The following is a 109,523-nucleotide window of genomic DNA, read 5'->3' as shown; positions in this document are numbered from 1 at the left end:
CGGATCGGGCATCTCTCAATGCCCAAATTTAGCGAAAAAGTCATAAGACAAGACAACGGCATCTAGAGGGGATTGCGAACCTCCACTGTGCCGAAGACAGTTCGGATCCGGCGCGTCGTATAGTCTTTGACCGGCCGGAACATGTGGCAATCCGGGCAAACCCGGCGAAAGAGGGCATAGGTCTCCGCTTCATGGCTCACCACCGCATTCTGCAGCGTCGCCATGATCTTCTTGCCGTCGTCGATCGACAGCCCGATTTCGCTGTCGAACAGACACTCCCAGCTTTTGTTGATGCGGACCTCCTTCCCGAACGTGTCGCCAAATTCGTTCCTGCCCTCAATCGTGATCGTCCATTCCACCGCCACCGTCGCCTCCTTGAACAAAAACGATGATGATGGACCGCCCGGTGCAAACAAACCGTCGTCAACCCCAGAGAAGTTACCGGTCTCGCAGATTTGCCTGATCTGGCGTCTCAGTCGTGGCAGATCTGGGCAATGAATTCCCGGGCGCGCGCGGTTTTCGGTGAACCGAAGAATTCGTCGGGAGGCGCCTTTTCCACGACGCGACCGTTCGCCATGAACAACACGTCATGGCATACACGACGTGCGAAACCCATTTCATGCGTCACCACGATCATCGTGCTTCCCGCGTCAGCCAGTTCCACCATCAGATCGAGTACGCTGCCAATCGCTTCGGGATCGAGCGCCGATGTCGGCTCGTCAAACAGCAATATGTCGGGTTTCATGGCGAGCGCGCGTGCGATCGCCACCCGCTGCTGCTGGCCGCCGGAGAGCGCCTCGGGCATCTTTTCCGCATAGTCCGCAAGACCGACCGAATTTAACAGCGCCGCGGCTTGCGCCTCCGCCTCATCGCGCGCCACGCCCAGGTTGATTCGCGGCGCAAGAGCGATGTTGTCGAGTACGGTGAGATGCGGAAAGAGATTGAAATTCTGAAAGACCATCCCGACTTTTCGCCGCAGCGCCACGAGATCGCGCCCGCCGTGGCCGACCATGCGCGAGCCGATCCGTATTTCCCCGACATCCCATTCCTCGAGCCCGTTCAGGCAGCGCAGCAAGGTGGATTTCCCGGACCCCGACGGACCGCAAAGCACCATGCACCGGCCGCGCGTCACCGAAAGCTCGATATCGGCGAGCGCGCGGAAGTCGCCGAACCATTTGGACAGGCCTTCAACGCTGATGGATACGGCTTCCTTGTCCGCCATTGCTCAGGTCTCTCCGGCTTTTTCCCGACCCTGTTCGAGCCGGTGTTCGAGGCTTGCGCTGACGCGCGACAGAAAGAAACAGAAGCTCCAGTAAACGACCCCGACGAACAGATAACCTTCCGTCGCGAGACCGAGCCAGTGCGGATCGGCGACAGCGGCGGTGACGATGTTGAGGAAATCGAACAGGCCGACGACGAGGACATAGGTGGTGTCCTTGAACAGCGCCACCACCGTATTGAGGATGCCGGGCAGCACCGCCCGGATCGCCTGCGGTATCAGGATGTAGCCTTGGGCGGTCCAGAAGGTGAAGCCGAGCGCCGCCGCCGCCTCTTCCTGTCCCTTGCCGATGCTTTGCAGGCCGCCGCGAAACACTTCGGCGAGGTAGGATGAGGTGTAGAGCGTGATTCCGATCAGCGCCAGCGCCAGGCGCGGAAACTCGATGCCGGGCGGCAGGATCAGGGGCACCATGACAACCGCGATGAACAGCACGGCGATTAGCGGCAGTCCGCGCCAGACCTCGATGAAACCGGTGGCCAGCATGTGCAGCGCCGGCAATTGCGACATCCTCCCGAGTGCGAGCAGAAACCCGATCGGAAAGGCAAGGACGAAAGCCACCGTGCCGACATAGACGGTCATGGTCATGCCGCCCCATTGCGTCGTCGGAACGGGCAGGAGGCCAAGCAGCGCACCCTGCAGAACGAGCGTCGAAAGAACGGGGTAGAGAGCAAGAACCGCAACGACGATGGCTGTGCGTCCGCGGAAATTCGGGCCAAGGCCGATGGCGAGCACTGCGATCGGCGTTGCAAGCGCGAAGGCGGCGCGCCAGCGTTGGCTTTCCGGAAAGAACCCGAACGCGAATTGCGGCAGGCGGTTGACGACGAACGCCCAGCACGCCCCGTTTGGATCGCATCCCTGCCGACTGTCGGCAATCCATGTCGCATCGAAAACGGCCCATTGAAGAAACTCCGGCGCCAGCAGGGCGAGCGCAAGGGCAAACACTGCCCAAACCAGCAGGCTGAACGGCCGGTCGCGCAGCGCAGCCGTCGCCATCTGGGCCGGCCGTCGCCTCAGCGGAGCGGGCGGGCGGCGCGAGGGGATCGTAACGGCGCGTGTAGTCATCGTTCCTTCAGCCCCATACGGCTGTTATAGGCGGCCGAGACCGATCCGAGCGCCAGATTGATGGTCAGGTAGACCAGCGCCGTCAGCATGACGATTTCGATCGCGCGTCCGGTCTGGTTCAGCGACGTGCCGAGGAACACGCTGACGAGATCGGGAAATCCGACGACGGTCGCCAGCGACGACGCCTTGACGAGGTGGACATACTGGTTGGTGATCGGCGGCACCATCAGCCGCAATGCCTGCGGCAGCATGATCCGCCGCTGAATGAACCCGTGCCTGAAGCCAAGGGCGCGCGCCGCCTCGACCTGCCCCTTGTCGACACTCGCAATGCCGGCGCGCACGATTTCAGCGATGAAAGCGGCATTGTAGAGGGAGAGAGCGACGAGCAGCGCCACGAATTCGGGCATCAGCTTGGTCCCGCCACTGAAGTCAAATCCGGCCAGTGCCGGTCGTTCCCATTCCAGCAATGATGCCGCGACGATCATCGCGCCGGCGGCAAATAGCACGGCTGCCGCCGGCGTCCAGACATCGCGCCCACGACGGACCGGCACGCGCGGGCGTGTCAGCCAGGCGAGCGCCACGGACGCCACGCCGGCGAAAAACAGCACCGTGGCCAATGTGGCGTTGGGTCCGGCAAGAGGGGCGGGGAGGTAGATGCCGCGGTTGCTGAGGAAAAATCCGCCGCCGAGATCGAGCGCGTTCTGGACGACCGGCAAGGAGCGCAGCGCCACGGTCTGTGTGAAGATCAGGATCAGCAGGAGCGGAACGTTGCGGATCGCTTCGACATAGATCTGCGCGAGAAGCCTAACCGGCCTGGCCGAGGCGCTTCGCGCAAGTCCGATGACGACGCCGAGCAGTGTGGCCAATACGAGCGCCAGACTTGCGACATACAGAGTGTTCAAAATCCCGGCCAGATAGACCCTTGCGTAGGTTGCATCCGGCGACATCGGTATCAGGCTGAAGCTCATCGAAAAGCCGGCTTCCTGCCAGAGGAAGCCGAAGCCTCCGGTTAGACCGGTGGCTTTCAGGTTTCGCACGATGTTGTATATGAAGTAGCCGAAAACAATTGCGACGGCGCCGACTGTCAGGCCTTGGTAGGCCAGGGTCCGACGGCGCAGTTTTGCGCGCCGCGCGCGACCGGCGAAACGACCGTGCTCGGCTTCGTCGACTGCTGAATGTGGTCCGGTCAACGTTTCAGCCATGTCCGCCGCTGCCCGGTCGCTCAACGCACCGGCGGTGCATAGAGCAATCCGCCGTCGGTCCAAAGCCGGTTCCGGCCGCGGTCGATATTTGCCGGGCTCTTGGAGCCGAGCGTGCGTTCGAACAACTCACCGTAGTTGCCAACCGTTGAAATGACCTTGACGGCCCAGTCATTCTGGACACCCATCATGGCGCCGAAATCGCCTTCGGCGCCGAGGAAGCGGCGAACCGCAGGCTGCGACGAGGTCTTGGCCATCTCCGCGACGTTCGCCTGCGTAATCCCGACTTCCTCCGCAGTGATCAGGGCGTAGAGCGTCCATTTTACGAGATCCTCGAACTGCGGGTCATCCTGGCGCACCACCGGACCGAGCGGCTCCTTGGATATTATATCCGGCAAGATGACATAGTTTTCCGGTTGCGAAAGCCCGAGTCGATAAGACGCCAGGCCACCGACCTCGTTGGTATAGGCGTCACAGCGCCCTGCCTCGAGATTGGCCGTGCTCTGGTCCGGCGAGCTTACCGTGATGGGCGTATATTTCATCTCCTTGGTACGAAAATAATCGGCCAGGTTGAGCTCGGTCGTGGTGCCGGAGGTGACGCAGATCGAGGCGCCGGAAAGCTGCGTGGCTTCGGTTATCCCACTGTCCTTGCTGACCAGAAACCCTTGCCCGTCATAGATATAAATGCCCGCCCAGTCGAAACCGAGGTCGTTGTCGCGCGAGAAAGTCCACGTCGCCGACCGGGCAAGCATGTCGACGCTCGAAGACTGCAGCGAGGCGAAGGCGTTCTTGAATTCCAGCGGAACGAAATTCACCTTGGTCCCGTCGCCGAGCGCGGCGGCGGCGACCGCACGGCAGAAATCTGCCTCGAAACCCGTCCAGTTGCCCTGGTCGTCAACGGTGCTCTTGCCGATCGAAGTACCTGTACTGACCCCGCAATTCAGTTCGCCCCGCTGAGTGATTGCGTCGAGCGTGGCTCCTGCGTGGGCTACGGGCGGCAAGGCGATGATCGTCGTCGCCGCCAGAAGCAATTGTCCTGCTGTCGTTTTCATGTCGATTTCTCCTTCGCGCCCCTGTCTGTTCGCGGTCCGTCGCGGCGCTGCGACCGGTCGCCCGTTTATTCATTCGGCGGCATCCCTGAGCCGGCCCAGATATCGTTCAAGCCCCCGTTCCAGATCGTCACGCAGGTCGTCAAAGGCTTCGAGTCCGACGCCGATACGCACCAGCGGGCCGGCATCCACCCATCCGGCATCGCCGCCGCGCAGCACGCGCATGTCGGCGGGCGCCACCAGGCTGTGCAGACCGCCCCAACTTGCACCGATCCGGAAGATCGAGAGGTTTTCCAGAAGCGGCGCTAGATTGGCCGCATGCCGGCGCTCGAGAAGGACCGAGAACACGCTGCCGGCGCCGGAAAAGTCACGCGTCCAGAGGGCGTGACCGGGGTCGTCCGTCAGGGCGGGATGCAGCACACGGCGGACCCCGGCGCGGGTCTGAAGCCAATTTGCCAGAGCCAGGGCGGTGGCGGACTGTCGCTCCATCCGGACGGCCAGAGTTCCAAGTCCACGCAGCGTCAGGTAACAGTCATCCGGCGAGACGCCATATCCCAGCGCCTTCATCTGGTCTTTCAACCGGCGAAAGCGCGCGTCGTCTGCAACTGTGACGGATCCCATGAGGACATCGGAATGGCCGCTGACATATTTGGATAGCGCCTGTACGGCATAATCGACGCCGTGCGACAGGGCGCGAAATCCGAGCGGCGACGCCCAGGTCGCGTCGGCTGCAACCTCGGCGCCGGCGGAATGGGCGGCGGCGACGATCGCCGGAACGTCCTGCATCTCCATCCCGAACGATCCCGGCGCCTCGACCCAGACCAGGCGGGTGCGCGGCGTGACGAGCGCCGCGATATCCTCATCCGGCGCATAATAGATCACCTCGATATTGAGAGGGGCGAGAAGCGTGGCGGCAGCCTGGCGAGCCGGACCATAGGCGGAAAGGGGGATAAGCACGGCGTCGCCCGCCTTGAGGACGGTGAGGTTGACAAGCGTGATGGCTGCCATTCCCGAGGGCGTGATCACAGCTTTCTCACCGCCTTCCAGCCCGGCGATCGCCTTTTCCAGCGAGCGCAGGGCGGGATGGCCGTAAAGACCATAGGCATAACCGTCGTAGAATTCGCGATGCCGGTTCAGGAACTCCGCCACGGTGTCGAAAAGAATTGTCGATCCGCGGTGGACAGGCACGGTCAGTGCCCGGAAAGGTAGATCGTCGGCATCGGTGTGAAGAATTTCAGTGTCACGCTTCATGGATGAGCTTGCCGTTCCGAAAAGTCTGATGTTGTCAGCATCGGCGACTTCGATCATGATTTCAAATATTGATATATCCAGACCCTATGCAAAAACCTGATAGGATGAGGCTGTGAATTTTCGCCAGATTGAAGCGTTCCGCGCTGTTATGATGTGCGGCACCGCGAGCCGTGCCGCCGAAATGTTGCGGATTTCCCAGCCGGCCGTCAGCCGCCATATCGCCGAACTTGAAGCCTCGGCCCGGCTTGCGCTGTTCGAGCGGTTGAAAGGACGACTGAAACCGACTGCGGAGGGCCGGGCCTTCTTCGAGGAGGTCGAGCGGGCCTACACCGGTGTGGAGCGGCTGCGCTTCGCCGCTGAAAACATCAGGAGCTTTATTGGCGCGCGCCTGCGTATTGTCAGCATGCCGGCGCTCGGCCATGCCTTTCTGCCACGGGTGATCGGCAGGTTCGCCCGCGAATTTCCCGACGCTTCGGTTCTGCTGCAGGTGCGAAGTTCGGAAATTGTCCGGGAGGAGATCGCGGCGGGCAATTACGACCTCGGCTTTGCCGCCGACGAGATCAACGCCGCCGGTGTCGAGGTCCGCCCCTTCGCCAGTCCGGACGCGCTTTGTCTGATGCCGCTTGGCCACCGGCTGGCGGGAAACGACACGGTGAAGCCGGCTGATCTTGACGGGGAGCGTTTCGTGACACTGGCAACCCAGGACGCCGCACGGGGGCGATTCGACCGGATTTTCTCCGAAGCCGGCGTGCGGCCGAAAATCGTCAGCGAAACGCAATATTCCCTGACGGTCTGCAATCTCGTTCGCAATGGTGTCGGCATTGCGCTGGTCAATCCGTTCTCTTTCGACGGGCTGGACCTTACGGGTATGACGCTTGTACGGTTCCGGCCGCCGGTGCAGTTTCGTTCGCTTCTGGTGCTGCCGCCCAATCCGTCCCGCTCACGACTGACGGACGCTTTCCTGCGAATGGCCGAAATCGAGCGTGACCGGCAGGCAGCCACGTGGATGCAGCGACGGCCCGCAACGATGTAAAGGCCGGCGCCCAACCGAGCCCCGCGCTCCCGTGCGCGCATCACCGGCCTTGTGACCGTTGACTGACCGTCTTCGGCGCCCGTGCGCGCCCCGGTTTCACAGGGTCTATGCCGCCCGGGCCGAAGCGGGGCGGCTCGATCATCGGCGTGTCCGTCTCGATCGCATCGGCGAGGTCTTCGAGGATCGGGCATTCCGGACGGTCGTCGCCGTGGCAATTCTCCGCAAGATGCCGCAGCGTTCGGCTCATCTCGCGAAGATTTTCCGCCTTGCGTTCCAATTCTTGAACATGCTGGAGCGCGATGCGCTTGACGTCGGCGCTCGCCCGATCGCGCTCACGCCACAGCGCCAGAAGTTCGACCATCCTTTCAACCGAAAATCCGAGATCGCGAGCGCGGCGGATGAACCGCAGGGTATTCAGGTCCTTCTCGCTGTAATCGCGATAACCCGAAGGCGTACGCGGCGCCAGGGCGATTAGCCCTGTCGACTCATAATACCGGATCATCTTGGTCGACACGCCGGACGACCTGGCAGCATCTCCGATATTCATCGTGCATTCTCCGTGGCGTTGGTTTCTTCGGGCGTGAAGAACACATCGACATGCATGTCTTCCTCGCGCAGTCCGCGCTCCATGAGAAGCGGGCCTGCCGCGTCGATCATGGCGGGCGGTCCGGCCATGTAAACCTTCCAGTCGTCCATGTCCGCAACATCCGCCGCGACCGCGTCGGTAACGAAACCCGATGCGAACTTCGAGGGGACGTCTCCCGACAGGACCGGCTTGAACGACAGGTTTCGATACTCCCGGGTCATCTGTTCGAAGTAATCCACCAGATAGAGATCCCTGGATCGGCGAACCCCGAAATAGACGTGGATCGGCTGCTTCATGCCGTTTGTAACTGCGGTTCCGATGATGGATTTGATGGGCGCCAGACCGGAACCGCCGGCGATCGCCAGAATCGGTCCGGTATGGCGCTCGCGCAGGAAGGAACTGCCGAATGGTCCCCGGATCGTGACGGGCGCCCCGGTGGCGAGCGCGGTGGCGACGCGGCTGCTGGCCGCGCCGCCGGGAACGTGGCGGATATGGAATTCCAGTTCCGGGCTGCCTGGCATGTTGGCCATCGAATAGTCCCGTGTCGGCGCCTCGGGAAACGTCACCCGCGCGTACTGGCCGGCGGTGAAGTCCATCACGGCTCCGTCATCGGGCATCAGGCGCACCCGCTTGATATCGTGCGTGACATTTTCCAGTGCGACGACACGCGCCTGAAGGGTTGTGACCGGATGGTCGGCGGTCTCCTCATCCTTGCCGAGCCAGGAGACGCGCGCATCGCTCAATGGTTGTGCACGGCATGCCAGGATGATGCCCTCGCTGCGTTCTGCGTCGGAAAGGGCGAAAGGCGTGTGCGGCAGCAGATCGACATCGCCGGACAGAAGCCGTGATTTGCACGAGCCGCAGCGACCCGAACGGCATCCGTGCGGATAGGCGATGCCCTGTTCCAGCGCGACCTCCAGGATGGTCCGGCCCGCCGGAACGTCAATGGCGCGGTTCGCCTGGCGAATTTCGACCGTTCTTGTCATGGGTTTCCTCTTCTGGCCGCCTCGGCGATGCCGACGGTTTCGCCGTCGGGTTTCATGGTTTGGTCGTTCCGATTGTTGAGGGACGGCGGGTCCGCTGAAACGATCTCGACCGATGGTTTCACTGCGCCGCGACGAGCTGGCCGCGTTGGGTCTGCACGACGTCGGCATTTGCATCGATCGGCGCGCGGAAGGTCTTGAGCCGCAGGGCGTTGCCGAGCACGAAGACGCTGGAAACGGCCATAGCGCCGGCTGCGAAAACCGGCGACAACAGCAGCCCATAGGCCGGATAAAGGGCGCCGGCGGCGACCGGGATCAGAACCGTGTTGTAGGCGAAGGCCCAAAACAGGTTCTGCTGGATGTTGCGGATCGTCGCCTGAGAGAGGGCGATGGCGTTGGCGACGCCGCGCAGATCACCCGACATCAGCACCACGTCGGCGCTCTCAATGGCAATATCCGTGCCGGTGCCTATGGCAAGGCCGACATCGGCCTCGGCAAGCGCCGGCGCGTCGTTGATGCCGTCGCCGACGAAGGCGACGCCGCGCCCGCCGGTCCTGAGCCGCTTGATCGCCTCGACCTTGCCGGCAGGCAGCACCTCGGCCACCACCTCGTCGATTCCGAGCCGACTGGCGATCGCTTCGGCTGTGCGGCGGTTGTCGCCGGTGATCATCGCAACTTTCAAGCCGAGTTCGTGCAGCGCCTTGATCGCGTCGGGCGACGATCCCTTGAGCGGATCGGCGACGGCAATGATTGCGGCGAGCTTGCCGTCGATGACGGCGTAGAGCGGGCTTTTGCCCTCATCGCCCATGCGTTCGGCGTCCGCCCGGAAGGGCGCGACATCGAGACCGAGCTTCATCAGCAGCCGGTCCGCGCCAACGTGGATCTTGCGGCCACCGACATCCGCTTCAACGCCGAAGCCGGGCATAGCCTCGAAGCCGCCGGCCTCGGCGAGCAGCAAGCCTTCCTTCCTGGCAGCCTCGACGATGGCCTCGGCGATCGGATGTTCCGAACGCGTTTCGGCGGCCGCGACCAGCGCCAGCACCTGATCGCGGTCGAAACCTTGCGTGACCACAAGATCGGTCAGTTCGGGGCGACCCTTGGTCAGCGTGCCGGTCTTGTCGAGCGCGATCACCTGTGCGCCGCGCAGTGTCTGCAGGGCCTCGCCCTTGCGAAACAGGACGCCGAGTTCGGCGGCCCGGCCGGTGCCCACCATGATGGACGTCGGTGTGGCGAGCCCCATGGCGCAGGGGCAGGCGATGATCAATACCGCCACGGCATTGACCAGCGCGAATGTCAACGTCGGCGTCGGACCGAAGATGAGCCAGACAAGGAAAGTGGCGGTCGCGACCGCCATGACGGCCGGCACGAACCAGGTCGTAACTTTGTCGACCATCGCCTGAATCGGCAGTTTGGAGCCCTGCGCCTGTTCCACCATGCGAATGATCTGGGCAAGCACCGTGTCGGTGCCGACCTTGGTTGCGCGAAATGTAAACGATCCGATCTTGTTGATGGTGCCGCCGACGACCTCGGCGCCGGTGCCCTTTTGCACGGGAACCGGTTCGCCGGAGATCATCGATTCATCGACGAAGGACGACCCCTCGACGACCTCGCCGTCCACCGCGATCTTGTCGCCGGGGCGAACCAGCACGATGTCGCCCGCTTGAACCTCGCCGAGTGGCACCTCCACCATCTCGCCGTCACGCATGATGCGTGCGGTTTTCGGTTGCAGGCCCACCAGACGCCGGATCGCCTCGGAGGTGCGGCCCTTGGCGCGCGCCTCCAGGAAGCGGCCGAGCAGGATCAGCGTGACGATGACAGCCGCCGCTTCGTAATAGACATTGGCGGTGCCGGCCGGCAGCACCTGCGGCGCAAAGGTGGCGACCACGGAATAGCCCCAGGCGGCGGCCGTGCCGAGAGCGACGAGCGAGTTCATGTCGGGGGCGGCGCGCATCAGCGCCGGCACGCCTTTTTTGTAGAAGCGAAGCCCGGGCCCGAAAAGCACAATGCTGGCAAGCACGAATTGCAGATACCAGCTCTGCCGCACGCCGATCGTCGTCATGACCGCATCGTGGATCGCCGGAACGAGATGCGAGCCCATTTCCAGAACGAAGACCGGAAGGGTGAGGGCGGCTGCCAGAAACAGCGCGCTGCGTAAGCCGCGCGCCTCCTTCTCGCGGCCCTCCGCTTCGCGGTCGCCGGTCAGGCCGTTTATGCGGCGTGCTTCATAGCCCGCCTTGCCAACCGCATTCTCCAGATCACCGATCCCCGCAACGCCCGCGACAAACCCCACGGTCGCCTTCTCGGTCGCCAGATTGACGGAAACGTCGGTGACGCCGGGCACGGCTTTCAGCGCCTTCTCGATGCGGCCGATGCAGGAGGCGCACGACATGCCTTCGATCGCCAGTTCCGCCGTATCGGTCACGGCCTGATAGCCCGCATTCTCGATCGCCGCGACAATCGCCAGCGGGTTGGCTGTATCGGAAAACACGACATCGGCGCGCTCTGTCGCCAGGTTCACATTCGCTTCGGCGACGCCCGGCACAGCGCGAATGGATTTTTCGACCCTGCCGACGCAGGACGCGCAACTCATGCCCTCAATGCGAATACTGGTTGCGGATTGCCCGTCGCGACTGCGGGAGTCTTGCCTGTTCAACGTTGTTGCAGTTCCCATGAAAGGGCTCCTTGATTTCAGTATCGGACCAAGATGCGGCTTCCAACAATGGGAAGGTCAAGAGGGGAGACTAAAAAAACTGGCGTCAAAATCAGGCTTGACCTTGCTACCGTTGGAAGCCGCATCTTGCGATCATCGAAAAAAGGAGATCGAGACATGCATAAATATAAGGTGCCCGAAATGAGCTGCGGCCACTGCGCTGGCGTCGTTGAAAAAGCAGTCAAGAGCGTCGATCCGCAGGCCAGGATATCGGTCGACCTCAATGTCCGGGAGGTCGCGGTGGAAACCGCGGTAGCCGAGGGACGGGTTGCCGACGCCATCCGCTCGGCCGGCTATGAGAACGAGCGGATAGCCGGCTAGGTTGTCCACCTTCGATAGTTCTCGATTGCCGTGAAATGACAAACGGCAGAGGTGGCCAGCTCACATGTTCAGGCACGGATCAAACCGTTGCCCGCGCGCGCGTTCCAGGGTTCGAACGAGCGCAGCCGCCTCTGCCGTCAGGTTCAGGACGTTCAATTTGTGAACATACCAACCGGAGCAACAGTCTTGCCGCTGCTTCGATGGCGTAGGTTCGGCTTGGTATTCAGATGTGCGGGAAGCCCACGATAGGCGATGCAGGCAGCAAGTCCCGCGATCGAGACACCCGCCTTGGCGTGGCAGATGGTTGCGAGACGCGCCATAGTCGCCTGTTCATTTTGCAGCATTCAACCCCGGTGTGTGAGCCTCATAGTGGACCAGTGAATAATCCGATCGTGCGATGCGCGCCCAATTCGGCCGTTCAAACAGGAAAGTTCCGATGCCGGTGCGCTTGACCAGCCCGAAAACGACAACAGGACTGGCGACCGAAACAACGAGAACCGCGAAGCTGAGTGTTCCGGTGTCGGTGATCAGACCGCTCCACAAAGCCAATCCGCGGAAGATCGACATGGGTATGGTGAATGCGACGTAGACGACAAGCGAATGCTCGCCAAGCCAGCGGAGCCACTCCATGGACGAAAGCCGCACAAGCAACGCCCCCATGACGCAAAGCGCCACGGCGCCGGCGATTGCGAGAACAAGATGCAGTGGCGGGAATGCGGCCAATCCCATCCGGGTCGCTGAAGGACCAACCAAAAATCCCGGCGAAAAGACGAGCAATCCATTCACCAGCGCCCAGACAATCAATCCCGCGATGGAGAGGCCGCTATGGCGCTGCGCCCATTCGACAAGCCGGAACACTGATGGCGCCATTGCGTAGCCGACATAGAAGAAAACGAAATAGGCGGCGAACTGAGTGACGATGTAACTAACCGACTCGGCACCGGACATCTGCAATATGGCTGCCGCCAAAATGACCGCCGCATGGGGTATTTTCAATTGCCACGCCAATTTGGCGGCAAGCCCGAATATTCCCAGCATGTAGATGAACCACAACACGCCATACGGTGCGACAACCGACATGGCGATATCATGCAGCATCTTCAGCGGGTCCCGGTTGAAGATGCCGATTTTCAGGCCAATCATGATGATTGCCCACAAAAAATAGAAATAGAAATAGTGCACGATCCGGCGATCGGCATAGCGCTGCCACGGCCGGCTGATGACGCGCGACAGAAAAAGCCCCGAGATCAGAAAAAACTCGGGCATGCGAAACGGCGTCGCGAAACCGATAACGTAATGCAGGAACCCGGTTTCGCCGGTGTATTCGCCGGTGTTATAGGCCGAATACATCATGACAACGAGGATGATCGAAAGCCCTTTTGCCATGTCGACCCAAGGCATTCGCTCCGGGTTACGCATACACAAATCTCCCGGCCATCGGCGTTGTTTTGTCAGTGCGGCCTATCGTTGTGTATATGCAATAGCTGGCGGACCATTTCTTTTGGGTTAAGCCGATAGCCGTGCGAGGGCGTTCGTCTTCAATATTCATGTCGTGGTAAACAAGGTCTGACCCGCAGATCATTTTCAAAACCGCCCCTTGCCCTGCCCGCTCCACATTTGTAAATCAGCAATTGATCACATGGTCGCTTCGCCAGGGCGGCAAGGGGCGCGAGACCGGGTATTCACATCGACAGTGGATATAGGTTCGGGCGATTGGCATGATACAATCGGCGCCGGGCTGAATCGCTCCGGCATGGGGGACCAGGTGTTTTTCATTTTTCAAAACTTGTTCAAACGGCTCTTCTGCCCTCCAACCTAATTGCGCTGCTCGGCGGCCTTGGCCTTCTCGCCCTGATATTCAGGAGTCGAAAATTCGCGCTGACCCTGCTGGTTCTGTCATGCCTGCTATTGATGATTGCGGGCTGGACGCCGGCCGGTCCGGCTTTGATCATGGCGCTCGAAGATCGGTTTCCGCCCGCGGACCTGCCGGCGGAAATTACAGGAATCGTGATGCTTGGCGGGGCGGTGGATACACACATCACCGAGGATCGCGGCATCGTCGCGCTCAACGATAATGCCGAGCGCGTTGTCGCCGTCGTCGATTTGGCGCGGCGTTATCCGCAAGCGCGTATTCTGCTATCCGGAGGCAGCGCCCATCTCATCATCGGGCAAGGGCAAACGGAATCGGAAGCCGCGCGCCGCCTGCTCGTCGAGCTTGGCGTGCCTCAAGATCGCATCGAGATGGAAAACCGGTCCCGCACCACCTTTGAAAATGCCGTCAACAGCGTGGCGGTTGCCAAACCTGAGCCGGGGCAGACATGGCTTCTGATCACCTCCGCCTACAATATGCCGCGGGCGATGGCCTCGTTTCGGGCGGCCGATTTTCCAATTGTGCCCTATCCCACGGATTTCCGCACGCGGCCGGCCGATTTGCGCCGTCCGGTAGGCTCAATTGCAGGCGGATTGGCTCAGATTGACATGGCCGCGCATGAGTGGCTCGGATTGCTTGGCTATCGCCTGACCGGGAAAACAAAGCAATTCCTGCCGGGCCCTTAGCGCGCCGGCCGCATCTGGCAGGGAACACAGCGCCGGGTTACGCCGTTGCCTAAGGATCATCCATGTTGGGAAAGATTTTCGCATGTTTGTCCAGCCGATCGACTACCTGCTGGCGGTATGGTTTGTCGTCGCCGGGCTGAGCACCGCCTATGTCGCCTGGGACCAGTTCCGCAACAATCCCGAACCGGCGGTGATGAAGTGGGGGTTCGTACTCATCACGCTTTATCTCGGGCCGGTGGGATTGGTCCTTTACGTGCTTGCCGACAAGGAACCGCGACCGGGGACTCACGAGGAATAAATCAGGCCGCTTTGGAAACAGGGCATCGGCAGCACCATCCATTGCATCGCCGGCGATGCAACGGGCATCATCCTTGCCGCCGCGATCACTGCCGTATTGGGCCTGCCGATGTGGGTCGACATCATCGTCGAGTACATCGCCGGATTCTCGCTCGGGCTTTTTATCTACCAGGCCTTGTTCATGAAGAACATGATGGGCGGAACCTATTCGGAAAACGTCCGTAACTCGTTCATGCCCGAGTTCATCAGCATGAACGCGATGATGGCCGGGATGGCGCCGGTCATGGCTATCCTCATGATGGGACGCGACATGCGCGCCATGTGGCCTGGTGAATTTCTGTTCTGGGGCGTTATGGCGTTGGGCATCGGCGTTGGTTTCGCTGCCGCCTATCCATTCAATGTGTGGATGGTGTCCGAACGCATGAAGCACGGTCTCATGACTGTGCGCCCGGATGCCGAATCCGGCGACGCATCTTCAAAATCCGAGACCGGCGGCGACTACGCGCATTCGCACGCAGGCCATGACGACAACAACGAAAAACAAAACGGTGGGAACGCAGATAGCGGGCATGATTCCGGTCTGTCTCCAGCTTTTGCGCCGACCCGCACCCAGATCGCCGCGATGGCATCGTTTACAACACTCATGCTTGTCGCGGGGTTCGCCTAACCCCGGCACCAAATTTTATCGCTTCACCTCCGACCAGTATGGCGCGTTCCATATCATTGCCATGAACGCCAATGCGAGCGAGGCCATCTACGTTCTCGACGGTCTGCTGTATCATGGCAGCGATCTCGCTATCGAAACCCATTATGTCGATACCGGCGGGGTTAGCGACATGAGTTTCGGTCTTTGCCATCTTGTCGGGTTCCAGCTTGTGCCCCGGTTGCGTGGCCTCAAGGATCGTTGGCTCTATCTATTCCCTGGCGACACGCCTCCCGAAAACCTCGCACCGCTCGTCGGCGAACCCATCAACGTCGAACGGATCAAGGCAAACTGGAATGACATCCTGCGTCTCGTTACCACGATCCGTTCCGGCTAGGTGCGGCCTTCAACCTTGCTGGCGAAACTGTCCGCATTCCCGCGCCAAAACGGACTGGCGCTCGCCTTGCGCGACATCGGACGCATCAATCGATCCATCTTCCTGCCGCAATGGTGGCAGAACCCGGAAATGCGCAGGAACGCCACTGCCGGCCTCAACAAGAGCGACGCCCAGAACACTTTGGCCCGGGCGCTGTTCTTCAATCGTCTCGGAGAACTGCGGAATAGAACATTCGAGAGCCAGTTCTACAGGGCGTCCGGACTGAACCTGCTCATCAACGCCATCGTCTACTGGAATACACTCTATCTCGAACAGACTTTCGCCGAGCTCAATCGCGAAGGCATTGCCACGCCGACCGACGTGATCAAGCACATCACGCCGCTCGGATGGCAGCATATCAGCCTCACCGGCGATTACATCTGGACCCCGACTGACAGTCTCGACCTCAGGCCGCTTCGGCGCGAGACGTCCATCCTAGCTGCTTGATCACCATATGTTCTTAAATGTCGGACAGATTCACCACTTTCGTGTCGTGACGCCATAATACGAATTTGACAGTATCCCTTGGGGGAGGATAGGATCGAATCATGTTCGAACACCGCCACTCCACCCATCCCGACGTTGTCAAGCGCCTCAAGCGCGCTGAAGGGCACCTACGCAGCGTCATCGCGATGATCGAGGGCGGCAAACCCTGCCTCGACATCGCACAACAGCTTCATGCGGTGGAGAAGGCGGTTGCGCAGGCCAAACGCACGCTGATCCACGATCATCTCGAACACTGCCTTGAAGAGACAATCGGACCCCTGCCGCTGGAAAAACGCGGTTCGGTCGACGAATTCAAGGCGATCGCAAAGTACCTCTGATGCTCGCCGTCCTAGCAAACCGCACCTACCGCCACCTGTTCGCCGCGCAGGTGATCGCGCTCCTCGGCACCGGGCTGCTGACCGTAGCACTAGGTCTGCTCGCGTTCGAACTCGCCGGCGAGAGTGCCGGAGCCGTTCTCGGGACCGCGCTCGCCATCAAGATGATTGCCTATGTTGGCGTCGCGCCTGTCGCTTCTGCCTTCGCGGAGCGCGTGCCACGCCGGGCCATGCTGGTGACGCTTGATCTCGTGCGGGCGGGCGTGGCGCTGTTCCTGCCCTTTGTCACAGAGATTTGGCAGATCTACATCCTGATCTTCGTGCTGCAGTCGGCATCCGCCGCTTTTACCCCGACCTTCCAGGCGACGATCCCGGACGTCCTGCCAGGCGAAAAGGAATATACCCGAGCCCTTTCGCTCTCCCGGTTGGCCTACGATCTCGAAAGCGTAGTCAGCCCGATCCTGGCAGCCGCGCTCTTGACAGTCATTTCCTTCCACAACCTGTTCGCCGGAACGGTCATCGGCTTCATTGTCTCGGCGACGTTGGTCGTCTCAGTCGTCTTACCGAGCCCGAAGCCCACCAAGCCGCGCGGTATCTATGACCGGACCACGCGCGGCATCCGCATCTATCTCGCCACACCGCGATTGCGTGGTCTGCTGGCGATCAACTTGGCAGTCGCGGCGGCTGGGGCCCCGGTTATCGTCAACACCGTTGTCTACGTGCAAGGGGTCTTCGGCCTCGACCCGAGCGACACTGCACTGGCTTTGGCAGCCTTCGGTGCAGGCTCCATGCTGGTCGCACTGGTGCTGCCCCGGTTACTCGACGCCATCCCCGACCGGACGGCGATGCTTGCTGGTGCGTCTGCCCTGGCAATCGCGACGATTGCCGCCGCAGCGATCCCTTCCTATGGATGGCTGCTGCCGCTCTGGATCGCGATCGGCGCAGGCTACTCGATGGCACAGACGCCGTCGGGACGGCTACTGCGACGCTCCGCGCATGCGGAAGATCGCCCGGCGCTGTTCGCCGCACAGTTCGCTTTTTCGCATGCATGCTGGCTCCTAACCTATCCGCTTGCAGGGTGGGCGGGAGCGACAATCGGACTTCCGGCAACGTCCGTTGTCCTGGCGTTGATCGCAGGGGCTGCCGTGGCCCTCGCCGCATGGCTGTGGCCCGCAACCGACCCAGAGGTAGTCAAGCATTCACATGACGGGTTGCCCGCCAGCCATCCGCACTTGAACGAGGGCGTCGCCGGCGGCCGGAACAGGCATCATGCCCACGCTTACGTGATCGACGACCTCCACGTCGTATGGCCGCATGCGCAGTGAGGCCACCTGGACGGGCCGTTGCCATGGATGACATCGCCATTCTCGGTGGTCTGTTCGCCATCGCCTTTGTTGCCGCGACGATCCTTCCAGCCCAGTCGGAAGCTGCCCTGGTCGGTCTCCTCGTCGCAGGAACGCAGTCGCCCGTCCTGCTTGTCACGGTCGCCAGCCTCGGCAACGTTCTCGGTGCGGTCGTCAATTGGGCGCTCGGGCGCGGCGTCGAGCGTTATCGCGACCGGAATTGGTTCCCGGTGAGTCAATTCTCACTCGACCGGGCGACGCGGTGGTATCGGAAGTGGGGACGCTGGATCTTGCTCCTTTCGTGGGCGCCCATTGGCGGGGATGCGCTGACCGTCGCCGCCGGCGTTCTCCGAGAGCCGCTCTGGAGCTTCGTCGTCCTCGTCACGATCGCCAAGACGTCGCGCTACATCATACTCGCATTCGCCACGCTGGGCATCATCGCATGATGAGCCTGTTCCAGGACATCGTCGCTATCCAGCGCGAGATCTACCTCGCCTTCGCCGACCGGATTGGTGACTTCACGAAGACCGGGGACTGGACGTTGCTCGCGGCCTACCTGCCGATGGGGATCCTTTTTGGCGCGGTGCATGCGCTGACGCCTGGACACAGCAAGGCGGTATCCGCTGGACTCAATGTTCGCGAAGCCGCCGCGCGCGTGAAAATCGGGAAGACTGCGCTCTACGAAGCCCTCAAAGTCGAAAAATCAGCCGCATCCAACGTCAAACCGGCGTAAGTTCTTCATACGTTCTCAAAAGTCGGACAGATCCACCACTTTCGTGTCGTGACGCCCTTCCGCTGGCCTTTGGCTGGTCGTGATCGTAGATCGTCCATATCCGACCTCAATCAAGAGGGACGCATCGGTTACTCGTCAGCGCGTCAAATGAGCATATATGCCCATGTTTCTGATGCGCATGACCCAAAAAACGCTTGACGTTCCAGTAACTGGAATCCCTACGTTGATCAAAACTCTGCACATGAGCGCTTACCACAGTGGCATCCATACTGTTTTTAGGAGTCTTTGGATGAATATTGGAGCAGCTTCCCGGAAGTCAGGCATCCCGACAAAAACCATCCGCTATTATGAAGATATAGGACTGGTTACAGCCGATCGAGCAGAAAACGGCTATCGAGACTATTCGATCACGGATGTGCATCGTCTTCGGTTCATGAAACGAGCACGTAGTCTCGGTTTCTCGGTGGCTGAATGCCGCCAATTGCTTTCTCTTTATGGTGACAAAGAGCGTGAAAGCTCGGACGTCAAATCGTTGGCCGAAACAAAGCTGGGTGAGATCAATTGCAAGATTGCAGAGTTGAAGGGACTTCGCGATGTTCTTACGCATCTCGTTCACCATTGTCATGGAGACGAGCGTCCCGATTGCCCCATACTTGACGATCTCGCAAGCAATGATGAAACGCTACAGTGAAGGCTGGGCTATCACCCACCGCGCTTTTCGCGATTGTCGTGAGCGTCGGTTTCGCAGCGGCAGCCACGAACCAACTCGTTGCACATCGGCAAGATGGAATGAAGCAGATGGCCGAGGCGGCCAAAATGATCGCTTTGATGTTCGATGGCAGACTTGAATTCGATCGGATCAGCTTCAAGCACGCGGCGGAAACCGTTCGACGAAATTCCGGCTCGACGCTTGTCGATCTGTTCCCCTCGAACACGCTTGGTGCACCTTCGGGTGCAAAACACAATATTGATGATGCGAAGAGCGAGTTCGCGGAGATAGCCCAACATCTGAACGAAGTGTCCGCGGCTATCTCCAAGGCCGCAGATGCCGCCCCTGACCGAATAGATGACACGATGCGGATGCTGCCCGGCACCATGGCTGGCAACAGTCTTCTCGGTAAGCGCAAAGATGCGCCGGTCGATACCGACTTGAGCAAGATTCCGGCAGAACATCTCCTGCATCTGATGCTACAGGATTGTACAAGTTGCCATGCGAAATTTCGCGCCAAGTCACCGTAATCCGGGAGCGGAATGGCGGGACTAAACATTCTAACCGTCGCGAGGGCACTTTAACTTTTGGCACGTCGGAACTGCATATGGAGATGGTTGTTGAAGTTCAGTGAACTGAAAGGATTGCGACGATGTTTGTTCAGCCCATCGATTATATTCTTGCTGTGTGGTTCATCTTTGCCGGATTGAGCACAGCGTATGTGGCCTGGGATCAATTTCGCAATAATCCCGAGCCGCCGGTAATGAAATGGGGGTTCATACTAGTCACCCTATATCTTGGGCCGGTTGGACTGCTGCTTTATGTGCTGGCGGACAAGGAACCAAGACCCGGTACACATGAGGAATTCATCAAACCCCTGTGGAAGCAGGGATTGGGAAGTACCATTCACTGCATTGCAGGTGACGCCACGGGTATCATCATCGCCGCTGCGATAACAGCGATCTTGGGGATGCCCATGTGGGTGGACATTATCGTGGAATATATTGCCGGTTTCGCGCTCGGATTGTTCATTTTCCAATCGCTGTTCATGAAGAACATGATGGGTGGGAGCTACTGGCAGAATGTTCGCAAATCATTCTTGCCGGAATTCATAAGCATGAACGCGATGATGGCGGGTATGGCTCCGGTCATGGCCGTCTTGATGATGGGCCGCGACATGCGCGCGATGTGGCCGGGCGAATTTCTGTTCTGGGGTGTGATGGCGCTCGGTATCGGCGTCGGCTTTGCCGTCGCCTACCCGTTCAATATATGGATGGTTTCAAAGGGCATGAAGCATGGGTTGATGACCGATCGTGGCAAGCAGTCGGCGTCCCAACATGATGACAGCACAAAGGATGAAGAAGACAATCCGCATGCCCAGCACGCAAATGGTCATTCGAGCGCCAAGCATGGAGCGAGTGCCTTGCCAGCGGCGTTCGCGCCGACATACACACAGGTTGCGGCAATGGCATGTTTTACGACGTTGATGTTGGTAGGTGGGTTTGCCTACCCCTTTACTCGGGTCAATATGACGCTTGGTGCACACGATGTCGGCGGCGTTATCATGCCTCCGGGTATGATCATGGATTTTGATACGCCCGGTGAGGCCATGCGCGACATGGCCGCTGTCGATCCCCGGCAAGTATCCTACACTGCTAAAGCAGATGAGATTGGCGGGCGTGTGCTCGAACCCCGCATTGAAGATGGCGTGAAGGTTTTTGACCTCGAAGCCTCTGTTATTCGCTGGGAGATATTGCCCGGCGAGACTGTGGAGGCGCTGGCATTCAACGGACAGGTGCCGGGCCCGACCATTCGGGTGACGCAAGGAGATAAAATTCGGGTCAATGTGAAAAACAGCCTGCCGGAGAGCACCACCGTTCACTGGCACGGCCTGATAGTGCCCAACGAAATGGATGGTCCGGCAAACATCACACAGGACCCCATTCAACCTGGGGAGACCTATTCTTATGAATATCAGGTGGATCAATTCGGTACTTATTTTTATCACTCGCACGATCATGTCGACCGGCAGCAGTCGTTGGGTCTCTATGGTGCGCTTATCATCGATCCGAGCAGTCCCGACGATGAACTCGATGCCGATCTTGAATACACTGTCCAGCTTCAGGAATGGCTGAAAAGGGAATGGCTTACCTATCCGGCAATGCCAATGGAGGGTGCTTTCCCGAACTTCTTTACGATCAATGGCAAATCCTTCCCCGCGACGGAAACCATTCGAATGAAACTGGGCGAGACGCTGAAGGTCCGTTTTGTGGGCTCGCATTCGATGGCGATCCACCCAATGCATATCCACGGAGGACCTTTCCAGGTTGTTGCGGTGGATGGCGAGACATTGCCTGATAGCGCCCGCTATTTGGCCGACACGGTCAATGTCGGTCCTGGTCAGCGTTACGATGTTCTTTGGCAAGCCCGACGACCCGGGAAATGGCTGATTCACTGTCACATTCCACATCACACCACCAACAATAATGTCGAGATGGACGGCGGTGGGGGTTTGATGCTGGTAATCGAAGTCTCAGAATAACGGGAATATTCTGAGACCAAGGGATGATGGAACACGCGGCGGAAGCGCAACGCTATAAATTGAGAGCAGTCTGAATGTGTGAACTCTATTGTCAGCGCTTTGCTGGAAGTGAGCGAAACGGCAATTGGTGCATCACGTCGCGATCACTTTCTGTTGCGATGCAATATAGTGTGTCTCTGTCGCTTGACAAATTGGACGAACAGTTGTTTCTCGGCCACCCATGAAAAATATCGGACAGATGAAGCTGGCAAATGTTGCGCTTTTTCGCGCAACGCTAATGCTTGCCTTTCTCATCCTGTCTTCACTCCAGCCAAATTTGGCAACGAAAGCCAACGCTGCGACCTATCATGGCGCCATGATGATGGATGCGGGTTCGGTGTCTGATGGATCTCAGGCCGGTTCAATGCACCTTCACACGAAACAGAGCGTTGCTGACGAGCGCGGCCCGACAAGCAAACATGATCATCATGGCAAGTCACTTGCGGACCAGGAGTGCGAGGTTCACTGTGCGCCGCTGACCGCAGTTGCAGTGGAATGCCCGTTCATTCGACAACCTAAAGTCAGGTGTTATTCGCCATCCGTCGCTTCTGCGTCTTTTGATGGCGAATATGCCGAATTTGCCAGGCCTCCCAGACATCTGAACTGATAGCGCACCTTTGAGGTGCGGCGCGCCGCGTCCGGCTTCTGGCCGCGCGGGTCCACGCTTATGTCAAGTTCAGGAACTTTCAATGAAAATCCCATCGTTCGTGGTGCTTGTGGCTCTGCCTTTGGCCGGGTGCGCGGTAACAGCACCGCCAGGCATTCTTCCGGCTTTCGATCCCTCCGATCCCACATTGGGCATCAAAAAGACGCACTATCACCCGGTTATCGTTGACTACAGCCACCGCGATCCCGTCGATCCGCAAGATTGGCGACGGCTTAATAACGACCTGTCTCCGGCCAAAGGGGAGGTCGGATCATGACGTCGCCTCTTGGAAAGATGCTCGCTGTATCAGCAATTACCGTTTTTGCTGCGGGCTGCGCGACGACCTCAACAGAAGGCGTCTCGGACGCGATGGCGGGGTTCACAACCGTGGCTGCCCGGACATCATCGGTGACTGGCAAACAGCCCGTGTGGGTACAATCTGGTGCCGAGGCCAGAACGCTTTCTGAGCACGTGCAGAAACTGGTGCGCAACAAGACGGTTGGACCCGATGTTGCGGTTCAGGTGGCGCTTCTCAATAATAAAGGCCTTCAGGCCGCATATGCCGATATCGGCCTGTCGGCGGCTGACGTCTGGCAACAATCCATGCTCATTAACCCGACTGTTTCGATCGGGCTGATCGGCGTCGATCCGATTAGATCGGTCGAGAGTGCGGTCGTCAGCAATATTCTGGCGGCGATCACGCGGTCGCAGCGTGTGGCGGTCGCGCAAACACGGTTCCGGCAGGCACAATTGCGGGCCGCTGAGGAAACATTGCGACTTGCGGCCGACACGCGACGCGCATGGATCAATGCGGTATCCGCCTGGGAGACCGTTTCATATCTCAACCGTGCGCAGGTCGCTGCCGATGCCGCATCCGAACTTGCTCAGAAACTCGGCGAGACGGGCGCATTCACCAAGACCGGCCAGGCGCGCGAGCATGTCTTTTATGCCGAACTTGCCGGGCAGACTGCCGAAGCGAGACTGGCAGCACGCGTTGCCAAGGAGGATCTGACCCGCCTCATGGGGCTATGGGGCGGTGACATCGACTATCGAATACCAAATGCACTGCCGACGATCCCGAAAGGCGTTTCGACCAAACGCGTGATCGAGACCGAAGCGTTGAAGAACCGTGTTGATCTTGAGATTGCACGGCTCGATCTCGAAGCCCTGGCGCAGTCCTATGGGCTGACCGAAACGACCCGCTACCTGACTGATCTCGAATTGATATCCGGCGTCGAGGTCGAGCGTGAGAAAGACGAGGACGGGACGGCAACCACCGTTTCACCGACCCTGGAACTGGAGTTCGTGATCCCGATTTTCGATACAGGAAAGGCACGGATGCGAGAGGCTGAACTTGCCTATATGCGTGGCGCAAACCTGCTTGCCGAAAAGGCGGTAAACATCCGTTCCGAGGCTCGATCGAGCTATGATGCCTATCGGTCGACCTATGACATTGCGCGCCACTATCGCAACAATGTCGTTCCGTTGCGGACCAAGATCGAGGATGAGTCAGTACTCACCTACAACGGTATGATCACCAACACCTTCGAATTGCTCGCTGACACGCGGGCGAAGGTGAATTCGATCATGCTTTCACTCAACGCCAAACGCCAATTCTGGCTCGCCAACGTCAATCTTGGAACGGCGATTCATGGTGGTGGCACGTCATCTTCTGCCAACGACAGCGCAATGTCTGTTGCGGATGAAGGTGGCGGACATTGAACCCCAGGAGACGTGAAATGATAACAAGACGGCAAATTCTTGGCGGTGGAGCTTTACTGGCTGGTGCAACCGCCTGGACGAAAACCTCGGCTATGGGCCTTCCCGATGCACCGGCGATGGAATCGCCGGACATGCAACCACCGATTTTTCCGACAAGTGGACCGGATTATCAACCGGTCGCGACACTAAACGGTTGGACACTACCGCACCGAATGATCGGCGATGTGAAGGAGTTTCATCTCGTGGCGGAGGCGGTTGAGCGTGAGATGGCACCTGGAATGACCGCCTACCTTTGGGGTTACAATGGACAGTCGCCAGGGCCGACCATCGAAGCGGTCGAAGGTGACAGGGTTCGAATATTTGTCACCAACAAACTGCCGGAGCATACGACCGTTCACTGGCACGGAATGATCCTTCCGTGTGGCATGGACGGTGTAACCGGATTGACACAACCCGGTATCCCCCCGGGAAGACATTCGTCTACGAGTTCGATCTCGTCAAAAGCGGCACCTTCATGTACCACCCTCACGCCGACGAGATGGTGCAAATGGCGATGGGTATGATGGGAATGTTCATCATCCATCCAAAAGATCCTGCGTTCATGCGTGCCGATCGCGATTTCGTCTTCATGCTCAATGCCTATGATATCGAGCCGGGGTCATATGTCCCCAAGGTCATGGAAATGACCGACTTCAACCTCTGGTGCTGGAACAGCCGGATATTTCCGGCAATCAGCCCGCTTGTGGTTGGCAAGAACGACAAGGTGCGCGTCCGTGTCGGCAATCTGACCATGACCAATCATCCGATTCACATGCATGGCTACGATTTTGAAGTGACCTGCACGGATGGAGGCTGGACCAGGCCCGAGGCACGCTGGCCTGAAGTGTCGGTAGACATTCCGGTCGGGGCTATGCGTGCTTATGATTTTGAAGCGAAATACGAAGGCGACTGGGCCGTCCATTGCCATAAATCGCATCACACCATGAATGCGATGGGCCATGACGTTCCTACGTTCATCGGCGTCGACAAGACGCAGATCACAAAAAAGATCAGACGAGTTCAGCCGGAATACATGCCGATGGGCAACCGTGGCATGGCTGACATGGGGGAGATGGAAATGCCGCTCCCCGACAATACGATCAAGATGATGGATGGTTGGGGGCAATTCGGGGCCATCGAGATGGGCTCGATGTTCTCGGTCGTGAAGGTTCGCGAGGGCCTTTCGGCGAATGATTACGCTGATCCGGGGTGGTATCAGCATCCGAAGGGAACGGTGGCCTATGAATGGACCGGCGACGTTCCCGCCCCAGCAAAATCAGGCGACGCAAAAATGATGGCTCCGGCAAACCCGCACGGCAGTCACAAACAGGGATAATTTTCACCCCACACTTTCAAGTGCAACCCAAGATAGGAACAACATGAAACGTTGGATGATCGCAATTGCTTCAATGACGGTATTCGCAAATCCTGCCTTCGCATCCGGAAGCCATGGTGGCGGGCATGGTGAGGCGGAGGTGATGGCCATTGGCGCGCCTGGCAAGGCTGCCAAGGTAAAACGCACAGTGGCCATTACGATGACAGAAACAGACGATGGCGAAATGCTCTTCAAGCCGGCTTTGTTGAAGGTCAAGGAAGGCGAAACGATCCGTCTCACCTTCATCAACAAGGGCGAAACCGATCATGAGTTCGTGATGGATCAGCATGACCAGATCATGGAACACAAGACGCTAATGGCCAAGTTTCCAGAAATGGAACATGACGACCCAAATGCTATTCGGCTTGTGCCGGGTGCCAAAGGCGAAATCATATGGACCTTTGCCAAGGCCGGAGCCTTCAATTTTGCCTGCCTCATTCCTGGCCACTACGAGTCAGGGATGAAGGGTGACATCACTGTTAGCCAGTAGATCGACCAAGGAGAGCGGGGGCAAATGCCTCCGCGCTTCGCCCTGAATGACTGGAATCCAGTCACACCACAACAACCACCTATCACTCAATGAGGAGACAAGTCATGAAATTCCTTGGAAAGACAATTGCCGCAATCTCGATGACACTTGCGCTGGGCGGGCAGGCGCTCGCTGCGGAATACACCAAAGGTGAAATAATCAAGGTCGATACAAAGCAGAAGAAACTGACGATCAAGCATGATGAACTGAAAAATCTGCAAATGCCGGCAATGAAGATGGTGTTCGTCGTTGCCGACGACGCCATGATCGACAAGGTGAAAGAGGGGCAGGCGATAGAATTCGTCGCCGAGAAAGTTAATGGACGGCTCACCGTCACCGAGATCAAATAACTGACCGGGTTGCGGGTCGGCGTTGGCGCCGATCCGCATGGCGTCGGACCTCGTCGTGCGATCTAGGGTTCTGACCCTAGCTATTCAAGAAACCGGCAGAGCGCAGACAACACGCCAGAGGTCATCGCGCCAGTCGCTTGATTTCGTAGGGTCCGGTGCCGATGTCACGATGTGGCGGATACCTCCAACCAGGACTGCCGGGGACTCGCTGCATTTCACGCGAGCACGATGTGTCCCGGTATCTGTGTAAAGGAATGCGCCGCTCTTGTCCGACTTTGACAATCGTATCGACACGTCGAAATCATAGGCTGCATCATCGGAAAAATTGTTGCTGATCAGGCTGAGATTGACCGTCTTTTCGTCGGCAAAGACAGCTCTATGAAATATCAGAGGCGTCTGAGCGGCGATCGGCTCGGCGAAACTTGTACTGGTCGCAAGCAATGCGCTTGTCAGAAGCCAATGCATAGGCATCTCTTCCTCCCATAGTTGTCGAGGAAGTGTACCAGAGACTGGCTTAGGTGGCGAATTGAACAATGGTTGCGCGTTCAGATGTGCTTAGGCGCGGACGCACGACATTTTAGCCGTGGGACGATGAAAAGCAGGTCACAGCTGTGACGTGGAAAGTGAGAGGTTCATATGAAACGAAATATTGGGTGGGTGCTTGGCGCGGGTGCCGTCGCAATTCTCGGCTTTGCCTATTTGGTGCGGCCATCAACGCAAAGCGTTCCGCAGACGCCGCCGATCGGGGCTGCACAAATTCCGAAACTGACAGCGAATGAGGAAAGTGGACGTTTGGCGTTTGATGCCAACTGCGCATCCTGTCATGGACCGAATGCGTCGGGGCGAGAGAATTTGGGACCGCCTCTTGTTCATAAGATTTACGAACCCAGTCATCACGGCGATGCGGCTTTCCTTCTCGCAGCAAAGAATGGTTCGCGCCAGCATCACTGGGATTTTGGAGATATGCCACCAGTTGAGGGGATTACTGACGCTGAAGTCGAGAAGATCGTGGCCTATGTTCGGGCTTTGCAAAAAGCGAACGGCATATTCTGAGGTGCTTGCGGAGCGAATTTCGAAACTCGTAGACACACCAGTCTTGATGTTCATAATTGACATTGGGATCCTTTCAAATCGAAGTGAACGCATCGGCCAAGGTCTGCGAAGGAATTGGTTTTCAGGTAACCGCAATTGGTGACTTGCTTTGATGAATGCGTAAAAGCCATTGAACGCAAACCAACAAAAGCGAGCGGACCGGCTAAAGTCACTGCAAGACTTGAATGTCTGCTTCTGGAGACCAGAAGAGACCAGCGCAGTGGCCGACATTGGGCGCGAAGTTGCCATTCGCAAACCCGAAGGCACCAGTGCATTATTGGGACACAGATATACGGTAGGGATGTCAGCGCTGCTAAGAAGTGCCAATTCTAAGCGGCAGGAACCCTTCACCATCGACCATAAGATGGTCTGACCAGACGTAATCGCCGGTGATGTTGATATGGTCCCAGCCCAACGGCGAGAGCTGCGGAATTACCCGCTCATCGAATGCCGTTCCTCGCCAGCGCATCGCCTCGACGGCGCGACCCAGATAGTGGCAGTTGAACAGGATGATGGCGGCGGTGACGAGGTTGAGGGCGGCTGCGCGGCTGGCCTGGTTTTCGTGCCCACGGTCCCGGAAACGCTCAAGGCGGTGGAAAGCCACGGCTCGGGACAGCGAGTTTTTCGCTTCGCCTTTGTTGAGTTCGGCGGTGACGAGCCGGCGGAGCTCGGGATCCTCAAACCAGCGCAAGGTGAACAGCGTGCGCTCGATGCGCCCGATTTCTCGCAACGCGGCGGCCAGACTGTTCTGCTGCCGGTAAGCGCTAAGTTTCTTCAGGATGAGCGACGGTGTCACCACCCGGTTCCTGAGCGCTTGGATTATCCTTTGAACATCCTCCCAGTGTGTCCGGATCAACCCAGCGTCGATGCGATGGCCGAACAACGGCGCCAGTGGGCCGTACCGCGCTTTCGGCTCGAACGCGTAGAGTTTGCGATCCGACAGGCGCGGGATACGGGGTTCGAAGGAAAGTCCGAGCAGGTGCATGACGGCGAAGACGATGTCCGACGCGCCACCACCATCGACATGAAGTGCTACGACATTCACGCTGCTCTCGTGACCAAGGATGCCGTCCAATGAATGGATGGCTTCTCCAGCAGTGCCAGCGATGACCTTCTGGTGGAGCGGCGCGTAACGGTCGGTGATCGTGGTGTAGATTTTGACGATTGGATCGCGGCCGTAGTGCGCATTGACGGCGCCGCCAGCCTCTCCGGGGCCACCGAGATAAAAGGCTTGCCCGTCCGCCGATGCCCGCCACCCTTCGCCGAACTAGGTCGATAGCGGCTCACCGTCCTCAACACGAGCTTGTCTGATCCAATCACCTGCGAAAGGAACAACCCTGAAATCAGAAAGAATTAGGGCATCCGAAAGGGTGTCGCGAAACCGATGACGTAGTGTAGAATCCGACGTTGCTGGTATATTCTCCGGTGTTGTAAGCCGAATACATCATGACGACCAGGATGTTCGAAAGGCCTTTTGCCATATCGACCCAAGGCATTCGTGTTGTCGCGCTCATGGCGAAGCTCCAAACAGGTTGCGCAGGTTCGGTTTGTGACCCTTGACTCGTCGGTGAGTATCCTTCTTTTCAGGTACTTTCTGGTTAATCCATCGGCTGTCAGGCATAAGATTGGGTTGAAAAGCCTGCTTTGGTAAATGAAGCGTGTCTTCTTGCAATTGTCGGCGTGGCACGTTCGCCAATTTTTCTTATGTCAGGTCTGTATGAACCCTGTTCGAACAGGACATTTCCGGGTCACGAAGCCATCTGGCTGTCGTGAGGTTCGTATTGTATTTTGGGTTGCACGATTTCGTGATTGGCTGGCTTCTGAACAGATAAAAAATTTGAGGTTGAGGTAACAAAGGAAAGCCTTTGAACGAATTCGGGATGGTACGGATTTTGGAGGTTTCGGCAGATGATGAACTCGTTCAATTGCTGAGAACCGCAACCGCTGGCGATTAAATCGCCTATGAGCGGTTTCTTCTCCAGGTGGCGTTCTATATTCGAGGCTTCGCGAGCAAGAAGATCGTGAAGAGTGGCCTTGACTTGGAGGATGTGGTGCAGGCCATATTGTTGGCTATTCATCTAAAGCGCCACACTTGGCGGGAAGATGGACCTATTCTGCCATGGATATCTGCAATTGCACGCCACAAACTGATTGACGGCTTCCGTCGGCGATGTCACCGGATTGAGGTGGAGATTAGCGAAATCAAGGAAAATTACGCCGAATCGAACGCCAGAACCGTCAAAGAAGGTGATTTGAATAGATCGCTTGAAACACTTACGCGTTCTCAGCTTGCGGTTATGTCATCTGTTTCGGCCGCTAGGCAATCGATTGGTGAAACAGCCGTCGCATTGGGCATGACCGAGACAACGGTGCGCGTCGTGCTTCACCGTAGCTTGAAAACCATCTTCGAGCGATTTGGAAAACTTGAAATGAAAACAGATGACCTCATCAAGACATTGACTATGGACACGATTCGACCCCGATTGTCGTTTCCGGCGATGTGGTCTACGGCTGTGGGATCAGCAGTTTTGGTCGCAGCGATTGTCTTTTTCGCGACGCTAGGCCCAAGACCTGATTTCGCCGCAGCGGTCCATACGCCGCGTTTTCTGTTCAAGTTTGTAGTCACCATATTGCTCACGGTAACTGCTATTATTCCTGCTAGTGCATTGTCTCGCCCAGACGACGCATGGCGCAAAGCCATCCCCTATTTAGCGGCGGCTCCTATCCTGATCGCAACGGGGGTGATCGTCGAATTGTTTTTGCTTCCCCCAGATATCTGGTCAACAAGGATGATGGGTAGAAACAGCATGGTTTGCCTTACTTACATCCCCTTGATAGGCATTGGTCCCTTGGCTATTTTTCAGACGGTCCTTCGCCATGGTGCATCAACGAGGCCGACCCTCGCCGGAGCCGTATCGGGAGTACTTGCTGGGGCCATTGCTGCTACGCTTTATGCCGCCCAATGTACTGACGATTCACCTCTTTTTGTTGCAACCTGGTACACCATCGCGATTTCGGGATTGTCGCTGCTCGGAGCCATAAGTGCCAACATCATCGTGCGTTGGTAGGTTTTTTAGAGATGACGGCGAGCTTGAAACAGGAAATTTTGAAAAAGACGGACGTTGCGCTGCTTAAAAGCTCCTGGGTTTTTCTTGGCAAGGCCTCGCCGGTTGGCCTTCGTCGGATACAGAAAGAGATAGATTCAAAGGACTGGAATGTAGAGGCTCATCCTTGGCGCCAGCCGCCACGCTTTTTCAATCTATCGAGTGCACCAACCAATACTGATCGAGGCACTCTCGTTGCTGACGCGAATCGAGGCCGTTGCGTTATGCTCGTACGCCCGATCGAAAACGAAGGTTCGAACTGTTCTTTGACGACCAGAGAGAGAAAGACCTAGAATGAATTTTGAACTCGATGCATGGGCTATTTCGGGGCTGTGGCCTTATGCTGTTTTGATAGGCGTGGTCGTTTGTTGGGCGCTCTATCGTTTTCTGGCACCAGAATCCTGGTTCGAATGGACAGGAGCGGGTGTGCTTCAGGGCTTCATCATCGCGCTTTACGCCGAAATGTATGGCTTTCCCCTGACAATCTACTTCTTGGCTGGGCTATTGCCGGCAGAGGTTCCTTTGCGTCAAGACAGCGGCCATCTCTGGGCTACCCTGCTTGGTGCGGGTCAAACTGGAATTATCCTCGAAACGCTGATTGGCTATACTATCTTCCTGACCGGCGCACTGCTCATTATGAAGGGGTGGGTGCGAATCTACTTTTCCGAATCGGCCCTCGTCACCGGAAATGTATATTCCCTTGTCAGACATCCTCAATATTTGGGAATTTTCTTACTGGTGATAGGAGAGATAGTGGACTGGCCGACGATTCCATCGCTCATATTTGCACCTGTAATATTCGTCATTTATGTGAGATTGGCTCATCGCGAAGAACAAAAGATGATGGAACAGTTTGGCTCAGAATATCGCGCTTACAGGCAATCAGTCCCAATGTTTGTCCCGCGATTATCTGAGATAGGTACCTATATCTTCAAAACATGAGGTAGGACCAGTCGTTAAAACCCTTGGTCCAAAATTGGACAGACAAACTCCAATCGTGACAATTCATGGAGACGTAAGTAGCCATGATGCCATTCTGTTCTCGCCGTTGATTGACACGAAGTGTAAATAGCCTTTAACATTCCGTTAACGAACTTGGGCGGAGTTGGGCAATGATCTCCTTTGCGATGACGGTTATGGTACGCATGTGCACCGGGATTGTGGCGGGCTTGGCAGTTTCGGCATGGTCTGCGGCCCCGGCGTTTGCTTCTCATCCGATGGCAACGGGTAGCATCACCTCGCAACCCATCGGACACTATGATTTCTGCAGAGCCAACCCTGCTGAATGCTCGATTCACCCGAGCAATCTTGCTCCGGCGACAATGACAGACGCACTGCTAAGAAAGCTGAACAGCGTTACCGTCAAGGTCAACGCTGCCGTCATGCCGATGAGCGACAGCGACATCTATGGTAAAGATGAGGTGTGGGCTTATCCTCGCAAGGGTGTGGGCGACTGCGAAGATTATGTTCTCGAAAAGCGCCGCGAACTGAACCGGATGGGATTGTCGCTTGCCGATCTTTTGATCACTGTCGTGCGTAAGGCCGATGGAGAGGGACATGCAGTTCTGACGGTGCGAACCGACAAGGGCGATTTCCTCCTTGATAATCTGACTGACAAGGTCCGCCTCTGGGACGAAACGAACTATCGTTTCTTGAAGCGTCAGGCGACCAACAACACGGGCCGCTGGGTATCGATTCGCGAAGACCAACAAGTATTGGTTGGAGCAGTGCAGTAGCGGTTAGTTGCATCATGTGCCGGTACCGATAGGAATGAATACTGGAGCCCCGCCGATTACCTAAGCGTAATCTTATATATAATGACGAGGCGAGAACTAATAGGGGAGCGTAACATTCGGCCATTCACGGTGAAGCGATGGTAGAATTCGGGTAACAAACATGAATTCGGATCGCTTCTCTCCGTCACAGAACGATAATAATCGTTCCGGTTTGAACGCGTTAGTATAGATAAGCTGCATGTTAATCGATGGATCTGCTTAGCATTGTTTTTCGCTGACGCGGCGTTGATTCGCGCTGCGCCAATTTGTAGTTATGTAAAGCCTGCGCCGTTGTAACAAATTCTTGGAATAACCCTTTAATTCTTGTGCTAATAGGTTATACTTGCACGGGAAAGGTGACGATGAATCAACAACGCACGAGTACGAAACAACCTGGAAGACGCCTTCTTGTGACGGTCGCCACCGCTGCGCTTCTAGGTGCTGCAGTCTACCTCTGGCAATCGGCCCATCAGCCAAAATCGGCTGCGGATCAGTTTACAATTTCCATGACGGATTACGCATTCGCGCCCGAAAAAATGGTCTGGCGCGTCGGAGATCGGGTCACGCTAACACTCGTTGACAATTCCGAAGCCCGTCCGCCCAAAGAACATGAATTCATGATTGGCCGCACGCCCCGGACCGAGCAGACGGTGTTCGGAATCAAACAAGAGGACGGTTTCGAGACACCATTCTTTTCAGGTGTGACAATCGACATCATGTCCGGCTCAGGCTTGAAAATGCTGATGGCTGGAGATGCAAAGCTAACGGGCATCCCGCCGATGAAGGTGATGGCCCCTGGTCCGATGGGTCCAATGGAGAAGATGACCGGTTTCATGCCCCTTCTGAAAGGCAACGCGCGCCTGACATTTTCCTTTGTCGTGCCCGACAGACCGGGACAATGGGAGTTCGGCTGCTTTCAGCAAAGCGGCCAACATTACCTGAATGGCATGAAGGGAATGATCGAGGTGGTGCCGAAATCCGCCTGACCGCCAAGAGGTGCGATTTTCCACTATGATCGGAGTAAAATGATGTCGCGGGCAACACGAACTGACCTGATACGTATTTGCATTCTGTGGGTCGTGCTGTCGGCTGCCGGTGAATTTTTGGCAGCATATGCGATCATCAACTACCCCGGCACGGCTTCACAAGAAGGAATTGTAACGTCGGAAGCATTCTTCTTCCTCCTTCGCGTGGCTGTCCCTGTTCTGGTTCTGGTCATGCTTATCATCGTCTATGCCGCCATCCGGTTCAGGGTTGTCGACAATGACGACAAACCAAGTGAAAATCAGTACCGCACGTCCCGGGCGTTCCCATGGACTTGGGTATCTATCAGCACCGTTTTGAATATTCTCTTCATTTTCCACCCCGGCATTACGGGGCTACAGTCGCTTTGGTCCCTTGCCGCAACCGCGACCAATCCTCTGGAAGTAGATGTCGTCGCAAAGCAATGGGAGTGGCAGTTCGACTATCCCGCGCAGAAACTGAAAGGAGAAAGCCAACTGGTCGTTCCTGTCGATACGCCGATCCATTTCGTCTTGCGTTCCGAGGATGTCATACACTCATTCTGGGTGCCCGCATGGGGTATAAAGAAAGCTGTCATTCCCGGCGAGACGCGTACGTTGACCGTGACACCCGACCGCATGATAAATACCGAGACAGATCCTTTGGCGCGCGTCCAGTGTTCCCAGATATGCGGCGCGGGGCATGCGGATATGCGAGCCGTTGTCCGGGTGGTTTCGCGTGAAGATTTCACTCAATGGGCCGCTAGTGAGTTTCAGTCCAGTCAGGAGAACATGGGCGGAATGAAGATGGATATGGGCGGCGAGGGTATGAAAATGGACATGAACGGCGGCGAGGAAAAGCCGCCGGTGGCTCCAGACGGTATGGGTGGAATGCAGATGCCGATGAATCCCATGCCTGATGAGGACGGCGGGAGTATGAAAATGGACATGGGCGGCAATAGCGGCATGAACATGAAAATGGATATGAAACGCGACGCGGCAAAGCCGCAGGCGACGCCCGGCAATTCAGGGGGATGAAGATGCCGATGGAGTCCACGCCAAGCAACAACGGCATGAAAATGGACATGGGCGGTGATGGCAACATGAAGATGGACAGCCCGACGACTGATGGAGGAAGCAACTGATGGCCGTCCAAGGTGGGGCCCTCCCTTCCGATGAAGCCGGAGGCTTTCTGGACAGCATTTTCCCGATGATCCGCGCCGTCCTATGGGCTTTTATCGGCTACGTTGCCGGTGCTTGGGTTGCCTCTGCTTTTACTGGCACCGGTATAACCACGGAATTGCCGGTGTCGATTGGCTACGTCTTTGCCGTCATTGGCTGGGTTTTAGGGGAGGGGCCTGGGAGGCCTGGGTTCTGCCTTGGTTCGGCTACCCGCCCACGTGGAATGAAGGCGCGGGCCTCGCCCGCTATTTCCGTTTCAATACCGACCACAAGGTGATCGGCCTCCAATATTTCTGGGCGGCGATCTTTGCCTTCGGCGCGGCCGGTGTCATCGCCATGATGATGCGGATCGAACTGCTCTCGCCAGGCTTGTCGTTTTTTGCGTCGAGCCAAGATTACAATACGGCATTTTCCATCCACGGTTCGTTGATGCTCTTTGCTGTCGCCGTCGTGGCGATTGTTGGCGGGTTCGGCAATTATTTCGTGCCGATCATGGTGGGTGCCGACGACATGACGTTCCCGGCCCTGAACGGCGTCAGTTGGTGGTTCGTCCTGCCGGGTATATTCGCCATCCTTCTCAGCCCGTTTCTCGGTGGATTCCAGACTGGCTGGACTGGGTATGCCCCCTATCGGCGATGGATGCGCCAGGCCAGGATCTCTATTTTCTCGGCATCGTGACTCTTGGAATATCCTCCTTGTTTACCGCCATAAATGTCATCGCGACGACTATCTACATGCGGGCACCGGGCTTGACTTTAAACAGGCTGCCCGCTTTCGTATGGGCGATGCTTGTGACCTCGGTCCTAAACCTTGCATGGGTGCCCGTTGTGGGTGTGGCCATGGGCATGGGGCTTCTTGATAGGCTTGTGCCCACCAACTTCTTTTCGGAGCAGGGGCTGCCGGTTTTGTGGCAGGATTTGTTCTGGCTGTTCGGACATCCAGAAGTCTACATTATCATGCTTCCGGCCTGGGGCATGTGGCTTGAGATTATTCCCGTATTCAGCCGCAAATCGCTGTATGGATATAATTGGATGCGCGCTGGTTTCGCAGCAATCGTCTTTCTATCGAGCTATGTGTGGACTCATCACATGTTCACCACCACTGCCGATGACCGCCTCATTCCGTTCATGACCACCACTGAACTGATCTCGATCCCCACAGGGTTCATGTATATCTGCGCGATTGGCACACTTTGGCAGGGCCGCATCCGACTCTTGACCCCGATGCTCTATGTATTGATGAGTATGCTCAATTTTCTGATCGGTGGCTTGACAGGCGTTTTTCTAGCCGATGTTCCTGCTAATTTTCAGCTTCACAATACCTATTTCGTGGTTGCGCATTTCCACTACACGATAATCGGGGGCATGATTTTTGCGTGGCTTGGCGCGCTCCATTACTGGTTTCCAAAATATTCTGGTCGGATGTACAACGAGGCCGTCGGCAAGTTCGCGGCCTGGGTCGTATTCATCGCTTTCAACGCGACATTTCTGGCGATGTTCGTAAGTGGCATCAATGGCATGAACCGCCGAATAGCAACATATTTACCGTACTTGACCGACATAAACCTTTGGACCTCGCTTTGGGCGTTCGTTCTGGGATTCGGCTTTTTCGTCGCTTTCCTCAACCTTGCAGTATGCTGGGTTCGCGGTGCCCGTGCGAGCGCCGATCCGTGGGGTGGTACGACACTGGAATGGAAGACTTCATCGCCGCCGCCACACGAGAATTTCCATGAAATTCCGGTCGTCACAAAGGATTTCTATCTCTATGGAGATGAGGCCGCGTCATGAGTTCACACGATCAGACTAATGTTGGTCCAACTCCGTTGTCGGCACGGGATCGAAACATGTACCGTGGCGGCATCTGGCTTGTGATCGCCGCTGAAACAATGGTGTTCGTAACGGTCTTTTCAACGCGGTTTCTTCTTGCGGGAACAGAGCGGCTTGTCGAACCGAGCAACCCGCTTGGTGTGCTGATTTCTCTCCTGCTCATTGCCAGTCTCGTGCCCGCTTGGCTTGCCAAGCGCAGTATAGCGGCTGGTGATTCGACCGCGATGACGCGCTATCTCGCGGTGACGTCCGTGGTGGGTGTTGTCGTCATGGTTGTCATGGTCACCGATTGGGCGACGCTTTCATTTTCGCCATCTTCGCGGTTTGGCGAGAACTATATCATTTCCACGGGATACCATGCCTTGCATATTATCATCGGGGTGATCTGGCTCGGCGCCGCGGCGGTCGCTGGCAAAAAGCATGTCTACACGAAGGCAAACCACTGGGTCGTCGAGGGTGGTGTAATTTTCTGGTCATTTATTGTCGTCATGTGGGTCGCGCTCTACCTCGTCTTTTTCGTCGTCTGAGAATCCCGAAGCCCGGGAAAACGCCAAAATGAACAGAGTAAAGGGAGGTTGGAAATGGTCGATGGCGGGTTCCCTATGTTCTGGTGGATCTGGTGGTTCATTGTCGCCTTGGTTGTCTACGCAATCCTCGCGATCTGGTTCTGGAGGGATGGTCGTCGCCATGATCGCGCCAACGTTCCAGGGGCAAAGCCTGTGGTAGAAAACACGACGCTACCAAAAGCCAGGCAAGGGGAGAGCTGAAGGTCGAACGGCTCCTGTATCTTGGAGCCTCTTGCTGCCACCAGATAGCGGGTATCGACACATTGTAAGTCGAGTTCAGAACGGATTATTGTAACGGGCGCATCGGACCAGGAAATCGGTTCGTCGGTTACCCTTGCTTCTCCGAAACCTCACCAAAAGCAACTTTAATGGGACAGGCGTTTCCAGAGCCTATTTGTCTGGCCGTCAATGCGACCGAGATGCCAAGCATCAAAATACCCAAGGCACCGAATTCTTCGCCACCGAAAGGCAGAAACGCAATCATTCCGCTAAGGCCAAGAAACGTGAGCACCGGACTAAGCACAAAAGCACCGCATGCGGCGCAGCCCACGCCGAACAACCCGCTGACGAGCCCTCCCATGCTGGTAGCGGTAGCAGAACCTTCGAAATGTGCCGACAATCGGCTGCGTGTTCGCAGATAATACAGGGTCATGGCTGCATTCACCCCAAACAGAGTGGCGATTACGATGGTCGACAGAGCGGAGAACGCCGTGAAATTGGTAGTGATCGAACCGACAAGGCTTATGAGGATTTTAGCCTTTTCTGACATCGGGATGGGACCCGATAGCGCAATTTGCCCCACAAGACCCAGGTTGGGCAGCCATGTCGTCAAAACAAAGACGGCAATTCCGACCACAATCGCCAAGCCGATGTATGAGCCCCTCGTGAAAACCTGCCTCATTCCGTCAATGATCATGACGACTCACTTTTTCTCGAGCGCCAGTTCGATGATCGATTTGACGGTCGAATAGGGCAGGGCCCCATTGATCGGGAAAGTGCTTCCGTCGGGACCGATAACGACAGTGTATGGAGTGCCCGACCCGCCAGCATTGCTTGCATCCTGGAAATCCGCTTCGATGTGTTGCGCATACTTGCCTCCGCGCGCATCGCCCTTGAGACAGGTCTCGAATTTTGCTTGGTCAAGTCCGATCTCAACGGCAAATTTTGGGAGCAATGATAGATCCAGGCGATTGTTTGATGGGGTCGTCACGAAGATTTTGTCGGCATAAGCCCAGAATGCATCATTGCCCCCTTGCTCAGCTGCACATTCGGCAGCCTGTGCTTCCTTGCGAGCCTTCGAATGAAGTTCATCGATCGGAAAATGACGGTAGACCCACGCGACATCTCTATTCTTGCTGTATTCGCTCATGAGTTTCGTCAGTGTTTTATGAAAACCTTTGCAGAAAGGACACTCGAAGTCCGAGAATTCGATCACCTTGACCGCCGCGTTGGGGTCACCGAGAATATGATCGGTCGGTTTCACCGGTGCTACTGCGCCAGCTGCTTCGCGACGCCGTTGGTCATCCTCCTGCTGTTGTTGCGCCTGTAGATTCTGCATGGATTCAACGATCACCTCTGGGTGCTCCAAGATGTAATCATGAATGAGTTGTTGCACTTCGCCGATTTCAGCTTCATCCAGATTGCTGGCAGCTCTGGCCGAACCAGCAATTGCGATCGCGGCAACGCTGAAGATAAGTAATGCAACGCCCAAGAATTTTCTCATCGGTGTTTCCTGCTCATCATTTTTGACAGTTTTTGGCAGTTGGTTTGTGCAATCAGCGTTGCTGCAACTACCCTGTCATGGTGGGGTATTTTGAATAGAATCGCAACATTGCACTTGTATCCATCCCGCAACAAGCGTCAGGCTCCAGCTTCTTCTACACGCCCTGAGTATCGATTGCGGTTGATTGGCATGTCTGAGACTATGACGAAAGCTTGGATTGAACGCGAGAAACAATGACGTGAACACACCTTCTCACATGATTGTCGGCGCCGTTGCATTTGCGCGGGACGGTGATCCGAAGAGAACATTCGCCGCATTCGCTGGCGGGCTTGCCCCCGACGTGATGCTGTTGCTGTTGTCCGGATACACGCTCTATGTGATGCGAATACCTGCCGGGACCGTCTTCGGTGTTTATTTCTTCTCGGATGCCTGGCAGCGCATATTTGCGATAGACCATAGCTTTTTCGTATGGGGAATGATTCTCGCGTTGGGAATGGGGTTGAGACGCAGCGCACTTCAAGCATTTGCTGGCGCTGGTCTGCTGCACTGCGTTACTGATTTTCTACTTCACCACGATGACGCCCGGCCGCAATTCTGGCCGGTGAGCGATTTCGTGTTCCGAAGTCCCGTCAGCTATTGGGATCCCAGTTACTATGGTGCGATTGTAGCTCCGGGCGAAATAATTTTGGTTGCAGCGCTGACGCTCTTTCTGTTGTGGAGGCTCAATTCATGGTATGAACGCGCCCTGACGCTTGGGACCTCGCTTATATTGATCGCGCCGGTAATTCTGACTGGTGGGCTTCACGGTCTGCATGGTATCTGACAGCCGCTTTGCCGTGGTGCCATGTTCGTCTTTGTCCAAGTTTTGTTAATGAAATCAGCCTATATGATACTCCGAGATCGGAACTCGCTCTGCTAGGTTGAGAGATGTTTCCTGTTTGCCGGATGCCGACACTACGCCTATCATCAGCGCCAGATGGGCATCGGCCGGTGATCTCATCGAATGGGATTTGGGCGATATTGTCAGGTCGTGCGTTGGATGATCGTGTAACATGTATATCTGCTCGCTCATTTTGATTAAGAAATATCTGAAATCATGAAGGAGTTGAGCATGTTGAACCGCCGTCATTTTCTGGCATCCGGGGTTGCGCTTGCTGCGGGGTCGGTTGCCCTGTCATCGGCCGAGGCCCATCGTGCAAAACAAAAATATATCCTGCCCGAGAAGTATATGCCCCGCCTGGTACACATGCGGGTTCCTTACGAGCCAGGAGAGATCCATGTTTTTCCTAACCAATTCTGGTTGATCTGGACACTGGCCGACGGTATGGCGATGCGTTACAGCGTGGGGGTGGGGCGTCGAAACCTCTATCATCCCGGCACATTTTTCGTGGGTGCCAAAAAGAGTGGCCAAGTTGGACGCCAACACCCGACATGATCGAGCGGCAACCGGACCAATATGCCAAATATGCTCACGGAATGCCGGGCGGCATCGACAATCCCCTGGGATCGCGTGCACTTTATCTGTTCACCCATAAACAGGGCGATACGTTCTTGCGCATTCATGGAACCAACGATCCGCGGACTATCGGCGTCGCGGTCTCCAATGGTTGCGCGCGACTGGTCAATGACCAGGTCGTCAAACTTTACGACCAAGTGCCATTGGGTACAAAGGTCGTGCTGCACAAGAAAACCGGGCAGGGAGGCCGCTCATTCGTGGTTGGCGATAGCGCCTAGCATAGGCGCGCGTCAATTGATCGTCTTCAAGCATGTCACAAGTCGTTCACTGCCGAACTCGGCATCGACGTAATGGTCGAGGTGATATTTTCGCCAACCGGCACGCAACCGGGTGTGTGTTGATTTCTGCTGAGGAGTGACCCGGGATTTTCACCGAGAGCTGACCCGCCTTTTATGTATGTTTCAGTTCTTTGGTTGAGGTCAAGTTTTTGGTATTCTGCCTTTCGCCTTTGGTTTCGTGAGCGGAACTGTTTTTGAAGCGGAAGCTGTCGTTTCCAGTCTCGAGAATGTGGCAGTGATGTGTAAGACGATCCAGCAGCGCGGTCGTCATTTTGGCATCACCGAAGTTGTCATGATGCCTCCTTCCTTGACCGTCTATTGCGTGCAATGCGCGCCCGCAGCGTGCTGATCTGGTCGTCCGAGAGTTCGATTTGCCATGGCTGGCCTTTCGTGAGCTGACGCCCCTTGAGCCATCCGCGGGCGAGATAGTCGAAGATGACCTGCGGTGTGATGCCCAGGGCGGCGGCGACCCCTTGAACGGAGTAGGTTCCGTCCGGCCACCGAGTTGGATTGGCGCCGATCCCGTTGATCTTGACAGTGGGGATGCCCCAGCGTGTCCGCAGAAGCCAATACATTCTCACCTTTGAACGCGCAGCCCCGTGCTGCGACAAAGCCTTCCGCGTTCAGCGTCGCGGCAATTTCCTTGTCCATCTTGCGGTCGGCATTCAGCTCCGTCACGCGCTCGCGCAATCTCTCGATATCGATGTAGTTGTCGTAGGCGTGGACACGTCTTTGAAGAGAATGCTCGCTTGTTGCCCCGGTCTGCCACAGGATCTTGAACCAGACCTGCCCCTGCAGGCGTTTCTGGTCGAGAACCACCTCGCAGATAATGAGGCGTAGGATGCTCTTGCGCTCGGCCGATGCCGTTGAAGTGGCATGCCAAATGCGAGGCAGGTCTTCACCCAGCTTTTGGAGTTCCTGGCGGTCGGACTCGCTCAAGATCAGGGGCTCGTCGGACCGCCACCGTTCGTAATCCTGCTCGACTGCTTCGGCGGCGCGCAGCTTCTCTTCCCAGCCGCGCTCCAGAGAACGCGCCACCAGACGGTTTTCGGGCTCCACCGCGTCATACTGGCGCCGTGCCCGTTCCGCCTCATAGCGGACCCGCTTGCGCCTCAGAGCCCATTGCCGCTCAAGCTGACGCGTCTCCTTTTCGATCTGGCCCAGTGCGGCAATGGCGATGGCAATCCTGTCCGGCTTCAAAGCGTCGAGCAGGATACTTTCAACGTGTGCGTCGACGGGCAGCGCGCGTACTTCCTGGCATAGCGGTCCGCCGTCCTGATCGCGGTCGGCACGACACGTGTACCGGCTTGCCGATAAGCGTGGACGGGAGCGTACTCGGATCGCGGTTCAATCCCCAGGCCAGCACCACGGCGAGCTTGGCGGCGAGAGCAAGCGGCAGGAAAACCAGGACATTGCGAGCCCGCATCGGAGCTGTGGAATATCCGTCGGTTCTGCTCATGAGCCGCCCCCTCCTTGGTCGCTATGCGAGCCCGCCCGTCCCGCTGGCGCTTGGGCCAGGTGCTCTTGATGAACGCGAGTACGGCAGCGATCTCCTCGTCGCTCAGGATTTCCCCGAAAGCGAGCATGTCGCTCTCATAGCCCGGGACGACACCGCCGACGCCGAGCTTGGTGATGGCGAACAGGTCCTGGTCCGAGTGGTGCCAGGTGTGACCACTTTCATCGTGCGGCGGCGCCGGCATGCGGCCGTTCTCCAGCCTGCGTTTCCAGTCCGGCTGTCCTTCGAGGTTTGCGCCGTGGCAGGAAGCGCAATATTCGCCATAAACTTTCTGGCCAAGGGAGATCTTCTCGCTCGTCACGGGCTGGCCAAGGAAGGTCACGTCCTGCGCTCGCACATCGCCACCCTGCAGTTGCACAGACGCGGCGATGGCTGCCAGGGCCGAAACGGCGATAGCGGAAAGGATGATCACATTGCGCCTCATCGCGGCCCCCGCAAATATTTCACCAGCGCGAAAAGGCCGAGAACCAGGACAGCAACGACCAGAAGCGTTACGAGGCCACCGCCAACCATCATGAAACCCATCATGGACCCATCCATCATCGTTCCGCCCATGCGATCACTCATCGGAATAAACGGTGACGCCGTTCTCGCCGAACGCGTAGGTCTTGAGCGTGCCGGACTTTTCACTCGCCATGCCGGGAGCATTGGCGGGCATCCCAGGCAGGGTAATCCCGGTGATGTCGGGGCGTTCGGCGACAAGCCGCTCGATGATTTCGACCGGCACGAGCCCGCTCACGACATAGCCGTCGATCTCGGCCAGATGGCACCCGATACCCCTCTCGGGAACGCCGGCCTCGATTGAGCGCTTGTCGAATTCGCGGTCATTAACGCGCGTCACCTGATAGCCATTGGCCTCCAGATATTCGGCATAGGCATCGCAGCACCCGCAGCCCGGATCACGGTATATGGTGATCGCCTTGTTGGCCGAGGCTGCCGCGACGGATGATCCTCGCAGGGGCGCGTTTGCTGAGCCCAACGACCAGTAGGCGATGCCGGCAATGGCGGCCACGACGACGACGGCTGCGGCAATTGATTTCCTGTTCATGACATTCTCCGTTATGCGCGTTCGAGCGCGGTCCAGTTCGCGCCGCCATCGCGGCTCTCAACAAGGCCGTCACCGGTGATGGTGACGACATGGTCGGCATTGGTGGGGTGGACAGCGACTGCCAGCGTGCTTGTGCTCGATTTTTGCGACCACACCACTCCGGCGTCCTGCGATTCCCAGATGCCAGAAGGCAAAGCGGCATAAAGCCGATTGGGCAGTGAAGCCGCGCAGACCAATGCGTTGATCGTCTCGCCTTCGGGAAGGGGTGCCTCCGACGGTGCCGGTTTTCCCGACGCAAGCGCGTCCATCGCGTCGCCCGGCTGCACATCCTGCCAGCGGCAGAAACAATCGGGTACGCGGGTGAGACCCAACTCGGTTCCGGCGTAGATCCAGATGCCACCCATGCCTGTTGCAAGATCGACTGAGGCCAATGCGGTTAGGTCACGCTCGGCATCTTCGAGCCACGGCCGGTCCATCGCGAGGGCCCAAGATCGACCGGCATCCTCGCTTTTCCACAAACCGTCGCCGCGAATGGCGGCATAGATGGTATCCGGCTCGGCCGCTGCCACGGTGACTGCCGTTACCGAGGCGTTTGGCAAGCCCTGGCTTCTCGCCTCCCAGCCGTGCCCCTCGTCTTCGGAAAGGGCGACGCCGCCGCGCGCGAGACCCGCCGCAACGCGGCCGGGCCGGTCTGGATGTGTCGCAAGCGAGAGGACGCCGCCCGCTGCCGGAACGGACAGCTCTATCCAGCCTCCGGCGCCATCGCTGCGGGAAAAGGTGTCGCTAGCCAGGATCAACGCATCGCCGTCGAAGGCAATTGCGGTACCGGTTGCTCCGGGCGTGGCGCGAAGACTTGATGGCAGGCTCATCAGCCCGGTACCCGCCGCTATCGCGCCAAGGAAAGCGCGTCTGGAAAGCCGGGTCGTAAATCTGCTCATTATTGGCATGTTTGCTTCTTTCATTATCAGCGCGCCTCACAGCTTTCCGTGACAAGGTTCTTCAGCGCTACGAGGCTCGGGAAGATCACGGAGAAGCGGTCGCCGCCCATGCCGGCGCCAAGGATCACGGCGACACCCGCCGGCGGGCCGGTTTCCACGCTGTAGATCTTGAGCCGGATGTTCTTTTCCCAATAGGGCGTTTTCCGGCCGTCCCCGGTGGTGATGAAATAGCTGTCGCCGCAATGGCGGATTGCCGCGACGCGCATTTCCGGCGACGGATCGCCTATGGGTTCCGGCGCCCCGGCACGCAGCCAGGCGGCGGGGCTGAGGCCTTCGTCGACGGCCTTCTTGCCGCCGCCGGGCTGACCGGCGATTTCGAGGAAGGCGACGAGGTCTGCGCGTGCCTGGGTGTCATCGATCCCGCGGAATGTCATGTAGGTACCGGGGATCATGCCCATCGGATCTTTAAGCCAGCCATCGAGGGCGGCTGCGTTCCACGAAAATCCGGCTTCCTTCAGTCCGGTCGAGTAGCGGACGAACCCCTCAGCCGTACCCGCCGTTCGCCCCATGAAGCCGTCGAGGCTCGGACCGCTGAGATGCAAACCAGGCTCGAGGGCGTGACAGGCGACACAGGCGCGATAAACCTGTGCACCGCTTTTCGCATCCCCTTCGGCGAGAGCACCCGAACTGAACGACAGAAGGCTCAGTGTGGCGAGGGCGAGGACGGGCCGGATCATATCCGCTCCTCCTTTTCGTAAACGCGTATCACCCCCATCATCCCGGCGGCCTGGTGTTCGAGGATGTGGCAGTGGAACATCCAGTCGCCGGGATTGTCGGCGACGAAGGCGATCTCGACTTTTTCGCGCGGCGCCATCAGTGCCGTGTCCTGCCATTCGTGATGCGTCGTAGGTTCGCCGTTGCGGGAGACGACGCGGAAGGAATGGCCGTGCAGGTGGATGGGATGGTGCCAGGCGGTGGCGTTGGTCATCGCGATGACGTGCGTTTGGCCGCGCGCGAGCGTCAGGAACGGTTCCATGACGTGGCCTGTGGCGGCCTTGCCGTTGACGAACCACAAGCCGCCGCCGGTCATCATGTTCATCATCGAGCCCATCATGCCGCCCGAGGCGTCGCCCATGCTGCCGCCCATCTCGGCCATCACCATCTGGCCCATCATGCCGCCGTTGAAGACGACCTCGTGGTGGACCGCCGCCGCTATATCGGGCTCGGCGAGCGGGTTGGCGGGCAGTTCCATCGGCCAATCCGGCGCGGCGTCCCGCAGAGGCGTTTCGGCGTAGGCAAGATCGACAAGGCGGTATTCCAGTCCTTGATAGAAGCGATCCGCCACAGAGACTCGACTGCCCGGCCGGCCGGTCATGTCGAGGATCAGGTCCACGCGCATGGCCGGTCCGAGCACGACGAGGCCGTCCTTTGGCGCATGAGGCGTGACCGGCTGTCCGTCGAGGGCGATCACGACCGGTTCGTGATCCGCAAAGTCGAGTGCGAAGATGCGGGCGTTGGCGGCGTTGATCAGCCTCAGCCGTATCCGCTCGCCCCCGCTCACGGAGAAATCCTCAAGCACCCGGCCGTTGATCGTCACAGTGTTGCCGACACGGCCATTGTGCATCATGTCGTGGCGGCTGCCGAAATCGTCGCTGATCGCGGCGGCTTTGGTGAGGCGCCAGTCGTCCAGTATCCATGTCAGTTCGCGATCGACCCGAACGGGCTCGGCTTCCTCGATGATCAAGGGGCCATAGAGGCCGCGCCCGACCTGCTCGAAGCTGTTCTGGTGCGGATGATACCAGAAGGTGCCGGCATCGACGGCGTCGAACTCGTAGGTGAAGGTCTCTCCCGATCCGATCGGGCGCTGGGTCAGATGCGGCACGCCGTCCATGGCGTTGGGCGTGCGCACGCCGTGCCAGTGAATGGTGGTTTCTTCATCAAGGTCATTTGCGACCGTGATACGCAGGCGGTCGCCCTGGCGGACGCGGATTTCGGGGCCGGGAACCTCACCGTTGTAGGTCCAGACCGGCGTTTTTTCGTAAGGCTCGGGGACAAGACGGGCCTTGCCTGGCGCAGCGTTCAGCCGGAACTCTTTGACAGAAGCGGCATGAGCGCTCCGAAGTCCCGAAACAGGAAGCACCACACTGGCCGCGACAGCGGCGGCGGATGTGATAAAGGCCCGACGCGTCGGCGTCGGCGTCGGCAGATGCAGTATCATGAGGTTTCAACCATCCTGAGAGGACTCTTGAGATCCGCATCGCGCTACCAGCGCGATGCGAAGCAGGATCACGAGCGGTCCAATAGACCGCGCATGATGTCAGACGCCGCGCGCCGGACGGAGTCCGGGCGGGGTCAGCTCAGGGTGATGGATCGTGGAGGGTAAGGGTCTGGCAGTCCGTTGTGCCCGGCCCCGCTGTGAGGAACCAGGCCTTCGGTAGCCGTTTTGGCTTCAGGCAGGCCAGGTTGACCGTTTGGAATGAGAGCCAGGATAGGGGAAACGCAGGCATTGTCGCACGGCTGGGTGTTGTCGCTGCCGTCAGGGCAATCTTGGCAGTCGCCCATGTCACCGCTATTGATGGCCGCAAGTGCCATCTTCATGTTCATGCTTGCGGCATTCGCGGCATGCACGACCGTTCCCGCCGCGAATGCGGCGAGCACCATAATCATGAAAATGCGGACATACCTTGCCATGACATATTAAATATCTGAAACCCTGCGCCCTGTCGATATGCGGTAGCGGGTCAGTTTGACCCACTCCCCGATATGCATTCTGTCGTACTCGTCGGGTGCCGTTCATGGAGGAACGCCCGGCGACAGAGGAAGGACGCAATTCCTCAAAGAAAAATTCCACCAGGATCACGTTGCTTATTTGAATTGGTGTGTTTCCGCCCTTGCAGTTATCCCTACCAGAGGGATAGGATATGCACATGAGTCACGCAAACAATCCTGAAATCATGGCCCGGCTGCGGCGCGCGGAAGGGCACTAGCCGCGGTCCCGCGCATGGTCGCGGAAGGCCGCGACGGATTGGTGATCGCGCAGCAGCTTCAGGCCGTCATTCGCGCGCTGGAAAAATCCAAGCAGGCGATCATCCACGATCACATCGATCATCATCTGGGTGAGATCGCCGGACCGCTGACGCCCGAACTGAAAGAAAAGCTCGCGGGCTTCCGCGAGATCACGAAATACCTTTGAGGGAACCCATGCATTCGGAATCGATAGGAAACTGGCGCCATGCCCACGTCTTCCTGGGAGCGGATCACGCCCGAAACGAATGGCGGACGTGGATCGTCGTCGGACTGACCGCCGCGATGATGGTCGGTGAGATCATCGCCGGCATGGCCTTCGGCTCGATGGCGCTGCTCGCCGACGGCTTCCACATGGCGACCCATGCGGGGGCGCTGTCGATCGCGGGTGTCGCCTACTGGTATGCGCGCCGTCACGCCCAGGACCAACGTTTCAGCTTCGGCACCGGCAAGCTCGGCGAACTGGCCGGCTATTCCAGTGCCGTGATCCTGGCGATCGTCGCCCTGATGATCGGTGTCGAGTCCGTTCTGCGACTCACGACGCCGATCCCGATCCGTTTCACCGAGGCGATCTTCGTCGCTGTGATCGGCCTCATCGTCAATCTCGCCAGCGCCTGGATACTCCATGCAGGGGAGGCGAGGACCACAGCCACCGTCATCATGGCCACGGGCACGCACATGATGACGGTCATCATCACCACCATGGCCATGACGACCACAATCTGCGCTCGGCCTATTTCCACGTGCTGACCGACGCGCTGACCTCGGTGCTGGCGATCGCAGCACTTCTTGCCGGCCGCTTTTATGGCTGGCTCTGGATGGACCCACTCATGGGAATCGTCGGCGGCATCGTGATTGCGCGCTGGTCGTGGGGCCTTCTGAAGGGCGCGGGCGCGGTGCTCCTCGACATGACGCCGGACAGGGCGACGGCTGACCGCATCCGGACGGCCCTCGAACAGGACGGAGACCGCGTCGCGGACCTGCATCTGTGGCGTGTCGGGCCGGGCCACATGGCGGCGATTCTTTCAATCGTCTCGGACCGTCCGCAGGAACCGGGCCACTATAAAAAGAAACTGGCGCTGATTTCGAACCTGTCGCATGTGACGGTCGAAGTGCATCCCTGCAACCACGTAAAGAAGGCGGCATAAGGCGGTGCGAGGTGCAGAGCGGATCGACGAAAACCTGCGCCGCGCCGTTCGGATCGTCGCGCTGCTCAATCTCGGCTATTTAGGAGTGGAGTTCGCGGTCGCGCTTGCCATCGGTTCAGTCTTCGTGGAACGCTGCGACCGCGCGCGAAGCAGCCGCAAAGCATTGGCCGTGACGAGCACGGTTGCGCCTGTATCTGCGAGGATCGCTGGCCACAGCCCTGTAATTCCGACGATTGTCGTCACCAGGAATACCCCCTTCAGACCGAGCGCGATGGTGATGTTCTGACGAATGTTAGTCATGGTTCGCTTTGACAAGGCGATCATTTCCACAACATCCCCAACGCGGCCGTGCAGACTGGCGGCGTCACCGGTCTCGAGCGCCACATCGGTGCCGCCGCCCATGGCGATGCCGACATCGGCCGCGGCAAGCGCGGGAGCATCATTGATGCCGTCACCAATTTTGGCGACCCGATAGCCTTCACTTTGCAGCTCCCTGACGATCTTCTGCTTGTCGGCAGGCAGGAGATCCGCGCGCACTTCAATGCCGAGTTCCGCGCCGATCGCCTTGGCGGTGCGCGCATTGTCTCCAGTGAGCATAACAATTTTCATGCCGGTCTCGGAAAGCCTGCGAAGGGCGGACGCGGCGTCTTCTCGGGGTTCATCGCGCATGGCTATCGCGCCGACGAGTTTGCTATCAACGACGAGAATCGAAACTGTCTTGCCTTCATTGAGGAGCGTACTCAGTTGCGCGTCGATTTCGTCCGTAAGATGTGCGCGCTCTCGTCCAGCCTTCACCGATCCCAGAAAGACCTCGCTGCCTTCAATTGAACCGGTCATTCCTTTGCCGCCAAGCGCTTTGACGTCATTGGCGACAGGAAGTTTGCCCGCGCTCTCTTTCGCGCTGGCGAGAATGGCCTTGGCAAGCGGATGGCTCGAACCGCCTTCGAGGGAGGCGGCAAGGCGAACGACATCGCTTTTGGAACGATCAAATGCGATAATATCGGTAACCTGCGGCTTTCCCACCGTCAGCGTACCGGTCTTGTCGAAGGCGAGCGCCGAAATATCACTGAGCGCTTCGAGTATTGCTCCGCCCTTGATCAGCAGACCCTGGCGCGCGCCAGCAGAAAGGGATGCGGCAATCGCAGCCGGTGTCGAGATGACAAGTGCGCAAGGGCAGCCTATCAGGAGTATCGCCAGTCCTTTGTATATCCATTCATTCCACACCCCGCCCATAGCTAGTGGCGGAACGATGGCGACCAGCAATGCGACGACGACGACGCCGGGCGTATAGTAGGTCGAAAACCGGTCGATAAAGCGTTCGGTCGGCGCTTTCGATTCCTGGGCCTCCTCGACGAGCTTAACCACGCGGGCAATTGTGTTGTCGCGCGATGCCGCGGTGACACGGACGCGCAAGACCGCATCACCGTTGATCGTGCCGGCGAAAACATCGTCGCCGCCATGTTTGGACACCGGCGTGCTTTCGCCGGTCACGGGGGATTGGTCGACGGCGCTGTCGCCGGACAATACGATTCCGTCAGCCGCGATGCGATCACCGGGGCGTACCATGATTGTCGAGCCGACCACCAGACTTTCTGCCTGAACTTCCTCGGTCCGGCCATCGCTCTCAAGAAGAGCCGTTGTTGGAACGAGCCTTGTCAGGGCTCGAATGCTCGACCGCGCACGACCGGCGGCGACGCCTTCCAGAAGCTCGCCCACAATGAACAGGAAAACGACGGCCGCGGCCTCCTCGGACGCACCGATGATAACGGCGCCGATGGCCGCGATCGTCATCAGCATTTCGATCGAGAAAGGCTTTCCCGCAAGCATGGCCGCCATGACGGCCCTTCGGGCAATGGGCAAGAGGCCGACAAGGACGGCAGTGGCGTAGAACCAGAAATCGTAGGCTGGAAATGTCCGGCCGAACCCGTAGGCGATGGCGAGCGCCCCACCACTGGCGATTGCCAGCCTGATCTTGCCATCCTTCCACCACGGCCCCTCGGTCGGCTTGTGATCATGTTGATGATTATCGCGGCCATCGTCCCCGCCGGAGGCATGATCTTGGATATGATCGTCCTTGTGTGTGTGCTCATGAGCGAGCGCCGGTTCGCTCGCGCCAGACAATTCGTCATCGTCGGAGAGCGCGGTAATCTGATATCCGAGCGCCCGGACTCTGTTCGCGATCTTGCCAGTGTCCGTCTCCATGTCATGATCGACCGTCATGCCGCGGCCGGTAACTGAAACGGCGACTCCTGCAACTCCGGGAACGCGACGGGCAGCGCCTTCGATCTTGCCGGCGCAACTTGCGCAGTCCATGCCGTCGACGCGAAAGCGCGTTTGGATTGCCTTTGTTTCCATAACAAAATCCTTTCAAGTCCCGCCAGCTTGTATTGCTCGAGGAGAAGCCTACATCCTCTAGTGACTGGAGAAGCAAGAGGTGAATTCCATGAAACCTGTCTCGATTGGCAGAGCCTCCGAACAGAGCGGCGTCAAAATTCCGACGATCCGTTACTACGAACAGATCGGGTTGCTGCCGTCGCCAGCCCGTTCCGGCACGAACCGCCGTTACTATGAACGCCAGGACGTGCGCCGGCTCACTTTCATTCGGCATGCTCGTGCCCTCGGCTTCGAGATCAACGCAATCCGAACCTTGATCGAGATGCGGGAGCGACCGGCGCAATCATGCGCCGAGGCCGACCGGATCGCGCGCGAGCGGCTCGGCGAAATTAAGGTTCGGATCGGCAAACTTCTGGCCCTCAGGCAAGAACTCGAGCGAATGGTCGAATGCGGTGCCCACGGCCGCGTGAACGATTGCCGTGTCATCGAAATCCTCGCCGACCACGACAAATGTCTTCATGACGAGCACTGATCGCTCAGCCCATCAATTCTTCCAGCAGCAGAAGGACCAGAAATCCGACGAAGAACAACGCTGTCACCCAGGGGTGATCGGGCGTTTCGTGGGCTTCGACGAGAAGTTCCTCCGTGACAAGATAAAGCAATGCAATAAGGCCGAAGGCGAACATTCCGATCCGAACCGGTTCGGAAAAAGTGGCAACCGGAGCTGCCAGCACGGTTCCGAGCGGAAGCAAAAGCATTAGGGCGCCTGTTGCCAGAATGACAAGCAGCTTCGAGGATATCGTTCTTGAAAGCGCCGTCGCTGCAGTCACTCCGAGAAACAGGACCTCCAGCGTCAGGGCAATCGTCAGAAGCAGGCCCGTCTGTGCACTGGCTGAAAATCCGATGCCGAGAACGAGGCCGTCGATGAACACGTCGATGCCGATGGTGGCAAGCACTCCGGTTGGGCCGCTGACGATTGTTCCGAGCTGCCGCAGTCCCAACATGGCAGCCACGCCGATAGCTCCGCCGACGAGCGTGGCAACAGGTGATCCTTTGTGCAGGATATCGGGCAGGATTTCGCCAGCGGCGGCCGCGAACACGACGCCCGCGGCAAAATGCTGGATCGCACTGGTGAGGACCGCTCCGGGCTGACGAAATGTTGCGATCATCGCGCCGATAACGGCGGCCACAATCGGAAAAATCGTGTACGAAATAGCCAAGGTTAGGCCCCAGGTACGGGGAGTTGCTCGGGAAGAGCAAAGCCAGCCGCTGGTTTCCGCTCCATCACAAACCCCGCACGATCAGATAGAGCAGGGCGATCAGGACAGGCTGGTGAAGTAGATAGATCGCGAGTGTATGCCGGCCCGTGACGATGACGGCGCGCCATGGCGGCGAGGCGAAACCGGCCCGGGCGAGCTTTGGCAGCAATCCGGTACGTGCCGCAAATTGTGCCGCCGCAATGCCCATCAGGATGGCGCCGAACCATGGAAAGAGCGGAACGTAGTCGTTCGACACCAGACGACGTGTTGATAGACCTGTCCAGTACCAATAGGGAGCGTTGAAGAATTCGCTTGCCAGGACGTCACGCCCAAGCAGAAACACCAGTCCGGCTGTCCCGGTCACAAACCAGGAAAGACGAAGGAATGGAAGGCCGAGAACGCTGCCGAGTGCGATCGCGTGCAAGATGCCAAAGAAGATGAATGTCTCCGGCATAGCAAGGAAGGTTGCCAGGGTGATGAGGGCCGCAGCGCCGGCAATCACCAGGAAACGGCGGAGGAATGCACGCCATCTGATGGCCTCCGTATGCGCCAGAAATAGGCTGGCGCCCACGAGAAACATGAAGCTGGCCGCGAGGCTGCGTGCGAAGACGATCCAGCCGACTTCCGTGGTCATTCCAGCCGGCGCTACGCCAAAATATTCCAGATCCCAACCGAAATGGAATATGGCCACGCCGATGATGGCAAGGCCGCGCCAGACATCGAGCACAGGAAGCCGGACGCGGCGCGCCTGAAATTCTTTGGAGGATTTTGGAGGGTTGTTCATCAGACTCTGCGCCTATTTCGTCGTGAGTGCGGAGGCTCGCACATCCGTGGCTGGCGCGATAACAGTGTTTGCCCCTGCGTCGAGTACCTGCACGCGGTTGAACCGCTGGTCCAGAACGCCGAAAAGGATCGCCGTTGAAAAGACGAAGGCGACGAAAATGCCGAAACTCAACGCCATCATGCGGTTCTTGGGTCGCGCCCGAGCGACGAGCTCCTCGCCCGTGCTCGGATAGGCCATCGCAGCCCAGTTGGACGCGGTCCATGTGGTGCGGGTTCGCTCCAGCTTCTCTTCATGCAGGGCCATGGCATGAATGGTGAGAATGACCGCCAGCAGACACATCATCGCGCTCGGAATCCAGATTATCAGGCCGCCAAGCTGTTCGTCGGCAATGCCTGAAAAGCCCCATAGCCTGCCTTGGAGGTCGTAGGCGTCGTAGAGGACCGTCTGTTTGATCGTCGTATAAGAGCCGAGTGCGATGCCCGAAAGCATCGCCAGCCACAGCATCATCAACCGGACCCCATAGCGAGATCCTTTCGGTTCTGGTCTTGGATCGAAGATTCGCCACCAAAAGAGAAGGCCGGTCAAAAGCATCGAGAGATGCATAGCGTAGTGGATCGGCGCGTTGACGAGCGCCAGGTCGTGATAGCGGGGTATTTCCCAAAAATAGAGGGAGCCGATAAAAAGGGCGGTCACGGCAGCTGGATGAATCACGGGCGTCAACAAGGCACGTATCCCGTCATTCGAGAGCGCTCGTTTCAGGATGTTGCGACGTAGGCCGTTTGGCAGCCCGGCGATGAGAGTCGCCTGGGGCAGGGCGAACGCCATCAACATCGGTCCGAACATGCGCAAGAGAAAGTGCTGGATTTGATGCATGACGAAAAGGCGTTCCGCGATCGGGTCGAGCGGAGATTGCAGCGCAAGGAATATCGCCGCGACGCCAGAAACGAAGAGCACACTTTGCCAGATCTGCCACGGACTTCTCCAGCGGCGGCGCCGGAACAGTCCCGCGACGTAGACTGCCAGCACAAGGAGCGTGCCAAGAACGATGTCCGGCGTGAAACTCCAGCTTGTCCACGCGGTGGCGTCAGTCAGGTCTTCGCCACCATGCGCGCGCGCTCCGTTGCTCAAGGAAAGCAGCATGAATGCTCCTACAAGGCAGATATGGCGGCGCAGCCATTTCCCGGCTTTGCGTGTCGCATTCAGCTTTTGCCGGCTGAGGCTCGACGGAGATCGCTTTGGCGGCAATCGAGATCCCCTTTTCGTCCCGACGCGAACAGCCATGCCGTGATACCATTGATGACAATCCCGACGCCGGCGACCATCATGACCGTCGTTCCTGCAATCGGCGCGGGCTCGATCAGCCTCTGGACCGCTTCCCAGGCGATCGCGCAAATCGCGACGAAGGATCAGCGCATTGAAGAGCGCGGCCAGAATCGACCATTTACGCAGGCCATATGTATATCGTTGTGTGTGGCTTCGCCGGCCCAGCATTACCGCGACCCAGGCAACGACCAGGCCGAGAACATCGGACAAATTGTGGCCAGCATCCGCCAGGAGAGCGACGGAATTGACCATTAATCCGGAGATGGTCTCGACTGAGACAAAAAGAACGTTCAGTGAGATTCCGACTGCAAAGGCCCGGTCGAAAGTTTTTGGCGCGTGACTGTGATGACCGCCGTGATGGTGATCGTGGTCGGTCATGGGTGCCTTTCGCAAAAAGAGGGTTGTTCAGTAGGGGCTTCAATACGGGTCCTTTCCGAACCAGAGAGATCAATCGTACATGCTCTAGTCGCTAGAGAAGCAAGCCCGTTCTCTAGAAAAAGCGCGGCATCTTTTTGTAACAAGCGTCGATCTTCTCGCCATACTGTTGAAGTGCTCCTCGATTTAGGGTCAGGACTCATTAATGTGATTGGAATGGCGGCTGAAACGGCAATGAGGAGCAAGGAGAAGCGCGAAGAGCGGGGTTCACCCCCCCGGTCGAGCGGTTCGACGACGCAGGTCGCAGCCGTTTCGCTGTCAGGACGGATATGGCCAATTTGCCCGCCTACAGCGTCGCAAGCCCTTGAAAACCGGATGGTTTCCTGCGGGCTTTCTCCTCGTATCCGAACAAATTTGCTCATACCATACCAACCAGATTAATGGGTCCTGACCCTAGAACCACCCGGCTGGAATATTTTCCGGGGCGATCCTATCCAGATCGAGGTTCCGTCGGCAAGGTTACCCGGCATGAAGACGCCGACCGAGGCTTTGCCTTTCTTGGGCAGGGCCGTGTCGTCAATGATCAGCCACGCATCGGCTCCGTCAAGCAAAGCTGGCCAGATCGCCAATCGTCTCGTCCATTCCGACATGGTGATCCTCGATGAGCTTGGCTATCTGCCGTTCAGTGCATCAGGCGGCGCGCTACTCTTCCATCTGCTCAGCAAACTCTATGAGCGCACCAGCGTCATCATCACCACCAACCTCAGCTTCAGCGAATGGGCGAGCGTCTTCGGAGACGCCAAAATGACGACCGCGCTGCTGGATCGCCTCACACATCACTGCCACATTCTCGAGACTGGAAACGACAGCTTCCGCTTCAAAAACAGTTCCGCTCACGAAACCAAAGGCGAAAGGGAGAATACCAAAAACTTGACCTCAACCAAAGAACTGAAACATACATAAAAGGCGGGTCAGCTCTCGGTGAAAATACCGGATCACTTCTCAGCAGAAATCAACAATCAACCCAAGGACGAGGCCAACGCTCCGCTAATCTACCCCGCAATCTGCGCCAAATCATCTGACGACGGACAGGTCAGGAAAAGTTCGGTTTTGCAGTTGATCGCGGCGAGCACTCATCGTTGGATGCGCTTGCCGGATTGATTGACTGGGTGCCGATCGATCAGGCTCTTCGTGAGATTTCCTGCTCTGCGAAGGGCGAGCCCGCCTGGCCGCCAATGGCCTTGTTCAAAGCGATGCTGCTGTCGATTTGGTACGACTTGTCCGACGTCAAGCTTGCCGAGGCTCTGGACGACAGGGGATCGTTCCGGCGGTTCTGCGGGTTCTCGGCTTCAGAGCCGACACCGGAGCGAACGGCTTTCGTGCGTTTTCGAAGAGCCCTTGTGGCTCAAGGTCTGGACAAGATCCTGTTCGACGAGATCACCCACCAACTCAAAGCCAAGGCGGTTCAGGTGAAGACCGGCACGCTGGTCGATGCGACGATCATCGCCTCGGCCAGCGAGGATGATGGCGAGGCCCACTGGGTCAAGCACAAGGGCAAGCCGGCAGTACATGGCTTCAAGGCACATGTCGGCGCCGACGCCGATACAGCGCTTGTGGAAGAAATCGCCATCACACCGGCCAATATCAATGACGGCAAGGCCGGTCCCGATGCTCTGCCTGACAATCCCGGTGAGGTGTTTGCCGACAGCGCTTATCGCGGCAACCATTTCGGCGACGCGGTGCGTGCCAAGGGGGGAACGCCGCGCATCGTCGCCACCGGCATGTGGGGACGCGACGAAGCTGAAACGGCCAAGCGCCTCGAGACCTGGAACCCACCGATCCATCGCATCCGTGGCCGCATCGAAAAAATCTTCGGCACGTGGAAGCGAAGCTACGGCCTTCGTCGGATGCGATGGCGAGGGCTTGCAAAGGCCGGCGTTCAAATTCGCCTCACCGCAATTGCCTACAATATGAAACGCAGCTTGAAGATCATCACCGTGGCTGGATAGCGGCAAAAACACAACTGACGCTCACATGAGAGCGTCAACGGCACAACCGACGACATCGGCCTTCATATCTTTGCGCCCTTTACCCGGGAAACCGGAAAGATAAAATAAAATCAACGCAAAATGCTTCCCGCGCACAGGTTTCCTAGAAGCGTGCCGTTCCTGACGCGCCTCGATCAGCATTTGTTCCTTCAAGCGGCCATTGCGGTTGCCCCCCAGCGAAAGTCAGTGGCATCTATCCACATGCGATGAAGCACGACGCCGAGTTTGCGGGCCAGAGCAACCTTGGCACGCTTCATGCCGCGACGTTTCGCCACTTCGAGCGCCCAGCGCTTCAGGCTGGAGAACCGCGTCGCCCGCGTCAGCATGATATGTGCCGCCTCGAAGAGCGCAGTTCGGACCATCGCGTCGCCGACCTTGCTGACACCTCCATCCCGGTCGGTCTCACCGGACTGGTATTTCCTGGGGGTCAGCCCAAAGTACGCGCCGACCGTACTCGATTTCCCGAAGCGTGCCGGATCGTCGACCGCCGACCGATATGTCAGGGCGATCAACGCACCGACCCCGGGAGCGCTCATCAACCGGTGACAGATCTTGTCAGCATCGCGCCGATCACCGTCTCCAGAGTGGCGTGCCCTACGATCAGTTCCTCGATAAGTGCCGCGAACCGACCGCGGCTGACCTCGCCGACCTTCAGTCCATAGCCACGCAGGATTCCCCGGATGCTGAGCTCGACGTCGAGAAGCTTGCTCTGCAGAAGCTTGCGACCGACGAGTACGGCGCGGGTATCCTGCGATGCCACCGATTTTGCATGGACCGGCCGATACCAGCCCATCCGCAGCAATTGGGCAATCCCGCGGGCATCTTTCCGGTCGGTCTTCACGGTCATCGCCGAAAGTGCCGCCTTTACGTGTCGAGTCTCGAGCAAAACCACATCGTGCCCGGCCGCCACAAGTCCGGCATGCAGCCATTGCGACAAGGGCCCGGCCTCGAGCCCAATGAGCCCGACAGACAATTCCAGTTCGTCAAAATAGCAGACCAGCACCTCGGGCTCGCTGGCGATCTTGACCTCGAGCACGATCGTCCCGGTCGCGTCCACAATGCATACGCTGCTCTCTTCCAGAGAGACATCGATTCCCGCATAATGTTCCATGGCTGTTCCTCTCATGATGCTTGGAGCCGATCGTTCGGACTCCGTTTCAACATCTTCATTCTGAGGGACAGCCACCAAACTTGGCTATGCTCGCGAGCGCCGGCCCATTACGGCATCTAGGTCTTGGAGCATCAAGCAATTGATTTTTCTATGCTTTCAAATGTTGGCATGAGGTCACGATTCGCGAAATTCGCGTCCTTATGGAAATGCCAATTTGTACTGTTAAATCAAAACGATACGACTTGTTGTAAGGTTGGTCCAAGTTGAGTGAAAATTCACATGATTGAATGTGTTTGGTTTGAGGTTCTTGCTCGGCGCTACTGGAGACACAGGTTCCATTCAAAATATCTCACATTGCCTTATCACCGCTTCGTATTTATCTCATCATCTGCTGGCAGGCCTCGCAAGCTCTGCGCACGAAACCGTCGCAGAAATAACGGCAACTCCTCTTCGAGTTGTTGTTTCAGTGCAGCGAACAACCGTGTTCTCCTTGCGCAGGAAATAATGCGTGGCCTGTGTGGCCACTGGTGTTACTCGTTCGATCAGGATCGTCTGGAATGTGAATCCCTCAGAGACGTAGTCGAACATCGATTTTGTCACCGGCTGCCACTGATCCTGTATCTGCGCCTCTACGGCACCAGATTGAAAAAGCACCGCGAATAACACGGCAGCGGATGAGACCCTTGTCATTCTATCAAAGCGCATTGTAGTCCTCATACATTTTCGTGAGTCCTTCTGTTTCGTTTTGGTAAACATGCACGAGACTCTACTCAGAGGTCGCGAAGTGCTTCAATAGCGTCCCGACGGGACCGCGCGCCAGCATAGACCACGGCGGCCAGAATCGACAGAGCGAGAAGGCCCAGTACAATCGCAAGATAGACCCATGGGATAGAAAGCGCTTCGGGCGGAGGGTCGAATACTCCAGTCAGAAGCTTGACAAGCATCCAGGCGGTGATCGTCCCAGATACGAGCCCGAGCAGGATTCCACTTACTCCAACAAGCAACCCCTCGCTCCAGAGAAACGCCCTGAGTTGGCGAGGCTTGGCGCCGATTGCCATGAGGATTGCGAAATCACGCCTACGATCAATGAAGCCCAACGCCAACACCAGACCGGCGGCCGCTGCCGCCAGCATGATGGCGAAGGTCAGTTCGATCCGCGTCAGACCGGAAAGGTCCACGGCGGTTAAGCTCGAGCCGATTATATGCGATGCCGTGGTAATATCCTTGACCTGCAGTGACGGCTTACCTGCAAGTGCATTCCGTACGGTGTCGGCAAGCATCGATGGATTGTCGTTGGTGCGCATGAGAACATATTCGGCCGCGCTGTTTCCAGTCGCTTGAGTGATGTATGCAGCATTGGCGACGAGGAAGGAATCCTTGGGTGCGGTTGGAAACTCCCTGGCCACACCAATGAATTTGAAGGGTACAGTGTGATACTGGTTGTCGGTTGCGCTGACCAACCGCAGATTTACGGTGTCGCCAGGCCGGAGCTGAAAATCCTTCACGGTCTCCTCGGAGACCAGAACGCCATCTGGAGTCGTAGCGAGCCTCGAAAGGATTTCAGACGCTGTCGCGCTCCCGAAGTATGCATCAGACAAGGTCGTTGCCCGACCGATCGTGGCGGCATCAATACCGTAGATATCTTGAAGGTCGGCTCCGACATAGGCAAACCGGTGCTGCATGGGTTCTGCAGCGGATACGCCTGGCAAGTTTGAAAGCGTAGATAGCTCTGTACTGGCAGGAGTTGCAGTGGTGCCGAAGACTGTGACGTCGGCACCATTGGTGAGTTCCGCGTCGACTAGCGCCTGTGCATTGTAGGTCATATTGAAAATTGCTGTCGAGGAAGCAAACGACACCGCCAACGCCGTCATAGCGATACCGAGCGTCATGCGGCGTGACTGTCGAGACAATGACGCAGCAACCGTTTCCGCCAGCCGACCGAAAAGGGGGTGATAAGGATGCGCAGGAAATTTCCATTTGCAGAGACGATTAGGGCGGCAATCCGAACTGTAAGCAGTGCTGCTCCGATCCAGAAAAGGGCCGGTGTGAGAAAAGCCTTGTAATCGACCGACGTCGCCGCCACCCCTTCTGGAGCAAGCACTATCTGGTATCCCGTACTCGCGGATTGCCAAAACAGCAAAGCGGAAGCAATTAAAAGTATCAGGTCCAGCCAGTACCGTTGCCACAGTGCCGGGCTACCGCGTCCAACCGTGCGCCGCAAAGTCGACACAGTATCGTTGCGAGCTATCAGCCAGGACGGTACGAGGATCGAACCCATTGCAAGCATGATACCTGCGGCGGCGGCGAGAACGACAGATAGGATTACGGGACTGGAAGCGGAATATGACAAGCTGACGCGAGTAAATGCGAACGCACCAAGAAGCCCGACTGTCGTCCCGACCAACCCCGCAGCCGCCGCCTCGGTTGCTGAAAGCGCAAGTATCCTTCGTGTTGAGGCACCACGCACCCGCAATAATGCCTGTTCCAGACGTCGTCGACCTGCGCCGCTGGCCGTTACCGCGATTGTAAGCGCGGCAGCAAGAGCTACACCTGGAACGCCGAGAAACAGGAATAACATCGTGGCATAGAGAGCATCGCCACGAACAGCATCCAACCGCGCGCCTAGATTGTTGGCCACCAATGCCTGGCCAGCAACTCGAGCCTCCAGGTTCTTTGCCGCACCGGCAATCTGAACATATGCAGCGGTTGGCTGCGCGGGAAGATTGGCATGATCGAGCCTGACATGGAACTGCAGCCTCGTGGTGTCAGGTCGCACTCTCTGTTGTGAATTGAATATCCTGTGCCAATCCGCCTCCGGCAGGACAAGAATGTTGTCGGGTGGGGCTTGAGGTGCCGCTTGTGGCGGAAGGCCGACAGCCTGGAACAGTGCATCGGCGTCAGGTAGATCGACAACACCGGAGACGGTTACCATCTCAGGTCCAAGACCGATCCGATTGATCGCGACGATATCACCGAGGCCGACATGAAGATTTGCTGCGGTTTGTTGGGCAATCAACACGCCATCAGCAGTGCCCGAAAGCAACCGCAACTCTTTTGGAAAATCGGCGGCATAGCCCTTGTCGAAAGCGATGACCTTGCCAGGGCCGGTCGTCTGCACAGTTCCGCCAGTGCTGGCGTTTAAGCCATCGATCTGCGCAAACAGGACCGTATGAATGGCGTCTGTTGTCGCAGCTTTGCCGATGGCAGCTTTAATGGATTGCGTATCGGCCGATGGTACGGCTTCGACCTGCCAGTCAATGGGGACGGCTGAGACAGCGCGCTGGGTCATCGACGCGGAACTACCGGCGAGGAAAAGCCCAAGGCTGGCGAGCAGCGCAACAGTCACGGCAACGCCAAGTGATGCGCCCACGAGGCGGGTGATCCGGTGGCGAACAATCCCGATCAACCAATACCGGATCATGATGCCGCCCCTGACTTGCGAAGTTGAGTATGAAGCCGCCCATGTTCTAAGACCCATTGGCCATCCATCCGCCTTGCAACTGTTTGATCGTGGGTGGCGATGATCAGCGCCGCCCCAGCTTTTGCGACCATATCGAAAACGGTATCAAGGAACGTCACAGCCGTTACGCTGTCGAGCTGGCCAGTTGGCTCATCTGCCAGGACGAGTCTGGGGGAAATGATCAGCGCTCTTGCCATCGCGATACGCTGTGCCTGCCCGCCGGAAAGTTCCTCCGGCAATTTTCCCGACAGTTCGGACAAATCGAACCGTTCAAGCATCTCGGAAACTCTTGGGCCGACATTCGAGGCGTCTCCAGCCAGCACCATTGGAAGTGCGACATTGCGAAAGACCGTCAGTGCAGGAAATAGGCTGGGCGACTGAAAGACGAACTGGACTTTCTGGGGCTGCAGCGTCTCGCGCTTCCCGAGAGCCGGCCATGTGATGTTTCCATTGGTCGGCTCAATCAGGCCACCAAGAATATGAAACAAAGTAGACTTGCCGCTTCCAGATGGTCCGACAACGGCAATCCTGTCCTGGTCGTGGATCTGGCAGTCGACACCCTGCAGGGCGTCAATCGTACCACCAGAAGGGGCGGTATATCCCTTCGATATGTCGGTCGCGCACACAAGGACGTCAGTCATGGCTTAACCTTCCGTCTCGCAGCCGTACAATTCGGTCTGCATGCCGGGCCAAAGCCTCGCTGTGGGTGGCGATCAGTGTGGCGTGTCCAGCCCTGCGGCGCTCATCGAAATGGCCGAGCAGGCGTGCTTCCGTCTTCGCATCGACTTCGGCTGTGGGTTCGTCGGCGATCAGCATCTGTGGATTGTTTGCCAATGCAACGGCAAGACCCGCACGCGCAGTCTCTCCACCAGACAGATGCGTGGGATAAGCGTCAGCGCGTTTTTCCAATCCAACTGACGTTATGAGTGATCTCAGATACTGTTCATCGACAGAGCCGGCGAGCATCATCTGGAAGCGGATGTTGCCGCTTACTGTGAAGTGCGGAAACAAGTTGCCGGACTGCATCATTATTCCGCAGGTCCGCGCCCGAAGTTGGGCCCTTTCGGCCTCAGGTCGGCGAGACATGCGCGTTCCGTCGATGACGACATAACCAGCCTCCGGTTCGTCGAGCCCACTAAGACAGTTCAGCAGTGTCGATTTTCCACTGCCGGAAGGACCCATAACCGCCACCGTTTCGCCGCCTGACACAACGAGGCTTACGCCGCGCAAGGCGGCAGTTTCCTCGTCGCCAATATGGAAAAAGCGGTAGAGTTCATGGGCCTCCAGAACTGGCATGGTCAGTTCCACCGAAACGACTGCGACATCAGTTGCCACTGGTCGACATTGTCGGCGCCAAGGGGCGCATAGAGATCGAGCCCGACGAGGTTGCCGTCTTTGAAATAAAGGTATCTGTGGTTCTCCAGCCGCACCTGTTTACCGGTGACGGGATTGGGGTCTGAATTGGAGCTATATGCGATCCGGATTGCTTCCCCACGGGAAGTTTGACCACCTTAACATCAGTTACCTTCACAGCGCGCCCAGCCTTTTTCATCGTGGGCAAGTAATCGGCCTTGATGGAGGCGAGCGTTGGAATGCTTGCGGTTTTGGTGGCTGTAGCGGCGACGCCGTCGAGTTTGTCTATAAAGCCAACACCATTGGCTTTGTCCGATCGGGCCCATCCCTCCGGAACTTTGAACGAGAACCCAAGCGGCGACTTGTAGTCAATGAAGACCTGACTGTCGGGAATGTCGCCGGGTGGGTTCTTTTCGGGCGCGACAGCCTGCTCTGCATACGCGGCCGTCGCTGTGACCACGGGCGACAGTACGATGCCACCAATAAGAACAGTGAGAACCGCGCTACGTAGCACGGTTGATGCAGGTTTCTTGAAGCAGGTCATTTTTGTCTCCGTCACGAATTCGCTTAGGCAGCGATCGATCGAGAGAATGGCACCATATGTTTTTCAGCAGTTTGCGCCGATCATACGGATTTGTAACATTCAGCGGCGGGCCTGCGATCGCTATTTTTGCGTCGAGACCAGATAGAGCTTGCTGTTCCCCGCGGCGAGTTCGGTTGCGTTCCCCTGCAACGAGTTTGCCGTTTCCCTGGCCAACGTGTCGCTTTGTGCAATCGTCATGGGCACCTCTTCGGCGACAGCATAGCCAAAGGCAATGGGATCCCGCATTTCACTCGTCGCCGAAATGAGCAGGAGTGGCTGCGCATTTCCGACGCTGGAAACCGCCGATCCGGAAGACCATACCCTTAGAACATCACGATTTCCCGTTAAGGCTGCGTTCCCACGTGTGAACACTGCAATGGGCGGGCGACCATTGTTCGTCAGCGGCAGGACGGAAACTGCTGGCAATGGTGCCCGCGACGGCAAAATCGCGTCGACGAGGCTGGCAAGCCGACCAGTGATTTGCTGTTTCCATCCAGAGGTTGCAAAATGCACCCCAACCGTAGCCAAGTCGAGATCAGTCTGGATGATGAACGGCTCCCCGAATTCACCATCGAGGAGAGTTCGCCGTTGAGGCAAGGCCATCCAAGTGTTGGCAAGCCATTGCCGCTTGGCAACGACCGTTTGGGTTTCGCGAATCTTGTAGTTGGCAGATGCCGCTGAATAGCCAACCGACAGATGGTACGGATAAGCAATCGCCAGTGTTATTGCTACCAACATTGCGCCTTGTTTCGACGCAGGTGCCAGCGATTTTCCATGAAGCAGCCACGCCAGAACGAACACCAAAGCCCCCCGAACAAAAGCCCTGCTGCCACATCACTCGGCCAATGCGCGAAAAGATAGAGACGCGAGAATGCAATGAGCCCTATCGTGATGGCGGCAACAACGTAGATCATGTGCCGGATGCGTGGCGTAAAGTCCTGGGCAACTATCAGCGCGCAGATCCCGATGATCGTGGCGGATAGCGTGGCATGACCGCTCGGAAAGCTGTAACCGTCAGCCCCGCTGTAAAGAGATATCGGCCTTGCGCGATGGATTATGGTCTTGACCAGAGGGACAAACAGCGCCGCGCTGACGAAGCCGGTTGCTACCGTGCTCGCCAGTCTCCAGCGCTTATGCCACAGCAGTATCGCAACGATCACGACGGCGACAGGTGCGAGAACAACTCCGTCGCCGAGCATCGTGAGGCTAACCATGAGACTGTCGAATACAGGCGTCCTAAGCCCTTGAAGATAAGCGCTGATCGCCTCATCGGACCGCACAAAAGCCGGATCGGCGAGATATTCTGCGGCAACCATTATGAAGCCAGATAGACCAAACAGCGCCAAAGTGAAAAAGCTGAATGGAACGAGAATATTCTTCTCATTAGCGATCAATCGATAGAGAAAGCGGGATCCTGGATCTCCGCGATTTGAAAGCGCGGTGGCAAGACGCCAGCGCCATTTTTCGGCGTGCGGGAGAAGCCAAATGAACGCAATTTTTGTTGCGTACCAAGTTGCTACTGCGACAAACAAACTAAGCAGGAGTAACTCCAGCAGCCTTGGATTGCCGGAGTTGGCAACATCAATCCCTCGGCCAATTCCAATACCCGGAAGCAAATGGCTGGCCGCCCAGGTAATCGCCGAGACAACATTGATCACCGTGAAGCGCACCGGGTTCATGCCGACTATGCCGGCGATGCCGGGCACGACCGACTTGATTCCAGGTATGAAACGGCCGATGAATACGCTCTTCCCGCCATGGTGGGCAAAATAAGCTTCGCCCTTGTCAAGCATTCCCGTGTAGCGGTTGAATGGCCAAACCTGCCGGATCTGTTCTCTGTAGGTATGGCCGATCCAGTAAGAGATGGCGTCACCTGCAACTGCACCTAAAACGGTAGCGGTAAAAATCGGGATGAAAGAAAGTTTGCCCATTCCGATGAGTGTTCCCGCGCCAACAAGCACCACAGTCGAGGGCACGAAAAGACCCAGCACGAATATTGCTTCGCCCATTGAGAAGAGAAAGACGATCGCCAGCGCCGCGTGCTGGTGGTCGCCAATATATGTAACTATCGACTGAAGGTAGCCCAGCATGTCGATTACCCCCTGTCCGACCGAGACAGCGGAAAGCGCACATTCACTCGCAGGCCCGGATGGTTGTCTTGCAAGCCAAGTGCAGCATCATGCAGGTCGGATATGGCTTTGACCATGGCAAGGCCAAGACCGGATCCCGGAGTTGTGCGGCTTTGTTCGAGCCGGTAGAGGCGGCGCAACACTTTCTCACGCTCAGATTCGGGAATGCCTGGTCCGTTGTCGGCGATTGTTGCCAGAACTGTGTCATCGACCTGTTCGACTGCGCATTCGATGCGCGCGCCCTTGGAACAATGACGAAGCGCATTTTCCAGAAGATTGGCAAACATCTGCGTCAACAGTTCGCGATCGCCGTGGATTAGAAGTTGGCTATTTCCGGTATCCAGATTTAGCTCAAGGCCGGACTCCTCGTAGGCTGAGCGATAGAATTCCGCAACCTCTGTCAGAATCGCGCCAACATCGACGTCGGCAAACCGCGCCTTGCGTGCGCCTGACTCGATCTGCGCGATCCTGAGCAGCGCATCGAATGTCGCAATGGTTCGGTCCAACTCGGTCGCTGCCTCGTCGAGTTCTTTGGCGACAGGCAGACCCTTGTCCTGTTTCTCCGAAGCCTCTTCGATGACAATACGCAATCGGTTGAGCGGGGTCTTCAGATCATGCGAGATGTCATTGCTGATCTGCCTGATGCCTTCGACAGATGCGCCCAGGCGCGCGACTGCTGCATTGATCATCTGCGCCAGCGTGTCGATGTCGTCGCCCCGGCCACTCGCCGGAATAGGCGCGTCGAAGTGTCCGTCTGCCACGCGTTCGAGCGAATTCTGGATCAAGTCGATACGGCGGTTCATGCGCCGCGACAGGAAAGCGCCGACCGCAAGCGATATGGAGACCAGAACCAATGCCGCCCACAATGTGCCTTCCAGAATGATCTCTTCCAATTCACTGATGTCTTCAGTGCTCTCGCCGATGGTCAGGCGATAGTTGCCAATTCCCCCCTGTTTGACGAGGTAGTTGAAATCGGCGTCAATGCCCAATGCTGCTGCACCGACCTGAGGCCGAGGCGGATTTTCAGGGACGGTATCGACATTGCCTGCGAGTTTACGGTCGTTTTCGCCCTGCAGCAGGAAAATGCTGTCCTTGTTTCTGGAAGCGGTCGCATAGGCTTCAACTGTAGACCTGAGGTCCTCCAGATTTCCATCCTTGAAAGTCGAGGTGAAAAAACTGAACTGATCGTTCAGCGCCAATTGATGGCGCCACAGCAATTCCTCGCGGATGACGGAATAGGCGGTTGCCGCAGCAATCACAGCTGCAGCGAGAAACAGGATCGTGAACGTAGCGGCAAGCCGAAAGCCGCTGTTGCGAAGCAAACTAGCGCGGCGCATGAATGGCATAACCGGTGCTGCGCACAGTATGCAGCAAGGCAGTATCGAAGGGTTTGTCGATTTTTGCCCGCAGGCGGCTGATATGCGTTTCAACCACGCTGGTTTGCGGGTCGAAATGGAAGTCCCACACCCGCTCCAGAAGCATCGTGCGGGTAAGCACCCTTCCTTCCGAACGCATCAGGGTTTCCAACAGGGAGAATTCCTTGGGCTGTAGATCGATTTCCTGTCCTGCTCGATTGACGCGACGGCGAATGAGATCGAGTTCCAGATCATGTACCTTCAGAATAGTCTGCTCTTGCTGGAAAACCGGACGGCGAGCAAGAGCCCCGACACGTGCCGCGAGTTCGGAAAATGCGAAGGGTTTGACAAGATAGTCGTCGCCCCCTGCTTCCAAACCCTCAACCCTGTCGTCGACGCCGCCGACCGAAGTCAGGAAGATGAGCGGCGTTCGGTTACCGGCAGCACGGATCGCCTTTACCATCGACAGTCCGTCAAGCCCGGGCAACATTCTGTCCACGATCAAAACATCATAGGATTCACGCGTGGCCTGAAAAAGCCCATCATGACCATTGTCCAGCACATCGCAGACATGGCCAACCTCACGGAATCCACGCGTGACATAATCCGCCAACTTCCCGTCGTCTTCGATCAGAAGTATCCGCAATATGTTCCCTCCTGCAGACCAAATCGCAATCTGATTGCTCTTTGCAATTCAGATTGATGTGGCTGCAATCACGTTCAGCAATTCGTATCATGTCATAGTAAAATGCTTAAACAGCGTAGTGCCTGTCGGTTTTCAGTCATCGCGCCGGATATATCGCGGGCATACAAAGCGACATGCACCTTCAAGAACGCCACCTTTTTATCGCTGCGCACCCCTACTACGCGTCGCATGATGGTCGAGAACTGTATAAGCTGTTTCAATCACAGGCGGGACAGGTCGACCGCAGCCGGACGCCGCGTTTGATCGCGAACCCCATCGACTGGGATGTTGTCTGCGACGAAGCCCTGGAGCGACGGCCGGAATGCAAAGGACAAGGAAAACTGTGATCGCAAACAGGGGCATGGCAACGACGAAGAGCGCCGTTCCGATAACCATAGCGCAAACGACCCAGAAATATTCTGCGAACCTGTTCATCGATTTCACTCCGTTGTTTATCCAACAGTGAAGGATTGAAATCTCATGGGAATGGCCGCAAGGATACCAATTTGTAATATTCGGCAGTGGAACGGTGTCAATGGCTATGTCTCTAACCCCTCATCTGCGGTAGAGTGGCTTGGAGTAGGCATCGGTAAAGACAACGTCCCCATTGAAGCTGCCATTGGGATTGCTCGCCTCGGCCAAAACGACGTCCATGAACGCTTCACCGACGCGAACCACGGCGAACCCACCGAGAAAGGCAGCTTTCGGCTTGACGATATCGTAGCCAGCTTCCCGATAGATCATCGGTGTCTCGTGTTGATGGCCATGAAAAATACCGATGACGTTATATCCCGCAAGCACAGATAACATCGCATCGCGATTGGCCTTGCTCCACCAGCGCGACGGTCCAACTCCAATGGAATTGTAGAGCCGACGGTTCGAATCCCATTGTCCGGTCGAAAACGAATCCCATCCGTAGTGTTGAAAAACGATCACTGGCCTGCCGTCAGCGGCATGGGTAGAAAGATCCTGCCGGAGCCATGGCAGGCTGTCGGCAGCGCCTCTGTTCGTGTCGCCTGCAAAGCGGTGGGCCTGAATTAGGTGAAGTGAGCCCCAGTCCCAGGAATAGTCGTCTGAATTGATATCGTAGTTGGCGGCCGGAAGTGGAGGCTTGTAGATTGCCGAAGGGTGGTGGTTGAATTCGACGTAATCCCGCATTTCCTTGCGATACCAATCGGGGTTATTTCGCGGGCCATCCTGATCGAGATCGTGGTTGCCAAGTCCAACATAAACTGGGAAATGAATCTGATCGGGTGTCGTGCCTTGCTTGTATCGCTGTGAAAATTGCAGAAGCTGGGTGCCTTCTCCCGGACCACGAGTCTGCCCACCGCCATCATCTGTAATGTCTCCGCCTACGACTACGCCGGCAGGTTGGTGGATTGGCTCTCCAGCACTGACGAGGCCTGTGCGGTTTCCATTGATCACGCTTGGCCAAGTATAACCTGAGATTCCGTTGATTGCATGGATGTGGCGGCGAAGGTTCTCATCAGTCTTCCCTTCAATCCGACAATTTGGCGCAAGACCGCCATGCATCTTGCACGCATGGATGTCGCAGGTGAAGATGAAGGTAACGTCGGTCCCGAAACTGGCGCGAGAGCGGCTGATCGAGAACGCCGACGTACACGAGAAAGCCAACATTCCCGCGAGGAAAGACCGTCTCGTTGCAAAAAGCGGCTGGCGTATCACTACCATTTGGCCTTCAAAAGAACAGCATGGCGTAGAAATTCGTAACGTTTCATCGCGCGTGTCCGAATTCCATTCTGGTTCATTTCCATAGAATTAACATAGTTCAACACGACGTCCCGGTTAGTAAGGTGATGTGTTCGTAATCAATCACTATTACCTATCAAATTCGAACGTCTGCGACACGGAGTAAAACAGCGTCTCAACATCGTTGACGGACATGTCAAATACGCCGCTGGGCATAATGTATTCAAAGTGAGGCGGATCGGAAAACCCGCTCCGCCTCGGAATCTTATGCTCGAAATTCCCTGCTACCAATGCACGCCGATGGCATCATTTGTGCACGCCGATTAATTTCAGGGCACCAGTCATATCCGCATCACCACGGGTCGTCCCGCCTTTTTCCTTGCAGTCTTTTGCGGCTTCCTTGCGCATTTTCTTGGCGCGGGCGATATCAGACTTACTCGCCTTCGTCGTCTTCACCGCTGCGTCGAATTGTGCGATGTCCTTATTGCAGTCGGTCTTGGCCGCTGCGAACGCTGGCGAGGCGCCGACAATCGCGATAGCGGCAATGAGCGGGTAAACAAAACTTTTCATATCATGCACTCCCGTTGGGATCACTTACCGTTTCCGGATACGAAAGCGTGATCGATCTTTCGCATCCAGATACACCGTAGACCTTAGATTTGTCGGTAGATTTGCCGCAATCTTACAAATCGGTACTGATCGGCGACCTAAACAAATCGTGGCCATTTCTCCAGGGCGAAACAGCGATCGCAGGCTGCTTCCATTTGGCTGATATATGAACAGGCGGACCGAAATATTTGGTCCGCCTGTTCCTGCTGGTGGTTATGCTGGACTAACTCGTCGAAAATCGTAGCATTTGTACCTATTCCGTTTCTGCGCGCATGGTCGCCAGTTCGTTCGGGACTGTGCGAGGCTCATTGGTGATGACCAGTTCGTCACCATCGTGAGTGAACTGCATGTAGATTACGACTGCCGCGATGCCGCCAAGAAACATCAGGCTTGTAACGGTAGTACCGAAACCAAGTCCGCCTGACCCGACCGGCTGCGAAAACAGATCACCGAAGGATGCTCCCATCGGGCGCGTGAAAATGTAGGCCAGCCAGAAGCACAGGATCGCATTCATATTGAACAGATAAAAACCGGCAGCGATGACACCTATAATCGCGCAATACATCAAGCCGGCCGAGAGGTAACCAAGCGCCAAACCTTCGGCGGCCAAATCACCGGCGGCAGTGCCGAGTGCGAAGGTAAACAGGATTGCCAGCCAGTAGAAGACTTCGCGGCGCGCCGTATAAATCGTGTGGATAGAGAGCGTACCCTCGATGGCGTACCAGATAGCGAAAGTCGCCGCCAAGGCGATTGTAAAGCCAATCGTACAAGCCTCAAGGCTGTAGCCTAGATTGTCGACCAGATTGTCTGTGATGAGGGTGCCTACCACGGAAATCAGGACGACAGCCAACCAGTAGACCCAGGGAACATATTTGTGCTGTGCAAACTGGAGAAAAAGAGCAGCGATCAGAAACCCGCTCATGATGAGTGATGTTGCTGGCAAACCAAGACCGAGATTCATATTGAGAAAATCGGCAGCGGTTTCGCCAACGGTGACGGCTAAAAGCTTGACAAGCCAGAAGTCGACAGTGACTTGAGGAACACGATTATGAACTGGCCGGTCCGCTTGAAACGCGGATGGGCTGTTCGCCTGGATAGTGGGCATAAAACCTCTCCTGGTACGATTAGATCCGTCATCTGGCGGATCGATGAGGGTGTTGGGTGTCAGTTTGCCATGCGCTCGAAGCGGCATGCGCACACCACCCAACAGGGTTTCGTGAAAGTCCGGGGTAGGCCAACGCTTTCCAAGCCCAGACACCTGTCATGACTAGTCAGAGATTGTTGCGAGGTGATTGCCGCGAGCTTACCAATTTGTAAGCGTTGGCCTTACGTTGACTGACACTTTTCGCCGGAAGGCCGAGCGCGTGGTGGTCGCCGGAAGGCCGAGCGCGTGGTGGTCGCCGGAAGGCCGAGCGCGTGGTGGAACGAAGTCATGCCGCCGGACCAATGGGGCCGGCGGCATGCAGGGCGGTCAGTGATTGCCCCAATTTTCGTGCGTCGAGTTGATCGCAACGTGTTTTACGCCGGTATCCAGATCAGCCTTCAGTGCATGCGTGGCTTCGGCCTCGTCAAACGGGAAGGCATTCATATGAACCTTGTGCAAAGGGTACCCATAGGCGTTCCCAGAGTTTGCCTGCGCCGCTGGCTTCGAAACATCGAGGATGCCGGCATTTGCCTGCGCGCTGAAACCAGCAGTCATGACAACTGCCGTGGTGAGAATGAGAGCGCGAGCGCTTGAAGAGATGGTCATTGTTATTCTCCTTGGTATGCGGAACCAGCCATTGGTCCGTTACAACCTCACCATCGCCAGGAGACTTTTTCGTTTTCTGTCCATGATCATACAAAGATGTAATAAAAACAGGATTTTAAGCCAAAATGCCGCTACAGTCTTGTCACTGAATGGCCTTTTTCTCCAGATCGATCCGCTCTGAACGGGGCATGATTGAGCACCTACCTGCCACTGGCTCATCGCAACTGGATTGGGATCACTCCAAAGCCGCATTGCTGCCACTCTCGCGCCACGCGGAAAAAGAATCCGTAAGTTTCTCGAAAAATCAGCGACAGAAAGTCCAGCCATCGTCCAGGAATGGATTGGCATGAAGCCGATTCCGAACAAGGAGAAACTGAATGTCAAAGAAAACCGCCATCACAGCAATGGCCCTGGTTTCCGCACTCAATGTTGGAGTTGTAGCAACCGCATATGCGGACAGCGCAAACGAGATGTCCAGCAAAGCTGAGATGCAAGCCCTGACAGAAACCAAGCTTTCGGCATCCGACGCCGCAGTTGCGGCGTTGGCCTCGACCCCGGAAAGGTAGCGGAAATCAATTTCGACGCCGGGGAAAATGGCATCGCGTATCAGGTTACCGTCATCTCGTCCGACGGAATGGAAAACGAGTTGAGTGTCGATGCCAATACGGGAGCAGTCACTAAAGTCGTCGCCAGCGAAGAGGCGAAGGGCGAGAACGCAGACAATGGAAACAACGCTGACAGCGAAAGCAACGATGGAGGCGAGAGTGGCGAAAATTGATCGATAGATAACTTGTTGCGATCAGGACCGCCCGGCCTTGCGGCTGGGCGGTGTAGGCATGTCAGAACTTAGTGCTTCTACATCGGGCGTGGCCCGTCGTGATTACGCAGGTCACCTCAGTCCAGTCGATGCGCTGGTTCGAACGGTATACCAGCGTACGCACAGAAGCTGACTGATTGATCATATTGTCGGCTTTTGACATCATGAACTCTCCGGATTTCAGCCCAGCCTCATGTCATCCAATCTGTCACCAAAAGGTTTGCGCCAGAACCCGCTGGCACCGCCGGTATCAGTGATACAATTCCTCGACCTTGTCATGAAAGTGATTTCCATTTTACCAGCGAATGACAAACTTGCCTCAGCAATCGATGCCTTCGACACCGATCTCGAATACATGACGTTGAGCTGTGGCTCTTATGATCGAGGGCGGATAAGTCTGAAGTCTTATCAGGGAATTTGCCGCGCAAGCCTCGACACTCTGAAGAACTTGTCCCGCACTTTGCACTGATAGGTTGCGAGCCATGCTTTGCTCGTAGGTTCATAAAATTCACTAAGCAATACGCAACGAACTGTCTTTGGAAACATTGCGAATAAGGGCGCGATTGAACTTCAAGAGCTCATTCGCGGCAATGCCCCTTCCAGCGATTTCCACGAGTTACAGATGGGGGCGGCCAGCCGTTCTTGTTGACCTGTTACGATCGTTACATTAATAATAAGCTATGGAAAACATGTCATGGCTGCTCCTCACCTACAAAATCCCTCCCGAACCCGCCGCCAAGCGGGTCTCTCTCTGGCGCAAACTCAAGGGGATGGGCGCAATTTATCTTCAGAATGGGGTCTGCCTTCTGCCAAAGTCAGACGATCATGTCCGCCGCCTCAAGATGCTGGAGAACGATGTTTCGGAGGCGGGGGGCGAGTCTGTTATCCTCGAAACCGTCGCCCTCGATCCTGCTCAGGAAGCCAAGGTTCTGTCGCGGTTCAAGGCAGAACGGGACGACGCCTACGAAGAGTTCATTGACAAGTGCAACGACTTCGAGGCCGAGGTGGCCAAGGAAGAAAGGGCCAACCATTTCACCTATGCCGAACTCGAAGAAAACGATGTGGACCTCAAGAAGCTCCAGGGCTGGCTTGCGAAGATCCAAAAACTCGATTTCTACGGCGCCGGCCGCGCTCCCGAGGCTCATGAGCGGCTGAAAGGCTGCATTTCCGTGCTGGACGTTTACGCACGCAAGGTTTTCGACGCGCATGATGAAAATAAATGAGGACAAAGCAATGAGAACACTGACACAACAATGGTCATTCCCTTCGATCCAATTCGCGCCATACCGTTCGGAAAAAGCTGGACTGGACGCTCTTGCTCTTTGGCTCGATCGGCAGCGGCAACGCATTCATCTATCCCAAATTGAACAGCACATGCTGGATGATATTGGCGTGAGCCACATCGAAGCGGACACGGAAGTTAGACGATGGGATTGAGCCAAAGTAACGCCACAGAGGGACATCGAAATGCTTGAATGGTCCACCGCGGCACCCGCTGTCAGTGCTGCCTTTTTGGCGTCGGTAGTCGAAGTCGTCGAAGCGTTTACGATCGTTCTGGTCGTCGCGACACTGCGGGGTTGGAAACCCGCCGTGCTAGGAACCGCGGCGGCACTGTTCGTGCTGGGGGTAATCGTCGTGACGCTCGGCCCCTTGCTGGATCAGGTTCCAGTGCACGCGTTGCAACTGGCGATCGGGGTGCTTCTGTTGCTGTTCGGCATCGGCTGGCTACGTAAAGCTTCACTCAGGGCGGGCGGAATCATCCCGTTGCATGACGAAGACGCAATTTTCCTCCGCGAGACGGCTGGTTTGAGCGCCAAGGTGCAGCGCCAGCACACATCGCAGGACTGGATTGCAGGTATCGCTGCGTTCAAGGCAGTGCTTCTGGAAGGGCTAGAAGTGATCTTCATCGTCATTGCGGTCGGCGCAGGACGCGGTTTGTTGTGGCCCGCCAGTCTGGGGGCGCTTGCGGCCTGTCTAATTGTGCTGGTGATCGGGTTCATTGCCCATCGTCCGTTGGCACGAGTGCCGGAAAATACGCTCAAGTTCGGTGTCGGGGTCATGCTGTCGGCGTTTGGCGTGTTCTGGACTGGCGAGGGGCTGGGGGTGGATTGGCCGGGGCATGACCTTGCGCTATTCGCCTTCGCCGCATTGTTCCTTGTCGCTGGCATATTGGCTGCCCGTATAGTGCAGCAGTCACTCAAGGGGATACCGCAATGAGCATCCTAACAGACGTACTGTCAGAGCTGCTCAGTATGTTCATCGCCGATGTGTGGTTGACGGCTACCATTCTGGCACTGGTTGTGGTCGCGGCGCTACTGATAGACGCAACCAATCTGCCCTCATTTGTGGGCGGCATATTTTTGCTACTTGGTTGCATCGCAGTTCTGTTCCACAGTGTCATACGAGAGGCCGCTCGTAGAGCATCGAGTACGTCTGAAAGCTAACTGCATGACATTCTTTCCACCAGCGATAGCACCCATCCTGTTGTTGATTGGATCGAATGTCTTCATGACCTTCGCTTGGTACGGTCATCTGAAATACACCAGTAAACCATTGCTGGTTGTCATACTGGTCAGTTGGTCGATTGCGCTTTTTGAATATTGTCTCGCTGTTCCGGCAAATCGCATCGGGCACACGATCTACTCGACCGCCGAGCTCAAGGTCATGCAAGAAGTCATCACGCTTTGTGTATTTTCAGGCTTCTCGGTGTTCTATCTCGGTGAGCGCATCACTCTCAATCATGTGGTTGGATTTGCCTTGATCTGTGCAGGTGCGTTCTTCGTGTTCAAAGCTCCAATTCCGAGTTAGGTGAAAAGTAGCAGGAATAATTGAGTTTATGGTAATAGCTTCTACAGATTCTGGCCTGCGTCGTATTATCCTGATCGTTGCGCTTTTGAACCTCGCCTATTTTGGCGTCGAGTTCACGATTGCACTTGCAATCGGGTCTGTTTCCCTTTTTGCCGACAGCGTCGATTTTCTTGAAGATACATCTGTCAATCTGTTCATCGTTTTGGCCTTGGGGTGGTCGCTTAAGGCACGCGCCCGTGTCGGCATGGGTCTGGCCGCGATCCTTATGATTCCAGCTCTTGCGCTCCTTTGGGCGCTTTGGGGGAAATTCACTCACCCAGTGCCACCTGAACCGCTCGCCCTCTCCCTGACGGGAGGTGGGGCGTTACTTGTTAATCTGTCGTGCGCCTACATGCTCGCCCGTTTCCGTCATCATAGTGGAAGCTTGACCAAGGCGGCATTTCTATCAGCTCGCAATGACGCGTTCGCCGACATCGCAATCATCGCCGCTGGCGTTGTAACCGCCTTCGTGTGGCATTCCGTTTGGCCTGACGTGATCGTGGGTATCGGGATAGCCATCATCAACGTCGATGCGGCCCGCGAGGTATGGGAGGCGGCTCACGCGGAACACAAGGCGGCGGCCTGATTCTGCTGTCACTATTTATTATTCGAAACACCAATTCCGCACATTGGCAACGGTGGCTGAAACCGGAAAATCGCTGTGTTGTGCCGTGGACAACATTTCGTGAATGGGAAGATACGCCCGGCAATTACGCTCCAACAAGCCAAGCTCGCGGAATTGATCAGCGCTCGCGACGGCCTGGTCCGCGATAAAATCGCGTTTCAAAATCAAGCAAAGAACCTGACGCTGCCTCTTCTTCTCAAGCGTCAGCACAAAAAACGCCTTGATCAAATCGAGCGACATATCGAACAGGTCGATGTCGAGCTTACGAAGATCATTGCGGCTGATGCGGAATTGGCGCGCCGGCACGAAATCATCTCCAGTATAGCCGGTGTTGGTACACGTACCGCCGACCAGCTGGTCGCTACCATGCCAGAGCTAGGAGCGCTCGAACCCAAACAGGCCGCTTCCCTTGCAGGACTGGATCCCGTCGCCCGTCAATCGGGGCAATGGAAAGGACGCAGCTTTATTCAAGGGGAAGGGCCAACGTGAGACGTGCGCTTTACATGCTGGCGCTCGTTGCCGCCCGCTACAATACCGATCTCAAGGTAAAATATCAAAGCCTCATCGCGTCCGGGAAACCGGCAAAGGTCGCCGTGGTCACGTTCATGCGTAAGCTCATCGTAATGGCAGACGCCCTCATCAAAGCGGATCGCCTATGGGTCGAAAAACGTGCTTGATCACAACGGAAACTAATCGCGAGCCAAGGGTCAAACTCTTCTTGAAAGCGTACGGATATCACGTGCGGGGTACGTGGTCGCCTTCACCGTCGGCATGAGTCGCCGCATGATAGGGTTTCGCAGGAGGAGCCTTCAAAAGGTGGACGACGCACTCAACTGAACCAGTGGTGCAACCCCATCAGCGGAATGGCTCTACCTACGTCCCGGCAGGGACATCTTGGCGCTCAGATACCGAACACTATCTGCAATTCTGTTCTCACGCTGCTGTTCCGGCAGTTCGCTCGTGGGGACGGGATGGTTGCTGACATAGGCGGTCACGATCTCGGTGGGGTTCATCGTACAGAAGAACACCGTCTGTGCGACATCGTCGGTACAGTAAGAACGCGTTTTCGCAAAGACCTTGAAGGTGCCGGCAGGGGGTATGTGCATGTGTAGGCATAGGTCCACGAGACAGTGTGCTGATGACATGGCACCGGTACGAGGTCCATCCCCCGCTCTTTTCGGCTTAATTCCCTAGTTCCAGCCCGGACCTATCCGATCAACCCGCTGCGGGGTCGGACTACGCAAAGCGTGCCGTCGCTCACGGCTTCGCCATCGCGATGATCGCGGTCCCGGCTGGGCCCGACGGGTGCCTGTCGAGCGGGGAATGGTCCCCGCGAACACGGGAGCCACAACGATGTCAGAACTTGCCCTTGCTCAGAACCATGCCTGGAACCTTGCCCGCACCCTGATGGCGCCGGTCATCCTCTTCAAGGTTGATAACGACAACTATGGTGTTCTTCCTGCTGACGACCTCGATGAAGGCGAGGTCGAGGCCTTGTTCGAATATTGCCCCTACAGTGGCGGCCGACCGGTTCATTGAACCGGCATCCGCTGTCCGGCGTGCCGCTTACGAGCGGCAGGCCGCAAGGGAGGCTGCGCCGCGGCTGGCAAATATCCGCCCAACTGCGAGATCTGTCAGTTGCCAGCCGCGCCCTTGCGGCCTTTGCTCTTCGCGGCCGTTGTGGAGTGTTCCGAGAATTGTGCGGAAGAGACAGACTTGAAGAACGGCCGGCCGGAACGTGACGGGGAGAAAAGAATGGAAAAAGCAGATATTGAGGAGTTGCGAAGCCGCGTCGGCTGCGGGGCCGTGCTGGAGATGGCTGGCTTTGCCGTTGATCTGAAGGAAAGCACACGCAAGGCGATAAAGTATCGCCACGATGACGACATCATCATCGTCATCCACGATGGCAAAGGCTGGTTCGCTCCCCTGTCAGACGCCAAGGGCGATGTCTATTCGCTGGTCCAGCATCTGGATGGCTGCGATTTCCTGGAGGCATTCGTGCAGGTGGCGTCTCTGGTGGGTTTTAAGCCGAGCCAGCAGCAATGGCAACGACAATCCCGATCAACGGAACCCGACCGGTCAACAACGGATCGTTGGGCAGCTAAACGCAAGCCGTGGCGCGGATCGGCCACATGGTGCTACCTGCGCAATGAGCGGCATATCCCCGAACAGGTTATCCGTACCGCCGTTGCCCAGAATGCTTTGAGGGAAGGGCCGCGCGGTAGCATGTGGGCCGCCCACACCGACGCGGCCGGCATCGTCACCGGCTGGGAGGAGCGAGGCTCGCAATGGCGTGGCTTTGCCGCCGGCGGCAGCAAAGTCCTGTTCCGCCTCGGGATGCCCGGCGCCGCCCGCATCTGCGTGACCGAAGCAGCGATCGACGCCATGAGCCTTGCCGCGATCGAGAACATCCGGCGCGACACACTTTATGTCAGTACCGGCGGCGGCTGGTCGTCGGCGACCGATGCTGCCCTTCGAGTTCTGGGATCGGGGCAGGACGTGCGGCTGGTTGCCGCCACCGATGCCAACCCACAGGGCGAAGTGTTCGTGTCGCGACTGCGTGAGCTTGCCGCCGAGCTTTCCTGCGATTTTGAGCGATTGAAGCCGACGACTGAGGACTGGAACGATCAAATTCAGAGCCGCGCGCAAGGTTAGCTGTTTAGTGCGCGGTTCCGGCCAAATCAGACAGGGACACGCACAAGCGGGCCAATTCACCTGGTGCGCGTTCCGAAACCACCCGCAGCAATCGCTGATCGGCAGTCACAAAACGGGCCTGGTTCCGGCGCGCGACCGCCAGATAGATGCAGTCATAGGCCGGGTGCGAAAGACTGATCGCCAGTTCGGTTGCTTGTTCTAGCATTCCTCGCATGGGAACAATTCCGATGCCGGAGCGCTCCAGCAGGCGGCTCGCCAAGATTGCTTCGTCAGCCAGCACCTCGCCGCGCTGGACCTTTTTCCAGAGGATATTGGCACACTCTGCGATCAGCAGTTCCGGCGCTAAAAATCGGAACCGGGCCGCCCTTAAGCCGAGAGCCAGTTTGGTTCCTTCCTCTTCCACCACCCATTTAACCGCGACGCTGGCGTCGATGACGAGCGTCTCCATCAGCGCTCGTCACGTCCTTCGCGCAGCAGAGCCTCGGAAGGGGTTTGCTTGCGCGATGCCGTCAGCTTGCGAAGCTCGGCGGCCAGATCGTCGAATGAAGGCTCAACCTCGGTTTCCAAGGCCTGCCGCAAGATCTCGCGATGCTCGGCCTCAGTCGAGCGGCCGTGGCGGGCAGCTCGAACCTTCAGCTTTGTGATCAGGTCATCGTCCAGATTGCGGACGTGCAAATTGCCAGCCATGGCTAAGCTCCCAATGAGATCATTGAGGGCAAAGATAGCAAGATGAGGGGTTAGGTTCAAGGGAGCGAAGGGGGCAAGAAAACCCGGCTGCCGCATGCCCGCCGGTCGCGTCAAGGGTGAAGCTTCGCCCGCGTTCCGCGGCCCTTGACCCGCTCGGACGGGGAGGCGGCCGCGGGGAGGGGTCAGGAAGGGCTGAAGATGATGGTGAGTCCCAGGAGGGATCGCCGCGCTTCGGCCCGACAAGGTTGAAGGAACCCGTCCATGAACCCCGCTTCTCCAATCCGTAAAATCTACTTTGGACTAGCCGATCGCCGGCAGATGTTTCGCCTGTTCGATCGCCATGCCCAGCGTCCGAACCGTTTCGAGGACGACGCCGCACAGCTCTATACTGGAGAGTGGTTCGAGATCGCCAAGACTGAGCATGACTATATGCTGGAAATCCTGCCGCCGCTGTGGATGCGGGGCGAGATGTTTGCCATGCGCGAGTTTCTCGTTGGCGACGTCACCAGCATCTTCTTCTCGCTGAAGATCGACGGGTGTTACCGCTGGTTCCACGGCTATTGCGATCTGTCCGACAAAGGCTCGCCCGAGCGCATGCGTGCCGTGATTGTCGAGCGACAATCTTGTCCGCCAAACGCGATGACACGGACGGAAAAACTCGAGCATATCTGGAGTGCCACCCATGATGAATATCGTGGCTATGCCGGGGAACAGTGGCTGCCCGAGCATCGCGGCAAGCGAACAGTGCTCTCGTACGGCGGCCGACGGGGCACTGTGCTCAAGCTGCTCGACGATCTCACCGATGACGAAATTGCAGCGAAGCTGCCGGTGCATTTGCGCCACCTTCCCCTTCCGGTCGCGGCATGAGGTGTGGGCCATGTTCACATTTCCCATTTTCGGCGTGCGCAAGGTCATCGACCGCGGCGTTGCCGATGCGGCGGCTAATGGCGGGTTCCGCAATCCCTATTACGGGACGAGGCCAGGCGAGGGCGAGAAGCCCGGGCTCTGGCTGGTCGGCGACCAGGGCGTCTACCTATTGTCCGACGGCAAGCTTGCAGAAGGCGAACGTGCGCTCATCATTTATTCGGAGCAATGCCACCCGGTCGGCAACCCAGACTGGTACGATTACAAGCACCGCCATTTTGGTAGCGACGACGGTATCGAGTTTATCGAGGCCGAGCGTCTGATTCCACTGTTCGATCGGAATTTTGCCCGCACGCATCTGTGCGTGCAACTGACGGAGACAGACGTCTCGCTGTCCCTGATCACCCGTTAGTCCATCTCAAACCTTGATGCGCCTTTCCAGCGGCTGGCCTTTGCCAGCTGTGGGGCTGCGCTCGCTTCAATCTCAGGAGATTATTTCATGTCCCATGACGACCCCTTCACGCTTGACTTCTTTGGCAATACCGCGCTTTCGTCCGGCCTCGGCTTGGGCGTCACCGCCTTTTCCGGTGACTTCTCCTGCGCGAACGACCCTGACGATGACCCTGATCCTGTAGCGTCTTCTCCGACAAGTCCGGCACCGCCCGTGGTTCGCTCAGAAGCGGCGGTGCCCCGGACGCAGGGTAAGGATTTTTCGCTCACCGGGTACCGTGGCTTGGCAAAGGGCTGGAAGGAGCGCGCCCGCGACAATCTCAAGGCCATTCGTCTCGCCGCCGACATCGAGGCCGAGGATCGCTCAGCTACGGCTGACGAACAGGCTAAACTGATCAAGTTCATCGGCTTCGGGGCATCTGACCTCGCCAATGGCGTGTTCCGCCGTCCGGGCGAGCTCGAATTCCGCGAAGGCTGGGACGAGATTGGAACCGAACTGCAGGATGCAGTGTCCGGGCAGGATTACGCCTCGCTGGCGCGGTGCACGCAATACGCCCACTTCACGCCGGAGTTCATTGTCCGTGCGATATGGGCGGGATTGATCCGGCTCGGCTGGCGCGGTGGCCGGGTTCTGGAACCAGGCATCGGCACAGGGTTGTTTCCGGCACTGATGCCGGAGCCCTTGCGCGGTGCATCGCACGTCACTGGCATCGAACTCGACCCCGTCACGGCTCGAATTGCACACCTGTTGCAGCCTCGCGCGCGCATCATACAGGGCGATTTTGCCCGAACCGATCTACCGGCGTATTTCGATCTGGCGATTGGCAACCCGCCATTTTCGGATCGGACAGTGCGCTCCGACCGGGCCTACCGATCGCTCGGATTGCGCCTCCACGACTACTTCATCGCCCGGTCGATTGACATGTTGAAGCCCGGCGGGTTTGCCGCGTTCGTCACCAGCTCCGGCACTTTTGACAAGGCCGACAGCACCGCGCGCGAGCATATCGCCAAGACGGCCGACCTGATCGCCGCGATCCGCCTGCCGGTAGGCAGTTTTCGGGCTGATGCCGGCACCGACGTCGTCGTCGACATTTTGTACTTCCGCAAGCGCAAGGCGGGTGAGCCGGAAGGCGATGTTTCCTGGCTCGACCTTGAGGAGGTCCGCTCCGCGACGGAGGATGAGGGTGCTATTCGCGTCAATCGCTGGTTCGCGCAGCATCCGGATTTTGTGCTGGGCTACCACGCACTGACCTCTGGCCCCTTCGGTGAGACCTATACCTGCGTGCCGCGTGAGAATGAAAATCTCGAGACTGCATTGTCGTCCGCCATCTCCCTTCTTCCGGAGGCTCTTTATGACGGCGAACCCAGGCCGATCAATTTCGAGTTGGAAGACACGGACGAACGGAGCGTCGCCGAACTGCCGTCCGGTCGGCATGTCCGCGAGGGCAGCTTCTTCATCGCGAACAACACCGCGCTTATGCAGATGGTGGATGGCGTTCCGGTGACCGTCACCGTGCGCAAGGGCCGATCGAGCGACGGCGTGCCGGAAAAGCACGCCCGCATCATCCGCAAAATGATCCCGATCCGCGATGCCGTGCGCGAGGTTCTGAAGGCCCAGGAACTCGATCAGCCGTGGAAACCGGCGCAGGTGAAGCTGCGCATCGCCTGGTCGAGCTTTGTTCGCGAGTTCGGCCCGATCAATTTTACCACGGTATCGCTGAGTGAAGATGCCGAGACCGGCGAGACGCGCGAAACCCATCGTCGTCTCAATCTCCAATCCTTCCTCGATGATCCCGATTGCTGGTTGGTCGCGTCGATCGAGGATTATGACTTGGAGACTAATACCGCAAAGCCCGGACCTATCTTCACCGAGCGGGTGATTGCACCACCTGCGGCGCCCATCATTGCGTCGGCCGCCGATGCGCTCGCCGTCGTTCTCAACGAGCGCGGTCATGTCGACATCGATCATATCGCCGAATTGTTGCACACCGACATTGATGCTGTTTTGGGCGAACTCGGAGACGCTGTTTTTCACGACCCCGAGACCGGATCTTGGCAAACCGCTGATGCATATCTCTCGGGTTCGGTGCGCGACAAGCTCAAGGCGGCCGAGGCCGCTGCTGCGCTCGATCCAGCCTTCGAGCGCAATGTTCGGGCATTGATCGAGGTGCAACCCGCCGATCTTCGCCCATCGGATATTACCGCCCGCCTCGGCGCGCCATGGATCCCGGCCACGGATGTTGTGACCTTCGTGCAGGAGAATATGGGCGTCGAGATCAAAATCCACCATATGCCGGAGCTCGCCTCCTGGACCGTGGAGGCGCGGCAACTGGGGTGGATGGCGGCGGGTACGTCGGAATGGGGCACCGAGCGCCGCCATGCCGGCGAATTGATTGCCGACGCGCTCAACAGCCGCGTGCCGCAGATTTTCGACACGGTAAAAGAGGGCTATGCTGAAAAGCGCGTTCTTAATGTCGTCGACACCGAGGCGGCCAAGGAAAAGCTCCAAAAGATCAAGACGGCGTTCCAGACCTGGATCTGGTCAGAACCCGATCGCACCGACCGGCTAGCGCGGGTTTATAACGACCGCTTCAACAACATTGCCCCGCGAAAATTCAGCGGCGACCATCTGCAACTTCCAGGCGCCTCGGGCGCCTTTTCTCTTTATGGCCACCAGAAGCGCGGCATCTGGCGCATCATCTCGGCCGGCTCGACCTATCTCGCTCATGCCGTCGGTGCCGGCAAGACGATGACTTTTGCCGCCGCCATCATGGAACAGCGCCGGCTCGGGCTGATCGCCAAGGCAATGCTGGTCGTACCTGGTCATTGCCTGGCGCAGGCCGCCCGAGAATTCCTGGCGCTTTATCCGACCGCCCGCATTCTCGTGGCCGACGAGACCAATTTCGTGAAGGAAAAACGCCACCGCTTCCTGTCGCGTGCGGCAACCGCCACCTGGGACGCGATCATCATCACGCATTCCGCGTTCCGTTTCATTTCTGTTCCTTCCGCCTTCGAGCAACAGATGATCCACGACGAGTTGGAACTCTATGAGACGCTGCTGACCAGGGTGGAGAGCGACGATCGCGTCTCGCGCAAGCGGCTCGAACGGCTGAAGGAAGGTCTTCAGGAACGGCTGGAGGCGCTTTCCACCTGCAAGGACGACCTGCTCACCATTTCCGAGATCGGCGTCGACCAGATCATCGTCGACGAGGCGCAGGAATTCAGGAAGCTGTCCTTTGCGACCAATATGTCGACGCTGAAGGGTGTCGATCCGAACGGCTCGCAGCGCGCCTGGGATCTCTATGTAAAATCCCGGTTTGTGGAAACGAAGAATCCGGGCAGAGCGCTTGTGCTTGCTTCCGGCACACCGATCACCAACACGCTCGGCGAGATGTTCTCGGTGCAGCGCTATCTCGGTTACGAAGCGCTTCTCGAGCGTGGCCTGCACGAGTTCGACGCCTGGGCCTCGACTTTGGCGACGTCACGACGGAACTCGAATTGCAGCCGTCCGGCAAATACAAGCCGGTGACGCGCTTTGCCACCTTCGTCAACGTGCCGGAGCTGATCGCCATGTTCCGCTCGTTTGCGGATGTGGTGACGCCCGAGGATCTGCGCGCCTATGTGAAAGTGCCGTCGCTCTCGACGGGCACGCGCCAGATCATTACGGCAAAACCCTCTCCGGCGTTCAAGCGCTACCAGATGGTTCTCGACGCCCGCATCAAGGCGATCGAGGAACGTGATCGGCCGCCGGAGCCTGGTGACGACATTCTGCTTTCCGTCATCACCGATGGTCGGCATGCGGCCATCGATTTGCGCCTGGTCGATTGCGACAACGGCAACGAGCCCGACAACAAGCTCAACGATTTAATCTCGAACGCCTATCGTATCTGGCAGGAGACGGCAGCAAACGCCTATGTTCGCTCGGACAGCAAGCCGTTCGAACTTCCAGGCGCCGCCCAGATGATCTTCTCCGATCTCGGCACGATCAACGTCGAGAAAACCCGTGGCTTCTCTGCCTATCGCTGGATCCGTGACGAACTGGTCCGCATGGGCGTGCCAGTATCGGAAATCGCCTTCATGCAGGATTACAAGAAGGCGCAAGCCAAGTCGCGGCTGTTTGGCAATGTCCACGCCGGCAAGGTCCGCTTCCTGATAGGGTCGTCCGACACGATGGGTACTGGCGTCAATGCGCAGTTGCGCCTGAAGGCGCTGCATCACTTGGACGTGCCATGGTTGCCCTCACAGATAGAACAGCGTGAGGGCCGCATCCTGCGACAGGGCAATCAGCATGATGTTGTCGACATCTTCGCCTATGCCACGGAAGGTTCGATGGACGCCCAGATGTGGCAAAACAATGAGCGCAAGGCCCGCTTCATTGCGGCGGCTCTGTCCGGGGACACAAGTATCCGGCGCCTGGAAGACATGGGCGAGGGGCAGGCCAGCCAGTTCGCCATGGCCAAGGCGATCGCCTCTGGCGATCCGCGCCTCATGCAAAAGGCGGGGCTCGAAGCCGACATTGCCCGGCTTGAACGACTGCGCGCCGCTCATATGGATGATCAGCATGCCATCCGTCGACAAATCCGCGATGCCGAGCGCGATATCGAGGTTTCGACACGCCGCATAGGGGAGGTGGGGCAGGATATCGAGCGCCGTGTGCCGACCTCCGGCCATATGTTCAGCATGGATATCGGCGACGACATTTTCACCGAGCGCAAGCTCGCCGGACGCGCCCTCATGAAAGAAATCTTGACCCTGGTGCAACTCCAGCAGGACGGTGAACAGGTCATAGGCTCCATAGGCGGTTTCGAACTGAAATTCTCCGGCGAGCGTTTTGGCAAGGACGGTTTCCACTACACCACCCTGCTGATGCGCACCGGCGCCGAGCATGAGGTCGAACTTCCCGTCACCACAACCCCGATTGGTGCAATCGCGCGGCTTGAGCACGTACTGTCCGGTTTCGAGGGAGAACAGGATAACTATCGCCGTCGCCTCGATGATGCGCTACGGCGGCTGACCTCCTATCGATCATGTCAGGGCGGCGAATTTGATTTTGCCAGTGACCTCGCGGAGAAGCGCGGGCAACTCATCGCAATTGAGGCTGATCTCGCAGCGGGCATAGAAAGCCAGGATGAATGTGTGGCGGCATAGCCGGTTGAACCAAGGGCCGCGACATGGCGATCAGCGGCGAGCCCGACCGCGCGGCGGCCTGAGCTGATCATCTCTTTTATAAAGTAAAGAGCAACTGCTCTGGCCAGAGACAGGATATCGGTAGCTTGATGATTGTCGTCGCCACCGTCGATCGGCGGTGACAGTCACGTCTGTTGCAGACGGTTCTCATCATCAATCAAGGTGAGACGCGACGGTGGCGTATCACTCCATGCCCAAAGTACGAGATTGAGATCAGTCTCGCTTGCACCCGGCGCGAAACTCCTCACCAGCAGGCCGCGATAGCCGCTGGAGATCAACCTGCGAGCGAACGCCTGCGTTCTTGCTTCTCCGGTTGCCTTCATCTGGTCGCGCCAGGTTCCGTTGGCGAGTTCAGCGTCATCCATGCCCTCTGCTTGGAGGGCTGCCTCGCCCCGGCAATCGAGTATATCTTCGGTCTCCGCGTCGTAAGAGACGAGCGTCGTTGGCTGAAGGTTTCCAACCTGGTTGGCTTCCTCAACGCTGTCATCACCGACAATGATGCATAAAGTGCGGGCACGCCCTTCGGATTGAACCGTCCGCCGTAAAGCTGAGCGCCTCGGCCCGATAGCGGTTCGCGTGCATAGATGGGGTTCAGTGCCCGATAGAGCTTGCCGCGAAAAAGCATCTTGCGCGTCAGGCGTGTATGCCGGCGTCGACCGCGTCTATATAGTCCAGTACGTCATCTGTCCGGCCGCCGCGGACAAGTTGCATGGCTGTCTGCCCCGAAAACCCGGGCAACGGTTCGGATCGGTACCAAGCATAGGCCATCAAGGTGGAGCCGAAACGCGGCTCGACCTTGTTGATCACCTCGACCATCTCGCGCAGCCGACGCTGGGTCTTGTCCGACCGAACGCGGTCCTTGCGCTGAACGGCGTCCTTGCCGAGCCCTGCCGTTCGAGCGACCTCTTCGCTGGTCGTTTGAAACGCGTCGGCAATTTTTCGTGGCGCGAAGAAGCCGTTGTCGGAGTATTGTACCAAGCCCATTTCGGTCTCCTGTCATCCGTGTGACGCTTTCATGGACGTAATATAACGTCAGAATGAGCGGCATTCAATGAGAATGAAGGAGATGGTGAAAAGAGGAGAGGAAAATCTTGCTCGCCGATCGGTCGTACCGGCGCCGCGTGCGCTCAACCGCGCCGCTCGCGATCCCGGCCGTTCGTTCTTCGCAGGGCTGTGAGCCCCGCTTGATCGGCCCGGCAGGGATGCTCGGCCGCAGTTGCACCGGTCCGCCCGCTCCGCGGGCCGGGGGATGTCTTCGGGAAGAAGACGAGGAAGGACGCAGCGATTGGCTGTGTCCGGCAACCCGTTAAGGAGCACTCCCATGGAACTGAAGTTTGTCGATCCGCGTGCGCTGAAGGAAAACCCCGACAGGGCGCGGCGCTCCAAGTCCAGCCCGCAGGCCGACGCGCTGCTGTTGGCCACGATCCGCGCCGTCGGTATCGTGCAGCCGCCCGTCGTCGCGCCGGAAATGGATGGCGGTAATGGCTATGTCATCGATGCCGGCCATCGCCGTGTGAAGCAGGCGATCGCCGCAGATATGGACGAGATCGCCGTATTGGTGATCGAGCGTGCCGAGGATGGTGGCGCCATGCGTTCGCTGGCCGAGACGCTGGCGCATGAGCAGCTCAATCCCGTCGATCAGTGGCGAGCGATCGAGCGCCTGGTGGCACTCGGTTGGACCGAAGAGGCGATTGCGGTCGCATTGGCCCTGCCGGTGCGCCAGATCCGCAAGCTCCGGCTTCTGGCCAATGTCCTGCCGGCGATGCTGGACCATATGGCGAAAGGCGATATGCCCAATGAGGGCCAGTTGCGAACGATCGCCTCGGCCGCGCTCGATGAGCAGAAGGAGGTGTGGAAGAAGCACAAGCCCAGCAAGGCCGATCCGCAGGTATCGTGGTGGAGTGTGGCACAGGGCCTGCAGAAAACCCGCATGTATGCGCGAGACGCAAGCTTCGGCGATGATCTGGCGCAGGCCTATGGCATCGCCTGGGTCGAGGATCTGTTCGCGCCGGCCGACGAGGACAGCCGCTATACGACCGACGTTGAGGCGTTCCTCGGCGCGCAGCAGGAGTGGATGGCGAACAACCTGCCCAAGCGTGGCGTCATCGTCGAAGCCGGTGCTTATGGTGATGTGAAACTGCCGCCCAAAGCCGAGCGCGTCTATGGCAAGGCCGGTAAGTCCGATCACACGGCGATGTATCTCGACCGCGAGGGCAAGGTGCAGTCGGTTGCCTATCGCATGCCGGAGGCCAAGAAAGCCAAGGGCAAGAAGGGCGAGCAGGCAATCGCCGATGGTAACGATTCACCGGTCGTTTTGAACACACGCCCGGACGTTACCCGCAAGGGCATCGAGATGATCGGCGATCTTCGCACCGATGCTCTGCACGAAGCGCTGGCGCGCGTACCGATCGAGGACGATAGGCTGATGGCGCTGCTTGTTCTCGCCTTTGCCGGCCAGAACGTGACGGTGGCTTCCGGCGCACGCGATATCTCTTGTTGCGGGGCGGCCGGCCTCGGTGAACACGCCGCGCGCCTGATTGACAAGGACGGCAAGCTGGAGTTCGACATGGACACGCTGCGCATTGCGGTCCGATCCATGCTAATCGACGTCCTGTCGTGCCGCGAGAACCGTTCGACAAGCGGTGTGGTTGCCCGCGTCGCCGGCGATGTCATCGGCGCGGACAACTTCTTGCCCAACATGGGTACGGACGAGTTCCTGTCCTGCCTGTCTCGACCAGCGCTCGAGGCGTCGTGCGCGGAAACGTCGGTCCTACCTCGACAAAAGGTCAAGGACACACGCGCTGCCCTGGTCGACCACTTCAAGGAAGGCCACTTCGTTCATCCGTCGGCACTGTTTGCTCCTTCTCCGGAAACGCTCCACGCCTGGCTGACGAAGAACGAGGCCAAAGACGAGCCTGAAGACGACGGCACGCCGGCGGACCAGGACAAGCTCGACGACGATGCCATCGTCGAACAGCCGCATGACAACGCCGGCGACGACAATGTCGAAGGCTTCCGCGAGGCTGCCGAGTAGCCGCCACCCCTTCTTCTTCCGATCGCATTCCCGCCGCCGGTGACACCACCGGCGGCGGTTTCGTTTCCACCATCAGCAACACGGAGAAAACAAATGTCGGCTCAACTGATCTATGACCTCGTACCCCTCGGCTCGATCGTTATGTATTCCGACGGAACACCACGTCCGCCGGAACGGCATCGCAAAAAGCTCGCCGCCTGGGAAAATCGCAACAGCGGTGGCCGGCTGATCCGCAAGCAGGCCGAGCGCCATATAGGCAACACCACGCTGCCGGCGTCCATCACCCTGCACAAGGGTGACTATGGCAGTCAGGGGACGATTGTACTCCGGGTCCACCAGAGCTTTTCCGTAAACAGCGAGCTGAAGTTCGCGGTCAAGGAACGGCCTGCCATCGGCTCTGTACTGGTGCTCGACCGGCCCGGCGAGGACGCGGAACTTGTCCACCTCGCTGCCAATCGGCAGGCGGCGGAAGAATGGCTCACCTGTCATGGCTATCCAGGCGCGGTGCTCGAGGAGGTGACGGCCGACGCCATGGCTGCCGATACCATCGAAGGGAGGGCGGCATGACCACCTCTCAAGATCGCCGCGCAAAAGAAGCCCCGGATAATTCCGGGGTTTCTTTTGGGCGCAGTGCGGATGGCGTGCAAGCCGCCCTTGTCGGCGAACACGCGTTCGCCATGGCTCCCGCCCGTGACGGCCGGTACTATCTTGTTATCGGCTGGCGTATTCGCCGGCCGATGCCAGAATGGACCCGATCGGATTTCTACGGCCATTCCGGTGAGCTTGCCAATGAGGCGGCTTTCAGATCGAAGGTTTTGGAGCAGGCCGAGCACCAACGCGAGCAGATGGCGCTTGGCCGCCGCGAAGAAAAATCGACGGCGCACACGCCGTGGGGATCATCGCAGGGGGCCACCGTCTATGCAGACGGTGTCGTATTCCACTCGACAGCCGGCCACGGCGGTTTTTATCTGTCGCCGGAGCGCAATGGGTCGATCCATCCCCTGTTGCGAGCCGCCAACGGCTATTATGAGGAGGACGAGGCCTGGGCGATCGTCGCTTTCACCTTTCCGCATCTGTTCACAAGTTTCGAGAGTCGATGTGCGGAGAAATCCATCAAGGACAGCTATCCCGATGCCTGGGAGGTGATCACCGGAACGGTGCTCCAGCCAGGAGAATCCCGCAAGAAGGGCAAACGCGCATTTTTCGAACGGCATGCCGGGGACTGGATCGTGGTGTCGGCAATCCGTTCCGATCACCAACCCGGTTTTACCGAGGTCATTGCCACGCTCGGCGGCAGGCGTGGGCCGGGTGCCGAGGTGCAACGTTTTCTTCTTCCGTCCGACGAGTATCATGTCGGGCGCTTCGGTTTCGTCCTCGATCCCGACCGGCATGCCGCCTACAATGGTCCGTCGAGTTTCGCCAGCTGGCGCGCGAGGGGTGCGTGATGTCCTCGATCGATCGCCGTGCGCAGCTTGCCCGTATGACGGAGGCTCGTCGCCAAAGGCAACGTCAGCTCGACATGATCGACCGGCAGATCGCGCGGCGCATGACCGCGCTGATCCCGCAACTCGGCCGAAAACAGGCAAGCTACCGGCGCGGCAAGGCTCCTGATCCAGCTGCATTCCTCGAACGGTATCGCTCAACCTTGCCGCGATCACATCTGAGCGCCAATCCGAGATCGACGCTCTCTCCCGCAAGCTGGCACGCCAGGACCGCGCCATCGAAGCGTTGCAGGTCAAAATTCCTACGGAATTTCTGGGTGTCTGATGCCGGTGCGGAATCACAGCGCTTGCGGACGAACTCCGTGCGCAACACCAGTCCCTCTATCGCCTCATGCCGACAGAGTTTTGCAGCCGGACGAATCCAGAACGAAAGACCAGAAGGCGTTTTTCCAAAAGCACGCCGGCGACTGGATTGTGCAGTCGGCGATCACCTCCGATCATGCGGAAGGTTTTGTCGAAATTGTCGCCTCATTGGGCGGCGAGCGCAGTGCGATCATTGATGCCAGGCGCTTTTTCGTGCCCTCGGACGAATACACTATTGGCCGTGTCGGCTTTGTTATCGATGAGACAAGACACCTGCCTTACGACAGGCCGTCGAGTTTTGTTGGCTGGAGACGGTGATCGCGATGCCCTGGAAATTGATTGCAAAAAGTTTCGGGTGGCGCGCCGGATTTTTACGTGAATGGGCCTCGCAAAGGGCCCTCTGTCTATCGTCCCGGCGAGGCCTTTTTCTTGGCAGGGTCGCATTTTTGAGGCTATCCCATGTTCCCCGGGGCCTGCCGCCATGAGCGCGTTTGATCGAACAGCACTGCTCATGCGCATGGTCATAGCTTGCCAGCAGAACCGGCAGCGCCTAGCCCTGATCGAGTAGCAGATCGAACGGCGTGCCGAGCGTATAACTGTCACCGCACGGCTCAAGGGATCTTCGTTTGGGCATCGTGGGTCTTGCTGGATACTTTACGACGAACGGCAGTTCCGGGAGGATGTCGATGCCCTGACCTTTGAGTGTCGGAGCGAACTCGACGCCTTGTCCCGCAAGATTGTCCGGCAGGAGCTTGCGATCGCGATATTCGACGCCCGCGCATTAGCAGCGCTGGATCTTGCCGCTTGAGGAAAGGACGCACGCATATCGACGAGCGGGTTCGAGGTATGCCCGGACAGGTTGATGGTGTTTGCGTGTCAGCGCTACGATATTTCTTACTGTCGGTGGTGGTGAGCTGAACACGTTCGGAACCGGGATGGTGCTGCATGGTCATATCAGCCTTTCCATCGGGCTTTCGGATCAGAGACGGTTCCGTGTTGGTCCTCCTTCGGGATTGCTGCGGTTTAAGCCGGTTGTCGGTCCCTTCAAGGCCGCTTTGCGCCGCGGGGCGGCCGGAGCCGCCGCTCTCGACAGGCCGGGCCCGCGTCCAGGATCACGACTAAAAGCCCTGCCTGGCCGCAAACCCATCCCGCTCGATCTGGCGTCCCCGGACCCTGAAGCGACCGCCGGACACCGGCTTTCCTGACCGCATCCGAAGGCAGGGCCGGCACGGGTCGGTCCGAACCTTCGGTAAAAGCAAGGAAAGGATTTAGATATGACCAAATCTACTCGTCCATCCCCTCAATCCGGCCGGGTCGTTCAATTCCGCAAGGGCACCACCCTCGAAATGGTCAGGCTCGTCTGCCCGGATGCAAACCAGGCCAGCCTTATCTCCGAAAACTTCGGCCAGCCGCTTCTCGACAGCGACGGCATCCGCGAACTGCACCAGCAAATGATCGTCCAGAGTGCGGATGCGCTTGATGACGGTCTTGGCGAGCGCGCCATGCAGATCCACCTGCAGCGGATCGTCGGCGCCTTTGTCGGCTCCGCCCATGGCGCCGGTCAATTCTATTCGCGTGCCGTCACCGAAGCGCGTGACGCCACCGCCAAGTCCGCCAACAATGCCCGCGACGAAGATCGCGATGGGCCCGTCGGTTTCGACAGTCAGGCGCAGCGTAAGCGCGAATTCGCAGCCGATATGGGCTTGCAGGCCCATGCTTTGCGGATGGCGGCCGAAGGTGTCGTTGCCTCCTATGAGCAGGTGGTCGGCGAAGCCTGGAAGCCCTTTGTGCGGCAGGTTGACAACCCCGGACAGACCCTCGACCGCAAGGCGGCCGAAACGCAGATGGCAGCCTTCGGATAGGTCGCCCAAGGGCGAGGCTTCGGCCTCGCCCATTTCATGTCGTCACGTTGCATCCTGCGGTCCCGCATTTTCTCTATTGAACGAAGAGCAAAGGCAGGAGGTCGATTCATGCCAAGAATCACGAACCCCTTCTTCAATATGAGGCAGATGAAGATCAATGGAGACGAGCTGATGCTGCTCGATGGGGGCGGCCGAGTATTTTTCACGCCGTCTGCGACGCCACGCTGAAATGACGGCGTTCGCTGAGGTTGTCGTCAGTGGGGTCTTTGATGCTGGAACTCGTGACGTTGATGGGCATCAGGTATGGCTTTTTACGCCGGGCTCCGTGGTAGCGGGCAAAGCCGACCAGCACAATGATGGTGATGGCCTCATAAACTCGCACTGAGACACACCGGCCACCTCCTGTCGGCAGGCCGCCGTATTTGTCGTTGTTGCGACATCGACCGGGACCGGGTGAAGGCATCGGCGGATGACAGCTCCCTGATGCCGAAGTCGACACGGCATGGATGGGGCGCGCAGTGAGACGTACCAATCCCTGCTCTTTTGCGATGGCATTCCTGGTCCATCTCCGGGACTTCCACGATCAACCCACGAGGGGTCCGCTAGCAAGCTGCGGCCGTTCGGCTGCGCCTTCACGGTGATCGCGTCCGGAGACGGACACTGACGGAGCCATCGAGCGGGAATTGGCCCGCTCCCAAGATGGAGCCCTCAGATGTCGCACAATCTTTCTCTCGCACAAAAGCACGCCTGGAACCTCGCCCGCACCCTGATGATCCCGGTCATCCTCTTCCGGTCCGATGAAAAATACGGCGTTCTGCCCGCCGACGAGATTGAAGACGCCGACGTCACCATTCTCTTTGAATATGATCCATTCACCGGTGCCCGGTCGGTTCATTGAACCGGCCTTGCCACGCGGGTGTGGATGCGGCGGCGCAAGTCGCCGCATCTCTTCTAGGAAATCAAGAGCAATTGTGGCCGCCATCGCGGCCCCGTCCCGGTTGGAGGTCCTGGCGGAGCCGGTATCCAGCGCAACGGCTTTGCCGTCCTCCACATTCGTTCCGGCCCTTCGGGTGCGCCGCCTCCCCGATTACTCCGCCGTCCGGACCCCTGTGACGGGGCCGCGATCGGCGCGGCCTCCAGAATGGAGGTTTTTTTAAAAATGGCAAAGAGAGAAAACGGCCCGCGTGTCGATATTTACGCGAAAATCACCGATAGGATTGTCGCCGATCTGGAAAAGGGCGTGCGACCCTGGATGCTGTCATGGAGCGTGGCAAATACGAGCGGGCGCATCACCCGGCCTCTCAGACACAATGGCGAGCCATATTCCGGCATAAATGTTCTTCTTTTGTGGTCGGAGGCGGTCGAGCGCGGTTTTGAATCATCTATATGGATGACTTTCAAGCAGTCGAGCGAACTTGGCGGCCATGTCTGCAAGGGCGAGAGCGGCAACCTCGTCGTCTATGCCAGCCGCTTCACCAAAACAGAAAACGACGGCCAAGGAGGCGAGGTCGATCGCGATATCCCCTTTCTCAAGACCTATACCGTATTCAATGTCGATCAGATTGAAGGCCTGCCAGAGCATTATTATCAACGTCCTGTCGCAATTATCGATCCAGTCGAGCGGATCGAGCATGCCGATCGCTTTTTCGCCAACACCGGCGCTGTTATTCGCCACGGCGGATCGAAGGCGTTCTATTCGCCGTCCTCCGACCACATCCAGATGCCGCCATTCGAGAGCTTTCGCGACGCGGAATCGTACGTTGCCGTGCTCAGCCATGAAACGGTGCACTGGACAGCAGATTCTCGAAGGGTTGGGCGCGATCTCAGCCGTTATGGGAAGGATCGCAGCGAAAGAGGGAGGGAGGAACTCGTCGCCTTATCTTGACAGTCTGCACCGACTCCCAGTGTCCTGCTGACGTCGATGCAACAGGACTGACGGAGGCGTTATCCAGGCCGGCCGCAGCGCTCCCACATAGCTGGCGGAGGCCGGCCTGGATAGCGCCGGGCAAGTTGAACTCCTTCGTTAAAGCTGGCTCCCCGGATGGGGGTCTGGGGGAAGGTTGAACAACTTGTGGACAGTGTAATCGCAGCTTCAAGCATCACCATTCAGGAGCGCAGATCAGCGGACGGCCCTGACGCCCATGTCCCGATGATCCTCCGGGACGGGGCGCTATACGATCCTGATCTGGATCGCTTTTTCCGCGACCTTCCTTTCAACGGCGTTCGCTCCCGCCATTCCCTTCGTGCCTATGGCTACGACGTTCTTGTCTGGGCTCGTTTTCTTTCGGAAGCCTGCGCGAAGACGATATGGCAAGCCGACCGGCATGATGTTCTTGCCTATCACCGCATCCGCCGCCTCGCCGACGCCGGACAACGCATCTCTGCTGCTTCCTGGAATCGCGCCGTCGCCTGCCTCGATCGGCTATATCGCTGGGGTGTGCAGGAAGGACTAATCGCGGAAGCGCCCTTCACGCATCGCTCGGCCTGGAGGCAGGGGTACGCTGGCCGGCGGGCGCAGATCGCGGCACGGAACGATGCCTATGTCCCAGCTTCAACGAAGCATCCTTCAGCAGGACCTTGAGCGAGCGAGGGCGATCCTCAACAGCATAGACAAGGACCCATCCGTGCCCGGCTCCTGAGCGGAGCCTGGTGTGCTCCTGCGCCGGTGGCCAGCCCGGCGTGGTCGGAGCGCGCGATGCCCGGCGCATCCTCGCAACGGCTGATCGCCGTCCTCCGCTTACGCTTCGGCTCTACGAGTGCGCGGCCGCGCCTGAGGCATCGCAATCCGCTGCTCCGACGCCGGGACAGGCCCGGCGGAGAAGGAGCAATGATCATGACAAAACAAAAAATCAGGAACAGCCGTCCGAACGGGCGGCGGGAGAGGAAGAGGACCGCCGGAGTCGGGCGGTCGGTTGAAGGGGCGAGAGAGGCTCGCGCCGCCGGCCGCGGAGATTCTTCCATGTCCAACACCTCTGCATCTGTCCAGCGCGCCGACGTCTATTCCCGCGTCACGGCCGAGATCATCGCCGCCATCGAGCAGGGCGCCGGTGAGTGGCGTGCGCCTTGGTTCCACAACGGGACCAGCATCGCGCGTGCAACCAACGTGTCGTCCGGTAAGCGCTATCGCGGCATAAACACGTTGGTGCTCTGGGCCGCGGGCTTTGCCGCCGGATATGGCGACGGCCTCTGGGGCACTTACAAGCAATGGCAGGATGCCGGCGCGCAGGTGCGTGAAGGAGAACGCTCCACCACAGTCGTCTTGTGGAGGGAGATCAAGGTTTCCCGGCAGGCCGACAATCAAGATGATGATGACGAGCATCGGCGGATGTTCGCCCGCGCATTTTCCGTCTTCAACATCGCGCAGGTGGACGGGTACGAGCGCCCGGCGACTCCTGTGCTGCCCGAGGCCGAACGCCTCGCCCATGCGGAAGCATTCATCGCGAACCTGGGCGTCAAGACGGAGTACGGCGGGTCGCAAGCCTATTACCGCCCGTCGACCGACACGGTGTTCATGCCGACGTTCACTTCATTCCCCGACGCCGCGTCATTCTACGGTGTGTGGCTGCACGAGACCGGCCATGCCAGTGGTGCAAAACACAGGCTCGACCGCGATCTTTCCGGTCGCTTTGGCTCAGCGTCCTATGCCGCTGAAGAATGCTGCGTGGAGATTCTCAGCGGGTTTGTCCTGGCTGATCTGGGCGTCGCCCACTATCCGCGCCCGGATCATGCCGCTTATGTTGCCTCGTGGCTCAAGGTCCTGAAGGACGATTCCAAAGCCATCTTCACGGCCGCCAGCAAAGCGCAACAGGCGGCCGACTGGATGCATGCTCAGCAGCCTCAGGGCGCGGAGGAGATGGCCGCATGAGCAATGTAATGCCGCGACGACGGCGAGTTTGGCACACCTAACGCCTGAGCCAATGACAGCGGGCCACCAACTTGCGGTCATTTCCTGTTCTATTGATTTGGAACAGTCGTTACATTATCAATGAACGATGACCTCATCGTCCTGGCTCCTCATGACCTACAAGGTCCCGTCCGAACCCGCCGCCAAGCGCATCGCGCTTTGGCGCCGCCTCAAGGGCTTAGGCGCCGTCTATCTGCAAAACGGAGTTTGTCTTCTGCCGAAGACCGACGATCACATCCGCCGGCTGAAGATGTTGGAGAACGACGTCTCCGAGATGGGCGGTGAATCGGTGATCCTCGAGACCGTGGCGCTCGACCGTTCCCAGGAAGACAAAGTTGTCAGCCGGTTTACGGCGGACCGCGACGAGCAGTATCGCGAGTTTCTGGGTCGTTGTGCGGATTTCGAGAAGGAGATCGCGAAGGAGATTGCGATCAACAAATTCACCTATGCCGAGCTCGAAGAAGAAGACACCGACCTGAAGAAGCTGCAGGGCTGGCTGGAAAAGATCCGCAAGCTCGACTTCTACGGCGCTCCGCTCCGCGAAGAAGCCGAAGCACGCCTGCGCGACTGCGAGGAACTCCTCGACAGCTACGCCCAACGGGTTTTCGACGCTCACGACGAGAACCGGTAAAATGGCCAGTCAGGATGGAACAGCAATAACAAAGGTGCCGGCGACATATCGCGGTATTCCAGCCGGAATATGGGCGCTCGGTTTCGTCTCGATGCTGATGGACATCTCCTCCGAGATGATCCATGCGCTCCTGCCGGTGTACATGGTCTCGGTGCTGGGCACGTCGGCCTTCGCTGTCGGTGTCATCGAAGGTATTGCCGAGGCGACGGCGTCGATCACCAAGGTGTTTTCCGGGGCCCTAAGCGACTGGCTGGGCAGACGCAAATTTCTCGCGGCGCTCGGCTATGGCCTCGCCGCCGTCACCAAACCTATCTTCCCGCTCGCCACCAGTCTCGACTGGTTGATCGCGGCACGATTTGTCGACCGCGTCGGCAAAGGAATTCGAGGTGCGCCACGGGACGCCCTTGTCGCCGACATCGCTCCCCCTGAACTGCGCGGTGCGAGCTTCGGCCTGCGCCAGTCGCTCGACACCGTCGGCGCATTCATCGGTCCGCTCCTGGCGATCGGTCTGATGTGGCTGACGGCCGACCATTTTCAGGCGGTGTTCTGGATTGCAGTCGTTCCCGCCTTCCTGTCGGTCGGTGTACTGCTGTTTGTGGTTAAGGAACCGGAGCGGCCACGAGAACTTCGCCACGTTCGCATGCCGTTCCACCGGGATGAGTTGGGCCGTCTCGGTAAACACTTCTGGTCGGTCGTGGCCGTCGCCGCGGTATTTACGCTCGCCCGCTTCAGTGAGGCTTTCCTCATTCTGAAGGCCCAGTCGATCGGCCTGCCAATAGCGCTTGTTCCGCTCGCGCTCGTGCTGATGAGCCTCGCCTATTCGCTTTCTGCCTATCCGGCCGGCATCCTTTCCGACAAGGTGGATCGGATCACCATTCTTCTTATCGGCCTGTCACTGCTCGTCTGCGCCGATCTCACTCTGGCGTTCGCACGTAACATTTTGGGCGCCGGATTAGGCGTCGTGCTCTGGGGCCTGCATATGGGCTTCACCCAAGGGCTGTTTGCCAAACTGATCTCGGACACCGCGCCGGCGGAACTGCGCGGCACGGCCTTCGGCATGTTCAATTTGGTCACGGGCGTGGCCCTGCTCCTTGCCAGCATTATTGCGGGAGCCCTCTGGGATATGTCTGGACCGCGGGGACCTTCCTCGCCGGCGCGGTGTTCGCGGCACTGACCCTGGTGGGTCTAGTCGTTGTTCACGCCCGCCTTTCAACACAGACGAGCGCCTGACATGGGAGCGTCAACACAAAACGGAGCGGCTGCTACGCGCTGATCTCAAAACCCGAACATAGGACTTCCGATGTACGACCTCGATGCTTTCCTCACACATGCCATAAACAGCCTTGCGGGAGCCAACCCTGCAAGCGACCTTCTGATGATCTGGGTTTCCGCCATCGGCGTACCGCTACTGGTTCTGGTCGTCGCCGGGCAGTGGTGGCGTAAGGGCGACAGGGTCCACACCCGCCATGTGCTCGTCGCGAGCGGGCTCTCGTTTCTCTTCGGTCTCGCCATCAATCAGGTGATCCTTTTGCTGGTTCATCGCATCCGGCCCTATGACGCGGGAGTCAGCCATCTGCTGATTGCGCCGAGCGCCGACCCATCCTTCCCGTCCGATCATGCAACCGCGACCTTCGCCATCGCTGCCACCTTTCTGCTGCACGGCATGCGCCGCGTCGGTTTCTGGTTTCTGGCCGCCGCCCTGCTTGTGACCGTCTCCCGGGTCTATATCGGCACGCACTATGTCAGCGATGTGCTTGGGGGAGCATTGACCGGCATTCTCGCCGCAATTGCGGTCCGCGCCCTCTATTGGGAAGGTACCCGACTGGACCGGTTGGTCACAAGGATCTTGTAAAGGCGATCCCAAATGTTGGCCTCGTTCTTTTCCGCCATTACCGATTTTATCGCAGCGCATCCGCATTTCGCCTACGCGGCCGTTCTGCTGCTGGCACTGTCTGAATCCGTGCCGGTGATCGGGGCGGTCGTGCCGGGCACTGCAGTCATTCTCGCCCTCAGTGCGCTCGTTCCCACCGGTGTCTTGACCCTTTGGCCGTTGCTCGGAGCAGCGGTCGCCGGTGCCATTCTCGGCGACGGGCTCTCATTCTGGATCGGTCATCGCTACAACCGGAATGTTCTCGAGAACTGGCCAATCAATCGTCACCCGGATCTTGTCGCGAAGAGCGAAGCCTTCTTTGACCGTCACGGCGACAAGAGCGTGTTCATCGCCCGCTTTGTGCCCGGAGTGCGCGCCTTCATCCCCTTGATCGCAGGCGTGCTTGGCATGCGCGTTTCGCGCTTTTACGCGGCCAACATCCTCTCCGCGCTCGTCTGGGCGCCATCACACATTCTTCCCGCGGTGCTGGTCGGGAGCGCGTTCAAGCAATTCGGATCGGCGGCCGAGCCGCTTGCCATTCTTGTGATCCTCTTGATCGTGATCATTTGGGCGGCAATTCATGTCGTTCGGCTGGCGTTGCGCCATGGCATTCCGCTCATGTCGACCGCCACGCAGAGGTTACACATCTGGGCCAGTGCACATGATGCTCGGTGGAGCCGTGCCATTCTTGGCTTGCTCGATCCCTCACGTCCAGACACGCGAGCCCTTGTACTTCTGGCTGTGGTGCTGATCGGCTCCGCCTGGCTCTTTTTCGGCATTTTGGAGGATGTCGTCAGCGGAGATCCGTTGGTCAGGGCCGATACCGCAATTTATAACGCTCTTCAGGATCTGCGGACCGCACCCGGCGATGCCGTGATGATCGCATTCACGGAACTAGGCGACACCTTCGTCGTCGCATCGATGACAATCGCGATTCTGGTGTGGTTGGCTTGGAGGCGCACCTGGCGGACGGCAGGCTATTGGCTACTTGCGATAACTGGAGCGACCGCGATCAATACCGCAATCAAACTCGCGCTTCATCGGGCGCGACCTGCGGAGTTGTTCTACAGCGGCGCGAGCGCATTCTCGTTCCCGAGCGGCCACAGCACGGCCAACACCGTGCTTTACGGCTTCCTCGCCTTCCTGATCGCGATCGGAGTACGCCCCATATGGCGTATTCCTGTCGTTTTCGCGGCCACGTTCATCGCGTTGCTGATTGCTTTTTCGCGCCTCTATCTGGGAGCTCACTGGTTCTCTGATGTGACCGGAGGGTTGGCATTCGGGACTGCGTGGATCGCCGTGCTCGCTTTCACCTACCTCCGCAAGCCGGCCGAGACTTACGGGGCGATTGGACTTGCGATTGTCGGCATCACGGCGCTTGGCCTCGCCGGTGGGATCAATGTCTATCGACATCATGCGCTGGACACCGAGCGTTATGCCTTCACGCCGGTCGTGCAGACCATGACGACGGACGAGTGGCGTGCCAAGGGTTGGCAACAACTTCCACCCTACCGCATCGATATGTTTGGCGAGCTCGAGGAGCCAATGACGGTCCAATGGGCCGGCAGTCTGCCAGCAATCCAGCAGGCGTTGGAGAAGGAAGGGTGGCGCACATCCGCGCCTTGGATCCTCACCAACGCGCTCGGCTGGCTTACGTCGAAAGTCGCCCCGGCCGAATTGCCGGTGATACCGCATCTCGCGAGTGGCAGACTGCCGAGCCTGACCGCTGTGCTGGCAGATGACAAGGCGCCAGCGGCTTCGCGCTTCGTGCTGCGGCTATGGGCAAGTGATCTCCAACTATCAGGGGTGAGTATGCCCAAAGTCTGGATCGGTTCGGTGGTCGAAGAGCATTTCGATCGGCCCATTTCCCTTATAACCATCGCGCAAACCCGGCCGGATGCGAATGCACCGCGCGATTTGCTTTCCGAAATTTCTCGGCAAGAATGGTTCCTTGCCAGACCTGGATTCGCCGAGGACGCCAACTGGGATGGTCGCGTTTTGCTATTGGATCAGAATTCCCAGTAGCGGTCGCGCGCGACATAAGGATGGATGCGATCTGCCCAGACCAGTTGACTGTCAGGATACGTGGCCGAAATCGGCTCGGCAATGTTGTGCGCCGATCTCGATATTGTGCCGGAGCTGGAACCGCGGCCAGATCATGCGGCCTATGTCGCCAGCTGGATGAGCGTTCTCTCCAACGACAAGCGGGCGATTTTTTCCGCTGCCGCCCATGCGCAGCGCGCCGTGACGTATTTACATGAGCTGCAGCCGCACCCCGATACGGTGCGCAAGGCCGCCTGACGCTTCAAGCAAGTGCATCGAAGGAGAGGGCGCCAGTCCTCTTCCTCCGAATCCAGACACGAATGCCGGATTGACCACGGTCCAACCAGATTTGTAACTCAGGTAATGATCGTGGCGACGACGACCGCGGAGCGAATCTCGCGCCGGCGCACCACGACCATGAGAACAATGAAATTGTTCGTCGGCGGACTGCCGTCAATGCACTACGAGAACCGGGGTGTGGCTATGGGCAAGGACTTCCGTCGTCTGGCTGCCCAGAACCATTTTGCGGATACCGCGCCGACCATGGGAGGCCATGACGATCAGATCGCAATCGGAACTTGCAGCCGCCTCCAAAATTGCCGTGGCTGGATGTTCGTTTGGAATGTGAAGGGTGTTGGCGCTGATCCCCAGCTTGCCCGCCTCCGCCATGACGGCAGACAGAATGCCATTTGCAAACTGCTTCTGGCCCTCGTCGTAGCGCTCGTAGTCTACGGGGCTTCCGACCCACCCGGAGCTCATTGCCCCCTGTATCGGAAAAAGCTCGGTGGCAGTAATGATCGTCACCCTGCTGCCTAGTGCCTGTGCCAATGATAAGCCCTGATCAACGCCTCTCTGCGCCAGGTCCGAACCGTCAGTGGCGATGAGAATATGATTGTACAATGCTTGTCTCCTTCAGGACGGTCTTGCACTCCACACTGAGGTAGTCATCAGCACTCCACCCGACAAGCGTCAGATCGTCGACTTTCGCCAGCCTGCCTTGCGTGCCTCATCCTCTGTACAGAACCAGCGCTCGCCCTTGTCGTCGGCAATCCGGGTCTTTGCGTAATATTTTTGACCAGGCATATGGTAGATGCGTCAGCGGCTTTGAGTGTGCTGCTGCTTGTTGGCTTGCAAAGGCGCCATGTGAATATCGCGGCCAGTCCATCGCCTGTCCGTTACGAACAAGCCATTTCTGGACACTGGCGCCATCTGATCGATAACAGTCGCCAACAAAACGGTCATACTGGTCCCAACCGACGAAATCGCATCGGGTTGGCCGTGCTTGCGCGAGGAATTCATTGAGTGCGTTGGCGGCGACCTGGCCGCACCGGTAGTCACGGTCTTGCGCGTCTTTGCAAAGCTGCTGGCTTTCCGGTGCATCGATACCATTGAAGCGAACACGTTCGCCGTGGATTTCGATCGTGTCACCGTCGATAACGCTGGCACGGCCGACAAGCTGTTCGTTAGCCGAAGCCATTGTCACAAGAGCGACGGTGGCAGCGAGTAGAGCAGCGATCCTCAATGGCAGTGAACCGAGCCGGTGCTGTTGTCCATATGGCAGCATTGTCCTGGCGGCGAACTTTTCCGGCAGCCGCCACCATGGGCAACAGCAGCAGCGGTCAGCGCCATCATGGCAATGGCGAATGTTGAAACGAACATTTTCATGTGTGCTCCTCTATCCCCACGCCCAGCTAATCATCATTGCCGGCTATCGACAAGCGCGAACGGGATGACGTGAGACCTGGACTTCTCCCATAGTGCGGGCATCAACTGGACGCTACTTCGGGCCGGCGCGGCCAGATCGCTTGCGCTGTGGCATCCACGGCAATGTTTGGCCATCAGGTGACGAGAGACTGGGCGGTGTCGCATGACATGGTGGTGCATGCGTACGCTGTCGATTTCCACGAGGCTTCCGAGCAGCACTCAACCGGAGATGGCAGTCACTGGGTGCGCTTTTCGATCCGGTTGGCATGTCGCCCTGGTACTACGACCTTGTCGTGAATTGGTGTAAACGTCACGGACGCTGCTATCGTTGCCTGGTGTGAGTTGCCGAGGCAAACACCTGTCTTCATCCCGGATATTTCTGCAACGGGCACACCCACCTGCGTCCTCGATGTGGCTGGTCTGACCGAAGGCCGACTTCGCTGCGCGCAGCCTCGCTCTAACACCCGCAACGGCCTGCACGGCTTTCTTCCCCTGGCGGCTGCGCCACCATTCCTCGCGAAACAAGAAAGCCGCTCCCGGCCGCCCTTCATTGCATTCCGGCCCCAGGGTGCGGGTCGATCGCCTCCGGCCTGTCGACCGCCATCGAGGTCGCGGTAGGCGCGGCCCGAGAAAACCAAGGGAATGAGACAATGGCTACCATCGGCACCTTCACCTCCACCGGCAACGGCTTCACCGGCGCCATCAAGACCCTCAACCTCAACGTCAAGGCCAAGCTGGTTCGCGTCGACACCCCCTCCGACAAGGGACCGCACTTCCGCATCTACTCAGCTAATGTCGAGCTGGGAGCGGCCTGGCAGAAAACCTCCAACGAGGGCCGCGATTACCTGTCGGTCAAGCTGGACGATCCGAGCTTCTCGGCTCCCATCTACGCCACCCTGATCGAGGTGGAAGGCGAGGAAGGTCTCCAGCTGATCTGGTCCCGGCCGAACCGGGACTGAGGGCACCAGTTAGAAGGCCTCGCCGCAAGGCGGGGCCTTCAATTTTCTCCGGTAGGGACGACCGGCTGCTCACATGACCCACCGATCCTGCAGCGCCGAAGGCTTGTGGCCTCGGCGCGATCGGCGGTAGCGGATCAGCCGTTGAGTGCATCCTTGATGGCTTTCGCCGGCGTGAAGGTCAGCTTCTTCGAAGCGGCGATGTTGATGGTCGCACCGGTCGATGGATTGCGGCCCATGCGTGCCGGCGTTTCCTTCACTTTGAACTTGCCAAATCCCGGCAGGCTGGTTTCTGCGCCGCCGGCTGCCGCATCGGCGATTGCCTTGAACACGCCGTCGACGATGGCTTTGGCCTGCGACTTGGTTAGGCTGTTGCTGTTGGCGATCTTGTCGGCGATTTCATTTGTTGTCGTCATGGAATGGAACTCCCCTCTTCTGTCATTGGCACTTTGCCTTTGACACACAACGCTGCGCATCGGAAAGCATAAAAGATGCTTGCGGTCGTAAAAATCTCCGGAAAACTGCGGAATTCAACGCATTCTCCTCTACGGAGACCTGTACCCACGCTTGCGTTTGCTGCGCTCCAGCCGATTGAACGCTTCGTCGGCGTCCACGTTTTCGTCGAACGTCTGCATCATGGCCTGGCCGTTCGTGCCGATCCGGCCCCAATTACGCATCAATGACGCGCCGCCGAACAATGTCGGCTGAATGGACAGCACGTAAAACCGCGCCATGTTACGGGCCAGATCGATGCGGCGAAGATGCAGTGTGTCCATGTTGGCAGTTTCGGGGTGTCGCGCTGTTTCGTCCAACGAGTAATATGAATCGTTTGGCGATAAACGATTCATGCCTTTGATGATGATGTGTCGGACAGCGGTTACGAGTTTGGACGGGTACTCCTTTTCCAACCCAAAGGGTCGAGCCCCGGCGGGGTGAGCAGGCGGAGGCCGGAACGCGCTCTCAAATAGCGCCGAAGAGACGGCCGGAGCCTTATGGAACACACTGCCTTGCCGCTGGGTGCATCTTCTGTGTTGCCGGCACACGGGGACAATATGGCCATCGCCTGGAAGGTAGCGGCAGAATTCGATCGCTCCAGCTGGTCTCAGGCGCTGTCGGCCATGCCCTGATTTTCGCTTTCTCTGGAAGTCCCGTCCAACGATTTTCCTGAATCGTAATGGTAGGTTCGGGTCGCGCCGTTGATAGGTCATGACGTATCTTTCTTTCCGATTGCATCCATGGGAGTGCGCGGACAGCCCGAACAATCGGCCGCGCTGTGATTACAATGTTGTAACCAGTGCGCTAATCTGCTATATGCTGCCACAGAGATAGATGGAGGTAGCGATGTTGAGCGCAGTCAAAAAATTTGGCAATTCAGCCGGCGTTATCCTTCCCAAGCCCTTGCTTGCTGAGTTGGGCGCGCAGGCTGGTGATAGTGTAGATCTTCGCCTCGAAGACGGCAGGATTGTCATAGAGCGCGTGCCGATGCCGGCGCGGAAAGGATGGGCAGAAGATGCGCAGCGGCTTGCCGCCGGGGGTGATGGCGGGTTGTTCTGGCCCGAGTTTGGCAACGATGAAGACGCCAAACTGACATGGTGAAACGCGGCGATGTGTGGCTTGCCGCGCTCGATCCAACTGTCGGCAGCGAGATTCAGAAGACACGGCCCTGCCTGATTATTTCTCCACCGGAGATTCACGATCATCTGCGCACGGTCATCGTCGCGCCGATGACATCTGGCAGCCGGCCCGCGGGCTTCCGTGTGCCAGTCTCGTTTGATGGGGTTGACGGTCTGATTCTGCTGGAGCAATCGCGAGCGCTCGACAAGCGTCGGCTGGTGAAGCGCCTTGGTCAAGTGCCCGACGCGGTGCTGGCGCAGGCATTGCGGACGCTACGCGAACTGTTCGAGGAGTAGGCAAAGGAGCAGGGAAATGATCGAGAACCGCATCGCTGGCACTGCCGACGCCTCGCCGAAATCGCGTCATTTTGCCTACCGCCTCGCCAGCTTCGGGATCGCACTGCCGTTCGACGCTCTTGAGGCCATTGGCCGTGCCGGCTTTTACGGCACATGGCATCTGCTCTATTTCATCGCCTGCGCATTCCGCGCCTTTACCGGCTTCATGATTTTGGCCGGGATCGTGATGTTGCCGATATCGCTCGGTGTCTTCGTCGATCCGAATGCTGCGCCCATGCCGTGGTGGTTCTTCCTCTCGTCCGCGCTTGGAATGTTCGTCTTTGCGATCGGCTATAATCTCTTCCTCGACTGGTTCGCTCCCCTAACGCGGAAGATCCATTCGACCGCTTCCGCCCTTCTGCTAGGCCGAAGTCTTGACGAACCTGTTTGGACTGGCCTCGGCGTCCATGTCTTTTCTCCGGAAGTAGATCGCCCGACCGCAGCGGATCGGATCGTGCCCCTGGACGATGATGATCTGCTCATCCTTGCGCATCTGTTGAGTGATCTCATGCGGCATGATCAGGGGACGCCGCTGCAGATTGAGGCTTTCCGACCGTCGCGACCCGCTATTGGAATTGCTCCAGCCGACATTGCGGGATTTGCCCTCGACCTCGACCGTCATTTCTCCACATTGCGCCGAGACGTTGCGCGCCGTCTCCAACGCCTTGATCGCGGCATAGGAGGTAAAGGCGCATCCATCAATCCACGATGTCGCGCCATCCTTGCCGAAATGCCGTTCGAGCTGTCCGACCGACTGGTACATCAGCATCATCGTGATGCCGTACTTACGGCCGCGGTCGCGCGCCTCCTCGAGCACGCGCATATAACCAAGCAGGTCGACCTCATCGAGCATGAACAGGGCGCGGCGCTTGAACGCGCCGTCAGCCTGCGTCATCGCATTGATCAATGAGCCGATGATCACTCTCCCAATCCCCGGATAGGAGCGCAATATCGCCGCCGGGATGTTGAGGAACACGTCTTTTCCGCCCGTAACAATATCGCTCGATTTGAACGAACGACCGCAGACAAGAGCGGCGTAGTCGTCAAGCGACAGCCATTGCGTATCCTTCGAAGCCGTCGAATAGACACCGGAGAATGTCTGCTCTGTCATATTGGTGAAGACGCCGAGCGTTTCGCGGATAAAAGCCGATTGTGATGTCTCTTGAATATCGCGCAGCATTGCGAGAACCGAGGGCTCGGGCTCGGACACGATTTGGCGCAAGCTGCGCAGATTGCGCCGCCCGGCATATTCCGGGGAAAGCACGACGTGGGCGAGCAATCCCGTCAAAAGATTGTGCGCCTGGTTCTGGAAATAGCTGCCAGTCGAAGATTCGAACCGCGCGCTTTCCGACAGCAGCATATGCGCAACAGCGACAATATCCTCTTCCTTGTGTTTCGAGGTTTCGATCCAGTCGAGGACGTTGAAGCCCGTCACGGGGTTCGACGGATCGAGCACCATGCACTCGCGCCCGAGTGTTTGTGTCCGGTGCTCGACCACCATCGGCGCGACCTCGGTCGATGGGTCGAGGCAGATCAACGGACCGGTGTATCGAAGCGCCGTCGGGACGACATTGCTCGTCGTCTTGAAACCGCCAGACCCCGCGAAGAACAGCATGTGGGTGGAATCGAAATCCTGCTTGTAGGTCAGCAGGGGCGCGCTCCCGCCGCTGCCCCATACCTCCCGGTCTGCCGGATCGAAAGGGACATCACGGATCGTCTCCTTATCGACGCGATAGCGCTCGCCGATGACGATCTCGCCATCGGGCGGAAACAGCTTTCCGGCCGCCGACATGTTGAGCCAATCGGCATCGCCGAACGTTCCCCGCTTCGCGCGCTTGACCGGATCGGAAACCACGACCGAGATCCGTGCTGAAACCGCTACGATGACGAAACCGACTGCCGCAGCGATGACCGCGAAGAAATCGAGATAAGACAACACCTCGTCCCAGGTCACCGCGCCGCTCTCTACCGATGGCGAGAGGCGCGCGTATTCGCGTAATGCGTAGAAGCCGGCGACACCAAGAAAGCAGATCAGGCTAGCAAACGCGACCGGCCGGCGGCGGTGCATTGGCAGGGCGAACACGGTGATCAATCCAGCGACCGGACCGAATAGGAGATTGGGAACGGGCGCAGAACGCAAGAACCAATAGGCATTCTCAGGTGAGAAGCCCGCGGCCATTCCGTGCCATCGGTACGATGTGATTACCAGCGTCATCGCCGTGACCGCGGCCGGCACGATCGCCCATAGCAGCGCCGGCTTCAGTCTGGTCTTGCCTGCCATGTCCGGCATCCTTTCGCTGGCGCTCAGTCGCCGGTGGTCTTCGCGGTGTTATCGGAGCCAGGCGATCCCGCTTCCGCTGGCTTGACGCTCTGAATGCCGTCGCGCTGGAACGCCATGCCGCCTTTGGCCTTCAGGCGGTGATGCTCGGCCGACCCCACCCGAACGGTGGCTGCCTCCAACAGCACGCCGAGCAGGAAGGCGCGGTCAGCCTGTCGCAGCCCGGCCTTTACGATCAGCCCGCCAAGCGTGATCTTCTCACGCGCGTCTTTTTTACGGTCCTCGGTCATGGTCTGCCGCCGCCTTCTCTCCAGGCCCAGAATGCGCTGCTCAAGACGCTTGAGCAGATGCGCTTGAAGGCCGCTTGGCCTCGCCGCGAAATCGCGCGGCGATTTCCTCGAAGACAGCGTCGAGCTCGTCGTCCGGGATTTCGAGTTCTGCCAACCCCGCCTTGGCTGCTGCTTTGGCAAAGCGTTCATTGGCCTTCGCCAGAATTCCACGGCGCTTTTCGCGCAGTTTCTCTATCTGGGCATCAATCTCGGAAATCGACGATTTTGCACGCATTGTCTACTTTTCCTTCCGGTAGCACTGTTTCGATAGGGAGATTATACAGTATGGAAACGCATAGTAAAAGATGCTAGGTTCCATCGAGCCATTAGGCTCGTTTCAGGTCTGCGCCCGAATGGGCGCATCCCGAGAAGCGGCATCGGTCCTACGGTCCGATCTGTTCGAGGGCGTAATATACGTCGCTGAAGCGACATGCTTGGAGAAGGGTCTCGGATCGCATGGCGATCATGTTCGTACGGGCACAGGTGATCAGCAGGGGAGCGGGACGCAGCGTCGTTTCCGCCGCTGCCTATCGTCATCGTACGAGAATGGTGGAGGAGCAGACTGGCCTCGGCTTCCGTTATGAGGGAGGTGCTGCGGAGCTGGTACATGAGGAGCTGGCGTTGCCGGATCAGACCCCGGCCTGGCTGCGCACCATGATCGATGGCCGGACGATTGCGGGCGCCAGCGAGGTCTTGTGGAATGCCGTCGACACGTTCGAGAAAAGGGTGGATGCGCAGCTAGCACGCGAGATGATCTTCGCGTTGCCGGAAGAGCTGTCGAAGGTGGAGAACATTGCCCTGGTGCGTGAATTCGTGCGCGATAGCCTCACGTCAAAGGGAATGGTCGCGGACTGGGTCTATCACGATAAGGAAGGCAATCCGCACATCCATCTGATGACCGCCTTGCGGCCGCTGACCGATGACGGTTTAGGCAAGAAGAAGGTCGCGGTTCTCGGCAATGATGGCGAGCCGCTGCGTGTCGTGACGCCCGATCGGCCGAAAGGCAAGATCGTCTATCGGCTCTGGGCCGGTGACAAGGACACCATGAAAGCATGGAAGATTGCCTGGGCCGAGACGGCTAACAAGCATCTTGCGCTTGCCGGTCATGACATTCGTCTCGACGGGCGCTCCTATGCCGAACAGGGACTTGATGGCATCGCCCAAAGCCATCTTGGTCCTGCGAAAGCAGCCCTCGCTCGAAAGGGTAAGGAGATGTACTTCGCGCCGGGGGCGTTGGCGCGACGGCAGGAGATGGCCGACCGCCTTGCTGACGAACCCGGCCTTTTGTTGAAGCAGCTCAGCCGTGAACGTTCGACATTCGACGAGCGTGAAATCGCCAGGGCGCTGCATCGCTATGTCGACGATCCAACCGTCTTCGCCAACATCCGGGCGCAGCTGATGGGATCGTCCGATCTGGTGACTTTGAAGCCGCAGCAGATCGATCTGGATACCGGAAAAGTTGCCGAGGTTGCGGTGTTCACCACGCGGGCGATGCTGCGCACCGAATATGATATGGCGCAGTCGGCGCGGGAACTGTCCGGCCGATCCGGCTTTTCGGTGTCGTCTAAGATAGTTGATGAAGCCATTCACGTGGTGGAGAAGCGTGATCCGGAAAAGCCGTTCAAGCTAGACATCGAACAGGTCGATGCGATCCGGCATGTCACCGGCGATAGCGGCATAGCTGCCGTGGTCGGTCTGGCCGGTGCGGGTAAATCGACCCTGCTCGATGCGGCGCGACTTGCATGGGAAACCGATGGCCGCCGCGTTATCGGTGCGGCTCTCGCCGGCAAGGCGGCGGAAAGTCTGGAAGACAGTTCCGGTATTAGATCGCGGACGCTGGCTGCCTGGGAGCTGGCCTGGGCGGACGGGCGCGACAAACTGCAAAATGGCGATGTGCTGGTTGTCGACGAGGCCGGCATGGTGTCCTCAGAACAATTGGCGCGCGTCCTCAGGGCTGTTGAAGACGCCGGCGCGAAGACAGTGCTGGTCGGCGACCCGATGCAGCTTCAGCCGATCCAGGCGGGTGCCGCGTTCCGCGCGATAGTCGAGCGCATCGGTTTTGCCGAACTCACCGGGGTGCGTCGTCAGCGTGAAGCATGGGCGCGCGAAGCGTCGCGCCTATTCGCCCGCGGCAAGGTCGAAGAGGCCCTCGATGCCTACGCGCAGCA

Annotated in this window: 114 protein-coding genes and 20 pseudogenes; 73 read left to right on the top strand and 61 right to left on the bottom strand. The window is 58.2% G+C overall.

Annotated features, from left to right (window positions below):
- Nucleotides 1-62 precede the first annotated feature (62 nt).
- The 6 genes from AC0L7S_RS20125 to metC all read right to left on the bottom strand — a co-directional run bounded on the left by AC0L7S_RS20125 (nucleotide 63) and on the right by metC (nucleotide 5,897).
- Nucleotides 63-365, bottom strand: a complete 303-nt coding sequence (locus AC0L7S_RS20125; RefSeq protein WP_473474497.1) for a hypothetical protein — start codon at nucleotides 363-365, stop codon at nucleotides 63-65.
- Nucleotides 366-472: 107 nt separating this feature from the next.
- Nucleotides 473-1,222 carry an amino acid ABC transporter ATP-binding protein gene (locus AC0L7S_RS20120; protein WP_473474496.1) on the bottom strand — a complete coding sequence of 250 codons (750 nt, stop codon included), beginning with the start codon at nucleotides 1,220-1,222 and terminating at the stop codon, nucleotides 473-475.
- A gap of 3 nt (nucleotides 1,223-1,225) precedes the next feature.
- A complete protein-coding gene (locus tag AC0L7S_RS20115; RefSeq protein ID WP_473474495.1) occupies nucleotides 1,226-2,272 on the bottom strand; it encodes an amino acid ABC transporter permease in 1,047 nt (348 codons plus the stop codon).
- Nucleotides 2,273-2,337: 65 nt separating this feature from the next.
- Nucleotides 2,338-3,543, bottom strand: coding sequence for an amino acid ABC transporter permease (locus AC0L7S_RS20110; protein WP_473474494.1), 1,206 nt, complete (start codon nucleotides 3,541-3,543; stop codon nucleotides 2,338-2,340).
- 20 nt (nucleotides 3,544-3,563) lie between these two features.
- On the bottom strand, nucleotides 3,564-4,592 hold the full coding sequence (locus AC0L7S_RS20105; RefSeq protein ID WP_473474493.1) for an amino acid ABC transporter substrate-binding protein: 1,029 nt from the start codon (nucleotides 4,590-4,592) through the stop codon (nucleotides 3,564-3,566).
- A gap of 69 nt (nucleotides 4,593-4,661) precedes the next feature.
- Nucleotides 4,662-5,897, bottom strand: a complete 1,236-nt coding sequence (metC, locus tag AC0L7S_RS20100) for a cystathionine beta-lyase (RefSeq protein WP_473474492.1) — start codon at nucleotides 5,895-5,897, stop codon at nucleotides 4,662-4,664.
- 55 nt (nucleotides 5,898-5,952) lie between these two features.
- Between metC and AC0L7S_RS20095 the strand changes: the two genes are divergently transcribed.
- Nucleotides 5,953-6,873 (top strand): LysR substrate-binding domain-containing protein, encoded by a 921-nt coding sequence (locus AC0L7S_RS20095; RefSeq protein WP_473474491.1) that lies wholly within the window; start codon nucleotides 5,953-5,955, stop codon nucleotides 6,871-6,873.
- 40 nt (nucleotides 6,874-6,913) lie between these two features.
- Here the strand turns inward: AC0L7S_RS20095 and cueR (AC0L7S_RS20090) are convergent, their stop codons facing one another.
- The 3 genes from cueR (AC0L7S_RS20090) to AC0L7S_RS20080 form a co-directional block, all read right to left on the bottom strand.
- Nucleotides 6,914-7,420 (bottom strand): Cu(I)-responsive transcriptional regulator, encoded by a 507-nt coding sequence (cueR, locus tag AC0L7S_RS20090; protein ID WP_473474490.1) that lies wholly within the window; start codon nucleotides 7,418-7,420, stop codon nucleotides 6,914-6,916.
- Nucleotides 7,417-8,445 carry a 2Fe-2S iron-sulfur cluster-binding protein gene (locus tag AC0L7S_RS20085; RefSeq protein ID WP_473474489.1) on the bottom strand — a complete coding sequence of 343 codons (1,029 nt, stop codon included), beginning with the start codon at nucleotides 8,443-8,445 and terminating at the stop codon, nucleotides 7,417-7,419. Before AC0L7S_RS20085 ends, cueR (AC0L7S_RS20090) begins: the two co-directional genes overlap by 4 nt.
- A 118-nt stretch (nucleotides 8,446-8,563) precedes the next feature.
- The gene (locus tag AC0L7S_RS20080) at nucleotides 8,564-11,113 is read right to left on the bottom strand and encodes a heavy metal translocating P-type ATPase (RefSeq protein WP_473474488.1); all 2,550 of its coding nucleotides are present in this window, start codon (nucleotides 11,111-11,113) and stop codon (nucleotides 8,564-8,566) included.
- Between the two features lie 156 nt (nucleotides 11,114-11,269).
- On the opposite strand from AC0L7S_RS20080, the gene AC0L7S_RS20075 reads away from it, so the two are divergent.
- Nucleotides 11,270-11,473, top strand: a complete 204-nt coding sequence (locus tag AC0L7S_RS20075) for a heavy-metal-associated domain-containing protein (protein ID WP_473474487.1) — start codon at nucleotides 11,270-11,272, stop codon at nucleotides 11,471-11,473.
- Between the two features lie 152 nt (nucleotides 11,474-11,625).
- On the opposite strand, the gene AC0L7S_RS20070 is transcribed toward AC0L7S_RS20075, so the two are convergent.
- On the bottom strand, nucleotides 11,626-11,793 hold the full coding sequence (locus tag AC0L7S_RS20070) for a hypothetical protein (RefSeq protein WP_473474486.1): 168 nt from the start codon (nucleotides 11,791-11,793) through the stop codon (nucleotides 11,626-11,628).
- Nucleotides 11,794-11,803: 10 nt separating this feature from the next.
- Nucleotides 11,804-12,874, bottom strand: coding sequence for an acyltransferase family protein (locus AC0L7S_RS20065; protein ID WP_473474485.1), 1,071 nt, complete (start codon nucleotides 12,872-12,874; stop codon nucleotides 11,804-11,806).
- 549 nt (nucleotides 12,875-13,423) lie between these two features.
- Here AC0L7S_RS20065 and AC0L7S_RS20060 point away from each other — a divergent pair.
- The 16 genes and pseudogenes from AC0L7S_RS20060 to AC0L7S_RS19985 all read left to right on the top strand — a co-directional run bounded on the left by AC0L7S_RS20060 (nucleotide 13,424) and on the right by AC0L7S_RS19985 (nucleotide 26,253).
- Nucleotides 13,424-14,029, top strand: coding sequence for a YdcF family protein (locus AC0L7S_RS20060; RefSeq protein WP_473474484.1), 606 nt, complete (start codon nucleotides 13,424-13,426; stop codon nucleotides 14,027-14,029).
- Nucleotides 14,030-14,111: 82 nt separating this feature from the next.
- Nucleotides 14,112-14,781 (top strand): annotated as a pseudogene (locus AC0L7S_RS20055) (DUF4396 domain-containing protein); the annotation flags it as partial.
- Between the two features lie 195 nt (nucleotides 14,782-14,976).
- A pseudogene (locus tag AC0L7S_RS20050) lies at nucleotides 14,977-15,852 on the top strand (Tn3 family transposase); the annotation flags it as partial.
- Between the two features lie 101 nt (nucleotides 15,853-15,953).
- Nucleotides 15,954-16,229 carry a metal-sensing transcriptional repressor gene (locus AC0L7S_RS20045; RefSeq protein WP_473474483.1) on the top strand — a complete coding sequence of 92 codons (276 nt, stop codon included), beginning with the start codon at nucleotides 15,954-15,956 and terminating at the stop codon, nucleotides 16,227-16,229.
- Nucleotides 16,229-17,551 (top strand): MFS transporter, encoded by a 1,323-nt coding sequence (locus AC0L7S_RS20040; RefSeq protein WP_473474482.1) that lies wholly within the window; start codon nucleotides 16,229-16,231, stop codon nucleotides 17,549-17,551. Before AC0L7S_RS20045 ends, AC0L7S_RS20040 begins: the two co-directional genes overlap by 1 nt.
- Before the next feature lie 23 nt (nucleotides 17,552-17,574).
- Complete coding sequence (locus tag AC0L7S_RS20035) at nucleotides 17,575-18,015, top strand: YqaA family protein (RefSeq protein ID WP_473474481.1); 441 nt, start codon at nucleotides 17,575-17,577, stop codon at nucleotides 18,013-18,015.
- Nucleotides 18,016-18,020: 5 nt separating this feature from the next.
- Nucleotides 18,021-18,194: pseudogene (locus AC0L7S_RS20030) on the top strand (ABC transporter permease); the annotation flags it as partial.
- Nucleotides 18,195-18,591: 397 nt separating this feature from the next.
- Nucleotides 18,592-18,993 carry a Cu(I)-responsive transcriptional regulator gene (gene cueR, locus AC0L7S_RS20025; RefSeq protein WP_473474480.1) on the top strand — a complete coding sequence of 134 codons (402 nt, stop codon included), beginning with the start codon at nucleotides 18,592-18,594 and terminating at the stop codon, nucleotides 18,991-18,993.
- Nucleotides 18,994-19,031: 38 nt separating this feature from the next.
- Nucleotides 19,032-19,541, top strand: coding sequence for a cytochrome c (locus tag AC0L7S_RS20020; RefSeq protein WP_473474479.1), 510 nt, complete (start codon nucleotides 19,032-19,034; stop codon nucleotides 19,539-19,541).
- Nucleotides 19,542-19,663: 122 nt separating this feature from the next.
- Complete coding sequence (locus AC0L7S_RS20015) at nucleotides 19,664-21,553, top strand: multicopper oxidase domain-containing protein (RefSeq protein ID WP_473474478.1); 1,890 nt, start codon at nucleotides 19,664-19,666, stop codon at nucleotides 21,551-21,553.
- 220 nt (nucleotides 21,554-21,773) lie between these two features.
- Nucleotides 21,774-22,199 carry a hypothetical protein gene (locus tag AC0L7S_RS20010; protein WP_473474477.1) on the top strand — a complete coding sequence of 142 codons (426 nt, stop codon included), beginning with the start codon at nucleotides 21,774-21,776 and terminating at the stop codon, nucleotides 22,197-22,199.
- 82 nt (nucleotides 22,200-22,281) lie between these two features.
- The gene (locus AC0L7S_RS20005; protein WP_473474476.1) at nucleotides 22,282-22,515 is read left to right on the top strand and encodes a hypothetical protein; all 234 of its coding nucleotides are present in this window, start codon (nucleotides 22,282-22,284) and stop codon (nucleotides 22,513-22,515) included.
- Nucleotides 22,512-23,960, top strand: coding sequence for a TolC family protein (locus AC0L7S_RS20000; protein ID WP_473474475.1), 1,449 nt, complete (start codon nucleotides 22,512-22,514; stop codon nucleotides 23,958-23,960). The genes AC0L7S_RS20005 and AC0L7S_RS20000 overlap by 4 nt, the downstream gene beginning before the upstream one ends.
- A gap of 17 nt (nucleotides 23,961-23,977) precedes the next feature.
- Nucleotides 23,978-25,335: pseudogene (locus AC0L7S_RS19995) on the top strand (multicopper oxidase family protein).
- A gap of 43 nt (nucleotides 25,336-25,378) precedes the next feature.
- Complete coding sequence (locus AC0L7S_RS19990; protein WP_473474474.1) at nucleotides 25,379-25,864, top strand: cupredoxin domain-containing protein; 486 nt, start codon at nucleotides 25,379-25,381, stop codon at nucleotides 25,862-25,864.
- 104 nt (nucleotides 25,865-25,968) lie between these two features.
- Complete coding sequence (locus AC0L7S_RS19985; RefSeq protein WP_473474473.1) at nucleotides 25,969-26,253, top strand: copper-binding protein; 285 nt, start codon at nucleotides 25,969-25,971, stop codon at nucleotides 26,251-26,253.
- An 84-nt stretch (nucleotides 26,254-26,337) separates the two neighbouring features.
- On the opposite strand, the gene AC0L7S_RS19980 is transcribed toward AC0L7S_RS19985, so the two are convergent.
- The gene (locus AC0L7S_RS19980; protein ID WP_473474472.1) at nucleotides 26,338-26,724 is read right to left on the bottom strand and encodes a hypothetical protein; all 387 of its coding nucleotides are present in this window, start codon (nucleotides 26,722-26,724) and stop codon (nucleotides 26,338-26,340) included.
- 165 nt (nucleotides 26,725-26,889) lie between these two features.
- Between AC0L7S_RS19980 and AC0L7S_RS19975 the strand changes: the two genes are divergently transcribed.
- A complete protein-coding gene (locus AC0L7S_RS19975; protein WP_473474471.1) occupies nucleotides 26,890-27,306 on the top strand; it encodes a c-type cytochrome in 417 nt (138 codons plus the stop codon).
- Nucleotides 27,307-27,658: 352 nt separating this feature from the next.
- Here AC0L7S_RS19975 and AC0L7S_RS19970 read toward each other — a convergent pair.
- Both AC0L7S_RS19970 and AC0L7S_RS19965 read right to left on the bottom strand, forming a co-directional pair.
- Nucleotides 27,659-28,552 (bottom strand): annotated as a pseudogene (locus tag AC0L7S_RS19970) (Tn3 family transposase); the annotation flags it as partial.
- Nucleotides 28,553-29,093: 541 nt separating this feature from the next.
- Nucleotides 29,094-29,423, bottom strand: coding sequence for a hypothetical protein (locus AC0L7S_RS19965; protein ID WP_473474639.1), 330 nt, complete (start codon nucleotides 29,421-29,423; stop codon nucleotides 29,094-29,096).
- Here AC0L7S_RS19965 and AC0L7S_RS19960 point away from each other — a divergent pair.
- The 9 genes and pseudogenes from AC0L7S_RS19960 to AC0L7S_RS19920 form a co-directional block, all read left to right on the top strand.
- Nucleotides 29,394-29,456: pseudogene (locus tag AC0L7S_RS19960) on the top strand (RNA polymerase subunit sigma); the annotation flags it as partial. The gene AC0L7S_RS19965 and the pseudogene AC0L7S_RS19960 overlap by 30 nt on opposite strands.
- Nucleotides 29,457-29,774: 318 nt before the next feature.
- On the top strand, nucleotides 29,775-30,413 hold the full coding sequence (locus AC0L7S_RS19955) for an NrsF family protein (protein ID WP_473474633.1): 639 nt from the start codon (nucleotides 29,775-29,777) through the stop codon (nucleotides 30,411-30,413).
- A 330-nt stretch (nucleotides 30,414-30,743) separates the two neighbouring features.
- The gene (locus tag AC0L7S_RS19950) at nucleotides 30,744-31,391 is read left to right on the top strand and encodes a methyltransferase family protein (RefSeq protein WP_473474470.1); all 648 of its coding nucleotides are present in this window, start codon (nucleotides 30,744-30,746) and stop codon (nucleotides 31,389-31,391) included.
- A gap of 170 nt (nucleotides 31,392-31,561) precedes the next feature.
- Nucleotides 31,562-32,185 (top strand): transglutaminase-like cysteine peptidase, encoded by a 624-nt coding sequence (locus AC0L7S_RS19945; protein ID WP_473474469.1) that lies wholly within the window; start codon nucleotides 31,562-31,564, stop codon nucleotides 32,183-32,185.
- A 401-nt stretch (nucleotides 32,186-32,586) separates the two neighbouring features.
- Nucleotides 32,587-33,210, top strand: a complete 624-nt coding sequence (locus AC0L7S_RS19940; protein WP_473474468.1) for a cupredoxin domain-containing protein — start codon at nucleotides 32,587-32,589, stop codon at nucleotides 33,208-33,210.
- Between the two features lie 39 nt (nucleotides 33,211-33,249).
- The gene (locus tag AC0L7S_RS19935) at nucleotides 33,250-34,263 is read left to right on the top strand and encodes a cytochrome c oxidase subunit II (RefSeq protein WP_473474467.1); all 1,014 of its coding nucleotides are present in this window, start codon (nucleotides 33,250-33,252) and stop codon (nucleotides 34,261-34,263) included.
- 106 nt (nucleotides 34,264-34,369) lie between these two features.
- Nucleotides 34,370-34,684 carry a hypothetical protein gene (locus AC0L7S_RS19930; RefSeq protein ID WP_473474466.1) on the top strand — a complete coding sequence of 105 codons (315 nt, stop codon included), beginning with the start codon at nucleotides 34,370-34,372 and terminating at the stop codon, nucleotides 34,682-34,684.
- Nucleotides 34,685-34,743: 59 nt separating this feature from the next.
- A pseudogene (locus AC0L7S_RS19925) lies at nucleotides 34,744-36,194 on the top strand (cytochrome c oxidase subunit I).
- A complete protein-coding gene (locus tag AC0L7S_RS19920; RefSeq protein WP_473474465.1) occupies nucleotides 36,191-36,760 on the top strand; it encodes a cytochrome c oxidase subunit 3 in 570 nt (189 codons plus the stop codon). The pseudogene AC0L7S_RS19925 and the gene AC0L7S_RS19920 overlap by 4 nt, the downstream one beginning before the upstream one ends.
- 367 nt (nucleotides 36,761-37,127) lie before the next feature.
- On the opposite strand, the gene AC0L7S_RS19915 is transcribed toward AC0L7S_RS19920, so the two are convergent.
- Nucleotides 37,128-37,715 carry a hypothetical protein gene (locus AC0L7S_RS19915; protein ID WP_473474464.1) on the bottom strand — a complete coding sequence of 196 codons (588 nt, stop codon included), beginning with the start codon at nucleotides 37,713-37,715 and terminating at the stop codon, nucleotides 37,128-37,130.
- A 6-nt stretch (nucleotides 37,716-37,721) separates the two neighbouring features.
- Nucleotides 37,722-38,522, bottom strand: a complete 801-nt coding sequence (locus AC0L7S_RS19910; RefSeq protein WP_473474463.1) for a thioredoxin domain-containing protein — start codon at nucleotides 38,520-38,522, stop codon at nucleotides 37,722-37,724.
- Between the two features lie 238 nt (nucleotides 38,523-38,760).
- On the opposite strand from AC0L7S_RS19910, the gene AC0L7S_RS19905 reads away from it, so the two are divergent.
- The 3 genes from AC0L7S_RS19905 (at nucleotide 38,761) to AC0L7S_RS19895 (ending at nucleotide 40,256) form a co-directional block, all read left to right on the top strand.
- Nucleotides 38,761-39,345: a hypothetical protein gene (locus tag AC0L7S_RS19905; protein ID WP_473474462.1), complete on the top strand. Its 585-nt coding sequence runs from the start codon at nucleotides 38,761-38,763 to the stop codon at nucleotides 39,343-39,345.
- Between the two features lie 288 nt (nucleotides 39,346-39,633).
- Nucleotides 39,634-39,957, top strand: a complete 324-nt coding sequence (locus AC0L7S_RS19900; RefSeq protein ID WP_473474461.1) for a hypothetical protein — start codon at nucleotides 39,634-39,636, stop codon at nucleotides 39,955-39,957.
- Nucleotides 39,954-40,256, top strand: a complete 303-nt coding sequence (locus AC0L7S_RS19895; RefSeq protein WP_473474460.1) for a L,D-transpeptidase — start codon at nucleotides 39,954-39,956, stop codon at nucleotides 40,254-40,256. Before AC0L7S_RS19900 ends, AC0L7S_RS19895 begins: the two co-directional genes overlap by 4 nt.
- 172 nt (nucleotides 40,257-40,428) lie before the next feature.
- Here the strand turns inward: AC0L7S_RS19895 and AC0L7S_RS19890 are convergent.
- The 9 genes and pseudogenes from AC0L7S_RS19890 to AC0L7S_RS19850 all read right to left on the bottom strand — a co-directional run.
- Nucleotides 40,429-40,602 (bottom strand): annotated as a pseudogene (locus AC0L7S_RS19890) (ATP-binding protein); the annotation flags it as partial.
- A gap of 29 nt (nucleotides 40,603-40,631) precedes the next feature.
- Nucleotides 40,632-41,516, bottom strand: a complete 885-nt coding sequence (locus tag AC0L7S_RS19885) for a hypothetical protein (RefSeq protein ID WP_473474459.1) — start codon at nucleotides 41,514-41,516, stop codon at nucleotides 40,632-40,634.
- The gene (locus AC0L7S_RS19880; protein ID WP_473474458.1) at nucleotides 41,513-42,256 is read right to left on the bottom strand and encodes a c-type cytochrome; all 744 of its coding nucleotides are present in this window, start codon (nucleotides 42,254-42,256) and stop codon (nucleotides 41,513-41,515) included. The genes AC0L7S_RS19885 and AC0L7S_RS19880 overlap by 4 nt, the downstream gene beginning before the upstream one ends.
- A complete protein-coding gene (locus AC0L7S_RS19875; protein ID WP_473474457.1) occupies nucleotides 42,253-42,387 on the bottom strand; it encodes a hypothetical protein in 135 nt (44 codons plus the stop codon). Before AC0L7S_RS19875 ends, AC0L7S_RS19880 begins: the two co-directional genes overlap by 4 nt.
- 4 nt (nucleotides 42,388-42,391) lie before the next feature.
- On the bottom strand, nucleotides 42,392-42,880 hold the full coding sequence (locus AC0L7S_RS19870) for a DUF411 domain-containing protein (RefSeq protein ID WP_473474456.1): 489 nt from the start codon (nucleotides 42,878-42,880) through the stop codon (nucleotides 42,392-42,394).
- Nucleotides 42,881-42,891: 11 nt separating this feature from the next.
- A complete protein-coding gene (locus tag AC0L7S_RS19865) occupies nucleotides 42,892-43,818 on the bottom strand; it encodes a WD40/YVTN/BNR-like repeat-containing protein (protein WP_473474455.1) in 927 nt (308 codons plus the stop codon).
- 26 nt (nucleotides 43,819-43,844) lie between these two features.
- Nucleotides 43,845-44,555: a c-type cytochrome gene (locus AC0L7S_RS19860; protein WP_473474454.1), complete on the bottom strand. Its 711-nt coding sequence runs from the start codon at nucleotides 44,553-44,555 to the stop codon at nucleotides 43,845-43,847.
- Nucleotides 44,552-46,036, bottom strand: coding sequence for a multicopper oxidase family protein (locus AC0L7S_RS19855; RefSeq protein ID WP_473474453.1), 1,485 nt, complete (start codon nucleotides 46,034-46,036; stop codon nucleotides 44,552-44,554). The genes AC0L7S_RS19860 and AC0L7S_RS19855 overlap by 4 nt, the downstream gene beginning before the upstream one ends.
- Nucleotides 46,037-46,170: 134 nt before the next feature.
- The gene (locus AC0L7S_RS19850) at nucleotides 46,171-46,509 is read right to left on the bottom strand and encodes a hypothetical protein (RefSeq protein ID WP_473474452.1); all 339 of its coding nucleotides are present in this window, start codon (nucleotides 46,507-46,509) and stop codon (nucleotides 46,171-46,173) included.
- Between the two features lie 310 nt (nucleotides 46,510-46,819).
- Here AC0L7S_RS19850 and AC0L7S_RS19845 point away from each other — a divergent pair, with 310 nt between their 5' ends.
- The 4 genes and pseudogenes from AC0L7S_RS19845 to AC0L7S_RS19830 all read left to right on the top strand — a co-directional run.
- Complete coding sequence (locus AC0L7S_RS19845) at nucleotides 46,820-47,011, top strand: metal-sensing transcriptional repressor (protein ID WP_473474451.1); 192 nt, start codon at nucleotides 46,820-46,822, stop codon at nucleotides 47,009-47,011.
- Between the two features lie 8 nt (nucleotides 47,012-47,019).
- The gene (locus AC0L7S_RS19840; protein ID WP_473474450.1) at nucleotides 47,020-47,592 is read left to right on the top strand and encodes a cation diffusion facilitator family transporter; all 573 of its coding nucleotides are present in this window, start codon (nucleotides 47,020-47,022) and stop codon (nucleotides 47,590-47,592) included.
- Nucleotides 47,586-47,990: a cation diffusion facilitator family transporter gene (locus tag AC0L7S_RS19835; protein WP_473474449.1), complete on the top strand. Its 405-nt coding sequence runs from the start codon at nucleotides 47,586-47,588 to the stop codon at nucleotides 47,988-47,990. The genes AC0L7S_RS19840 and AC0L7S_RS19835 overlap by 7 nt, the downstream gene beginning before the upstream one ends.
- 4 nt (nucleotides 47,991-47,994) lie before the next feature.
- Nucleotides 47,995-48,111: pseudogene (locus AC0L7S_RS19830) on the top strand (cation transporter); the annotation flags it as partial.
- On the opposite strand, the gene AC0L7S_RS19825 reads toward AC0L7S_RS19830, so the two are convergent.
- Complete coding sequence (locus AC0L7S_RS19825; protein WP_473474448.1) at nucleotides 48,066-50,345, bottom strand: heavy metal translocating P-type ATPase; 2,280 nt, start codon at nucleotides 50,343-50,345, stop codon at nucleotides 48,066-48,068. The pseudogene AC0L7S_RS19830 and the gene AC0L7S_RS19825 overlap by 46 nt on opposite strands.
- 88 nt (nucleotides 50,346-50,433) lie before the next feature.
- On the opposite strand from AC0L7S_RS19825, the gene AC0L7S_RS19820 reads away from it, so the two are divergent.
- Complete coding sequence (locus AC0L7S_RS19820; protein WP_473474447.1) at nucleotides 50,434-50,856, top strand: MerR family transcriptional regulator; 423 nt, start codon at nucleotides 50,434-50,436, stop codon at nucleotides 50,854-50,856.
- Between the two features lie 4 nt (nucleotides 50,857-50,860).
- Here the strand turns inward: AC0L7S_RS19820 and AC0L7S_RS19815 are convergent, their stop codons facing one another.
- The 5 genes and pseudogenes from AC0L7S_RS19815 to AC0L7S_RS19795 form a co-directional block, all read right to left on the bottom strand.
- Complete coding sequence (locus tag AC0L7S_RS19815; RefSeq protein WP_473474632.1) at nucleotides 50,861-51,493, bottom strand: ZIP family metal transporter; 633 nt, start codon at nucleotides 51,491-51,493, stop codon at nucleotides 50,861-50,863.
- A gap of 115 nt (nucleotides 51,494-51,608) precedes the next feature.
- Complete coding sequence (locus tag AC0L7S_RS19810; protein ID WP_473474446.1) at nucleotides 51,609-52,367, bottom strand: heparan-alpha-glucosaminide N-acetyltransferase; 759 nt, start codon at nucleotides 52,365-52,367, stop codon at nucleotides 51,609-51,611.
- Between the two features lie 12 nt (nucleotides 52,368-52,379).
- A complete protein-coding gene (locus AC0L7S_RS19805) occupies nucleotides 52,380-53,507 on the bottom strand; it encodes a cytochrome c oxidase assembly protein (RefSeq protein WP_473474445.1) in 1,128 nt (375 codons plus the stop codon).
- A 74-nt stretch (nucleotides 53,508-53,581) separates the two neighbouring features.
- Nucleotides 53,582-54,068: pseudogene (locus AC0L7S_RS19800) on the bottom strand (cation diffusion facilitator family transporter); the annotation flags it as partial.
- 434 nt (nucleotides 54,069-54,502) lie between these two features.
- On the bottom strand, nucleotides 54,503-54,715 hold the full coding sequence (locus AC0L7S_RS19795) for a hypothetical protein (protein ID WP_473474638.1): 213 nt from the start codon (nucleotides 54,713-54,715) through the stop codon (nucleotides 54,503-54,505).
- On the opposite strand from AC0L7S_RS19795, the pseudogene AC0L7S_RS19790 reads away from it, so the two are divergent.
- Nucleotides 54,669-55,028: pseudogene (locus AC0L7S_RS19790) on the top strand (ATP-binding protein); the annotation flags it as partial. The gene AC0L7S_RS19795 and the pseudogene AC0L7S_RS19790 overlap by 47 nt on opposite strands.
- A gap of 176 nt (nucleotides 55,029-55,204) precedes the next feature.
- Entirely contained in the window at nucleotides 55,205-56,074 is an 870-nt protein-coding gene (locus AC0L7S_RS19785; RefSeq protein ID WP_473474444.1) for an IS5 family transposase, read from the top strand.
- Between the two features lie 21 nt (nucleotides 56,075-56,095).
- On the opposite strand, the gene AC0L7S_RS19780 is transcribed toward AC0L7S_RS19785, so the two are convergent.
- From AC0L7S_RS19780 to AC0L7S_RS19710, 15 genes and pseudogenes are all read right to left on the bottom strand, one after another.
- On the bottom strand, nucleotides 56,096-56,254 hold the full coding sequence (locus AC0L7S_RS19780) for a hypothetical protein (protein WP_473474443.1): 159 nt from the start codon (nucleotides 56,252-56,254) through the stop codon (nucleotides 56,096-56,098).
- A gap of 8 nt (nucleotides 56,255-56,262) precedes the next feature.
- Nucleotides 56,263-57,224 (bottom strand): annotated as a pseudogene (locus AC0L7S_RS19775) (IS110 family RNA-guided transposase).
- 770 nt (nucleotides 57,225-57,994) lie between these two features.
- Complete coding sequence (locus AC0L7S_RS19770) at nucleotides 57,995-59,113, bottom strand: ABC transporter permease (RefSeq protein WP_473474442.1); 1,119 nt, start codon at nucleotides 59,111-59,113, stop codon at nucleotides 57,995-57,997.
- A complete protein-coding gene (locus AC0L7S_RS19765) occupies nucleotides 59,110-60,645 on the bottom strand; it encodes an FtsX-like permease family protein (RefSeq protein ID WP_473474441.1) in 1,536 nt (511 codons plus the stop codon). The genes AC0L7S_RS19770 and AC0L7S_RS19765 overlap by 4 nt, the downstream gene beginning before the upstream one ends.
- On the bottom strand, nucleotides 60,642-61,325 hold the full coding sequence (locus AC0L7S_RS19760; RefSeq protein WP_473474440.1) for an ABC transporter ATP-binding protein: 684 nt from the start codon (nucleotides 61,323-61,325) through the stop codon (nucleotides 60,642-60,644). The genes AC0L7S_RS19765 and AC0L7S_RS19760 overlap by 4 nt, the downstream gene beginning before the upstream one ends.
- Complete coding sequence (locus tag AC0L7S_RS19755) at nucleotides 61,318-61,980, bottom strand: ABC transporter ATP-binding protein (protein WP_473474631.1); 663 nt, start codon at nucleotides 61,978-61,980, stop codon at nucleotides 61,318-61,320. The genes AC0L7S_RS19760 and AC0L7S_RS19755 overlap by 8 nt, the downstream gene beginning before the upstream one ends.
- 28 nt (nucleotides 61,981-62,008) lie before the next feature.
- Complete coding sequence (locus AC0L7S_RS19750) at nucleotides 62,009-62,581, bottom strand: hypothetical protein (protein WP_473474439.1); 573 nt, start codon at nucleotides 62,579-62,581, stop codon at nucleotides 62,009-62,011.
- Between the two features lie 120 nt (nucleotides 62,582-62,701).
- On the bottom strand, nucleotides 62,702-63,358 hold the full coding sequence (locus tag AC0L7S_RS19745) for a hypothetical protein (RefSeq protein WP_473474438.1): 657 nt from the start codon (nucleotides 63,356-63,358) through the stop codon (nucleotides 62,702-62,704).
- The gene (locus AC0L7S_RS19740; RefSeq protein WP_473474437.1) at nucleotides 63,349-64,710 is read right to left on the bottom strand and encodes a bifunctional DedA family/phosphatase PAP2 family protein; all 1,362 of its coding nucleotides are present in this window, start codon (nucleotides 64,708-64,710) and stop codon (nucleotides 63,349-63,351) included. Before AC0L7S_RS19740 ends, AC0L7S_RS19745 begins: the two co-directional genes overlap by 10 nt.
- Before the next feature lie 5 nt (nucleotides 64,711-64,715).
- Entirely contained in the window at nucleotides 64,716-66,086 is a 1,371-nt protein-coding gene (locus AC0L7S_RS19735) for a sensor histidine kinase (protein ID WP_473474436.1), read from the bottom strand.
- On the bottom strand, nucleotides 66,073-66,750 hold the full coding sequence (locus tag AC0L7S_RS19730) for a winged helix-turn-helix domain-containing protein (protein WP_473472148.1): 678 nt from the start codon (nucleotides 66,748-66,750) through the stop codon (nucleotides 66,073-66,075). Before AC0L7S_RS19730 ends, AC0L7S_RS19735 begins: the two co-directional genes overlap by 14 nt.
- Nucleotides 66,751-67,344: 594 nt before the next feature.
- On the bottom strand, nucleotides 67,345-68,214 hold the full coding sequence (locus AC0L7S_RS19725; RefSeq protein ID WP_473474435.1) for a metallophosphoesterase: 870 nt from the start codon (nucleotides 68,212-68,214) through the stop codon (nucleotides 67,345-67,347).
- Nucleotides 68,215-68,805: 591 nt separating this feature from the next.
- Nucleotides 68,806-69,069, bottom strand: coding sequence for a hypothetical protein (locus tag AC0L7S_RS19720; protein ID WP_473474434.1), 264 nt, complete (start codon nucleotides 69,067-69,069; stop codon nucleotides 68,806-68,808).
- Nucleotides 69,070-69,361: 292 nt separating this feature from the next.
- Nucleotides 69,362-70,213, bottom strand: coding sequence for a COG4705 family protein (locus AC0L7S_RS19715; RefSeq protein ID WP_473474433.1), 852 nt, complete (start codon nucleotides 70,211-70,213; stop codon nucleotides 69,362-69,364).
- Between the two features lie 366 nt (nucleotides 70,214-70,579).
- The gene (locus AC0L7S_RS19710) at nucleotides 70,580-70,858 is read right to left on the bottom strand and encodes a hypothetical protein (RefSeq protein ID WP_473474432.1); all 279 of its coding nucleotides are present in this window, start codon (nucleotides 70,856-70,858) and stop codon (nucleotides 70,580-70,582) included.
- A gap of 377 nt (nucleotides 70,859-71,235) precedes the next feature.
- On the opposite strand from AC0L7S_RS19710, the gene AC0L7S_RS19705 reads away from it, so the two are divergent.
- The 10 genes from AC0L7S_RS19705 to AC0L7S_RS19660 all read left to right on the top strand — a co-directional run bounded on the left by AC0L7S_RS19705 (nucleotide 71,236) and on the right by AC0L7S_RS19660 (nucleotide 75,824).
- A complete protein-coding gene (locus AC0L7S_RS19705) occupies nucleotides 71,236-71,424 on the top strand; it encodes a hypothetical protein (RefSeq protein WP_473474431.1) in 189 nt (62 codons plus the stop codon).
- 80 nt (nucleotides 71,425-71,504) lie between these two features.
- Nucleotides 71,505-71,636 (top strand): hypothetical protein, encoded by a 132-nt coding sequence (locus tag AC0L7S_RS19700; RefSeq protein WP_473474430.1) that lies wholly within the window; start codon nucleotides 71,505-71,507, stop codon nucleotides 71,634-71,636.
- Between the two features lie 719 nt (nucleotides 71,637-72,355).
- Entirely contained in the window at nucleotides 72,356-72,898 is a 543-nt protein-coding gene (locus tag AC0L7S_RS19695; protein ID WP_473474429.1) for a Chromate resistance protein ChrB, read from the top strand.
- A 10-nt stretch (nucleotides 72,899-72,908) separates the two neighbouring features.
- The gene (locus tag AC0L7S_RS19690; protein ID WP_473474428.1) at nucleotides 72,909-73,112 is read left to right on the top strand and encodes a DUF1127 domain-containing protein; all 204 of its coding nucleotides are present in this window, start codon (nucleotides 72,909-72,911) and stop codon (nucleotides 73,110-73,112) included.
- Between the two features lie 30 nt (nucleotides 73,113-73,142).
- Nucleotides 73,143-73,892: a COG4280 domain-containing protein gene (locus AC0L7S_RS19685; protein ID WP_473474427.1), complete on the top strand. Its 750-nt coding sequence runs from the start codon at nucleotides 73,143-73,145 to the stop codon at nucleotides 73,890-73,892.
- Nucleotides 73,889-74,119 (top strand): hypothetical protein, encoded by a 231-nt coding sequence (locus AC0L7S_RS19680; protein ID WP_473474426.1) that lies wholly within the window; start codon nucleotides 73,889-73,891, stop codon nucleotides 74,117-74,119. Before AC0L7S_RS19685 ends, AC0L7S_RS19680 begins: the two co-directional genes overlap by 4 nt.
- A gap of 4 nt (nucleotides 74,120-74,123) precedes the next feature.
- Entirely contained in the window at nucleotides 74,124-74,483 is a 360-nt protein-coding gene (locus tag AC0L7S_RS19675; RefSeq protein ID WP_473474425.1) for a DMT family protein, read from the top strand.
- 28 nt (nucleotides 74,484-74,511) lie between these two features.
- On the top strand, nucleotides 74,512-75,108 hold the full coding sequence (locus AC0L7S_RS19670; protein WP_473474424.1) for a cation efflux transmembrane domain-containing protein: 597 nt from the start codon (nucleotides 74,512-74,514) through the stop codon (nucleotides 75,106-75,108).
- Nucleotides 75,109-75,207: 99 nt separating this feature from the next.
- On the top strand, nucleotides 75,208-75,636 hold the full coding sequence (locus AC0L7S_RS19665; RefSeq protein ID WP_473474423.1) for a transposase: 429 nt from the start codon (nucleotides 75,208-75,210) through the stop codon (nucleotides 75,634-75,636).
- Nucleotides 75,633-75,824 (top strand): hypothetical protein, encoded by a 192-nt coding sequence (locus AC0L7S_RS19660; protein WP_473474422.1) that lies wholly within the window; start codon nucleotides 75,633-75,635, stop codon nucleotides 75,822-75,824. The genes AC0L7S_RS19665 and AC0L7S_RS19660 overlap by 4 nt, the downstream gene beginning before the upstream one ends.
- A gap of 192 nt (nucleotides 75,825-76,016) precedes the next feature.
- On the opposite strand, the gene AC0L7S_RS19655 is transcribed toward AC0L7S_RS19660, so the two are convergent.
- On the bottom strand, nucleotides 76,017-76,253 hold the full coding sequence (locus AC0L7S_RS19655) for a hypothetical protein (protein WP_473474421.1): 237 nt from the start codon (nucleotides 76,251-76,253) through the stop codon (nucleotides 76,017-76,019).
- A gap of 247 nt (nucleotides 76,254-76,500) precedes the next feature.
- Between AC0L7S_RS19655 and AC0L7S_RS19650 the strand changes: the two genes are divergently transcribed.
- Together AC0L7S_RS19650 and AC0L7S_RS19645 are read left to right on the top strand one after the other, a co-directional pair.
- On the top strand, nucleotides 76,501-76,686 hold the full coding sequence (locus tag AC0L7S_RS19650) for a hypothetical protein (protein WP_473474420.1): 186 nt from the start codon (nucleotides 76,501-76,503) through the stop codon (nucleotides 76,684-76,686).
- 216 nt (nucleotides 76,687-76,902) lie between these two features.
- Nucleotides 76,903-77,802 (top strand): DUF3991 and toprim domain-containing protein, encoded by a 900-nt coding sequence (locus AC0L7S_RS19645; RefSeq protein WP_473474419.1) that lies wholly within the window; start codon nucleotides 76,903-76,905, stop codon nucleotides 77,800-77,802.
- 4 nt (nucleotides 77,803-77,806) lie between these two features.
- Here the strand turns inward: AC0L7S_RS19645 and AC0L7S_RS19640 are convergent, their stop codons facing one another.
- Nucleotides 77,807-78,250: a type II toxin-antitoxin system VapC family toxin gene (locus tag AC0L7S_RS19640; RefSeq protein WP_473474418.1), complete on the bottom strand. Its 444-nt coding sequence runs from the start codon at nucleotides 78,248-78,250 to the stop codon at nucleotides 77,807-77,809.
- Entirely contained in the window at nucleotides 78,250-78,489 is a 240-nt protein-coding gene (locus AC0L7S_RS19635; protein ID WP_473474417.1) for a FitA-like ribbon-helix-helix domain-containing protein, read from the bottom strand. The genes AC0L7S_RS19640 and AC0L7S_RS19635 overlap by 1 nt, the downstream gene beginning before the upstream one ends.
- A 261-nt stretch (nucleotides 78,490-78,750) precedes the next feature.
- Between AC0L7S_RS19635 and AC0L7S_RS19630 the strand changes: the two genes are divergently transcribed.
- From AC0L7S_RS19630 to AC0L7S_RS19620, 3 genes and pseudogenes are all read left to right on the top strand, one after another.
- Nucleotides 78,751-79,356 (top strand): DUF1419 domain-containing protein, encoded by a 606-nt coding sequence (locus AC0L7S_RS19630; protein WP_473474416.1) that lies wholly within the window; start codon nucleotides 78,751-78,753, stop codon nucleotides 79,354-79,356.
- Between the two features lie 10 nt (nucleotides 79,357-79,366).
- Nucleotides 79,367-79,765 carry a DUF3085 domain-containing protein gene (locus AC0L7S_RS19625; protein WP_473474415.1) on the top strand — a complete coding sequence of 133 codons (399 nt, stop codon included), beginning with the start codon at nucleotides 79,367-79,369 and terminating at the stop codon, nucleotides 79,763-79,765.
- Nucleotides 79,766-79,852: 87 nt separating this feature from the next.
- Nucleotides 79,853-84,951 (top strand): annotated as a pseudogene (locus AC0L7S_RS19620) (N-6 DNA methylase).
- 164 nt (nucleotides 84,952-85,115) lie between these two features.
- Here AC0L7S_RS19620 and AC0L7S_RS19615 read toward each other — a convergent pair.
- Nucleotides 85,116-85,615, bottom strand: a pseudogene (locus AC0L7S_RS19615) (RES family NAD+ phosphorylase).
- Between the two features lie 8 nt (nucleotides 85,616-85,623).
- The gene (locus AC0L7S_RS19610) at nucleotides 85,624-85,974 is read right to left on the bottom strand and encodes an MbcA/ParS/Xre antitoxin family protein (RefSeq protein ID WP_473474414.1); all 351 of its coding nucleotides are present in this window, start codon (nucleotides 85,972-85,974) and stop codon (nucleotides 85,624-85,626) included.
- Nucleotides 85,975-86,311: 337 nt separating this feature from the next.
- Here AC0L7S_RS19610 and AC0L7S_RS19605 point away from each other — a divergent pair, with 337 nt between their 5' ends.
- The 7 genes and pseudogenes from AC0L7S_RS19605 (at nucleotide 86,312) to AC0L7S_RS19575 (ending at nucleotide 91,691) form a co-directional block, all read left to right on the top strand.
- The gene (locus AC0L7S_RS19605; protein WP_473474413.1) at nucleotides 86,312-88,024 is read left to right on the top strand and encodes a ParB N-terminal domain-containing protein; all 1,713 of its coding nucleotides are present in this window, start codon (nucleotides 86,312-86,314) and stop codon (nucleotides 88,022-88,024) included.
- A 93-nt stretch (nucleotides 88,025-88,117) separates the two neighbouring features.
- Nucleotides 88,118-88,591, top strand: a complete 474-nt coding sequence (locus tag AC0L7S_RS19600; RefSeq protein ID WP_473474412.1) for a hypothetical protein — start codon at nucleotides 88,118-88,120, stop codon at nucleotides 88,589-88,591.
- The gene (locus tag AC0L7S_RS19595; RefSeq protein WP_473474411.1) at nucleotides 88,588-89,469 is read left to right on the top strand and encodes a DUF7007 domain-containing protein; all 882 of its coding nucleotides are present in this window, start codon (nucleotides 88,588-88,590) and stop codon (nucleotides 89,467-89,469) included. The genes AC0L7S_RS19600 and AC0L7S_RS19595 overlap by 4 nt, the downstream gene beginning before the upstream one ends.
- Nucleotides 89,469-89,791 (top strand): annotated as a pseudogene (locus tag AC0L7S_RS19590) (hypothetical protein). Before AC0L7S_RS19595 ends, AC0L7S_RS19590 begins: the two are co-directional and overlap by 1 nt.
- 80 nt (nucleotides 89,792-89,871) lie before the next feature.
- Nucleotides 89,872-90,147 (top strand): hypothetical protein, encoded by a 276-nt coding sequence (locus AC0L7S_RS19585; RefSeq protein ID WP_473474410.1) that lies wholly within the window; start codon nucleotides 89,872-89,874, stop codon nucleotides 90,145-90,147.
- A gap of 551 nt (nucleotides 90,148-90,698) precedes the next feature.
- Complete coding sequence (locus AC0L7S_RS19580; protein WP_473474409.1) at nucleotides 90,699-91,034, top strand: hypothetical protein; 336 nt, start codon at nucleotides 90,699-90,701, stop codon at nucleotides 91,032-91,034.
- A 69-nt stretch (nucleotides 91,035-91,103) separates the two neighbouring features.
- Nucleotides 91,104-91,691 carry a hypothetical protein gene (locus AC0L7S_RS19575; RefSeq protein WP_473474408.1) on the top strand — a complete coding sequence of 196 codons (588 nt, stop codon included), beginning with the start codon at nucleotides 91,104-91,106 and terminating at the stop codon, nucleotides 91,689-91,691.
- 202 nt (nucleotides 91,692-91,893) lie between these two features.
- Here AC0L7S_RS19575 and AC0L7S_RS19570 read toward each other — a convergent pair whose 3' ends face one another.
- On the bottom strand, nucleotides 91,894-92,154 hold the full coding sequence (locus tag AC0L7S_RS19570; RefSeq protein ID WP_473474407.1) for a hypothetical protein: 261 nt from the start codon (nucleotides 92,152-92,154) through the stop codon (nucleotides 91,894-91,896).
- 249 nt (nucleotides 92,155-92,403) lie between these two features.
- On the opposite strand from AC0L7S_RS19570, the gene AC0L7S_RS19565 reads away from it, so the two are divergent.
- The 9 genes and pseudogenes from AC0L7S_RS19565 to AC0L7S_RS19525 all read left to right on the top strand — a co-directional run.
- On the top strand, nucleotides 92,404-92,589 hold the full coding sequence (locus AC0L7S_RS19565; RefSeq protein ID WP_473474406.1) for a hypothetical protein: 186 nt from the start codon (nucleotides 92,404-92,406) through the stop codon (nucleotides 92,587-92,589).
- Between the two features lie 261 nt (nucleotides 92,590-92,850).
- Nucleotides 92,851-93,567, top strand: a pseudogene (locus tag AC0L7S_RS19560) (ArdC family protein); the annotation flags it as partial.
- Nucleotides 93,568-93,732: 165 nt separating this feature from the next.
- Nucleotides 93,733-94,233: pseudogene (locus AC0L7S_RS19555) on the top strand (site-specific integrase); the annotation flags it as partial.
- Nucleotides 94,234-94,650: 417 nt separating this feature from the next.
- A complete protein-coding gene (locus AC0L7S_RS19550) occupies nucleotides 94,651-95,556 on the top strand; it encodes an ArdC family protein (RefSeq protein ID WP_473474405.1) in 906 nt (301 codons plus the stop codon).
- Nucleotides 95,557-95,683: 127 nt separating this feature from the next.
- Nucleotides 95,684-96,226, top strand: coding sequence for a Chromate resistance protein ChrB (locus AC0L7S_RS19545; RefSeq protein WP_473474404.1), 543 nt, complete (start codon nucleotides 95,684-95,686; stop codon nucleotides 96,224-96,226).
- Between the two features lies 1 nt (nucleotide 96,227).
- Nucleotides 96,228-97,456: pseudogene (locus AC0L7S_RS19540) on the top strand (MFS transporter).
- A gap of 70 nt (nucleotides 97,457-97,526) precedes the next feature.
- On the top strand, nucleotides 97,527-98,078 hold the full coding sequence (locus tag AC0L7S_RS19535) for a phosphatase PAP2 family protein (RefSeq protein ID WP_473474403.1): 552 nt from the start codon (nucleotides 97,527-97,529) through the stop codon (nucleotides 98,076-98,078).
- 12 nt (nucleotides 98,079-98,090) lie between these two features.
- Nucleotides 98,091-100,121 carry a bifunctional DedA family/phosphatase PAP2 family protein gene (locus AC0L7S_RS19530; protein WP_473474402.1) on the top strand — a complete coding sequence of 677 codons (2,031 nt, stop codon included), beginning with the start codon at nucleotides 98,091-98,093 and terminating at the stop codon, nucleotides 100,119-100,121.
- 60 nt (nucleotides 100,122-100,181) lie between these two features.
- Nucleotides 100,182-100,397: pseudogene (locus AC0L7S_RS19525) on the top strand (zincin-like metallopeptidase domain-containing protein); the annotation flags it as partial.
- A gap of 195 nt (nucleotides 100,398-100,592) precedes the next feature.
- Here the strand turns inward: AC0L7S_RS19525 and AC0L7S_RS19520 are convergent.
- From AC0L7S_RS19520 to AC0L7S_RS19505, 4 genes and pseudogenes are all read right to left on the bottom strand, one after another.
- Nucleotides 100,593-101,039, bottom strand: coding sequence for a universal stress protein (locus tag AC0L7S_RS19520; RefSeq protein ID WP_473474401.1), 447 nt, complete (start codon nucleotides 101,037-101,039; stop codon nucleotides 100,593-100,595).
- Between the two features lie 69 nt (nucleotides 101,040-101,108).
- Nucleotides 101,109-101,222 (bottom strand): sunset domain-containing protein, encoded by a 114-nt coding sequence (locus tag AC0L7S_RS19515; RefSeq protein WP_473474400.1) that lies wholly within the window; start codon nucleotides 101,220-101,222, stop codon nucleotides 101,109-101,111.
- Nucleotides 101,223-101,340: 118 nt separating this feature from the next.
- Nucleotides 101,341-101,616 (bottom strand): annotated as a pseudogene (locus AC0L7S_RS19510) (thermonuclease family protein); the annotation flags it as partial.
- Nucleotides 101,617-101,657: 41 nt separating this feature from the next.
- Nucleotides 101,658-101,804 carry a hypothetical protein gene (locus AC0L7S_RS19505; RefSeq protein WP_473474399.1) on the bottom strand — a complete coding sequence of 49 codons (147 nt, stop codon included), beginning with the start codon at nucleotides 101,802-101,804 and terminating at the stop codon, nucleotides 101,658-101,660.
- Between the two features lie 689 nt (nucleotides 101,805-102,493).
- Between AC0L7S_RS19505 and AC0L7S_RS19500 the strand changes: the two genes are divergently transcribed.
- The gene (locus AC0L7S_RS19500; RefSeq protein ID WP_473474398.1) at nucleotides 102,494-102,802 is read left to right on the top strand and encodes a DUF736 domain-containing protein; all 309 of its coding nucleotides are present in this window, start codon (nucleotides 102,494-102,496) and stop codon (nucleotides 102,800-102,802) included.
- A gap of 134 nt (nucleotides 102,803-102,936) precedes the next feature.
- On the opposite strand, the gene AC0L7S_RS19495 is transcribed toward AC0L7S_RS19500, so the two are convergent.
- Together AC0L7S_RS19495 and AC0L7S_RS19490 are read right to left on the bottom strand one after the other, a co-directional pair.
- Nucleotides 102,937-103,215, bottom strand: coding sequence for an HU family DNA-binding protein (locus tag AC0L7S_RS19495; RefSeq protein ID WP_473474397.1), 279 nt, complete (start codon nucleotides 103,213-103,215; stop codon nucleotides 102,937-102,939).
- A 129-nt stretch (nucleotides 103,216-103,344) separates the two neighbouring features.
- On the bottom strand, nucleotides 103,345-103,575 hold the full coding sequence (locus tag AC0L7S_RS19490) for a WGR domain-containing protein (protein WP_473474396.1): 231 nt from the start codon (nucleotides 103,573-103,575) through the stop codon (nucleotides 103,345-103,347).
- A 565-nt stretch (nucleotides 103,576-104,140) separates the two neighbouring features.
- On the opposite strand from AC0L7S_RS19490, the gene AC0L7S_RS19485 reads away from it, so the two are divergent.
- Nucleotides 104,141-104,395, top strand: a complete 255-nt coding sequence (locus AC0L7S_RS19485; protein ID WP_473474395.1) for an AbrB/MazE/SpoVT family DNA-binding domain-containing protein — start codon at nucleotides 104,141-104,143, stop codon at nucleotides 104,393-104,395.
- The gene (locus AC0L7S_RS19480; RefSeq protein ID WP_473474394.1) at nucleotides 104,389-104,709 is read left to right on the top strand and encodes a type II toxin-antitoxin system PemK/MazF family toxin; all 321 of its coding nucleotides are present in this window, start codon (nucleotides 104,389-104,391) and stop codon (nucleotides 104,707-104,709) included. Before AC0L7S_RS19485 ends, AC0L7S_RS19480 begins: the two co-directional genes overlap by 7 nt.
- A 400-nt stretch (nucleotides 104,710-105,109) precedes the next feature.
- On the opposite strand, the gene traG is transcribed toward AC0L7S_RS19480, so the two are convergent.
- Genes traG through AC0L7S_RS19465 form a run of 3 tightly spaced genes read right to left on the bottom strand, consistent with a single transcriptional unit; the run spans nucleotide 105,110 to nucleotide 107,590 of the window.
- Complete coding sequence (traG, locus tag AC0L7S_RS19475; protein ID WP_473474393.1) at nucleotides 105,110-107,029, bottom strand: Ti-type conjugative transfer system protein TraG; 1,920 nt, start codon at nucleotides 107,027-107,029, stop codon at nucleotides 105,110-105,112.
- A gap of 23 nt (nucleotides 107,030-107,052) precedes the next feature.
- Complete coding sequence (locus AC0L7S_RS19470; protein ID WP_473474392.1) at nucleotides 107,053-107,316, bottom strand: conjugal transfer protein TraD; 264 nt, start codon at nucleotides 107,314-107,316, stop codon at nucleotides 107,053-107,055.
- Nucleotides 107,317-107,356: 40 nt separating this feature from the next.
- Nucleotides 107,357-107,590: a TraC family protein gene (locus tag AC0L7S_RS19465; RefSeq protein ID WP_473474391.1), complete on the bottom strand. Its 234-nt coding sequence runs from the start codon at nucleotides 107,588-107,590 to the stop codon at nucleotides 107,357-107,359.
- A gap of 221 nt (nucleotides 107,591-107,811) precedes the next feature.
- On the opposite strand from AC0L7S_RS19465, the gene traA reads away from it, so the two are divergent.
- The coding region (gene traA, locus AC0L7S_RS19460; protein ID WP_473474390.1) for a Ti-type conjugative transfer relaxase TraA at nucleotides 107,812-109,523 on the top strand (1,712 nt) is incomplete at its 3' end.

The organism is Mesorhizobium sp. G2-6-1, assembly GCF_055809095.1.
This window is presented reverse-complemented; position numbering and strand designations above follow the sequence as displayed.

Excerpts from the sequence above, each read along its gene's own strand:
- AC0L7S_RS19610 (WP_473474414.1), bottom strand. The coding sequence starts at position 85,974 with ATGGGCTTGGTACAATACTCCGACAACGGCTTCTTCGCGCCACGAAAA.
- traG (WP_473474393.1), bottom strand. The coding sequence starts at position 107,029 with ATGGCAGGCAAGACCAGACTGAAGCCGGCGCTGCTATGGGCGATCGTG.
- AC0L7S_RS20035 (WP_473474481.1), top strand. The coding sequence starts at position 17,575 with ATGGATGACATCGCCATTCTCGGTGGTCTGTTCGCCATCGCCTTTGTT.
- AC0L7S_RS19690 (WP_473474428.1), top strand. The coding sequence starts at position 72,909 with ATGAGAACACTGACACAACAATGGTCATTCCCTTCGATCCAATTCGCG.
- AC0L7S_RS20040 (WP_473474482.1), top strand. The coding sequence starts at position 16,229 with ATGCTCGCCGTCCTAGCAAACCGCACCTACCGCCACCTGTTCGCCGCG.
- AC0L7S_RS19570 (WP_473474407.1), bottom strand. The coding sequence starts at position 92,154 with ATGCCTTCACCCGGTCCCGGTCGATGTCGCAACAACGACAAATACGGC.
- AC0L7S_RS20065 (WP_473474485.1), bottom strand. The coding sequence starts at position 12,874 with ATGCCTTGGGTCGACATGGCAAAAGGGCTTTCGATCATCCTCGTTGTC.
- AC0L7S_RS19950 (WP_473474470.1), top strand. The coding sequence starts at position 30,744 with ATGAATTTTGAACTCGATGCATGGGCTATTTCGGGGCTGTGGCCTTAT.
- AC0L7S_RS19630 (WP_473474416.1), top strand. The coding sequence starts at position 78,751 with ATGAACCCCGCTTCTCCAATCCGTAAAATCTACTTTGGACTAGCCGAT.
- AC0L7S_RS19965 (WP_473474639.1), bottom strand. The coding sequence starts at position 29,423 with ATGAATAGCCAACAATATGGCCTGCACCACATCCTCCAAGTCAAGGCC.
- AC0L7S_RS19675 (WP_473474425.1), top strand. The coding sequence starts at position 74,124 with ATGACATTCTTTCCACCAGCGATAGCACCCATCCTGTTGTTGATTGGA.
- AC0L7S_RS20120 (WP_473474496.1), bottom strand. The coding sequence starts at position 1,222 with ATGGCGGACAAGGAAGCCGTATCCATCAGCGTTGAAGGCCTGTCCAAA.
- AC0L7S_RS20010 (WP_473474477.1), top strand. The coding sequence starts at position 21,774 with ATGAAAAATATCGGACAGATGAAGCTGGCAAATGTTGCGCTTTTTCGC.
- AC0L7S_RS19480 (WP_473474394.1), top strand. The coding sequence starts at position 104,389 with ATGGTGAAACGCGGCGATGTGTGGCTTGCCGCGCTCGATCCAACTGTC.
- metC (WP_473474492.1), bottom strand. The coding sequence starts at position 5,897 with ATGATCGAAGTCGCCGATGCTGACAACATCAGACTTTTCGGAACGGCA.
- AC0L7S_RS19605 (WP_473474413.1), top strand. The coding sequence starts at position 86,312 with ATGGAACTGAAGTTTGTCGATCCGCGTGCGCTGAAGGAAAACCCCGAC.
- AC0L7S_RS19565 (WP_473474406.1), top strand. The coding sequence starts at position 92,404 with ATGTCGCACAATCTTTCTCTCGCACAAAAGCACGCCTGGAACCTCGCC.
- AC0L7S_RS20085 (WP_473474489.1), bottom strand. The coding sequence starts at position 8,445 with ATGACAAGAACGGTCGAAATTCGCCAGGCGAACCGCGCCATTGACGTT.
- AC0L7S_RS19810 (WP_473474446.1), bottom strand. The coding sequence starts at position 52,367 with ATGAACAACCCTCCAAAATCCTCCAAAGAATTTCAGGCGCGCCGCGTC.
- AC0L7S_RS19710 (WP_473474432.1), bottom strand. The coding sequence starts at position 70,858 with ATGACCATCTCTTCAAGCGCTCGCGCTCTCATTCTCACCACGGCAGTT.
- AC0L7S_RS20080 (WP_473474488.1), bottom strand. The coding sequence starts at position 11,113 with ATGGGAACTGCAACAACGTTGAACAGGCAAGACTCCCGCAGTCGCGAC.
- AC0L7S_RS19685 (WP_473474427.1), top strand. The coding sequence starts at position 73,143 with ATGCTTGAATGGTCCACCGCGGCACCCGCTGTCAGTGCTGCCTTTTTG.
- AC0L7S_RS19505 (WP_473474399.1), bottom strand. The coding sequence starts at position 101,804 with ATGAAAATGTTCGTTTCAACATTCGCCATTGCCATGATGGCGCTGACC.
- AC0L7S_RS19850 (WP_473474452.1), bottom strand. The coding sequence starts at position 46,509 with ATGGCAAGGTATGTCCGCATTTTCATGATTATGGTGCTCGCCGCATTC.
- AC0L7S_RS19985 (WP_473474473.1), top strand. The coding sequence starts at position 25,969 with ATGAAATTCCTTGGAAAGACAATTGCCGCAATCTCGATGACACTTGCG.
- AC0L7S_RS19915 (WP_473474464.1), bottom strand. The coding sequence starts at position 37,715 with ATGATCATTGACGGAATGAGGCAGGTTTTCACGAGGGGCTCATACATC.
- AC0L7S_RS19895 (WP_473474460.1), top strand. The coding sequence starts at position 39,954 with ATGATCGAGCGGCAACCGGACCAATATGCCAAATATGCTCACGGAATG.
- AC0L7S_RS19805 (WP_473474445.1), bottom strand. The coding sequence starts at position 53,507 with ATGCTGCTTTCCTTGAGCAACGGAGCGCGCGCGCATGGTGGCGAAGAC.
- AC0L7S_RS19875 (WP_473474457.1), bottom strand. The coding sequence starts at position 42,387 with ATGGGCGGAACGATGATGGATGGGTCCATGATGGGTTTCATGATGGTT.
- AC0L7S_RS19755 (WP_473474631.1), bottom strand. The coding sequence starts at position 61,980 with ATGCCAGTTCTGGAGGCCCATGAACTCTACCGCTTTTTCCATATTGGC.
- AC0L7S_RS19495 (WP_473474397.1), bottom strand. The coding sequence starts at position 103,215 with ATGACGACAACAAATGAAATCGCCGACAAGATCGCCAACAGCAACAGC.
- AC0L7S_RS20000 (WP_473474475.1), top strand. The coding sequence starts at position 22,512 with ATGACGTCGCCTCTTGGAAAGATGCTCGCTGTATCAGCAATTACCGTT.
- AC0L7S_RS19550 (WP_473474405.1), top strand. The coding sequence starts at position 94,651 with ATGTCCAACACCTCTGCATCTGTCCAGCGCGCCGACGTCTATTCCCGC.
- AC0L7S_RS20005 (WP_473474476.1), top strand. The coding sequence starts at position 22,282 with ATGAAAATCCCATCGTTCGTGGTGCTTGTGGCTCTGCCTTTGGCCGGG.
- AC0L7S_RS19870 (WP_473474456.1), bottom strand. The coding sequence starts at position 42,880 with ATGAACAGGAAATCAATTGCCGCAGCCGTCGTCGTCGTGGCCGCCATT.
- AC0L7S_RS19750 (WP_473474439.1), bottom strand. The coding sequence starts at position 62,581 with ATGACCTGCTTCAAGAAACCTGCATCAACCGTGCTACGTAGCGCGGTT.
- AC0L7S_RS19975 (WP_473474471.1), top strand. The coding sequence starts at position 26,890 with ATGAAACGAAATATTGGGTGGGTGCTTGGCGCGGGTGCCGTCGCAATT.
- AC0L7S_RS20110 (WP_473474494.1), bottom strand. The coding sequence starts at position 3,543 with ATGGCTGAAACGTTGACCGGACCACATTCAGCAGTCGACGAAGCCGAG.
- AC0L7S_RS19945 (WP_473474469.1), top strand. The coding sequence starts at position 31,562 with ATGATCTCCTTTGCGATGACGGTTATGGTACGCATGTGCACCGGGATT.
- AC0L7S_RS19815 (WP_473474632.1), bottom strand. The coding sequence starts at position 51,493 with ATGATCGCAACATTTCGTCAGCCCGGAGCGGTCCTCACCAGTGCGATC.
- AC0L7S_RS19530 (WP_473474402.1), top strand. The coding sequence starts at position 98,091 with ATGTTGGCCTCGTTCTTTTCCGCCATTACCGATTTTATCGCAGCGCAT.
- AC0L7S_RS19745 (WP_473474438.1), bottom strand. The coding sequence starts at position 63,358 with ATGTTGGTAGCAATAACACTGGCGATTGCTTATCCGTACCATCTGTCG.
- AC0L7S_RS19860 (WP_473474454.1), bottom strand. The coding sequence starts at position 44,555 with ATGATCCGGCCCGTCCTCGCCCTCGCCACACTGAGCCTTCTGTCGTTC.
- AC0L7S_RS19465 (WP_473474391.1), bottom strand. The coding sequence starts at position 107,590 with ATGCGTGCAAAATCGTCGATTTCCGAGATTGATGCCCAGATAGAGAAA.
- AC0L7S_RS20075 (WP_473474487.1), top strand. The coding sequence starts at position 11,270 with ATGCATAAATATAAGGTGCCCGAAATGAGCTGCGGCCACTGCGCTGGC.
- AC0L7S_RS19880 (WP_473474458.1), bottom strand. The coding sequence starts at position 42,256 with ATGAGGCGCAATGTGATCATCCTTTCCGCTATCGCCGTTTCGGCCCTG.
- AC0L7S_RS19640 (WP_473474418.1), bottom strand. The coding sequence starts at position 78,250 with ATGGAGACGCTCGTCATCGACGCCAGCGTCGCGGTTAAATGGGTGGTG.
- AC0L7S_RS19705 (WP_473474431.1), top strand. The coding sequence starts at position 71,236 with ATGTCAAAGAAAACCGCCATCACAGCAATGGCCCTGGTTTCCGCACTC.
- cueR (WP_473474480.1), top strand. The coding sequence starts at position 18,592 with ATGAATATTGGAGCAGCTTCCCGGAAGTCAGGCATCCCGACAAAAACC.
- AC0L7S_RS19990 (WP_473474474.1), top strand. The coding sequence starts at position 25,379 with ATGAAACGTTGGATGATCGCAATTGCTTCAATGACGGTATTCGCAAAT.
- AC0L7S_RS19655 (WP_473474421.1), bottom strand. The coding sequence starts at position 76,253 with ATGCACATACCCCCTGCCGGCACCTTCAAGGTCTTTGCGAAAACGCGT.
- AC0L7S_RS19795 (WP_473474638.1), bottom strand. The coding sequence starts at position 54,715 with ATGTCGGAATGGACGAGACGATTGGCGATCTGGCCAGCTTTGCTTGAC.
- AC0L7S_RS19595 (WP_473474411.1), top strand. The coding sequence starts at position 88,588 with ATGACCACCTCTCAAGATCGCCGCGCAAAAGAAGCCCCGGATAATTCC.
- AC0L7S_RS19575 (WP_473474408.1), top strand. The coding sequence starts at position 91,104 with ATGACCAAATCTACTCGTCCATCCCCTCAATCCGGCCGGGTCGTTCAA.
- AC0L7S_RS19645 (WP_473474419.1), top strand. The coding sequence starts at position 76,903 with ATGGAAAAAGCAGATATTGAGGAGTTGCGAAGCCGCGTCGGCTGCGGG.
- AC0L7S_RS20105 (WP_473474493.1), bottom strand. The coding sequence starts at position 4,592 with ATGAAAACGACAGCAGGACAATTGCTTCTGGCGGCGACGACGATCATC.
- AC0L7S_RS19650 (WP_473474420.1), top strand. The coding sequence starts at position 76,501 with ATGTCAGAACTTGCCCTTGCTCAGAACCATGCCTGGAACCTTGCCCGC.
- AC0L7S_RS20115 (WP_473474495.1), bottom strand. The coding sequence starts at position 2,272 with ATGGCGACGGCTGCGCTGCGCGACCGGCCGTTCAGCCTGCTGGTTTGG.
- AC0L7S_RS19735 (WP_473474436.1), bottom strand. The coding sequence starts at position 66,086 with ATGCGCCGCGCTAGTTTGCTTCGCAACAGCGGCTTTCGGCTTGCCGCT.
- AC0L7S_RS19855 (WP_473474453.1), bottom strand. The coding sequence starts at position 46,036 with ATGATACTGCATCTGCCGACGCCGACGCCGACGCGTCGGGCCTTTATC.
- AC0L7S_RS19920 (WP_473474465.1), top strand. The coding sequence starts at position 36,191 with ATGAGTTCACACGATCAGACTAATGTTGGTCCAACTCCGTTGTCGGCA.
- AC0L7S_RS19760 (WP_473474440.1), bottom strand. The coding sequence starts at position 61,325 with ATGACTGACGTCCTTGTGTGCGCGACCGACATATCGAAGGGATATACC.
- AC0L7S_RS19935 (WP_473474467.1), top strand. The coding sequence starts at position 33,250 with ATGATGTCGCGGGCAACACGAACTGACCTGATACGTATTTGCATTCTG.
- AC0L7S_RS19600 (WP_473474412.1), top strand. The coding sequence starts at position 88,118 with ATGTCGGCTCAACTGATCTATGACCTCGTACCCCTCGGCTCGATCGTT.
- AC0L7S_RS19670 (WP_473474424.1), top strand. The coding sequence starts at position 74,512 with ATGGTAATAGCTTCTACAGATTCTGGCCTGCGTCGTATTATCCTGATC.
- AC0L7S_RS19825 (WP_473474448.1), bottom strand. The coding sequence starts at position 50,345 with ATGGAAACAAAGGCAATCCAAACGCGCTTTCGCGTCGACGGCATGGAC.
- AC0L7S_RS19765 (WP_473474441.1), bottom strand. The coding sequence starts at position 60,645 with ATGATCCGGTATTGGTTGATCGGGATTGTTCGCCACCGGATCACCCGC.
- AC0L7S_RS19535 (WP_473474403.1), top strand. The coding sequence starts at position 97,527 with ATGTACGACCTCGATGCTTTCCTCACACATGCCATAAACAGCCTTGCG.
- AC0L7S_RS20060 (WP_473474484.1), top strand. The coding sequence starts at position 13,424 with ATGGCGCTCGAAGATCGGTTTCCGCCCGCGGACCTGCCGGCGGAAATT.
- AC0L7S_RS19720 (WP_473474434.1), bottom strand. The coding sequence starts at position 69,069 with ATGAAAAGTTTTGTTTACCCGCTCATTGCCGCTATCGCGATTGTCGGC.
- AC0L7S_RS19680 (WP_473474426.1), top strand. The coding sequence starts at position 73,889 with ATGAGCATCCTAACAGACGTACTGTCAGAGCTGCTCAGTATGTTCATC.
- AC0L7S_RS19910 (WP_473474463.1), bottom strand. The coding sequence starts at position 38,522 with ATGAGAAAATTCTTGGGCGTTGCATTACTTATCTTCAGCGTTGCCGCG.
- AC0L7S_RS19715 (WP_473474433.1), bottom strand. The coding sequence starts at position 70,213 with ATGCCCACTATCCAGGCGAACAGCCCATCCGCGTTTCAAGCGGACCGG.
- AC0L7S_RS19845 (WP_473474451.1), top strand. The coding sequence starts at position 46,820 with ATGGTCGCGGAAGGCCGCGACGGATTGGTGATCGCGCAGCAGCTTCAG.
- AC0L7S_RS19485 (WP_473474395.1), top strand. The coding sequence starts at position 104,141 with ATGTTGAGCGCAGTCAAAAAATTTGGCAATTCAGCCGGCGTTATCCTT.
- AC0L7S_RS19865 (WP_473474455.1), bottom strand. The coding sequence starts at position 43,818 with ATGAGCAGATTTACGACCCGGCTTTCCAGACGCGCTTTCCTTGGCGCG.
- AC0L7S_RS20045 (WP_473474483.1), top strand. The coding sequence starts at position 15,954 with ATGTTCGAACACCGCCACTCCACCCATCCCGACGTTGTCAAGCGCCTC.
- AC0L7S_RS19635 (WP_473474417.1), bottom strand. The coding sequence starts at position 78,489 with ATGGCTGGCAATTTGCACGTCCGCAATCTGGACGATGACCTGATCACA.
- AC0L7S_RS19545 (WP_473474404.1), top strand. The coding sequence starts at position 95,684 with ATGACCTCATCGTCCTGGCTCCTCATGACCTACAAGGTCCCGTCCGAA.
- AC0L7S_RS19820 (WP_473474447.1), top strand. The coding sequence starts at position 50,434 with ATGAAACCTGTCTCGATTGGCAGAGCCTCCGAACAGAGCGGCGTCAAA.
- AC0L7S_RS19770 (WP_473474442.1), bottom strand. The coding sequence starts at position 59,113 with ATGACGCTCGGTATCGCTATGACGGCGTTGGCGGTGTCGTTTGCTTCC.
- AC0L7S_RS19930 (WP_473474466.1), top strand. The coding sequence starts at position 34,370 with ATGGCCGTCCAAGGTGGGGCCCTCCCTTCCGATGAAGCCGGAGGCTTT.
- AC0L7S_RS19780 (WP_473474443.1), bottom strand. The coding sequence starts at position 56,254 with ATGCTGATCGAGGCGCGTCAGGAACGGCACGCTTCTAGGAAACCTGTG.
- AC0L7S_RS19980 (WP_473474472.1), bottom strand. The coding sequence starts at position 26,724 with ATGCCTATGCATTGGCTTCTGACAAGCGCATTGCTTGCGACCAGTACA.
- AC0L7S_RS19740 (WP_473474437.1), bottom strand. The coding sequence starts at position 64,710 with ATGCTGGGCTACCTTCAGTCGATAGTTACATATATTGGCGACCACCAG.
- AC0L7S_RS20015 (WP_473474478.1), top strand. The coding sequence starts at position 19,664 with ATGTTTGTTCAGCCCATCGATTATATTCTTGCTGTGTGGTTCATCTTT.
- AC0L7S_RS19900 (WP_473474461.1), top strand. The coding sequence starts at position 39,634 with ATGTTGAACCGCCGTCATTTTCTGGCATCCGGGGTTGCGCTTGCTGCG.
- AC0L7S_RS19625 (WP_473474415.1), top strand. The coding sequence starts at position 79,367 with ATGTTCACATTTCCCATTTTCGGCGTGCGCAAGGTCATCGACCGCGGC.
- AC0L7S_RS19940 (WP_473474468.1), top strand. The coding sequence starts at position 32,587 with ATGAATCAACAACGCACGAGTACGAAACAACCTGGAAGACGCCTTCTT.
- AC0L7S_RS20070 (WP_473474486.1), bottom strand. The coding sequence starts at position 11,793 with ATGGCGCGTCTCGCAACCATCTGCCACGCCAAGGCGGGTGTCTCGATC.
- AC0L7S_RS19500 (WP_473474398.1), top strand. The coding sequence starts at position 102,494 with ATGGCTACCATCGGCACCTTCACCTCCACCGGCAACGGCTTCACCGGC.
- AC0L7S_RS19840 (WP_473474450.1), top strand. The coding sequence starts at position 47,020 with ATGCATTCGGAATCGATAGGAAACTGGCGCCATGCCCACGTCTTCCTG.
- AC0L7S_RS19470 (WP_473474392.1), bottom strand. The coding sequence starts at position 107,316 with ATGACCGAGGACCGTAAAAAAGACGCGCGTGAGAAGATCACGCTTGGC.
- AC0L7S_RS19490 (WP_473474396.1), bottom strand. The coding sequence starts at position 103,575 with ATGGACACACTGCATCTTCGCCGCATCGATCTGGCCCGTAACATGGCG.
- AC0L7S_RS19955 (WP_473474633.1), top strand. The coding sequence starts at position 29,775 with ATGAAAACAGATGACCTCATCAAGACATTGACTATGGACACGATTCGA.
- AC0L7S_RS19695 (WP_473474429.1), top strand. The coding sequence starts at position 72,356 with ATGGAAAACATGTCATGGCTGCTCCTCACCTACAAAATCCCTCCCGAA.
- AC0L7S_RS19515 (WP_473474400.1), bottom strand. The coding sequence starts at position 101,222 with ATGCCTGGTCAAAAATATTACGCAAAGACCCGGATTGCCGACGACAAG.
- cueR (WP_473474490.1), bottom strand. The coding sequence starts at position 7,420 with ATGAATATCGGAGATGCTGCCAGGTCGTCCGGCGTGTCGACCAAGATG.